Annotated in this window: 73 protein-coding genes, 1 other RNA gene and 2 pseudogenes; 55 read left to right on the forward strand and 21 right to left on the reverse strand. The window is 73.1% G+C overall.

The window, feature by feature from the left end:
* Nucleotides 1–151 precede the first annotated feature (151 nt).
* Genes AC07D6_RS29540 through AC07D6_RS29560 form a run of 5 tightly spaced genes read right to left on the reverse strand, consistent with a single transcriptional unit; the run spans nucleotide 152 to nucleotide 5,577 of the window.
* Nucleotides 152–1,462 carry a DUF58 domain-containing protein gene (locus tag AC07D6_RS29540; protein WP_479049485.1) on the reverse strand — a complete coding sequence of 437 codons (1,311 nt, stop codon included), beginning with the start codon at nucleotides 1,460–1,462 and terminating at the stop codon, nucleotides 152–154.
* A gap of 3 nt (nucleotides 1,463–1,465) precedes the next feature.
* Nucleotides 1,466–2,458, reverse strand: coding sequence for an AAA family ATPase (locus AC07D6_RS29545; RefSeq protein WP_315881622.1), 993 nt, complete (start codon nucleotides 2,456–2,458; stop codon nucleotides 1,466–1,468).
* A complete protein-coding gene (locus tag AC07D6_RS29550; protein WP_479049487.1) occupies nucleotides 2,455–3,663 on the reverse strand; it encodes a DUF4350 domain-containing protein in 1,209 nt (402 codons plus the stop codon). The genes AC07D6_RS29545 and AC07D6_RS29550 overlap by 4 nt, the downstream gene beginning before the upstream one ends.
* On the reverse strand, nucleotides 3,660–4,352 hold the full coding sequence (locus AC07D6_RS29555; protein WP_479049489.1) for a DUF4129 domain-containing protein: 693 nt from the start codon (nucleotides 4,350–4,352) through the stop codon (nucleotides 3,660–3,662). The genes AC07D6_RS29550 and AC07D6_RS29555 overlap by 4 nt, the downstream gene beginning before the upstream one ends.
* 4 nt (nucleotides 4,353–4,356) lie before the next feature.
* Nucleotides 4,357–5,577, reverse strand: a complete 1,221-nt coding sequence (locus tag AC07D6_RS29560) for a DUF7847 domain-containing protein (RefSeq protein ID WP_479049491.1) — start codon at nucleotides 5,575–5,577, stop codon at nucleotides 4,357–4,359.
* A 194-nt stretch (nucleotides 5,578–5,771) separates the two neighbouring features.
* Here AC07D6_RS29560 and mtnA point away from each other — a divergent pair, with 194 nt between their 5' ends.
* From mtnA to AC07D6_RS29595, 7 genes are all read left to right on the forward strand, one after another.
* On the forward strand, nucleotides 5,772–6,923 hold the full coding sequence (mtnA, locus tag AC07D6_RS29565) for an S-methyl-5-thioribose-1-phosphate isomerase (RefSeq protein WP_479049493.1): 1,152 nt from the start codon (nucleotides 5,772–5,774) through the stop codon (nucleotides 6,921–6,923).
* A gap of 4 nt (nucleotides 6,924–6,927) precedes the next feature.
* On the forward strand, nucleotides 6,928–7,617 hold the full coding sequence (mtrA, locus tag AC07D6_RS29570; RefSeq protein WP_187703247.1) for a two-component system response regulator MtrA: 690 nt from the start codon (nucleotides 6,928–6,930) through the stop codon (nucleotides 7,615–7,617).
* Between the two features lies 1 nt (nucleotide 7,618).
* Nucleotides 7,619–9,694, forward strand: coding sequence for an MtrAB system histidine kinase MtrB (mtrB, locus tag AC07D6_RS29575; protein ID WP_479049496.1), 2,076 nt, complete (start codon nucleotides 7,619–7,621; stop codon nucleotides 9,692–9,694).
* On the forward strand, nucleotides 9,684–11,549 hold the full coding sequence (locus AC07D6_RS29580) for an LpqB family beta-propeller domain-containing protein (RefSeq protein ID WP_479049498.1): 1,866 nt from the start codon (nucleotides 9,684–9,686) through the stop codon (nucleotides 11,547–11,549). Before mtrB ends, AC07D6_RS29580 begins: the two co-directional genes overlap by 11 nt.
* Before the next feature lie 571 nt (nucleotides 11,550–12,120).
* Nucleotides 12,121–12,624: a ComF family protein gene (locus AC07D6_RS29585; protein WP_479049500.1), complete on the forward strand. Its 504-nt coding sequence runs from the start codon at nucleotides 12,121–12,123 to the stop codon at nucleotides 12,622–12,624.
* A gap of 333 nt (nucleotides 12,625–12,957) precedes the next feature.
* Complete coding sequence (hpf, locus tag AC07D6_RS29590; RefSeq protein ID WP_315881630.1) at nucleotides 12,958–13,647, forward strand: ribosome hibernation-promoting factor, HPF/YfiA family; 690 nt, start codon at nucleotides 12,958–12,960, stop codon at nucleotides 13,645–13,647.
* Between the two features lie 197 nt (nucleotides 13,648–13,844).
* Nucleotides 13,845–14,615: a response regulator gene (locus AC07D6_RS29595; RefSeq protein WP_315881631.1), complete on the forward strand. Its 771-nt coding sequence runs from the start codon at nucleotides 13,845–13,847 to the stop codon at nucleotides 14,613–14,615.
* 293 nt (nucleotides 14,616–14,908) lie between these two features.
* Here AC07D6_RS29595 and AC07D6_RS29600 read toward each other — a convergent pair whose 3' ends face one another.
* Both AC07D6_RS29600 and AC07D6_RS29605 read right to left on the reverse strand, forming a co-directional pair.
* A complete protein-coding gene (locus tag AC07D6_RS29600) occupies nucleotides 14,909–16,075 on the reverse strand; it encodes a winged helix-turn-helix domain-containing protein (protein ID WP_479049503.1) in 1,167 nt (388 codons plus the stop codon).
* A gap of 118 nt (nucleotides 16,076–16,193) precedes the next feature.
* A complete protein-coding gene (locus AC07D6_RS29605; RefSeq protein WP_479049505.1) occupies nucleotides 16,194–16,775 on the reverse strand; it encodes a GNAT family N-acetyltransferase in 582 nt (193 codons plus the stop codon).
* 250 nt (nucleotides 16,776–17,025) lie between these two features.
* Between AC07D6_RS29605 and secA the strand changes: the two genes are divergently transcribed.
* Nucleotides 17,026–19,836, forward strand: coding sequence for a preprotein translocase subunit SecA (secA, locus tag AC07D6_RS29610; RefSeq protein ID WP_479049507.1), 2,811 nt, complete (start codon nucleotides 17,026–17,028; stop codon nucleotides 19,834–19,836).
* Nucleotides 19,837–20,436: 600 nt separating this feature from the next.
* On the opposite strand, the gene AC07D6_RS29615 is transcribed toward secA, so the two are convergent.
* Nucleotides 20,437–20,844, reverse strand: coding sequence for an Rv3235 family protein (locus AC07D6_RS29615; protein ID WP_479049509.1), 408 nt, complete (start codon nucleotides 20,842–20,844; stop codon nucleotides 20,437–20,439).
* A gap of 642 nt (nucleotides 20,845–21,486) precedes the next feature.
* Between AC07D6_RS29615 and AC07D6_RS29620 the strand changes: the two genes are divergently transcribed.
* The 3 genes from AC07D6_RS29620 (at nucleotide 21,487) to AC07D6_RS29630 (ending at nucleotide 28,128) form a co-directional block, all read left to right on the forward strand.
* Entirely contained in the window at nucleotides 21,487–21,993 is a 507-nt protein-coding gene (locus tag AC07D6_RS29620) for a DUF6912 family protein (RefSeq protein ID WP_315876326.1), read from the forward strand.
* A 45-nt stretch (nucleotides 21,994–22,038) separates the two neighbouring features.
* Nucleotides 22,039–22,701 (forward strand): HAD family hydrolase, encoded by a 663-nt coding sequence (locus tag AC07D6_RS29625; RefSeq protein ID WP_479049511.1) that lies wholly within the window; start codon nucleotides 22,039–22,041, stop codon nucleotides 22,699–22,701.
* Nucleotides 22,702–23,193: 492 nt separating this feature from the next.
* Nucleotides 23,194–28,128 carry an NAD-glutamate dehydrogenase gene (locus AC07D6_RS29630; protein WP_479049513.1) on the forward strand — a complete coding sequence of 1,645 codons (4,935 nt, stop codon included), beginning with the start codon at nucleotides 23,194–23,196 and terminating at the stop codon, nucleotides 28,126–28,128.
* A gap of 185 nt (nucleotides 28,129–28,313) precedes the next feature.
* Here AC07D6_RS29630 and AC07D6_RS29635 read toward each other — a convergent pair whose 3' ends face one another.
* Nucleotides 28,314–29,579 carry a glycosyltransferase 87 family protein gene (locus AC07D6_RS29635; RefSeq protein WP_315876323.1) on the reverse strand — a complete coding sequence of 422 codons (1,266 nt, stop codon included), beginning with the start codon at nucleotides 29,577–29,579 and terminating at the stop codon, nucleotides 28,314–28,316.
* 476 nt (nucleotides 29,580–30,055) lie between these two features.
* On the opposite strand from AC07D6_RS29635, the pseudogene AC07D6_RS29640 reads away from it, so the two are divergent.
* A pseudogene (locus tag AC07D6_RS29640) lies at nucleotides 30,056–30,683 on the forward strand (TetR-like C-terminal domain-containing protein).
* Nucleotides 30,684–30,961: 278 nt separating this feature from the next.
* Here AC07D6_RS29640 and AC07D6_RS29645 read toward each other — a convergent pair.
* From AC07D6_RS29645 to AC07D6_RS29660, 4 genes are all read right to left on the reverse strand, one after another.
* Nucleotides 30,962–31,885, reverse strand: a complete 924-nt coding sequence (locus AC07D6_RS29645) for a carbohydrate ABC transporter permease (protein WP_479049515.1) — start codon at nucleotides 31,883–31,885, stop codon at nucleotides 30,962–30,964.
* On the reverse strand, nucleotides 31,885–33,225 hold the full coding sequence (locus AC07D6_RS29650; protein ID WP_479049517.1) for a carbohydrate ABC transporter permease: 1,341 nt from the start codon (nucleotides 33,223–33,225) through the stop codon (nucleotides 31,885–31,887). Before AC07D6_RS29650 ends, AC07D6_RS29645 begins: the two co-directional genes overlap by 1 nt.
* A 4-nt stretch (nucleotides 33,226–33,229) precedes the next feature.
* Nucleotides 33,230–34,606 carry an ABC transporter substrate-binding protein gene (locus tag AC07D6_RS29655; protein WP_479049519.1) on the reverse strand — a complete coding sequence of 459 codons (1,377 nt, stop codon included), beginning with the start codon at nucleotides 34,604–34,606 and terminating at the stop codon, nucleotides 33,230–33,232.
* 129 nt (nucleotides 34,607–34,735) lie between these two features.
* The gene (locus AC07D6_RS29660; protein ID WP_479049521.1) at nucleotides 34,736–38,203 is read right to left on the reverse strand and encodes an FtsK/SpoIIIE domain-containing protein; all 3,468 of its coding nucleotides are present in this window, start codon (nucleotides 38,201–38,203) and stop codon (nucleotides 34,736–34,738) included.
* A 420-nt stretch (nucleotides 38,204–38,623) separates the two neighbouring features.
* Here AC07D6_RS29660 and AC07D6_RS29665 point away from each other — a divergent pair, with 420 nt between their 5' ends.
* From AC07D6_RS29665 to AC07D6_RS29685, 5 genes are all read left to right on the forward strand, one after another.
* Entirely contained in the window at nucleotides 38,624–40,351 is a 1,728-nt protein-coding gene (locus AC07D6_RS29665; RefSeq protein ID WP_479049578.1) for a serine/threonine-protein kinase, read from the forward strand.
* 174 nt (nucleotides 40,352–40,525) lie between these two features.
* On the forward strand, nucleotides 40,526–41,785 hold the full coding sequence (locus AC07D6_RS29670; protein ID WP_479049523.1) for a serine/threonine-protein kinase: 1,260 nt from the start codon (nucleotides 40,526–40,528) through the stop codon (nucleotides 41,783–41,785).
* An 80-nt stretch (nucleotides 41,786–41,865) separates the two neighbouring features.
* On the forward strand, nucleotides 41,866–42,978 hold the full coding sequence (prfB, locus tag AC07D6_RS29675; RefSeq protein WP_315876317.1) for a peptide chain release factor 2: 1,113 nt from the start codon (nucleotides 41,866–41,868) through the stop codon (nucleotides 42,976–42,978).
* Between the two features lie 638 nt (nucleotides 42,979–43,616).
* Nucleotides 43,617–43,751, forward strand: a complete 135-nt coding sequence (locus AC07D6_RS29680; RefSeq protein ID WP_479049526.1) for a hypothetical protein — start codon at nucleotides 43,617–43,619, stop codon at nucleotides 43,749–43,751.
* Nucleotides 43,752–44,111: 360 nt separating this feature from the next.
* On the forward strand, nucleotides 44,112–45,137 hold the full coding sequence (locus AC07D6_RS29685) for a hypothetical protein (protein ID WP_479049528.1): 1,026 nt from the start codon (nucleotides 44,112–44,114) through the stop codon (nucleotides 45,135–45,137).
* A 117-nt stretch (nucleotides 45,138–45,254) separates the two neighbouring features.
* Here AC07D6_RS29685 and AC07D6_RS29690 read toward each other — a convergent pair whose 3' ends face one another.
* Entirely contained in the window at nucleotides 45,255–45,449 is a 195-nt protein-coding gene (locus AC07D6_RS29690) for a hypothetical protein (RefSeq protein WP_315876314.1), read from the reverse strand.
* A gap of 277 nt (nucleotides 45,450–45,726) precedes the next feature.
* On the opposite strand from AC07D6_RS29690, the gene ftsE reads away from it, so the two are divergent.
* From ftsE to ssrA, 5 genes are all read left to right on the forward strand, one after another.
* A complete protein-coding gene (gene ftsE / locus AC07D6_RS29695) occupies nucleotides 45,727–46,416 on the forward strand; it encodes a cell division ATP-binding protein FtsE (RefSeq protein WP_028964199.1) in 690 nt (229 codons plus the stop codon).
* Between the two features lie 63 nt (nucleotides 46,417–46,479).
* Complete coding sequence (ftsX, locus tag AC07D6_RS29700) at nucleotides 46,480–47,397, forward strand: permease-like cell division protein FtsX (RefSeq protein ID WP_315876313.1); 918 nt, start codon at nucleotides 46,480–46,482, stop codon at nucleotides 47,395–47,397.
* A 73-nt stretch (nucleotides 47,398–47,470) separates the two neighbouring features.
* On the forward strand, nucleotides 47,471–48,685 hold the full coding sequence (locus AC07D6_RS29705; RefSeq protein WP_479049580.1) for a S41 family peptidase: 1,215 nt from the start codon (nucleotides 47,471–47,473) through the stop codon (nucleotides 48,683–48,685).
* Nucleotides 48,686–48,703: 18 nt separating this feature from the next.
* Nucleotides 48,704–49,183: an SsrA-binding protein SmpB gene (smpB, locus tag AC07D6_RS29710; protein ID WP_315876312.1), complete on the forward strand. Its 480-nt coding sequence runs from the start codon at nucleotides 48,704–48,706 to the stop codon at nucleotides 49,181–49,183.
* 123 nt (nucleotides 49,184–49,306) lie between these two features.
* Nucleotides 49,307–49,676: a transfer-messenger RNA gene (gene ssrA, locus AC07D6_RS29715) on the forward strand.
* A gap of 183 nt (nucleotides 49,677–49,859) precedes the next feature.
* Here the strand turns inward: ssrA and AC07D6_RS29720 are convergent.
* Nucleotides 49,860–51,245, reverse strand: a complete 1,386-nt coding sequence (locus AC07D6_RS29720) for an MFS transporter (protein WP_479049582.1) — start codon at nucleotides 51,243–51,245, stop codon at nucleotides 49,860–49,862.
* A gap of 185 nt (nucleotides 51,246–51,430) precedes the next feature.
* Here AC07D6_RS29720 and AC07D6_RS29725 point away from each other — a divergent pair, with 185 nt between their 5' ends.
* From AC07D6_RS29725 to AC07D6_RS29755, 7 genes are all read left to right on the forward strand, one after another.
* Nucleotides 51,431–52,396, forward strand: a complete 966-nt coding sequence (locus tag AC07D6_RS29725) for a LysR family transcriptional regulator (RefSeq protein ID WP_315876311.1) — start codon at nucleotides 51,431–51,433, stop codon at nucleotides 52,394–52,396.
* A 481-nt stretch (nucleotides 52,397–52,877) separates the two neighbouring features.
* Entirely contained in the window at nucleotides 52,878–54,221 is a 1,344-nt protein-coding gene (locus tag AC07D6_RS29730) for a nitrate/nitrite transporter (RefSeq protein ID WP_315876310.1), read from the forward strand.
* A 75-nt stretch (nucleotides 54,222–54,296) separates the two neighbouring features.
* The gene (locus AC07D6_RS29735; RefSeq protein ID WP_479049529.1) at nucleotides 54,297–55,448 is read left to right on the forward strand and encodes a uroporphyrinogen-III synthase; all 1,152 of its coding nucleotides are present in this window, start codon (nucleotides 54,297–54,299) and stop codon (nucleotides 55,446–55,448) included.
* A gap of 363 nt (nucleotides 55,449–55,811) precedes the next feature.
* Entirely contained in the window at nucleotides 55,812–56,399 is a 588-nt protein-coding gene (locus AC07D6_RS29740) for a CGNR zinc finger domain-containing protein (RefSeq protein WP_479049530.1), read from the forward strand.
* A gap of 225 nt (nucleotides 56,400–56,624) precedes the next feature.
* Nucleotides 56,625–58,910: a HelD family protein gene (locus AC07D6_RS29745; RefSeq protein WP_479049532.1), complete on the forward strand. Its 2,286-nt coding sequence runs from the start codon at nucleotides 56,625–56,627 to the stop codon at nucleotides 58,908–58,910.
* Between the two features lie 333 nt (nucleotides 58,911–59,243).
* Nucleotides 59,244–60,668: an NAD-dependent malic enzyme gene (locus AC07D6_RS29750; protein WP_315876306.1), complete on the forward strand. Its 1,425-nt coding sequence runs from the start codon at nucleotides 59,244–59,246 to the stop codon at nucleotides 60,666–60,668.
* A gap of 338 nt (nucleotides 60,669–61,006) precedes the next feature.
* Nucleotides 61,007–61,288, forward strand: a complete 282-nt coding sequence (locus tag AC07D6_RS29755) for an HU family DNA-binding protein (RefSeq protein WP_023588435.1) — start codon at nucleotides 61,007–61,009, stop codon at nucleotides 61,286–61,288.
* Nucleotides 61,289–61,486: 198 nt separating this feature from the next.
* Here the strand turns inward: AC07D6_RS29755 and murA are convergent, their stop codons facing one another.
* On the reverse strand, nucleotides 61,487–62,827 hold the full coding sequence (gene murA / locus AC07D6_RS29760; RefSeq protein ID WP_479049535.1) for a UDP-N-acetylglucosamine 1-carboxyvinyltransferase: 1,341 nt from the start codon (nucleotides 62,825–62,827) through the stop codon (nucleotides 61,487–61,489).
* 272 nt (nucleotides 62,828–63,099) lie between these two features.
* Here murA and AC07D6_RS29765 point away from each other — a divergent pair, with 272 nt between their 5' ends.
* From AC07D6_RS29765 to AC07D6_RS29845, 17 genes are all read left to right on the forward strand, one after another.
* Nucleotides 63,100–63,660 (forward strand): YqgE/AlgH family protein, encoded by a 561-nt coding sequence (locus AC07D6_RS29765; RefSeq protein WP_315876302.1) that lies wholly within the window; start codon nucleotides 63,100–63,102, stop codon nucleotides 63,658–63,660.
* 30 nt (nucleotides 63,661–63,690) lie between these two features.
* A complete protein-coding gene (locus AC07D6_RS29770) occupies nucleotides 63,691–63,978 on the forward strand; it encodes a DUF3039 domain-containing protein (RefSeq protein WP_010470163.1) in 288 nt (95 codons plus the stop codon).
* A gap of 521 nt (nucleotides 63,979–64,499) precedes the next feature.
* Nucleotides 64,500–66,149 carry a beta-N-acetylhexosaminidase gene (locus AC07D6_RS29775; RefSeq protein ID WP_479049538.1) on the forward strand — a complete coding sequence of 550 codons (1,650 nt, stop codon included), beginning with the start codon at nucleotides 64,500–64,502 and terminating at the stop codon, nucleotides 66,147–66,149.
* Between the two features lie 247 nt (nucleotides 66,150–66,396).
* Nucleotides 66,397–67,290 carry an FAD binding domain-containing protein gene (locus tag AC07D6_RS29780; protein WP_315876299.1) on the forward strand — a complete coding sequence of 298 codons (894 nt, stop codon included), beginning with the start codon at nucleotides 66,397–66,399 and terminating at the stop codon, nucleotides 67,288–67,290.
* On the forward strand, nucleotides 67,287–69,491 hold the full coding sequence (locus tag AC07D6_RS29785) for a 2Fe-2S iron-sulfur cluster-binding protein (protein WP_479049541.1): 2,205 nt from the start codon (nucleotides 67,287–67,289) through the stop codon (nucleotides 69,489–69,491). Before AC07D6_RS29780 ends, AC07D6_RS29785 begins: the two co-directional genes overlap by 4 nt.
* Complete coding sequence (locus AC07D6_RS29790) at nucleotides 69,488–71,809, forward strand: xanthine dehydrogenase family protein molybdopterin-binding subunit (protein WP_479049543.1); 2,322 nt, start codon at nucleotides 69,488–69,490, stop codon at nucleotides 71,807–71,809. The genes AC07D6_RS29785 and AC07D6_RS29790 overlap by 4 nt, the downstream gene beginning before the upstream one ends.
* Before the next feature lie 209 nt (nucleotides 71,810–72,018).
* Entirely contained in the window at nucleotides 72,019–72,438 is a 420-nt protein-coding gene (locus AC07D6_RS29795) for a hypothetical protein (RefSeq protein ID WP_479049544.1), read from the forward strand.
* Nucleotides 72,439–72,450: 12 nt separating this feature from the next.
* The gene (locus tag AC07D6_RS29800; RefSeq protein ID WP_479049546.1) at nucleotides 72,451–74,784 is read left to right on the forward strand and encodes a hypothetical protein; all 2,334 of its coding nucleotides are present in this window, start codon (nucleotides 72,451–72,453) and stop codon (nucleotides 74,782–74,784) included.
* A 52-nt stretch (nucleotides 74,785–74,836) separates the two neighbouring features.
* Complete coding sequence (locus AC07D6_RS29805) at nucleotides 74,837–75,463, forward strand: hypothetical protein (protein WP_479049548.1); 627 nt, start codon at nucleotides 74,837–74,839, stop codon at nucleotides 75,461–75,463.
* Between the two features lie 42 nt (nucleotides 75,464–75,505).
* Nucleotides 75,506–76,189 (forward strand): hypothetical protein, encoded by a 684-nt coding sequence (locus AC07D6_RS29810; RefSeq protein WP_479049550.1) that lies wholly within the window; start codon nucleotides 75,506–75,508, stop codon nucleotides 76,187–76,189.
* 235 nt (nucleotides 76,190–76,424) lie between these two features.
* Nucleotides 76,425–77,033: a hypothetical protein gene (locus AC07D6_RS29815; protein ID WP_479049552.1), complete on the forward strand. Its 609-nt coding sequence runs from the start codon at nucleotides 76,425–76,427 to the stop codon at nucleotides 77,031–77,033.
* A gap of 296 nt (nucleotides 77,034–77,329) precedes the next feature.
* Nucleotides 77,330–77,977, forward strand: coding sequence for a hypothetical protein (locus AC07D6_RS29820; protein ID WP_479049554.1), 648 nt, complete (start codon nucleotides 77,330–77,332; stop codon nucleotides 77,975–77,977).
* An 87-nt stretch (nucleotides 77,978–78,064) separates the two neighbouring features.
* Nucleotides 78,065–78,538 (forward strand): VOC family protein, encoded by a 474-nt coding sequence (locus AC07D6_RS29825; RefSeq protein ID WP_315876290.1) that lies wholly within the window; start codon nucleotides 78,065–78,067, stop codon nucleotides 78,536–78,538.
* Nucleotides 78,539–78,649: 111 nt separating this feature from the next.
* Complete coding sequence (locus AC07D6_RS29830; protein WP_479049557.1) at nucleotides 78,650–80,137, forward strand: MFS transporter; 1,488 nt, start codon at nucleotides 78,650–78,652, stop codon at nucleotides 80,135–80,137.
* Between the two features lie 382 nt (nucleotides 80,138–80,519).
* The gene (locus AC07D6_RS29835) at nucleotides 80,520–82,304 is read left to right on the forward strand and encodes a DEAD/DEAH box helicase (protein WP_479049559.1); all 1,785 of its coding nucleotides are present in this window, start codon (nucleotides 80,520–80,522) and stop codon (nucleotides 82,302–82,304) included.
* Between the two features lie 304 nt (nucleotides 82,305–82,608).
* Nucleotides 82,609–83,253 (forward strand): IclR family transcriptional regulator, encoded by a 645-nt coding sequence (locus tag AC07D6_RS29840; protein WP_315876287.1) that lies wholly within the window; start codon nucleotides 82,609–82,611, stop codon nucleotides 83,251–83,253.
* Nucleotides 83,254–83,564: 311 nt separating this feature from the next.
* The gene (locus AC07D6_RS29845) at nucleotides 83,565–84,353 is read left to right on the forward strand and encodes a S16 family serine protease (RefSeq protein WP_315876286.1); all 789 of its coding nucleotides are present in this window, start codon (nucleotides 83,565–83,567) and stop codon (nucleotides 84,351–84,353) included.
* A 393-nt stretch (nucleotides 84,354–84,746) separates the two neighbouring features.
* Here AC07D6_RS29845 and AC07D6_RS29850 read toward each other — a convergent pair whose 3' ends face one another.
* Nucleotides 84,747–85,241: an Lrp/AsnC family transcriptional regulator gene (locus tag AC07D6_RS29850; RefSeq protein ID WP_315876285.1), complete on the reverse strand. Its 495-nt coding sequence runs from the start codon at nucleotides 85,239–85,241 to the stop codon at nucleotides 84,747–84,749.
* 121 nt (nucleotides 85,242–85,362) lie between these two features.
* Between AC07D6_RS29850 and hppD the strand changes: the two genes are divergently transcribed.
* Nucleotides 85,363–86,508: a 4-hydroxyphenylpyruvate dioxygenase gene (gene hppD, locus AC07D6_RS29855; RefSeq protein WP_315876284.1), complete on the forward strand. Its 1,146-nt coding sequence runs from the start codon at nucleotides 85,363–85,365 to the stop codon at nucleotides 86,506–86,508.
* Between the two features lie 204 nt (nucleotides 86,509–86,712).
* Here the strand turns inward: hppD and AC07D6_RS29860 are convergent, their stop codons facing one another.
* The gene (locus tag AC07D6_RS29860; RefSeq protein WP_479049563.1) at nucleotides 86,713–88,119 is read right to left on the reverse strand and encodes a tetratricopeptide repeat protein; all 1,407 of its coding nucleotides are present in this window, start codon (nucleotides 88,117–88,119) and stop codon (nucleotides 86,713–86,715) included.
* Between the two features lie 98 nt (nucleotides 88,120–88,217).
* Between AC07D6_RS29860 and AC07D6_RS29865 the strand changes: the two genes are divergently transcribed.
* Complete coding sequence (locus AC07D6_RS29865; RefSeq protein ID WP_315876282.1) at nucleotides 88,218–89,585, forward strand: FAD-binding oxidoreductase; 1,368 nt, start codon at nucleotides 88,218–88,220, stop codon at nucleotides 89,583–89,585.
* Between the two features lie 87 nt (nucleotides 89,586–89,672).
* On the opposite strand, the gene AC07D6_RS29870 is transcribed toward AC07D6_RS29865, so the two are convergent.
* Nucleotides 89,673–90,092 (reverse strand): SsgA family sporulation/cell division regulator, encoded by a 420-nt coding sequence (locus tag AC07D6_RS29870; protein WP_315876281.1) that lies wholly within the window; start codon nucleotides 90,090–90,092, stop codon nucleotides 89,673–89,675.
* 236 nt (nucleotides 90,093–90,328) lie between these two features.
* Between AC07D6_RS29870 and AC07D6_RS29875 the strand changes: the two genes are divergently transcribed.
* From AC07D6_RS29875 to AC07D6_RS29890, 4 genes are all read left to right on the forward strand, one after another.
* Entirely contained in the window at nucleotides 90,329–91,942 is a 1,614-nt protein-coding gene (locus tag AC07D6_RS29875) for an RDD family protein (protein ID WP_479049566.1), read from the forward strand.
* Between the two features lie 63 nt (nucleotides 91,943–92,005).
* Nucleotides 92,006–92,773 (forward strand): RDD family protein, encoded by a 768-nt coding sequence (locus AC07D6_RS29880; RefSeq protein ID WP_479049568.1) that lies wholly within the window; start codon nucleotides 92,006–92,008, stop codon nucleotides 92,771–92,773.
* 611 nt (nucleotides 92,774–93,384) lie between these two features.
* Complete coding sequence (locus tag AC07D6_RS29885) at nucleotides 93,385–95,829, forward strand: immune inhibitor A domain-containing protein (RefSeq protein WP_315876278.1); 2,445 nt, start codon at nucleotides 93,385–93,387, stop codon at nucleotides 95,827–95,829.
* Nucleotides 95,830–95,951: 122 nt separating this feature from the next.
* Nucleotides 95,952–96,257: a hypothetical protein gene (locus AC07D6_RS29890; RefSeq protein ID WP_479049570.1), complete on the forward strand. Its 306-nt coding sequence runs from the start codon at nucleotides 95,952–95,954 to the stop codon at nucleotides 96,255–96,257.
* Between the two features lie 208 nt (nucleotides 96,258–96,465).
* Here the strand turns inward: AC07D6_RS29890 and AC07D6_RS29895 are convergent, their stop codons facing one another.
* Both AC07D6_RS29895 and AC07D6_RS29900 read right to left on the reverse strand, forming a co-directional pair.
* Nucleotides 96,466–97,053: an isochorismatase family protein gene (locus AC07D6_RS29895; protein ID WP_315876276.1), complete on the reverse strand. Its 588-nt coding sequence runs from the start codon at nucleotides 97,051–97,053 to the stop codon at nucleotides 96,466–96,468.
* A gap of 203 nt (nucleotides 97,054–97,256) precedes the next feature.
* Entirely contained in the window at nucleotides 97,257–98,591 is a 1,335-nt protein-coding gene (locus tag AC07D6_RS29900) for a nicotinate phosphoribosyltransferase (RefSeq protein WP_479049573.1), read from the reverse strand.
* Between the two features lie 149 nt (nucleotides 98,592–98,740).
* Here AC07D6_RS29900 and clpS point away from each other — a divergent pair, with 149 nt between their 5' ends.
* The 3 genes and pseudogenes from clpS to AC07D6_RS29915 form a co-directional block, all read left to right on the forward strand.
* Complete coding sequence (gene clpS, locus AC07D6_RS29905) at nucleotides 98,741–99,046, forward strand: ATP-dependent Clp protease adapter ClpS (RefSeq protein WP_315876274.1); 306 nt, start codon at nucleotides 98,741–98,743, stop codon at nucleotides 99,044–99,046.
* On the forward strand, nucleotides 99,046–99,630 hold the full coding sequence (locus AC07D6_RS29910; RefSeq protein ID WP_479049576.1) for a DUF2017 domain-containing protein: 585 nt from the start codon (nucleotides 99,046–99,048) through the stop codon (nucleotides 99,628–99,630). Before clpS ends, AC07D6_RS29910 begins: the two co-directional genes overlap by 1 nt.
* Before the next feature lie 443 nt (nucleotides 99,631–100,073).
* Nucleotides 100,074–100,357 (forward strand): annotated as a pseudogene (locus AC07D6_RS29915) (D-alanine glycine permease); the annotation flags it as partial.

The raw sequence follows: 100,357 nt of genomic DNA on the forward strand, positions 1-100,357 counted from the left end.
GCAGGGGGGACCCTGTGGGAGAGTAGGACACCGCCGAACAAATTGTGACGGGAAGCCCCGTGCCGGAAGGCACGGGGCTTTTCGCATTCCCGGGGATTTTCGGCTGGGAGTCCTTCTCCTCGAAGGACTCCCAGCCGTCTGTTCGCCTGCCTCAGAGGCGGCCCGCGGCCTTCAGAGCGAGGTATGCGTCGGCAAGCGCCGGGGCGAGGTCCTCGGGCCTGGCGTCCACGACGGTGACACCGTGACGCTGAAGCTGTTCCGCCGTATGACGCCGCTGGGCCTGGGCCTGTGCTCCGGCAGCAGCCTCGTACACCGCCTCGGCCGTTCCCCGCGACCCCGTCATCTCGGCCACGTGCGGGTCCGAGACGGAGGCCACCACGACCGTGTGTTGCTGCGTGAGCTGCGGAAGGACCGGGAGGAGGCCCTCCTCGATCGGAGCCGCGTCCAAGCCCGTCAGCAGCACCACCAGGGAACGACGCGGGGCACCTGCCAGCGCCGCCGCGCTCAGGCCGCGGGCGTCCGTCTCGACCAGCTCCGGTTCCAGCGTCGCCATGGCGTTCACCATCGCCGGCAGCACATCGCCTGCCGCCCGGCCCTGCACACGAGCCCGGATCCGGCGGTCGTACGCCAGCAGGTCCACCCGGTCGCCGGCGCGCGAAGCCAGCGCCGTCAGCAACAAGGCCGCGTCCATCGCCGCGTCCAGACGGGGAACGTCACCGACGCGGCCCGCCGACGTACGGCCCGTGTCCAGGACGAGGAGGATGTGCCGGTCCCGTTCAGGACGCCACGTACGGACCGCGACGCTCGTCTGGCGTGCAGTGGCCCGCCAGTCGATGGAACGGGTGTCGTCCCCCGGCACGTACTCGCGAAGACTGTCGAACTCCGTGCCCTCACCCCGTGTCAGCACACTCGTACGGCCGTCCAGCTCCCGCAGCCGCGCGAGCTTCGACGGCAGGTGCTTGCGGCTGGTGAACGGAGGCAGCACACGGACCGACCACGGCACACGGTGGCCGCCCTGGCGGGCCGCCAGACCGAGAGGGCCGTACGAGCGGACCGTGATCCGCTCCGCCTGCCGGTCGCCGCGGCGCGTGGGCCGCAGGAGCGTCATCAACCTGCGCCGCTCACCCGCGGGGACCGTCACCCTGTGCCGGGAAGCCTCCTGGGCGGTGCCGGCCGGCCAACTGCTGGGCGGCCACGCGTCCCGGACGTCCGCGCGCAGGCGGCGCCGAGAAGGGTTCTCCACGAGCAGGTGTACCTGCGCACTCTCACCGAGCCGAACAGATGTGTCACCACTTCGGGTGAACCGTAGCGTTCGCACTGGCGCAGCCAGGGCGTAGTCGCACAGAATTGCGAGGGACAGGGGGGCGTTGACCGCCAGCATCCCCGTCCAGCTGGGGGCCAGGATCCCGACCGGTAGCGAGCCGATCGCGGCCAAGAGCGCGGTACGTCCGGTGAGGGCCATGGGTCACTGCCTCAGCGAGGGTGCGGGGACGTGGGCGAGGATCGAGTTGATGACGGAGTCGGCCGTCACGCCCTCCATCTCCGCCTCGGGGCGCAGTTGGATGCGGTGGCGCAGGGTGGGCAGGGCGAGGGCCTTCACGTCGTCCGGGATGACGTAGTCCCGGCCGGTGAGCCAGGCCCAGGCTCGGGCGGTGGAGAGCAGGGCGGTGGCGCCTCGGGGAGAGACGCCGAGAGTGAGCGAGGGGGATTCACGCGTGGCACGGCAGATATCGACGACGTAGCCGGCGATCTCGGCGGACACCGAGGTCCGGTCGACCGCGCGGCGCGCGGCCTCCAGGTCCGCGGCGCCGGCGACCGGGCGTACGCCCGCGGCCTTGAGATCGCGCGGGTTGAAGCCTCCCGCATGACGGGTCAACACATTGATCTCGTCCTCGCGGGACGGCAGGGGGACCGTCAGCTTCAGGAGGAACCGGTCCAGTTGGGCCTCGGGGAGAGGGTAGGTCCCCTCGTACTCGACGGGGTTCTGCGTCGCCGCGACCAGGAACGGCTCGGGTAGCGGACGCGGTGTGCCGTCGACGGTGACCTGCCGCTCTTCCATCGCCTCCAGGAGCGACGACTGGGTCTTCGGCGGGGTCCGGTTGATCTCGTCGGCGAGCAGCAGGTTCGTGAACACCGGGCCCGGCTGGAAGGAGAACTCGGCGGTCCGCGTGTCGTAGACGAGTGAACCGGTCACATCGCTCGGCATCAGGTCGGGGGTGAACTGGACCCGCTTGGTGTCGAGTTCCAGCGACGCGGCGAGTGTGCGTACGAGCAGCGTCTTGGCGACACCGGGCACACCCTCCAGCAGGACGTGGCCCCGGCAGAGCAGGGCGACGACGAGCCCGGTGACAGCGGGGTCCTGCCCGACCACGGCCTTGGCGATCTCGGTGCGCAGGGCCTCCAAGGAGGCGCGGGCGCGGTCCGAGTTCTCAGCGGTCTCGGGGGTCGGGGCACTCATGAGGTGCGTACCTCTCTTTCGAGGGCGTCGAGGTGGTCTGCCAGGAGGACGAGCGCGGCGTCATCGGAGGGAGCCGGGCCGAACAGCAGGTCCCGCAAGCCGCCGGCATCGCCGGTGAGGCGGGCCGACAGGGCGGGGAGCAGGGTGTCGGGGGAGTGGGCTTCCCTCGACGGGACACCCACGAGAGGGGCGAGGCGGGTGCGGGTCGCCGAGCGGAGCACGGCGGCGGCACGGTCGCGGGCGTTGGCGCGGAAGTAGAGACGGGCGCGGCCCTCCGTGGTCTCCGACGCGCGGATCGCGACCGGGAGGCGTTCCGTGACGAGCGGGCCCAGGCGGCGGGCGCGCCAGATCGCGGCGAGAACCGCCGCCACGGTGAGCTGCAGGGTGCCCCACAGCCAGCCCGAGGGGATCAGGCTGAGGAAGTCCGCTTCCTCCTCGACCCGGTCCCCGCCGTCGGAACCGTCGCCATCGGCGGCGGAAGGATCGGTGAGCGAAGGAAGGTACCAGACGAGATGGCTACGGGAACCGAGGAGCTGCAGGGCGAGCGACGCGTTGCCCTCGTCGGCGAGACGCTCGTTGAACAGCGGATCCGCCGCGCCGAGAAGGACCGTGTCGCCGCCGGCGGAGTTCTCCAGGCGGACCAGCGTGGGCAGGCCGTCACGGAAGTAGCAGGTGTCGGCGGAGACGGAGCGGGCCGTCACGTACCGCTCGCCGCCCAGGCTCACCGCGCCCGCGCGGCGGGCCTCCGGCAGGTCGCAGTCGGGCTGCAGGGGCCGGATCGTGTCGGGGAGGTCCGCCGTCACACCGGGGGCCAGGGTGTCGAGGGACACCGTGTCGGCGGCGAGGAGAACGGTCCGGCCGCCGGACGTGTCGATCATGTCGCGCAACGCGGTCCGCTGGCCGCCGCTGAGCAGGTTGGGTGCCGTGACCAGCACGGTGGAGTCGGGGCCGGCCGCGTCGGTGATCTCGTCGAGGGTCGTGGCGACCCGGACCGACACCCCCCGTTCCTTCAGCAGCTCGGCGATGGCGCGGCTGCCGTTGGGATCCGCGGAGCGGGGATCGAGCCGGCCGTGCTGCTCCCCGGTGCGGGCCAGGGCGAGGGCGATACCCGCGATGATCAGCAGTGCCAGGGCGAACAGGACGCCCCGCGCCCGCGACCAGACGTGGGCGGGATTCCGGGACAGGGAAGTACCGGCGGAAGTCACTGGGCGGCTCCCCGGGAGGCGTCGTTCCACCGGGGCCTGGCCCGCTCCACCGCGGCGTCCAGGTCCTTCAGACGCTGGTACGCGCGCTGGTCGGCGGTGCGGCCGCCGTACGTGACGTCGTCGAACTCGCGGGCGGCGGCCCGCAACCCGTCGGCGTGGGCGGGCAGCGCCCGACCCGCCTCGGCCGCCGCCTCGTCCGCCGTACGGCCGGGACGCGGATCGAGGAGCGTGCGCTCCTCCAGGGAGCGGACCACGGCCCGCATCCGCTCCTGCACGGCCTGGTTCCAGCGGCCCGCCGCGGCGTGCCGGTCGGCGGCCGTCCGGTGGTCCGCCGCCGACCGTGGCCCCTCGTCGAACAGCGAGTCCGCCGACGTGGGGACCCGGCGCGGTGTGCCGAGCCGCCACCACAGGGCGCCGACCAGGGCCACCACGACGACGGTGATCACCACGATGCCCAGCCAGCCGCCGGGGGTGGCACCGGACGCCGCGTCGAACAGGTCACCGATCCACTCGAAGAAGGCGTCCATGGCGCGCAGCAGGACGTTCCGCTCGTCCTCGCCGTACATGGGCTTGGACAGCTCCCGCTCCGCCGCCTCCCGGGCGGGCACCCGCGGCACGTCCAGCGGCGGCCCGCCGCCGTCCGCGGCGACCGGCCTCGACGCAGCCACCGCTCCCCCCGTGACCGGCACCGCATCAGCTCCTAGGAGTCGTGTCGCCCGGCGAGGCGGAACCGTAGCCGGGCACGCCCGCCGCACGGGCGAGCTCAAGGTCGAGGGCCTCACGGCGGATGCGCTGGTCCACGTACAGGAGAACCGTCACCCCGGCCGAGATCGGGTACATGATCGCGTATGCGACGACGGCACCGATACCCGAGATGATCAGGAAGGTCCAGCTGTACTGGGTGGCGCCACCGGAGAACACGCTGCCCATCCCCTCGCCGTCCGCCGCCAGCGCGAGCATGGCGAACGGAACCGCCACGATCATCGCGATCAGGGCCGTCAGCAGAGCCGTCAGGGTCAGGATGCCGAAGATCCGCCACCACGAGCCCCGCACCAGCTTCGCGGAGCGCCGCAGCGACGCCATCACGCCCTGGCCCTCCAGCATCACCACCGAGTACGACAGGCTGAACCGCACCGTCAGCCAGACCACCACGAGCAGCGCGGCCAGGCCGCCGACGAACACCAGTACCGCACCCGGCACGGAGCCGATCAGCAGCCCCGGAACGACGCCCACCGCGGTGATGCCGGCGACGAGCAGCGGAAGGAGGAGCGTCAGACCGAGCAGCGGCACGAGTCGCGGCCGGGCGTCCCGCCACACGTCACCGAACGTCACCGGACGGCCCAGTACCGAGCGGCTCACCACGAAGGTCAGCAGCGCCGTCGTCACGAACGTGGCCATCAGGCCCAGGAGCGTCGACGGAGCCGCGGAGATCACGCTCACCCGCAGCGACTCGCCGGCTTGCTCCAGTACCTCCGAGGGGCTTCCGTTCGGGTCGATCACCGGCTGCTGTGGCAGCACGTACCGCTGCAGGAGGATCTGCGTCAACTCCACCACCGCCGACACGGTGAGCGTGATCCCCAGGACGGTTCGCCAGTGCGCGCGCAGCGTCGACACCGCGCCGTCCAGGATCTCGCCCACACCCAGCGGGCGCAGCGGGATCACACCCGGCTTCGGCGCCGGGGGCTGGGCCCAGCCCCCGTAAGGGCCACCGCCGCCCCAGGCAGGCGCGGGCGCGGGTGGCACCTGGCCGCCCGGCTGCGCCGCCGGCGGCGACCACTGGCCGGGGGGCGGCTGGTTCTCCGACCACTTCGGAGCAGGACCCCCCTGATCGCCGGCCGGGCGGGACGAATCGGCGCCCTGGTCGTCGGACGGGGAAGGAGATCCGGGCGAGGTCCAGCCCGGAGAGTCGTTCACGGTCGTCCACCTCGTGGCTTGGTCGCGGGGGCCCGCTCGTCGAGCCGGCTCGGTCACAGCACCCTGCCACCCGCAGAGCGGCAGGTCGGCAGCCATCGTGCCACGGGCCACCCGCCCCGGGGCCAGGGCCCTGACGACTCCACCGTCCGCCACGACACCTTCATTGTCACCGGCCCAGCGGGCAGACTGGGCGAATGGCTGATCAGTACGCAGGAACGGACCTCGGCGGACAGCCGCCCACACCCCTCGCCCTCCGCTGGGCGGAACCCCCCGAAGGGCCCGTCGTGGTGCTCCTCGACCAGACCCGGCTCCCCGCCGAGGAAGTCGAACTGGTCTGCACCGACGTGCCCGCCCTCGTCCGGGCCATCCAGACGCTCGCCGTGCGCGGCGCGCCCCTCCTCGGCATCACCGGCGCCTACGGCGTGGCGCTCGCCGCCGCCCGCCGCTACGACGTCGAAGAGGCCGCCGCCCAGCTCGCCGGGGCGCGCCCCACCGCCGTCAACCTCGGGTACGGCGTGCGGCGGGTCCTCGCCGCCCACCGGGCCGTCACCGAGAAGGGCGCCACCCCGGAAGAAGCCGCCCAGGCCGCCCTGGCCGAAGCGCGGCGGCTCCACCGGGAGGACGCCGAGGCCAGTACCGCCATGGCCGCCCGCGGCCTCGCCCTCCTCGACGAACTGCTGCCCGGCGGCAGTCACCGCGTCCTCACCCACTGCAACACCGGGGCCCTCGTGTCCGGCGGGGAAGGAACCGCGTTCGCCGTCGCCCTCGCCGCCCACCGGGCCGGGCGGCTGCGAAGGCTGTGGGTCGACGAGACACGGCCCCTCCTCCAGGGCGCCCGCCTCACCGCGTACGAGGCCGCCCGCAACGGCCTCGCCTACACCCTGCTCACCGACAACGCCGCCGGGTCCCTGTTCGCGGCCGGCGAGGTCGACGCCGTCCTCGTCGGCGCCGACCGGATCGCCGCCGACGGGTCCGTCGCCAACAAGGTCGGCACGTACCCCCTCGCCGTCCTCGCCAAGTACCACCACGTACCGTTCGTCGTCGTCGCGCCCACGACCACGATCGACACCGGCACGCCCGACGGGGCGTCCATCGAGATCGAACAGCGACCGGGAAACGAAGTGACGCAGCTCATAGCTCTGACCCCCGCCGGGGCGACCGCGACGGGCCCGGGTGGCGTAACCCTCGTCGCACCCCTCGGAACCCAGGCCTACAACCCGGCGTTTGACATCACGCCGCCCGAACTGGTGACCGCGATCGTCACCGAGACGGGAGTGGTGTCACCGGTGACCGCAGGAGGAATCGAAGCGCTGTGTGCCAGGTCACGCCAGGTAACGATTAGCTAATGGGATGATGTCGATTATGAAGGGACGCGTCCTTGTCGTCGACGACGACACCGCACTGGCCGAGATGCTCGGGATCGTGCTGCGTGGTGAAGGGTTCGAGCCGTCGTTCGTAGCGGACGGCGACAAGGCACTCGCCGCATTCCGGGAGACCAAGCCCGACCTGGTCCTCCTCGACCTCATGCTGCCCGGACGGGACGGCATCGAGGTGTGCAGGCTCATCCGCGCCGAGTCCGGCGTGCCGATCGTCATGCTCACCGCCAAGAGCGACACCGTGGACGTCGTCGTCGGCCTCGAATCCGGCGCCGACGACTACATCGTCAAACCGTTCAAACCGAAGGAGCTCGTCGCCCGCATCCGGGCACGCCTCCGCAGGTCCGAGGAGCCCGCGCCGGAGCAGCTCACCATCGGCGACCTCGTCATCGACGTCGCCGGGCACTCCGTCAAACGGGACGGGCAGTCCATCGCCCTCACCCCCCTCGAGTTCGACCTCCTCGTCGCGCTCGCCCGCAAGCCCTGGCAGGTCTTCACCCGAGAAGTCCTCCTCGAACAGGTCTGGGGCTACCGCCACGCCGCCGACACGCGCCTGGTGAACGTCCACGTCCAGCGACTCCGCTCCAAGGTCGAGAAGGACCCCGAGCGGCCCGAGATCGTCGTCACCGTCCGCGGCGTCGGCTACAAGGCGGGACCGAACTGACATGACCCGAGGCAGCACTGCTCCGAAGCCCGGGAAGCCGGGAGTCCGTACGGAGCGGGCTGCCGGACCCGGACGCGGCCCCACCCGTCTGGGCCGCTTCCTCCACGGCGGACGCATCCTCCAGGACGGAGCACCGGGAGGCCCGGTGCTCCGTCTCCTGGCACGCTGGATCCGCCGCCCCCTCCTGCCCGCCGTACGGCTGTGGCGACGCAACATCCAGCTCCGCGTCGTCGTCGCCACCCTCCTCATGTCACTCGGCGTGGTCCTGCTGCTCGGATTCGTCGTCATCGGCCAGGTCCGCAACGGTCTCCTCGACGCCAAGGAACGAGCCGCGCAGAGCCAGGCCGCCGGAGGATTCTCCGCAGCCCAGGACGAAGCCAGCGCCGCCACCGGCTCCGCCCCCGCCGACGGCGACACCCCCGGCACCACCTCGCGCTCCCTCCTCAACTGGCGCTCCGACCTCGTCGTCCAGCTCGCCTCCGGCGGCGCCGGGGCCTTCGACGTCGTCGCCCTCAGCTCCGACTCCGCCGGCACCGCACCCAGCCGCGGCGCCCGTGCCTCCGGCGGCGTCGAAGTCGAAAGCATCCCCCTCGCCCTCCGCGAAGCAGTCGCCCAGGGCACCGGCACCTTCCAGACGTACACCCGCATCCACTACGCCGACGGACAGCACTCCGAAGCCGGACTCGTCATCGGCAAGCGGCTCAACGACGTCGAAGGCAACACCTACGAGCTGTACTACCTCTTCCCCCTCACCCAGGAAGAGGCCTCCCTCACCCTCGTCAAGACGACCATCACCACCGCGGGACTCTTCGTCGTCGTCCTCCTCGGCGCCATCGCCTGGCTCGTCGTCCGCCAGGTCGTCACCCCCGTCCGCATGGCCGCCGGCGTCGCCGAACGCCTCTCCGCCGGACGCCTCCAAGAACGCATGAAGGTCACCGGCGAAGACGACATCGCCCGCCTCGGCGAAGCCTTCAACAAGATGGCCCAGAACCTCCAGCACAAGATCCAGCAGCTGGAGGACCTGTCCCGCATGCAGCGCCGCTTCGTCTCCGACGTCTCCCACGAACTGCGTACCCCCCTCACCACCGTCCGCATGGCCGCCGACGTCATCTACGAGGCACGCGGCGACTTCGACCCCGTCACCGCACGCTCCGCCGAACTCCTCGGTGACCAGCTCGACCGGTTCGAGTCCCTCCTCGCCGACCTCCTCGAGATCAGTCGCTTCGACGCCGGCGCCGCCGCCCTCGAAGCCGAACCCATAGACCTCCGCGACGTCGTCCGCCGCGTCATCGACGGCGCCCGGCCCCTCGCCGAACACAAGGGCGGCCACATCCGCGTCATCGGCGACGAACAGCCTGTCATCGCCGAAGCCGACGCCCGCCGCGTCGAACGCGTCCTGCGCAACCTCGTCGTCAACGCCGTCGAACACGGCGAGGGCCGCGACGTCGTCGTCCGCCTCGCCGCCGCGGGCGGCGCCGTCGCCGTCGCCGTACGCGACTACGGCGTCGGCCTCAAACCCGGCGAAGCCACCCGCGTCTTCAACCGCTTCTGGCGCGCCGATCCCGCACGCGCCCGCACCACCGGCGGCACCGGCCTCGGCCTCTCCATCGCCCTCGAAGACGCCCGCCTCCACGGCGGCTGGCTCCAGGCGTGGGGCGAACCCGGAGGCGGCTCACAGTTCCGCCTCACCCTGCCCCGCACCGCCGACGAACCCCTCCGAGGCTCCCCCATACCCCTCGAACCCGAAGACTCCCGCCGCAACCGGCAACACGCCGCCACCGAACACGCATCCGAGACCGGCGGGCGGACCGGCACCGGCGCACCCGGCCAGACCCCCACCGGCAGCGGCGGAGCCGCCGAGCACACCCTCCCCGTACCACCGCGCTCCGCCGTACCGCCCCGCCAGGCACCCACCGCCACCGCCGACCCCACCGCCCTCCCCGGCAACGGCACCCGCGTCGTCGCACGCGGACACACCGCCGAACCCGCCGGCAACGACACGCCACAGGACCCACACCGAGGCCAGGACCAGGACCAGGACCGGACGAAGCGGAAGGACACCACCCGTGGGAGCTGACCGCCGCCGCCACACCCGCCGGCGAACGGCACACGGCGCCGCCCTCCTCGGCTCCGCCGCCCTCCTCGCCGGCTGCGCCTCCATGCCCGACAGCGGAGACGTCAGCGGCGTCAAAGCGTCCAGGCAGGGCGACTCCCAGGTACGCGTCTACCCCGTACCGCCCCGCGAGAGCGCCGAGCCCGCCGAGATCGTCGAAGGCTTCCTCGAAGCGATGACCGGCGACGACCCCGACTTCGCCACCGCCCGCAAATACCTCACCAAGCAGGCCGCCCGCACCTGGAAGCCCGAGGAACGCACCACCGTCCTCAGCGCCGCCCCCGTCCCCCAACAGAGCGGCTCCACCCGCCGGGAACACGGCGTGCCCGACGCCCCCCAGACCCTCCTCTACCGCCTCTCCGGGCAGAAGGTCGCCACCGTCGACGACCGGCACGCCTACCAGCCGCTCGGCTCCCTCCCCTACCGCGAAACCATCCAGCTCGTACAGCAGCGCTCCGCGGACGGCAAGCAGAAGGAATGGCGGATCGACGACCTTCCGCAGGGCCTCCTCCTCAGCGAATCCGACTTCCAGCGGAACTACCGCTCCGTCAACAAGTACTACTTCGCGTCCGGCAGGAACTGGGTCGTCGCCGACCCGGTGTACATCCGGAAACGTCAGGACCCCGTGACCCGCATGGACTCCCTGACGCAGACGGTGAAAGCCCTCCTCGAAGGGCCCACGAACTGGCTCAAGCCCGCCGTCGACACCCGCTTCCCCAACGGGACGGAACTGAAGAAGGACACCACCGTCCTCGCCACCGACGACCAGAACACCCTCAAGGTCCCGCTCAACGACAGAGCGAACAACGTCGACCGCGAACAGTGCCGCAAAATGGCCGCCCAAGTCCTCTTCACCGCAGGCGACCTGGCGTCCACCCGGGTCGAACAAGTGGAACTCCAGCGCCCCGACGGCAGGCCCCTGTGCGTCCTCCGCGAAGACCAGAAGTCCGACTTCATGGCCGACCCCACCCCCGGACTCCGCGAAACCCCCTACTTCGTCGACGCCGACGGCAAACTCGCCCAGCTCCTCCCCGGAGCCAAGGAAACCGTCGAACCCCGGCACGTCTACGGCCCCTTCGGCGAAGGCGCCGCGAAAGTCGAGACCGTCGCGGTCGCCCGCGACGAGAAGCGCGCCGCCGCCGTATCCGAAAACGGCCGCTCCCTCCGCGTCGCCTCCATCCAGTCCGACACCGACCTCCCCGACCCCCTCGTCACCAGCCGAGGAGCCGAACCGGCCAACCGGCTCTCCGCACCCAGCTGGGACGGGCGCAACGACCTGTGGGTCGCCGACCGCGACCCCGCCGAGCCCAAACTGCTCCTCCTCCACGGCGGCACCGGCAAACCCCTCACCGTCACCACGCCCTGGCTCGACGAAGACGTACGCATCGAGGAACTGCGCCTTTCCGAAGACGGCGTGCGCATCGCCATGCGCCTCACCGAGGACGGCAAGACCACCCTCCAGATCGGCCGCGTCGAACGGCAGACCGCCGGCGACCGGCAGAAGGTCTCCGTCGTCGACCTCCAAGCCGTCGCGCCCCGCATGGAGTCCGTGGCGTCCGTCTCCTGGGCCGGACCCAGCCGCCTCGTCGTCCTCGGCAAGCAGGCGGGCGGCGTCCAGCAGGTCCGCTACATCCAGACCGACGGCTCCGAATCCGCCGCCGTCATCCCCGGCCTCAACCAGGTCAAGGCCGTCGCCGCCGCCAACGACGAACGCGCCCCCCTCGTCGCCGCCGCCGACGACGGCGTCGTCCGACTTCAGTCCGGCGTCAACTGGCAGCCCATGGTCGACAAGGGCACCTCACCCGTCTACCCGGGCTGACCTGCGCAAACGCCCTACTCTTCCCGGTTTTCCACAGGGGCGGCGGACCGCGCCGCCGCACGCCACAGTAGAAGACATGCGGGGATGGTGGCAGGAGATCACCGGGCTCGTACTACCGGTGGCCTGCGCCGGCTGCGGCCGTCCCCGTACGGTCCTGTGCGATGCCTGTACCCGGTCGCTCCACGGGCGGCCGGCGGTGCGCGTACGGCCCGAGCCGGAGCCCGAAGGGCTTCCCGGGGTATGGGCGGCCGCACCGTACGCCGACGCCGTGCGCGCGGCCCTGCTCGCCCACAAGGAGCGCGGCGCACTCGCTCTGGCCGCCCCCCTGGGCACGGCCCTGGCGGGCGCGGTACGAGCGGCCGCGGCGGGGTGCGGAGGGCGCGCGGGACACGGCGGGTGCACGGGGACCGGGAGGCCGCCGCGGAGGGTGGGTGGGGGAGGGGAGGGGGTGGGGGCCCTCCCCCTGGTGCTGGTTCCGGTCCCGTCCGCGCGCCGGGCCGTGCGCGCGCGTGGCCATGACGCGGTACGGCGTGTGGCGGTCGCCGCCGCGCGGGAGCTGAGGCGTACCGGGGTGGCGGTTCGTGTCGCGCCGGTGCTGCGGCAGTGCCGGGCCGTCGCCGACCAGGCCGGATTGGACGCGCGGCGGCGGCAGGAGAACCTGGCGGGTGCGTTGGCGGTGGCTCCCGGCGGGGCCCGGTTGCTGGAGGGCGCCCGGGTGGTGCTGGTGGACGACCTCATGACGACGGGGTCCTCCCTCGCCGAGGCGGCACGGGCCCTGGGCGACGCGGGCACGGGCGTTCTGCCCGGCGGTGCGGCGTGCGCCTTCGCCATGGAGGGCGGCGGCGCGGCGTGCCGCTTCGCCGCGGGGGACGGCGACGGCGCTTCGGCCGAACGGGTGGCGTCGGGCCGGTGGAATGGCGGGGATTCCGCCATGGAACCCGGGTCGTTCGGGACGCGGACGCCGGATTCCGGGCGCAGGCACGACGTATTACCGCGGGACGGCCTCGGATCACTGCTGGTCGGCGCCGCTGTTGTAGGCGCCTCTCCCAAAGCGTTCGGAATAAACCGGAACTGACAAAGAACCTCGAACGTTGCAGGTGGTGAGGGGATAAAAGCGCCTGATTGGAGGTTTGTGCTGGTAGCGGGTGCCGACACGCGTCCGAGCGAGCTATGTTCGGTTGTACAGGAATGGCGAGTGCCGCCCTTCACCGAATGAGCAGCCATGCGTCCGTACGGAATCCGGAGCCGGTCAGCGCATCGATGTTGTGGGGTGGGGACCTTGTCGACTGGGGAGGAGGAAGTTCAAGTCGCCAAGTCCGAGACTCCGGTACTCACCGGAGTCTGATGCAAAAGGGAGATGCTCGCCAGCGGTTGAGCTGGTTGGAGCGATCCGGGAACGGAGTTCTGCGTGGACATCGTCGTCAAGGGCCGCAAGACCGAGGTGCCCGAGCGGTTCCGCAAGCACGTGGCCGAGAAGCTGAAGCTGGAGAAGATCCAGAAGCTCGACGGCAAGGTGATCAGCCTCGACGTCGAGGTGTCCAAGGAGCACAACCCGCGGCAGGCCGACCGGTCCGACCGCGTGGAGATCACCCTTCACTCCCGGGGCCCGGTGATCCGGGCCGAAGCGGCCGCCGCCGACCCGTACGCAGCCCTCGACCTCGCGACCGCCAAGCTGGAGGCGCGGCTGCGCAAGCAGCACGACAAGCGGCACACCCGCCGCGGCAGCGGCCGCCTGTCGGCCGCCGAGGTGGCCGACGCGGTGCCGGGTGTCGCCCGGCTCAACGGGACCGGGGTCGCCGTACTCGAGGAGTCGGAGGAGGCCGTCCCGACCACGCGGATCGGTTCGCTCGAGGTGCAGGGGGAAGGCCCACTCGTCGTGCGCGAGAAGACGCACCGGGCCGCCCCCATGTCGCTCGACCAGGCGCTGTACGAGATGGAGCTGGTCGGGCACGACTTCTATCTGTTCGTCGACGCGGAGACCAAGCAGCCCAGCGTCGTGTACCGGCGCCACGCCTACGACTACGGCGTCATCCACCTGGAGAACGACCCGCTCGCGGGGAGCGAGGGCAGCGGCGCGGGTGGAGCGCTCGGCGGCTGACCGTTTCCCCGGCCGATCGATGTGGTGCCCCTGGAAGCGCCCCGTGCGCCCCCAGGGGCACCCCCGTGCCACCGAAGGATCACCGCGCGGACGCCGGGGCATGAAATCATGGCGCCGCGTACCAACCCGTCCGTACCGGACCGGTGTTGGTGCGGCGACCATGAACTTCAGGGCCCCGGCCTGCAGGGGGAGGAACGATGGCGGACAGCTTCGGCCCGGTGCACCATCCGGGCGGCTCCGACGCCCCGGACTGCGGGGCCGCCTCGCACGGCGATCCCGCAGGCGGGGGGAGCGACGCGTCCAGGAAGGAACCCATCCGGGTTCTCGTCGTGGACGATCACGCCCTCTTCCGCCGCGGACTCGAGATCGTCCTCGCGCAGGAGGAGGACATCCAGGTCGTGGGGGAGGCGGGGGACGGCGCGGAGGCCGTCGACAAGGCCGCCGACCTGCTCCCCGACATCGTGCTGATGGACGTCCGCATGCCCAAGCGGGGCGGTATCGAGGCGTGCACGTCCATCAAGGAGGTCGCCCCCAGCGCGAAGATCATCATGCTGACGATCAGCGACGAGGAGGCGGACCTCTACGACGCGATCAAGGCGGGTGCCACCGGGTACCTCCTCAAGGAGATCTCCACCGACGAGGTCGCCACGGCCATCCGGGCCGTCGCGGACGGGCAGTCGCAGATCAGCCCGTCCATGGCGTCCAAGCTGCTCACCGAGTTCAAGTCGATGATCCAGCGCACCGACGACCGCCGTCTCGTCCCGGCGCCCCGGCTCACCGACCGGGAGCTGGAGGTGCTGAAGCTGGTGGCGACGGGGATGAACAACCGGGACATCGCCAAGGAGCTGTTCATCTCCGAGAACACGGTGAAGAACCACGTCCGCAACATCCTGGAGAAGCTGCAGTTGCACTCCCGGATGGAGGCCGTCGTCTACGCGATGCGGGAGAAGATCCTGGAGATCCGGTAGGCGCCCGGTCTCCAGGCCCCAGACCTCAGCCTTCGGTCTTCAGATCCCAGGCTCCGGGTCCCGGTCCCCGGGGCCGGCGGGTCACCACAACACGGGCAGGGGCCCGGGCTCGGGTCACCGGCACGGGCAGGGGCCCGGGTACGGGTTCGGGTCGTCGGCTCGGACCCGGGGGGAGCACGGGCCCGGATTTGGGGCGGGACCGCGTGCCACCGGCCGGCCCCGTCGTCAGGCCCGCGCCGCCGTCAGGCCCGCGCCGTCGTGAGCCCGGCGCCGTCGTGAGGCCGGCCCCGTCGTCAGGCGAGCGCCGCCGTGAGGGCCGGGGCGAGGTCCGGGCGGTCCGTCCGCTCGACGCGTACGGAGTCGCAGCCCACCCACTCCGCCGCCTCCCGCAGCGCCTTGGCCATCGGGGCTATCGCCCCGGGTCCCGTCAGGGACAGCTGCCGGGCCACCAGGGTGGTGCCCTCGCGGGCCGGGTCGACGCGCCCCAGCAGCCTGCCGCCCGCCAGCAGCGGCATCGCGAAGTAGCCGTGGACCCGCTTCTGCTTCGGCACGTACGCCTCCAGCCGGTGGGTGAAGCCGAAGATCCGCTCCGTGCGGGCCCGCTCCCAGATCAGCGAGTCGAACGGGGACAGCAGCGTCGTGCGGTGCCGTCCGCGCGGTTCGCCCTCCAGCGCCGCCGGGTCCGCCCACGCGGGCTTGTCCCAGCCCTGCACCCGCACCGGTACGAGCCCCGAGTCCGCGACGACCGCGTCGAACTGCTCGCCCCTGATGCGGTGGTAGTCGGCGATGTCCGCGCGGGTGCCCACGCCCAGCGCCTGCCCGGCCAGCCGTACGAGACGGCGCAGGCACTCCGCGTCGTCCAGTTCGTCGTGCAGCAGGTCGGCGGGGACGGCGCGCTCCGCCAGGTCGTACACCCGCTTCCAGCCGCGCCGCTCGACGCAGACCACCTCGCCGTACATCAGCGCCCGCTCGACGGCGATCTTGGAGGCGGACCAGTCCCACCACTCGCCGCCGTTCTTCGCGCCGCCCAGTTCCGTCGCCGTCAGGGGGCCCTCCGCGCGCAGCTGCCCGATCACCGCGTCGTACGTGCCGTCCGGCAGGTCGTGGTGCCACTGCGGGTGCCGCCGGTAGGCGCGGCGGCGGAACGCGAAGTGCGGCCACTCCTCGATCGGCAGGACGCACGCCGCGTGCGACCAGTACTCGAACGCGTGGCGGCCCGTCCAGTACGCCGCGTCGACGGCCTGGCGGCCCACGGCGCCGAGCCGGGCGTACGGCACCAGCTCGTGCGAGCGCGCCAGGACGGAGATCGTGTCCAGCTGGACCGCACCGAGGTGCCGCAGGACGCCGCGCACGCCGGCGCGCCGGTCGGGCGCGCCCAGGAACCCCTGCGCGCGCAGGGCGATGCGGCGGGCCTCGTCGGCCGAGAGCTCTGTCGTGGGTCGCGGCGGCGTCGTGGTCATGCTCCGCACGATAGAACCCGCCACTGACACATCCGCCGCGGCCCTCCTCGGGCGCCGGGGGCGGGCGGGTCAAGGCGTACCGGGACGACAAGGGCCGGCCGTACCGGGACGGCCGGCGTCAGGCGTGCCGGGACGGCAGGTGGGGGAGGGCGGACGGCAGGCCCAGGTCGGAGGGGAGGAGGGAGGCGAGCCAGCAGTCGCGGCGGGTGTCGTGGTGGACGAAGGCGGCGCGGAGGGTGCCCTCCAGGGTGAAGCCGGCCTTCTCGGCGACGAGGCGGGAGGCGGTGTTGCCGACCTCGGCGCGCCACTCCAGGCGGGTGCAGCGGAGGGTGGTGAACGCCCAGTGGGCGAGGGCGCGGGTGGCCTCGGTGGCGTAGCCGTTGCCGCGGTGCTCGCGGACCGTGTAGAAGCCGACCTCCCAGGTGCCGGCGCGCGGGTGGTGGAGGCTGACGGAGGCCAGGAGGGGGCCGTGTTCGCGGTCGCGGGGGCGTACGGAGAACGTGTACTCGGTGTCGTCGCGCCAGGCGCCGGGGACGTACCGGCCGACGAAGTCCTCGGCGTCGGCGATCCCGTACGGGTTCGGCAGGGGTATCCAGCGGCTGATCTCCGGGTCCTGGACGGCGGCGCGGACCTCCTCGGCGTCGTCGGGGGCGAAGGGGCGCAGCAGGAGGCGTTCGGAGGTCAGGGTGACGGGTTCCATGCCGGGATTCTGGCGGCGGCGGGGGCGGGGGGCGAACAGTTTCGGTGACGGGCGGCACCTTCGGCGCGTCCCGCGCGTTCTCCTTGAGGGCGGCGGCGGCCCGGCGATCGTTCCCCGGAGGCGCGGACCTCCCGGCGTGGCGGGGTCCTCGCTTACGATGACCGTTGCGGTGGGGTCCACCTGCCGTGCCCGTGCCAGTGTCCATGACAAGACCCAGTGCCAGGCCCGACCGGCAAGGAGACCAGCCTCAGTGTCCGTCTTCAACAAGCTCATGCGTGCAGGCGAAGGCAAGATCCTGCGCAAACTGCACCGCATCGCGGACCAGGTCAACTCCATCGAAGAGGACTTCGTCAACCTCTCCGACGCCGAGTTGCGGGCCCTCACCGACGAGTACAAGCAGCGGTACCAGGACGGTGAGAGCCTCGACGACCTGCTCCCGGAGGCCTTCGCGACCGTGCGCGAGGCGGCCAAGCGCGTGCTCGGCCAGCGTCACTACGACGTGCAGTTGATGGGTGGTGCCGCGCTGCACCTCGGGTACGTGGCGGAGATGAAGACCGGTGAGGGCAAGACCCTCGTCGGTACGCTCCCCGCGTATCTGAACGCGCTGTCCGGCAAGGGCGTCCACCTGATCACGGTCAACGACTACCTCGCGGAGCGCGACTCCGAGCTGATGGGCCGGGTGCACCGGTTCCTGGGCCTGTCGGTGGGCTGCATCCTGGCGAACATGACGCCGGCGCAGCGCCGCGAGCAGTACGCCTGCGACATCACGTACGGCACGAACAACGAGTTCGGCTTCGACTACCTGCGCGACAACATGGCGTGGTCGAAGGACGAGCTCGTGCAGCGCGGGCACAACTTCGCGTGTGTCGACGAGGTCGACTCGATCCTCATCGACGAGGCCCGTACGCCGCTGATCATCTCCGGCCCGGCGGACCAGGCGACGAAGTGGTACGGCGACTTCGCGAAGCTGGTGCAGCGGCTGAAGCGCGGCGAGCCGGGCAATCCGCTGAAGGGCGTCGAGGAGACCGGCGACTACGAGGTCGACGAGAAGAAGCGGACCGTCGCCATCCACGAGGCCGGTGTCGCCAAGGTCGAGGACTGGCTGGGCATCGACAACCTCTACGAGTCGGTGAACACGCCGCTCGTCGGCTACCTGAACAACGCCATCAAGGCGAAGGAGCTGTTCAAGAAGGACAAGGACTACGTCGTCATCGACGGCGAGGTCATGATCGTCGACGAGCACACGGGCCGCATCCTCGCGGGCCGCCGCTACAACGAGGGCATGCACCAGGCGATCGAGGCGAAGGAAGGCGTCCCGATCAAGGACGAGAACCAGACGCTCGCCACGATCACCCTGCAGAACTTCTTCCGCCTCTACGACAAGCTGTCCGGCATGACCGGTACGGCGATGACCGAGGCCGCCGAGTTCCACCAGATCTACAAGCTGGGCGTCGTGCCGATCCCGACGAACCGGCCGATGGTCCGCAAGGACCAGTCCGACCTGATCTACCGCACCGAGGTCGCCAAGTTCGCGGCGGTCGTCGACGACATCGCGGAGAAGCACAAGAAGGGCCAGCCGATCCTCGTCGGCACGACGTCGGTCGAGAAGTCCGAGTACCTGTCGCAGCAGCTGTCGAAGCGGGGCATCCCGCACGAGGTGCTGAACGCGAAGAACCACGAGCGGGAGGCGTCGATCGTCGCCCAGGCCGGCCGCAAGGGCGCCGTCACGGTCGCGACGAACATGGCCGGCCGCGGTACGGACATCAAGCTCGGCGGCAACCCCGACGACCTCGCCGAGGCGGAGCTGCGCCAGCGCGGCCTCGACCCGGTCGAGCACCCGGAGGAGTGGGTCGCCGCCCTGCCGGACGCGCTGGAGAAGGCCGAGCTGGCCGTGAAGGCCGAGTCGGAGGAGGTCAAGCAGCTCGGCGGCCTGTACGTGCTGGGCACGGAGCGGCACGAGTCGCGGCGCATCGACAACCAGCTGCGCGGCCGTTCCGGCCGTCAGGGCGACCCGGGCGAGTCCCGCTTCTACCTGTCGCTGGGCGACGACCTGATGCGGCTGTTCAAGGCGCAGATGGTCGAGCGCGTCATGGCGATGGCGAACGTGCCGGACGACGTGCCGATCGAGAACAAGATGGTGACGCGCGCGATCGCGTCCGCCCAGTCGCAGGTCGAGCAGCAGAACTTCGAGACGCGCAAGAACGTCCTGAAGTACGACGAGGTCCTCAACCGGCAGCGCGAGGTCATCTACGGCGAGCGCCGCCGCGTCCTGGAGGGCGAGGACCTGCGCGAGCAGATCCTCCACTTCATGGACGACACGATCGACGCGTACATCCAGGCGGAGACCGTCGAGGGCTTCGCGGAGGAGTGGGACCTGGAGCGGCTGTGGGGCGCGTTCAAGCAGCTCTACCCGTGCAAGGTCACCATCGAGGAGCTGGAGGAGGCCGCCGGGGACCGGGCCGGCATCACGGCGGAGTTCATCGCGGAGTCCGTCAAGGACGACATCCACGAGCAGTACGAGGCGCGGGAGAAGCAGCTCGGCTCGGAGATCATGCGCGAGCTGGAGCGGCGGGTCGTGCTGTCCGTGCTGGACCGCAAGTGGCGCGAGCACCTCTACGAGATGGACTACCTCCAGGAGGGCATCGGCCTGCGCGCGATGGCGCAGAAGGACCCGCTGGTCGAGTACCAGCGGGAGGGCTTCGACATGTTCACCGCGATGATGGACGGCATCAAGGAGGAGTCCGTCGGCTACCTGTTCAACCTGGAGGTCCAGGTCGAGCAGCAGGTCGAGGAGGTCCCGGTGGAGGCGGCCCCGCAGCGGCCGTCGCTGGAGAAGGAGGAGGCCGTCCCCGCGGGTGCCGGCCGCCCCGAGATCCGAGCCAAGGGCCTGGACGCCCCGCAGCGGCCGAACCGGCTGCACTTCTCCGCGCCGACCGTCGACGGTGAGGGCGGCGTCGTCGAGGGCGACTTCGACAACGGCGACGCGCGGTCCGAGACGGAAGGCATGACGCGCGCGGAGCGCCGCAAGGCGCAGAAGGGCGGTCGCCGCCGCAAGAAGTGACCGCGGCGCCCCTGCCTGGAGGCGGGGCCGGGACACGCGCACCCGCGTGCTCCGGCCCCGCCTTCGCGCGTGCGGGGGGCGCCGTCACGCTCCTTCACCCCTGCCGCCCCGGCCGTGCCCGCCCCCGCGCGTGAGGGGGCGGGCACGGCCAGCTCTCCGGCGGCCTCGGCGAGCAGTCCGCCTCCGGGCGCGTAGGGGCCGCCCGCGCGCCCGTCCTTGTGCCCTCGTCCGGGCAGTCCGCCTTCGCGCGCGCAGGGGCCCCGCGCTCCGTAAGCCGGCTTACGGAGTTACAGCAGTCCGCCTCCGCGCGGCGCGCAGGGGCCGCCCGCGCGCCCGTCCCCATCCCGTGCCCTTGCCCGGCAGCCCGCCTCCGCGCGCGTAGGGGGCCCTGCCGGCCCCGACGTCCCCGACCGCGGTCCCTGGACGGGCACGGTGACTCCTCGCGGGCCTGTGTGCCCCGTGGAGGGCCGTTCGCGGGCGGCCCAGCCGCTTAGTGCGGGTGGTGGCGAGGGCGCGCTGCGGGGCCGCCCGGAAGGCCGCGCGGCGCCCCTCCGCTCCCTGCCCCGGCCGTCCGGCCGCCGAGGGCGTGGGCGGTCCCGGTCAGGGGCCGGCGGGGCCCAGGTCCACCGCCGCGCAGCGCCACCTGCGGTCCGGCCCCTGCTCCAGGCGGAACGCCATCGCCCGGACCCGCGCGTCCGTCACCACGCTGGCGTACGCCTCGACCACGCCCGGTCGGAGCGGGACGCCGCCGCAGTGGCGCAGGACCGGGCGGGCCCGGCGGGCCGCGGCGGGCCGCAGGGGGTTGTCCGGGGCCAGGCGGACCAGTTGCTCGTACGCGTCGCCGATCGTCCGGCCCAGCATCCAGTGCACGGGCCGCTCCCCGGTCAGCACGGCCAGCAGCCGCTCGGCGAACACCACGTGCGGGGGCAGGACGCGGGGACGCGCGCCGGCCGTCGGCCCGGCACCCGGGCGCGGGGTGCCCGGCCGGGAACCGCCCGGGCGCCGCACGTCCCGCCGCCCGCCGGGCCGCCCCGCCGCGCGCGCCGGCCGCCCGGCGGGGCGGGCTCCGCCCGGTGCCGCGGCTGGCCGCGGGGCGGCCGTGGGACGGTCCGGGGCCGTGGCCGGGTCCGGCTGCGGGGCGGTCCGGGGCACGTGGGGCCGCGGGGCCGTGCGGAACCGGTACGGGCTGCCGGCCGCGACCGCAGCCGGGGCGTTGCGGACGCGGGCCGCGCTCGCGCCGAGCCCCTCCGGGGCCTTCCACAGGCGGTGGGCGCCACCCCCGTCGGCCGGGCCCCGTGCCGCCGGGACGCGGGGAGCCCGTACTTCGGGAGCGAGGGCGGGAGCGGAAGCGGGGGCAGGGATCGGGGTGGGCGGCATCGGCGTGGTCCCTTCCGTCAGCCGGGATTACCCGGGAGTAACTTCGCGGTGGCCCACTTCTACGGGGGCGCCGCCCGCCCCGCAACGGCCCGTCAAGCCGGTGACGCGCCCCCCGGGAATCACCTATCCGGGTGACACGGCCCAAGGCGCGCCCGGGCCGGCGCGGGGTCGGGACATCACGCGGTGGACGCCGGACGGGTCCGATACCAGCCCCCGAAGGGGTAGCGCCGCACGTATCCTGGGCACGTCTTCCGACTACGAAAGCGGCCTGTCATGCGCGTGTACGTTCCCCTGACCCTCCCCGGTCTCGCACGGGCGCACAGGACCGGCACCCTCGGCACCGGCGCGCTCACGGCGTACGCCGTCACGCCCGGGCTGCGCGAGTGGTACGTCTCCGACGACATCGAGGAGCTGGAGTACGCCGCGCTCAGCCGCGCCGCCGCAGCCTCCCTGCGCCTCCTCGCCGCCGACCCGGACGCCCCGCGCCGCCGGGTGGTCGTCGCCGTGGACGTCCCCGACGGCGCCGCGACCGCCGACCCCGACCGCGGCCTCGACCCCGCGTCGATCGGCGAGGTGCGGGTCGCCGGGCCCGTGCCGCTGGCCAAGGCCGCCGCGGTGCACGCCGACTCCGCCGACGCCGAGGCCGACGTGACCGCCGCCGCCGACGCGCTCGGCGCGGCCGACATGGGCGACGACGACGCCCGGTTCACCGTCGACGGGGCCGAGGACCACGAACTGCTCTGGTACGGCGTGCAGGAGATCCCCCACCTCGTGGGCTGACGGGCGGGGACCCCGCTTGTCGGACCCTGCCGGTACGGTCTTCACATGGGGAAGCACCGCGCGCACCTGGTCTGGGACTGGAACGGGACTCTGCTCGACGACACCGGCGCCGTCATCGAGGCGTCCAACGCCGCCTTCGAGGAGATAGGTCTGGCGCCGATCACCCTGGAGCGGTACCGCGAGCTGTACTGCGTGCCCGTCCCCCTCTTCTACGAGCGGCTGCTCGGCCGGCTCCCCACCGAGGAGGAGTGGGCCCTCATGGACGGCGCGTTCCACCGGCACTACTGGGCGCGCGCCGACGCCTGCGGGCTCACCGACGGCGCCGCCGAGCTGCTGGAGGCCGCGCGCGCGTTCGGGCGGACGCAGTCGCTGCTGTCGCTGGCGCCGCACGAACGCCTGGTGCCGCTGGTGCGGCAGTACGGCATCGAGAAGTGGTTCGTCCGCGTCGACGGGCGCACCGGCCACTCCACGTCCGGCAAGGCCGAGCACATGGTGCGGCACCTGCGGGCCCTCGACGGGGTCCCGCCCGAGCGGGTCGTGGTCATCGGGGACGCCGCCGACGACGCGATCGCCGCCGCCCACGTCGGCGCGCGGGCCGTGCTGTACACGGGCGGGTCGCACAGTCGCACCAGCCTGGAGGCCGCCGGTGTCCCCGTGGTCGACACGCTGGCGGAGGCCGTCGCCGTCGCCGAGGACCTGGTCGGCTGACCCGGAAGGGCACCGCGCGGGGCGCCGCCCGAACATCTGGACGTCCCCCGTCCGGACGCTCCCCATCCGGACGTTCCCGACGGTCCGATGTGGCTTGATTCGTACCGACCTGGGCGGCTTGCCCGCCGGGCCGTACGCCTGCCGCTGTCCACACCGTCAAACTTCGGGGCCGTCTTTTGTACACATACAGCTCATGACGGCCCCGGGGCGAGGAGCGATAGCCTGGACCCGTGATCAGCGTTATACGCCCTGGGGGCAGCGGAGCCCCCGGCCGGTGCCCGGTGTGCCCTCGTGCCCGGGCGGCTGCTGATCCTTCCTGCCCGGTCTTCCCGCCGCCCAAGGCATCCCCGCCGAGAATGGCCGACAATCATCCGGGCTTTCCCCCTTCAGGCATAACGTCCCCGCCGAGCGGATACCCCGCGTTGGAGCGTGAACGTGATGCCGCACCCTTCCCCTACGTCACGCAACGGCGCGCGACAGGAGCCAGAGGACATGCAGACCAAGCTGGACGAAGCCAAGGCCGAGCTGCTCGAACGGGCCGCCCGGGTAGCTGAGAACGAGACCGGGGACAGGCCCGACCCGGGCACCGTGCTCGAGTACCTCCAGCGTTACTACCTGCACACCGCTCCCGAGGACCTCACCGACCGCGACCCGGTCGACGTGTTCGGCGCGGCGCTCTCCCACTACCGGCTGGCCGAGAACCGCCCCCAGGGCACGGCGAACGTCCGCGTCCACACGCCGACCGTCGAGGAGAACGGCTGGACGTGCAGCCACTCCGTCGTCGAGGTCGTCACCGACGACATGCCGTTCCTCGTCGACTCGGTCACCAACGAGCTGTCCCGGCAGAACCGCGGCATCCACCTCGTCGTGCACCCGCAGGTCGTCGTCCGCCGCGACGTGACCGGCAAGCTCATCGAGCTCGTCTCCGCCGGCCCCGGCTCCGAGGCCGGCGGCCGTGCCAGGCCGCACGACGCGCTCGTCGAGTCGTGGATCCACGTGGAGATCGACCGCGAGACCGACCGCGCCGACCTCAAGCAGATCACCGCCGACCTGCTGCGCGTCCTGTCCGACGTCCGCGAGGCCGTCGAGGACTGGGAGAAGATGCGCGACGCCGCGCTCCGCCTCGCCGACAGCCTCGCGGACGAGCCGACCGCCGGCGACCTGCGACCCAGCGAGGTCGAGGAGGCCCGCGAGCTGCTGCGCTGGCTCGCCGACGACCACTTCACGTTCCTCGGCTACCGCGAGTACAACCTCGTCGACGGCGACGCCCTCGCCGCCGTGCCCGGCACCGGCCTCGGCATCCTGCGCTCCGACCCGCACCACAGCGGCGACGACGCCCACGGCCACCCGGTGTCCCCGTCGTTCAACCGGCTGCCCGCCGACGCCCGCGCCAAGGCCCGAGAGCACAGACTGCTCATCCTCACCAAGGCCAACAGCCGCGCCACCGTCCACCGCCCGTCGTACCTGGACTACATCGGCGTCAAGAAGTTCGACGCGCAGGGCAACGTCGTCGGGGAGCGCCGCTTCCTCGGCCTGTTCTCGTCCGCCGCCTACACCGAGTCGGTGCGGCGCGTCCCCGTCATCCGCCGCAAGGTCTCCGAGGTCCTCGACGCGGCCGGCTTCTCGCCCGCCAGCCACGACGGCCGCGACCTGCTGCAGATCCTGGAGACGTACCCGCGCGACGAGCTGTTCCAGACGCCCGTCGACCAACTGCTGTCCATCGCCACCAGCGTCCTGTACCTCCAGGAGCGCCGCCGGCTGCGTCTCTACCTGCGCCAGGACGAGTACGGCCGCTACTACTCCGCCCTCGTCTACCTGCCGCGCGACCGCTTCAACACCACGGTCCGCGAGCGGCTCACCGACATCCTGAAGGAGGAGCTCGGCGGCACCAGTGTCGACTTCACCGCCTGGAACACCGAGTCGGTCCTCTCCCGCCTCCACTTCGTCGTCCGCGTCCCGCAGGGCACCACGCTCACCCCGCTCACCGACGCCGACGCCGACCGCATCGAGAACCGGCTCGCCGAGGCCGCCCGTTCCTGGGCCGACGGCTTCAGCGACGCGCTCAACGCCGAGACCGGCGAGGAGCGCGCCGCCGACCTCCTGCGCCGCTACGGCAGCGCCTTCCCGGAGGGCTACAAGGCCGACCACTCGCCGCGCTCCGCCGTCGCGGACGTGCTCCAGCTGGAGCAGCTCACCCGGGGCGGCGAGGACTTCGCGCTGTCCCTGTACGAGCCGGTCGGCGCCGCCCCCGGCGAACGCCGCTTCAAGATCTACAAGAAGGGCGAGCAGGTCTCCCTCTCCGCCGTGCTGCCGGTCCTCAACCGGCTCGGCGTCGAGGTCGTCGACGAGCGCCCGTACGAGCTGCGCTGCGCCGACCGCACCCACGCCTGGATCTACGACTTCGGGCTCCGCATGCCCGCTCCCGTCGGCACGGACTACCTGGGCGACGACGCCCGCGGGCGGTTCCAGGAGGCGTTCGCCGCGACCTGGACCGGGCAGGCCGAGAACGACGGCTTCAACGCCCTCGTCCTGAGCGCCGGGCTGACGTGGCGCCAGGCCATGGTGCTGCGCGCCTACGCCAAGTACCTGCGGCAGGCCGGGTCGACGTTCAGCCAGGACTACATGGAGGACACCCTCCGCAACAACGTCCACACGACACGGCTGCTCGTCTCGCTGTTCGAGGCGCGCATGGCACCGGAGCGGCAGCGGGCCGGCACGGAGCTGACGGACGGCATCCTGGAGGAGCTCGACGGCGCCCTCGACCAGGTCGCGTCGCTCGACGAGGACCGCATCCTGCGGTCGTTCCTCACCGTCATCAAGGCGACCCTGCGGACCAACTTCTTCCAGAAGGACGCCGAGGGCCGGCCGCACGCGTACGTGTCGATGAAGTTCGACCCGCAGGCCATCCCCGACCTGCCGGCGCCGCGCCCCGCGTTCGAGATCTGGGTGTACTCGCCGCGCGTCGAGGGCGTCCACCTGCGCTTCGGCAAGGTCGCGCGCGGCGGTCTGCGCTGGTCCGACCGGCGCGAGGACTTCCGCACGGAGATCCTCGGCCTGGTCAAGGCGCAGATGGTGAAGAACACCGTCATCGTGCCGGTCGGCGCGAAGGGCGGATTCGTCGCCAAGCAGCTCCCCGACCCGTCCGTCGACCGCGACGCGTGGCTGGCGGAGGGCATCGCCTCGTACCGGACGTTCATCTCGGCGCTGCTCGACATCACCGACAACCTGGTCGGCGGCGAGGTCGTGCCCCCCGCCGACGTGGTCCGCCACGACGAGGACGACACGTACCTGGTCGTCGCCGCCGACAAGGGCACCGCGACCTTCTCCGACATCGCCAACGAGGTCGCCGTCGCGTACGGCTTCTGGCTCGGTGACGCCTTCGCGTCCGGCGGCTCCGCCGGATACGACCACAAGGGCATGGGCATCACCGCGCGCGGCGCCTGGGAGTCCGTGAAGCGGCACTTCCGGGAGCTGGGCCACGACACGCAGACGCAGGACTTCACCGTCGTCGGCGTCGGCGACATGTCCGGCGACGTGTTCGGCAACGGCATGCTGCTGTCCGAGCACATCCGCCTCGTCGCGGCCTTCGACCACCGGCACATCTTCATCGACCCGAACCCGGACGCGGCCGTCTCGTACGCCGAGCGGCGCCGCCTGTTCGAGCTGCCCCGCAGCTCCTGGGCCGACTACGACCCCGAGCTGCTCTCCCCGGGCGGCGGCGTCCACTCGCGGCAGGCCAAGTCCATCCCGATCAACGCGCACGTGCGGGCGGCGCTCGGCATCGACGAGGGCGTCACCAAGCTGACCCCGGCCGAGTTGATGAAGGCCGTCCTCAAGGCGCCGGTGGACCTGCTGTGGAACGGCGGCATCGGCACGTACGTCAAGGCGTCCACCGAGACGCACGCCGACGTCGGCGACAAGGCCAACGACGCCATCCGCGTCAACGGCGAGGACCTGCGCGTCAAGGTCGTCGGCGAGGGCGGCAACCTGGGCCTCACCCAGCTCGGCCGCATCGAGTTCGCCCGCACCGGCGGTCCCGAGGGCACGGGCGGCAAGGTCAACACCGACGCCATCGACAACAGCGCCGGCGTCGACACCTCCGACCACGAGGTCAACATCAAGATCCTGCTGAACGGGCTCGTCGCGGACGGCGACATGACCGTCAAGCAGCGCAACAGGATCCTCGCGGAGATGACCGACGAGGTCGGCTCCCTGGTGCTGCGCAACAACTACGCGCAGAACGTGGCGCTCGCCCTCGCCGTCCACCAGTCCGGCTCCCTCCTCCACGCCCACCAGCGGTTCCTGCGCCGCCTGGAGAGCGACGGGCACCTCGACCGGGAGCTGGAGTTCCTCCCCAGCGACCGGCAGATCCGCGAGCTGCTCGGCGGCGGCAAGGGGCTCAGCCAGCCCGAGCTGGCCGTACTGCTCGCCTACACCAAGATCACGGTGGCGGAGGAGCTGATCGCCACCGACCTGCCGGACGACCCGTACCTGCGGACCCTGCTCCACACGTACTTCCCGACGACCCTGCGCGAGCAGTTCCCCGAGCAGATCGACGCGCACGCCCTGCGCCGCGAGATCATCACCACGATCCTGGTGAACGACACGGTCAACAGCGGCGGCTCGACGTTCCTGCACCGGCTCCGCGAGGAGACCGGGGCGTCGATCGCGGAGATCGTCCGCGCGCAGACCGCCGCCCGCGCCATCTTCGGCCTGGGCGCCGTCTGGGACGCCGTCGAGGCGCTCGACAACCAGGTCCCGGCCGAGACCCAGACCCGGATCCGGCTGCACTCGCGCCGCCTCGTCGAGCGCGGCACGCGCTGGCTGCTCAACAACCGGCCGCAGCCGCTCCAGCTCGCCGAGACGATCGAGTTCTTCGGCGCCCGCGTCGAGCAGGTGTGGACCGAGCTGCCGAAGATGCTGCGCGGCGCCGACCTCGAGTGGTACGAGGGGCTGGTCACCGAGCTGACCGGGGAGGGCGTCCCCGACGAGCTGGCCGCGCGGGTCGCCGGGTTCTCGTCGGCGTTCCCGACGCTCGACATCGTCGCCATCGCCGACCGCACGGGCAAGGAACCGCTGGCCGTCGCCGAGGTGTACTACGACCTCGCCGACCGGCTGCAGATCACCCAGTTGATGGACCGCATCATCGAGCTGCCGCGCGCCGACCGCTGGCAGTCGATGGCGCGCGCCGCGATCCGCGAGGACCTGTACGCGGCGCACGCCGCCCTCACCTCCGACGTGCTGTCCGCCGGGAACGGCTCGTCGACGCCGGAGGAGCGGTTCGCGGCCTGGGAGGAGAAGAACGCCTCCCTGCTGGCGCGGGCGCGGACGACGCTGGAGGAGATCCAGGGCTCCGACGCGTTCGACCTGGCGAACCTGTCGGTGGCGATGCGGACGATGCGGACGCTGCTGCGCACCCACAGCTGAACCGCCGGTACGGCCCGACGGGGCGCCCCGCCAACGACCGCGTGGTCGTGGCGGGGCGCCTTGCTGTGGTGTTCGTACCGTCCGTACTGGCCGTGTGACGGGGTGCCTTGCTGTGGTGCTCGTACGGTCCGTGTGGCGGGGTGCCTTCCTGCGGTGTCCGTCCCGTCCGCGTGCGGGGCACCTTCCTACGGCGTCCGTACCGCCCGCGCCGTGCTCCACGGCACGCGCAGCACGTCCGGGGCCGACTCCCCCCACAGCAGCCGGCACGACAGCAGCGCCGCCGCGACCAGCAGCCCGTTGCGGACCAGCATCAGCAGGCAGCCCAGCGGCGTTACCGCCAGCACCTCCCCGTACAGCAGTGGGTACGCGAACGCGGTCAGCGCGGCGGCCGGCAGCAGGAGCAGCGCGACCGGGCGCTGCGTGGTGTTCCGCGACGTCAGGCACACCGCCGCCAGTCCCAGCAGCCACACCAGGTACTGGGGGCTGATCACCCGACTGGTGACGGTGACCAGCAGGACGGCGGCCAGCGCCGCGTCCAGGGGCGTGGCGTCCGACCAGTGCAGCGACCGCACCCGCCACACGACCAGCCACAGCAGGGCCGCCCCGGTGCACAGCAGGGACACCACCGCGACCGCCCCCACGTACGGCCCGGCGAACTCGAACGCCCCGTACCGGTAGACGACCCGGCCCTGCCACCCCGCCAGGCGCGCCAGCGACAGCAGCGTCCCGCCGGCCGACTCGACCTGCACGCCCCGGCCGCCCTGGTGCCGCAGGAAGTCCAGGGTGTGCGGGAAGACCGCAGCCAGCACCGCCGCCCCGCCCAGCGCGGTGGCCAGCGCCGACCTCCAGGCCCGTCCCGTGGCGGGCCCCGGTGTCGTGCCGGTCAACACGAGCAGCGGCCAGCCCTTCGCCAGCGCGCCGAGCCCCGCCAGCGCGCCGCCCAGCCGGGCCCGGCCGGCCCGCACGGCGAGGAGGGCGGCCACGGCCAGCGCGGTGACCGGCAGGTCGTACCGGGCGAGCGGGGTGTGCAGCAGCAGGGGCAGGCCGCCGGTCCAGTACCAGGCGCCGTCCCCGCCGGCCCGGGCCAGGGCGAGGAGGACGGTGGCGTCGGCGAGCAGGGCCAGCGCGACGAACCCCTGGAAGTACGTCAGTCCGGGCACCGTCCCCGGGGCGAGGAGCACCAGGGCGGCGCCGGGCGGGTACTGCCAGGTGGCCTCGTCGGCGGGGAGGGCGCCGCTCGCGATCCGCTCGTACCAGTGCCGGTAGAGGACGTGGACCTCCTTGCCGACGTCGCCGATGCCGAGCGTGTCGTGCGCCAGCAGCCACAGCATCGCGGCGCGGCTGAGCGCCCAGACGGCGAGGAGGGGCGGGAGGTCGGGCCGGCGCCGCTCCCGGAAGCGGAGACGGTGCCGGCTGAACGTGGGCGGGGTGCTGAGCCGTTGCGTCGTCATCCCCGCGAACAATAGTGAGTTTTGTGGCCATCTGCCCCTTATCTAGCGCTTCGGGGTGACGGTGCGGGGAAGGGCGCCCGGCGTGGGCTCCATCCCGTACGCGGTGACGGCGCCGGCGCGGGCTCTTCCCCGTACGCGGTGACGGCCGCGTCGGACGGGCCGCCCCTCGGGACCCGGCCGGACTCCGGCCGCGCTCCGGCCGGGGCGCTCCGCCACCGATCACCGGTCGCCGGCCCTCCGACCGTCGGTCTCCCGGACCGCGGAGTCGTCGTGGTCGGCGGGGAGGGCCGTACGGGCCGCGGCGCGGCTCGGCGGCGCGCTCCCGGCCGCGCCGCCGGGCCCGCGGAACTCGCCGGGCGCGGCGCCCCTCGCCGGGACGCGTCCGTACCGTCGCCCCGCCGGGACGCGTCCGCACCGCCGCCCCGCCGGGACGGGGCGCGCCGACGACGGAACGCGAGCGTCCCGTCGTGACGTGGGTGCCGCGCCACGGTCCCCGGCATGACGCCGCCCGCGGCCCCCGTCGCGCCCCCGCGGGGGCGGCCGTGCTCCGGGAGGGCGTGACCGCGGCGATCCGCGCGGCCGTCGTCGAGGAGCCGGCCGCGGCCGGCTTCGCGCGCGTGTCCACCGAGGGCGTCGCCCGGCGGGCCGGTGCCGACAGGGCCGCCGTCCACCGGCGCTGGAAGTCCAGGCCGTCGCTGGTGCTCGACCTGCTGACCGCGTTCGCCGCCGAGCGGCTGCCCGTCCCCGCGACCGGCGCCCTCCCCGGGGACGTGCGCGCCCCGCTGGAGGCCGCCGCCTACGCGCTGCGCCACCCGGAGGCGTCCCGGGGCGCCCCGGACCCGCTGGTGGAGGCGGTACGGCACCCGGAGATCGCGGAGGCGGTACGGGCGACGCCGCTCGACAGCCGGCGCGGCGCCGGCGCGCGGGTGGTGCGCGAGGCGGTCGTGCGCGGGGAGCCGGGGGAGGGCGCCGGCGCCGACCGGGCGCTCGACCTGATCGTGGGACCGCTGTACCCGCGCCTGGTGGTCGTACGGGACGCGTGGCCGCCGGAAGGGGTCCCTCGACGGCCTCGCCGCGGCGGCGGTGGCGGCCCTGCGGCCCTGACGGGGCCGGATCCCCGGGCACGGACCCCCAGGCAGGGACTCCCCGGGCACGGCCCCCAGGCACGGACCCCCGGGCACGGGTCCCGGGCACGGACCCCCGAGCAGGGGCCCCCAGGCACGGCCCCCAGGCACGGCCCCCCAGGCAGGGACCCCCCGGGCACGGCCCCCCCGGGCACGGGTCCCGGGCACGGGTCCCGGGCGGGGCGCCGCGAGCCGCCCGCCCGGCGCCGCGGGCCCTCCCGGGCCGTACGCGAGGGCCCGCCGCCCGCGCGGGAGGCGCTACTTCACCGCCCCCGCCATCACCCCCGAGACGAACTGCCGCTGGAACGCGAAGAACACCGCCAGCGGCACCACCATCGACACGAACGCGCCCGGCGCCAACACGTCGATGTTGTTGCCGAACTGGCGGACCTGCTGCTGGAGCGCCACCGTGATCGGCGGGGCGTCCGAATCGGCGAAGATCAGCGCGACCAGCATGTCGTTCCACACCCACAGGAACTGGAAGATGCCGAGCGACGCGATCGCCGGACCGCCCAGCGGCAGCACCACGCGCGCGAAGAGCCGGATCTCGCCCGCCCCGTCGAGCCGGGCGGCCTCCAGCAGCTCCCGCGGGATCTCCGCGAAGAAGTTGCGCAACAGGAAGATCGCGAACGGCAGTCCGAAGGCCGTGTGGAACAGGACCACGCCCAGGGTCGTCTCGAAGAGGCCGACCTCCCCGAACAGCTTCGACACCGGTACGAGCGCCACCTGCACCGGCACCACCAGCAGGCCCACCACGGCCAGGAACCACCAGTCCCGGCCCGGGAACTCCATCCACGCGAACGCGTACCCGGCGAGCGAGCCGACCACGACGACGAGCACCGTCGCCGGGACGGTGATCATCACCGTGGAGAGCAGCGAGTCGGTGATCGTGTCGTTGCGCAGGATCGCCGCGTAGTTGTCGACCGTCAGCTGCGCCGGCGCGGTGAAGACCTTCCACCAGCCGCTCTCGCTGATGTCGGACGGCGACCGCAGGGAGGACAGCAGCAGCCCGGCGGCGGGCATCAGCCAGAACAGCGCGACGACCACGAGGAACACCTGCGTGGCGCCCCCGGCCAGGTGGGAGGCGATCCGCGACCCCCGGGACACCGGCGCCGTACGGGACCCCTTCGCGGTACGGGACCCCGGTGCCGTACCGGACGCCTTCACCGTACGAGACCCCATCACCGCCCCGCCTTCCTGATGCGCCGGACGTTGAAGAACATCACCGGGATCACCAGCAGCAACAGCAGCACCGAGATCGCGCTGCCGACCCCCAGGTGGGCGTCCGTGCCGAAGGACGAGCGGTACAACTGGAGCGCCAGCACGTTCGCGTCGTCCTGGACCGAACCCGGCGCGATGATGAACACCAGGTCGAAGATCTTCAACACGTTGATCACCAGCGTCACCAGCACCACCGCCAGCACCGGCGCGAGCAGCGGCACCGTCACCCGGCGGAACACCTGCCACTCGTTGGCGCCGTCCACGCGCGCCGCCTCCAGCAGTTCGCGCGGCAGACCGGCGAGCCCCGCCGCGATGAGGACCATCGCGAAGCCCGCCCACATCCAGACGTAGCTGCCGATCACGGCGGGCGTCACCAGCGCCGGGCCCAGCCAGTCCACGCCGTTGTACGGCTCCCGGAAGTTCGCCTCCGGCAGCCGCAGCAGGGCCCCGTCCGCCGCCGCGGGCAGGGTGAACGAGCCGTCCGCCGCCGCCGTCGCCGTCGCGACGACCCGCCCGTCCTTCACCGCCTCGATCCGCAGCCCCTTCAGGCCCAGTTCCCTCGCGTCGACGGTGTTGGGGGTGCCCCCGCCGCCCTTGGTGAAGTCCAGCCACGCCGTGCCCGTGACCGCGCCGGGTGCCGGCCGCGGCTCGTGCGCCGGCCGCGCGTCCTCGGGCATCCTGCCGGGTGCGACGCCGACGAGCGGCAACCGCGCGGGCGTTCCCGCCCGCACCGGTTCCTTCGTCACGTACGCGCCGCCGCCCGCCGGCTTGAGCGGGTGCACCGGCAGCGGGCGGGCCTTCGGGTACCCGGCCGACTCGGCGAACGTGTCGTGGACGCCGACCCACACCGCGTTCGCGACGCCCCGGTCGGGGTCCTGCTCGTACACGAGCCGGAAGATGATCCCGGCGGCCAGCATGGAGATCGCCATCGGCATGAAGACGACCAGCTTGAACGCCGTGCCCCAGCGGACCCGTTCCGTCAGGACGGCGAAGACCAGGCCGAGGGCGGTGGCCACCGTCGGGGCGACGACGACCCAGACCGCGTTGTTCCTCACCGCCGTCAGGATCGTGTCGTCGGTGAAGATCTCCACGTAGTTGTCCAGCCCGGCGAAGCCCGTGCCGGCCCGGTCGAAGAAGGACCGCTGGACGGAGTACCCGATCGGGTACACGACGAGCGCGCCCAGCAGCACCAGTGCGGGCAGCAGGAACACGGCGGCGACCAGCCCGCGGGTGCCCGTCACGCCCCTGCGGGCGGGCCGCCGGTGCCGCTGCTCTGCCGGGAGCGGGGGAGCGGCTGCCACGGCGTCAGCTCCCGTTCTCGTAGGCCTTGGCCGCGTCCGCCTCCAGGCGCGCCTGCGTCCCCGCGACGTCCTTCGGGTTCTTCAGGAAGTCCTGGAGCGCCTTCCACTCGCCCTTGCCGGGCGTGCCGCCGAACGACTGCGGCATCTGGTCCGACATGTCGAAGCGGAAGTCGTCGCCGGCGTCGATCAGCGCCTTCGCGATGCCGCGCTGCACGTCGTTCGGGTACGCGGCCGTGTCCAGCGACTTGTTGGGCGAGATGAACCCGCCCTCCGCGGCCCAGATCGCCGCCGCGTCCGGCGACGCGAGGAACGTCAGCAGCGCCTGCGACGCCGGCTTGTCCGTCAGCGCCACCGCCACGTCCCCGCCGGTCACCACGGGCGGCTCCCCGCCGTCCACGGCCGGGAACGGGAACACCTTCGCGTCCGTGCCGAGCTCCGCCTCGGTCTGGGCGATGTTGATCGACACGAAGTCGCCCTCGAAGACCATCGCCGCCTTCGGCTGGTCCCCACCGGTGAACGTCTGCGTCACCGACGTCGGGAACTCCGTCTGGAGTGCCCCGGCCGCACCGCCCGCGATCAGGTTCGGCTTCCCGAAGAGGTCGGCGAGGGTGGTGAGGGCCCGAGCCACCGACGGGTCGGTCCACTTGATCTGGTGCTTCGCCAACTGGTCGTACTTGTCCGGGCCGGCCTGCGACAGGTAGACGTTCTCGAACCAGTCCGTCAGCGTCCAGCCGTCCGCGCCGCCGACCGACACGGGCGTGACGCCGGACGCGGAGATCGTCTCGGCGGTGGTCAGCAGGTCCTTCCACGTCTTCGGCTCGGACGCGCCGGCGTTCTCGAAGACCGCCGTGTTGTACCAGATCAGCGACTTGTTGGCGGCCTTGAAGTACACGCCGTACTGCGTGCCGTCCACGGCGCCGAGGTCCCGCCAGCCCTGGGAGTAGTTCTTCGCGAGCTGCGCCTTCGTCTCGGCGCCCACCGGTTTCGCCCACTTCCGCTCGACGGCCTGCTGGAGCGCGCCGACCTGCTGGAGCATCGCCACGTCGGGCGGCGAGCCACCGGCGATCTTCGTGCCGATGTAGTTGAGCATCGCGTCCTGCGTCGGCACGTACGAGACGCGCGCGCCGGTGCGCTTCTCGAACTCCTTCAGGACCTTGGTGAACGCCTCCTGCTCCGGCCCCGTCCACACGGCCACGACCTGGAGCTGCTGCCCGTCCAGCTTCGGTAACCGGACGGTCGGCGCGGTGGCCTTGCCGCTCGCGTCCCCTCCGGAGCCGCCCTCGCCACCGCCGTCGCCGCCGCAGCCGGCGAGAGCGAGCGCCAGGGCCCCGATGGCCGCGAAGGCCCCGACGGTCCGGCGTTTGCGCGGAGTTGTGCGCATCACTGCCCCGTTTCTCCTGTGTGCGTCGTCCCTGTCGTCCCTTTCGCTCTGGTCTACGCCGGGTACCGGAGGGCCGCAATACCGCCTTCCGCCCCTCCTCCACGATCGTGATGCGCTCGTGACGTGCCGTCAGCGCACCGGCCCGGTGGCATCGGACACGGGTACGAGCGGCGGTACGGGCGCCGCGCCGACCGAGCGGGCCGCCCGGTCCAGGGCGCTGGCCAGCAGCGCCAGGTCCGTCGGCCCGTTGCCCAACTCCCGTACGGGACGGCGGGCCGGCGGGTCGCCCATGCGCTCCCACTCCAACGGGACGACGGTGGGGCGCAGCGTCGCCGTGCGCGGGATCCGCCCGGTCACACGGCCCGCCTGGAACGGCGTCACCCGCCCGTCGGCGTGGCGCACCCGGCCCCGGCCCGGCGCCGGGTCCTCCGGGCCCGGCGACACCGGCGGCGCGTCCAGCACGACCCGCGTCCGCGCCCGGCGGTCCGGCTCCGTGCCGGCCGTGCGGTCCGGGTGCGCCGTCGCCGCGACCAGGTGGACGCCCAGCCGCTCCCCGTCCCGCGCCACGGCCTCCAGCGCCCGTACGACCGACCCGGCCGCCGGGCGGCCCGGGCTGCCGAGCGCGGGCGCGACCAGCGCGTCCAGATCGTCGACCAGCACGACGAGCCGGGGCAACGGCGCCGCGGGCGCCTCACCCCCGCCCCGCCCGGCGCCCGCGGCGGGGCGCAGCCGCAGCGTACGGCCGGACGCGGGGTCCAGGTCGCCGCCGTGCTGCTCCCGGGCGCCGCGCTGCTCGGGGACGGTCCGGTCGGCGGGCGGGGCGTCCGGGCGGCCGTCGCCGCGCGCGGACCAGTCGGTGAACCCCTCGTGGCCCAGCAGCTCCGCGCGCCGCTTCAGCTCGGCGCCGAGCGCCTGCGCGAACGCCCGCATCCGCACCGGGTCGGACGCGACGAGGTGCTCCGTGACGTGCGGCAGGTCGGTGCACGGGCCGAGGCCGTCGCCCCGCTCGCCGCCCGCGCCGTCCACCAGCAACAGCCCGAGCCGATCGGGCCGCGACGCGGCGGCGAGCGACGCCGCGACGGAGCGCAGCAGCTCCGTACGGCCGCTTCCCGCCGGGCCCTCGATCAGCAGGTGCGGCCCGTCGGCGCCCGTCAGGTCCACGCCGACCGGGCCGCGCGGGCCCGCGCCCAGCACCGCCGTGCCGTCCGGGGCGGACGCCCAGCGGGCCATCAGCGACGCGGGCGTGGCCCTCGCCAGCTCCAACTCGTCGAGCAGGCGCGACGACCGGGGCAGCGCCACGGCCGCGCCCCGCCCGCGCCGCTCGGGTCCCTCCGCGCGCAGCGGCGCCAGCGCCCGGGCGAACCGCTCCGCCCACGCCGGCGACACCGCGTCGACCACCGCGACCGTGCCGTGGCCCGCCGGTTGGCCGCCCGCCGTCCGCAGCACCCGCAGCGCCGACGCCACGTCGCCTGTGAGCAGGCCGACCGCGCCGCACTCCCGGAACGCGGGCGCCGCCGCGCACGCCTCCTCGTACACCGCCGCGGCCGGGAACACCGCCGTCGCGGGCGCCGTCTCCACCAGGCACACCAGGTGGATGCCGGCCGCCGCGCCCACGCCCGCCAGCCGCGCGGCCGTCTCGCGCAGCGCGGCGGTGCCCGGGTCGCCGTCGACGACCACCACCGTGTACGGCCCCGGGGCCGTACCCGCCAGGTGCGCCCGGTGGAACCGCCCCGCCGCCCCGGCGACCGCCGGGGAGCCCTCCCCGGCCCGAGCGATGAGGCCGGCCTCCGCCCAGCCGGGGCCGAGCGGCCCGTCGTCCAGCCGCCGGGTCAGCTCCGCGGCCCGCGCGGCGGCCTGGTCCCGGTCGTACGCGAGGAGCAGCCGGCAGTCCTGGCCGTGCGCGGGGCGGACGTGCGGCAACCAGCCGAGCCACGCCCAGTCGCGGCGGCGCTCCTCCAGGGGGCGGGTCCGGTCGGCGCTGATCAGCACGATCTCCAGGTCCGCCGGGGCGTGCAGGGCGGCCAGTTGGGCCACGACCGAGCGGGCCAGGCCCAGGAGCCGGGCGCGCGGCCCGGCCAGGCCCAGCGCCCCGGCCTCGCGCAACCCGACCGTGACGGGCACGGCCGCGAGGTCGGCCCGGTCCGTCGTGCCGAGCCGCACCGCGAGCGCCTCGGGGTGTCCGGGCGTCCGCTCCCAGAGCCGCGGGCCGGGCCCGAGGGCGGTCAGCAGTACGGCGGCCGGGTCGGGCCACGCCTCGGCGCCGGGCCCGCGCGGCGAGTCCGGTACGCCGGTCCCGGTGCGCGCGCCGCCGGCGCCCGGGTCCGCCTGCTCGCCGCGCGCCCCGGCGAGCCGCCGGGCCCATGCGCCTATCCCGCGCCGCCGGGCGGGCGTCTCCGGCACGCGGGTGCCCCGGGCCGGGGTGCCGCCGGCGCCGCTCTGGTCGCGCGCCATCCCGGCGTAGGCCCCGGCGGTGCCGTGGCCGGAGCCGTCCGGGGCGCCCGCGCGGGCGGCGTCCGGGGCGTCCCCGCGCGCGTGGCCGTGGGCGGTCCCGCCCGGGAGGCCGTGACCCGTCCCCTTCGGAAGGCCGTGGCCCAGGCCGTGGACTGTCCTGCTCGGGAAGTCGTGGGTTGTGCCCGGGAGGCCGGGGCCCGTCCCGTCGGGGAGGCCGTCGCCGGCGCGTCCGTACGGCCCCGGTGAGCCGTCGTACGGCCCGGCCGCGCCGCGGGTGCTCACGGTCCCGCCGCCGGCGGGGCCGTATCCGCCGTCCCCGGGGCCGCCGCGGGCGTTTCGCGCGGGGCCCTCGCCCGCACCGGCCGGGAAGCCCGCGCGAGCCGGGTCCGCGGCGGGGGCGACGGGTGCGTCCGAGGCCGTGCGGGTGCCGTCCCGGCCCGCGCCGGGGGCGCCCGGACGCGCGTGGCCGTCGTCCGCCCCGTCCGCCGGGGCCGCCGCGCGCGCGACGCGTACGTGGCCCTCGCCGTCCGGGGCCGTGGGCAGCGGGGCGGTGTCCGCGCCCGCGGACAGGCGCAGGGCCGACTCGCCGACCCGGAGCAGCGCCCCGGCGGGCAGGCGGACGGGCCGGGCGCCGACCGGGCGGCCGTCCAGCGCCGTACCGTTCGTCGAGCCCAGGTCCGCGACCGTCACGCGGCCGTCCCCGCCGACCGTGACCTCGCAGTGGAGCCGCGACACGTCGGGGTCGTCCAGCGGGACGTCCGCGTCGGCGGAGCGGCCGACGCGGACGTGTCCGGGGTGCAGGAGGTGCACCCCGCCCGCGTCCGGGCCCGCCACGACGTGCAGCCGCGCGACCGCGCCGCCGGGGGCCACCGCGTCCTCCGCGGGGACCTGGAGCGCCAGCACCGCCCCGTCGACGAGGGGCGGCTCGCCCAGGGCGCAGCGCTGGAGGTCGAGCCGTTCGCGCCCGGCGTACAGCACGACGGGGCCCGTGCCCGCCGCGCCGTCCGGTCCCGCCACGGCGGCGGCGACGCCGGACGCCACGGCGGCCAGCGCGGTGCCGGCGGGGGCGGTGACGAGCACGTCGCAGGCGCGCCGTGCGGTCTGCCCGCCGGGCGGCGCCGCGAGGACGGTCAGCCGGATCTGCATCGCGGTCAGCGGTCCCTTCTGCGCGACGCGCCCGGCAGCGGGGGGACAGACCCTCGGCGTCCCCACCGCCCGCGCGCGGACACGTCGTCCGGTACAGGTCGGCACGGCCCGTCCCGGAGGCTCCCGGCCCCGCGGTGCGCCGCGCAGGTGCATCCTCCCACCTGCCACTGACACGGTGCCCGCCGACCGGCAAAAAATGATCTTGATATTCCCTGCCCGCCCGGGGAAACGCCGGTTTGCGCCCACCCTGGTCGCATCTGCGCCCCGGGCAACCGGACGCCCCGGCCGTACGTCTTTCCTTCCGTCCCGCCCGACGACAGGACGTTCGAACGGAAAACGAAGAAAAATCGAAGGAAGCGGAACGGCACTAGAGTGGGTCGGACGCAAGCTTCGGACCACGATCGCAGGGAGCGCATGACCGTGCGGCCAGTCGGCAGCAAGTACCTGCTCGAGCAGCCGCTCGGACGCGGCGCCACGGGCACCGTCTGGCGTGCCCGCCAGAGGGAGGCGGCGGGCGCCGAGGCGGCCGTGCCGGGCCAGCCCGGCGAGACCGTCGCGATCAAGGTCCTCAAGGAGGAGCTCGCGAACGACCCGGACGTCGTGATGCGCTTCCTGCGGGAGCGCTCCGTCCTCCTGCGCCTCACCCACCCCAACATCGTCCGCACCCGCGACCTGGTGGTCGAGGGCGACCTCCTCGCCCTCGTCATGGACCTCGTCGACGGCCCGGACCTGCACCGCTACATCCGCGAGAACGGCCCCCTCACCCCGGTCGCCGCCGCCCTGCTCATGGCCCAGGTCGCCGACGCGCTCGCCGCCAGCCACGCCGACGGCATCGTGCACCGCGACCTCAAGCCGGCGAACGTCCTGCTCGCCGAGCGGGACGGGCGGATGCACCCGATGCTCACCGACTTCGGCATCGCCCGCCTCGCCGACTCCCCGGGCCTGACCCGCACCCACGAGTTCGTCGGCACGCCCGCGTACGTCGCGCCGGAGTCCGCCGAGGGCCGCCCGCAGACCTCCGCCGTGGACGTCTACGGCGCCGGCATCATGCTGTACGAGCTGGTCACCGGCCGTCCCCCGTTCGGGGGCGGCACGGCGCTGGAGATCCTGCACCGGCACCTCAGCGAGGAGCCCCGCCGCCCCTCCACGGTGCCCGCCCCGCTGTGGACGGTCATCGAGCGCTGCCTCAGCAAGGACCCCGACCGCCGCCCCGGCGCGGAGAACCTGGCCCGCGCGCTGCGCACGGTCGCCGCCGGCATCGGCGTGCACGCGACCGTCGCGGAGATCGAGGCGGCCGAGGGCGTCGGCGCCCTGCTCGCCCCCGACCCGTCGCCCGCGCCCGTCCCCGGCACCCCGGCGCCGGACGCCCCCGGCGCCTCTGACGCCACCCAGGTCCTCCCGAACACCGGCCGGGGCGCCTCCCAGTACGACCCGGCGGCCGCGACCAGCGTCCTCCCGCAGACCGGCCCCGGTGCCGGCGCCGGGGGGCCGGGCGGCGCCGCCGACCCGACCGCGGTCATGCCGCCCGTACCGCAGCCGGAGGAGCCGCACCCGTGGCAGACGCAGTTGCGCGCCGCCCGGGACCGCAACGAGCAGACCCAGGTCCAGTACCTCGACCCCGCCGAGGACCCGCTGCGCCGCCGCCCCCCGCGCCGGCCCCAGCAGCCCCCCCAGCCCCAGCAGCCGCCCCGGAACCGTCCGCCGCAGCAGTACGGGCAGCAGCCCCCGCAGCAGCAGTACGCCCCGCAGCAGCCGCCGCCCCGGCCCCAGCCGCCACAGCCACAGCCCCGGCCGCAGTCGCGCCGCCAGTACGCCCCGGCGCCGCAGCCGCCCCGGCAGCAGTACGCCCCCCAGCCGCAGGCGCCCCAGCAGCCCCAGCCGCCGCAGCCCGCGCCCCGCGCGCCCCGGCAGCGCAGCGCCAACCCGATGCGCATCCCCGGCCTGGGCTGCCTCAAGGGCTGCCTGTTCACGATCGTGCTGTTCGTCGTGGCCGGCTGGCTCATCTGGGAGCTGACACCGCTCCAGGACTGGATCGCCCAGGGCAAGGGGTACTGGCAGGCCATCGGCGACGCCGTCTCCTCCATCAGCGACTGGATCTCCGAGCTGAGCGGCGGTACGGAGCCCCCGAGCACCCCGGTGCAGCAGTGAGCCCCCGCGCCGGGACGGCCCCCGGCCGCTCCGGCGCGGGTCGCTCCACCGCCCCGGCGCACGCCGACCCTGTCGCTTTGTCGACTTCGGAGGGGTGATTTCCGCGCCTGTGCGAGTGCCGGTGCCCCGGCCCGCGTAACTTGGTCGGGAACGCCAGCCGCTGAGGGAGCAGTCTTGGCACGGAAAATCGGCAGCCGGTACACGGCTCACCAGATCCTGGGCCGGGGCAGCGCCGGCACGGTGTGGCTCGGAGAGGGCCCGGAGGGCCCCGTCGCCATCAAGCTGCTGCGCGAGGATCTCGCCTCGGACCAGGAACTCGTCGGTCGCTTCGTCCAGGAGCGCACCGCCCTGCTCGGGCTCGAACACCCGAGGGTGGTGGCCGTGCGCGACCTGGTCGTCGACGGCAACGACCTGGCCCTGGTCATGGACCTCGTCCGCGGCACCGACCTGCGCAGCCGCCTCGACCGCGAGCGCCGCCTCGCGCCCGCCGCGGCCGTCGCCGTCGTCGCGGACGTCGCCGAGGGCCTCGCCGCCGCGCACGCCGCCGGAGTCGTCCACCGGGACGTCAAGCCGGAGAACATCCTGCTCGACATGGAGGGCCCGCTCGGCCCGGGCGGCGCCCACCCCGCCCTCCTCACCGACTTCGGCGTCGCCAAGCTGATCGACACTCCGGGCCGCACCCGCGCCAACCGCATCATCGGCACCCCCGACTACCTGGCCCCCGAGATCGTCGAGGGCCTGCCGCCGCGCGCCGCCGTCGACATCTACGCGCTCGCCACCGTCCTGTACGAGCTGCTGGCGGGGTTCACCCCGTTCGGCGGCGGGCACCCGGGCGCCGTCCTGCGCCGCCACGTCACCGAGACGGTCGTCCCGCTGCCCGGCATCCCGGACGAGCTGTGGCAGTTGATCGTCCAGTGCCTGGCCAAGGCGCCCGCCTCCCGGCTGCGCGCCTCCGAGCTCGCCGCCCGCCTCCACGACCTGGCGCCGCTCGTCGCGCACATGCCGCCCCTGGAGGTGGACGAACCGGGCGCCGAGCCGCCCTCGGAGCCGTACGAGGACGACCCGTACCCGACCCTGCCGAGCGGTCCGCGCCGCGCCGCCGTCCCGCTGGTCCCCGGCTCCTTCGCGGACTCCAGCCGCGACACCCACACGTCGATGCGCGTCCCCGGCCCCGACGAGCTGTCCGGCGGCCCCCTCGGCACCGCCCGCGCCCCGCGCGCCCCCGGCCAGCGCCGCCCCGGCTCGGCCCGCAACAAGCCGTCCGCCGTCCGCAGGCGCCGCCTGGCGCTCTCCGTCGCGGGCGCCGCCCTGGTCGCCGCGGCGGGTGTCGGCGGCTGGTTCGCGGCGGGTGGTGACGACACGGAGGCGCCGCCCCAGGACTCCCGGCGGTCCGCCCCCGAGACCGTCCCGGACACCGTCCCCGCCCGGCCCTGACCCCCGGGCGCGGGCCCCCGGGGAGCGGTCCGCCGCCCTCGGGGGAGGGGACTGTCGCGGCCAGCCGTTACGCTGGACCCGTGGCAGTCGTCGACGTATCCGAAGAGCTGAAGTCCCTCACCTCGACCATGGGGTCCATCGAGGCGGTCCTCGACCTCGACAAGATGAGGGCAGACATCGCCGTGCTCGAGGAGCAGGCGGCCGCGCCGTCCCTGTGGGACGACCCCGAGGCGGCACAGAAGATCACCAGCAGGCTCTCGCACCTCCAGGCCGAGGTGCGCAAGGCGGAGTCCCTGCGCGGCCGGATCGACGACCTCGCGGTGCTGTTCGAGCTCGCCGAGGCCGAGGACGACCCGGACACCCTCGCCGAGGCCGAGGCGGAGCTCACCGCGGTCCGCAAGGCCCTCGACGAGATGGAGGTCCGCACGCTCCTGTCCGGCGAGTACGACGAGCGCGAGGCCCTCGTCACCATCCGCGCCGAGGCCGGCGGCGTCGACGCCTCGGACTTCGCGGAGCGCCTGCAGCGCATGTACCTCCGCTGGGCCGAGCGGCACGACTACAAGACCGAGATCTACGAGACGTCGTACGCGGAGGAGGCCGGCATCAAGTCGACCACGTTCGTCGTGCACGCCCCGTACGCGTACGGCACGCTCTCCGTCGAGCAGGGCACGCACCGCCTGGTCCGCATCTCCCCGTTCGACAACCAGGGCCGCCGCCAGACGTCCTTCGCGGGCGTCGAGGTGCTGCCGGTCGTCGAGCAGACCGACCACATCGAGATCCCGGAGAACGAGCTCCGCATCGACGTGTACCGGTCCTCCGGCCCCGGAGGCCAGTCCGTCAACACGACGGACTCCGCCGTCCGCATCACGCACCTCCCGACCGGCGTGGTCGTGTCCTGCCAGAACGAGAAGTCGCAGATCCAGAACAAGGCGTCCGCGATGCGCGTCCTCCAGGCCCGCCTCCTGGAGCGCCAGCGCCAGGAGGAGCGCGCCAAGATGGACGCCCTCAAGGGCGACGGCGGCAGCTCCTGGGGCAACCAGATGCGCTCGTACGTCCTGCACCCGTACCAGATGGTCAAGGACCTGCGCACGGAACACGAGGTCGGCAACCCGCAGGCCGTCCTCGACGGCGAGATCGACGCCTTCCTGGAGGCGGGCATCCGCTGGCGCAAGCAGCAGGAGCAGGAGAAGTAACCCTCCCTCCCCCGCACGACCGGCGCCGCACCCCCACCGGGGCGCGGCGCCGCGCCACACGCGTACCCGCGCGACGCCGGGGCCCGCGCGTCCCCGAACGCGGGTCCCCCTCCCGAGCACACCGATCCCACCCGTCGATCCCGCACCGAGCGGCGGAGGCGGCAACCGGTACGAGTGGATCCCCGCGCCCATGGCTACGAGATCGAGGCCGACCTGGAGGGTGGTGGCTACTGGTGTCCATGGGCAGGGCGTTCCGTCCGGGTGTGGTGTGCGGCTCTCCGGCGGCGCCGGCACTCACCGGACGTGTGCTCGCACAGGAACCCCGCTCGCCGGATTTCGGCTTCCGTTCGGACTGGGCCGGGAACGTGGTGGTCGCCCACCCCTCTGCCCGTCCCGCGAGGTGTACGGCGCGGACATCTACGTGAACGCGCCGGGTGAGAGCGGCGACGGCTTCGAGACCTTGTGACGCGCGACTCGCCCGGCATCAAAGGGTGCAGGGACCGGCGTCTTCGTGGTGGGTGCCAAGGTCGACTTCCTGAAGGAGGACGAGCCCCTCAAGGAGAAGCTTCCGGACGGCTTCCACGTCGGGGTCACGGAAGCTCGTCAACGGGAAACCGGACCCGGGCCGAGCCGATTGGGTGGCTCCGTCGCGCCTCGAAGGAGCCGAGTTGGAGGCGGGCGAGCACCTCACTCCGGACGGCGACGTGGTGACCAGGGCGCAGGTCGACGCCCAGGCGCTCTGCAACGACCCGAGCACCGCGTCGGGGCACTGAGGTTGAGGTGTTTCGTTCGACGGTCTGTCCGGACGACCGCGGACGGATGACCATCGCCCCATGCGGGTCGCACGGAGATTCCCGCCATGGCTTTATCGATAAGGCAATCGCCCACTTCAGTACGGCGTTTCGCGTTTACGTCACAGATGCATGCCCGCATAGCAGGCAAATGGTGTTGTCTCAACCCTTAGGCGACGCAACGTCCTTGACGCCCCCTTGAAAAGCCGAAAGTCTGGGGCGCGGCATGCGCGGATCTGGGGCGCGTGTGAACGGGGGCTGGTCCAGTAACGTCGCGGCCCTCCTGTCCTGGCCCCGGTGCGCTGCTCCACTGACAGAACAGCTACTGGGGGTAGCAGCTTTATGACCAAGAAGATGCGGATCAGGGTCGCGCGGATAGCCGCTGGCGCGGTGATCGCCGCGGGCGCGTCCCTGACCGCGGCTGGAGCCGCCCAGGCGGCGGGCATCGATCTCGGCTTCACGACCGATGCGTGCTCTCCGGTCGACTCCACCTGTGACGACAACACCGTCCCGGACCCGGTCACGAGCGGCGGTACGACCACGAGTGGCGGTGCGACGACCACGAGCGGTGGCACGACGGTCGACGGTGGCGTGACCACGACTGGTGGTGCGACGACCACGAGTGGTGGCACGTCGTCCGACGGTGGCGCGACCACGAGCGGCGGTGCTGCCACCACCAGTGGTGGTACGTCGTCCGACGGTGGCGCGACCACGAGCGGTGGCACCTCGTCCGACGGTGGCGCGACCACGAGCGGCGGTACGTCGTCCGACGGTGGTGCGACCACGAGCGGCGGCAACGGCGGCAACGGCGGGTCGAACGGCACCACGGGCACCACCGGCACCACGGGTTCGACCGGCACCACTGGCACCACGGGCTCGACGGGCACCACCGGTACGACGGGCACCACGGGTACGACCGGCACCACGGGTACGACCGGCACCACGGGTACGACCGGCACCACCGGCACCACGGGTTCCACCGGTACGACGGGCACCACGGGTTCGACCGGCACCACGGGTTCCACTGGTTCCACGGGTACGACCGGCTCCACCGGTTCCACGAGCACCACCGGTGGTGACGACGCCGCGTCCACCGGCGGTGCCGCGGCCACCGGTGGCTCCGGCTCGACCGGTGGCGACGTCGGCACCTGCACCGTGACCGCCGACGGTGCCGAGTGCTCCGACAACGACCCGGGCACCAACAACGTCGGCTCGCAGCCGGTCCAGCAGGGCGAGGTCAAGGAGGAGCTGGCGGAGACCGGCGCCGCCGAGACCTCGTTCCTCCTCATCGGCGCCGCGACGATGATCGCCGGCGGCATCGGCTTCCGCATGCTGCCGCGCCTGGTCGGCGGCCGCACCGCCGCCTAAGCGCGCGGACCGAGCGCGCGGAGCCCGGGCGACCGGGCGCGCGAAAAGGGGCCCGGACACCGTTCCCACGGTGTCCGGGCCCCTTCCACAACCGGGAGCTGCGTACGCGACCGGCCGCTACGCGGGCTGGTGCGCCACGACCAGCGCCGCCGCCGTCGCCACCAGGAGCAGGAAGAGCGTCAGCAGCGCCGACGGGCTCAGGGCGCCCCAGGGGCTCTGCTGCATGCGCTCGCGGTTCGCCCGGCAGACGGGGCAGCGGCCCTCGCTCACGGGCGCGGCGCAGCTGGCGCACACCAATCGGTCATAGGTCATGCGCTCTCCTCCTCCCGCGCGGCGGAGCCGCTGGACTGCGAACCGTCCACCCGGTTCTCTCCGCACAACGCTCAGGGAAACGCGTCCGTTCCCCTCCCCACTGTGCCAGGTCCCACGAGTTTAGGCGCGCCCCGTCGTGTTCCCGCCGGTCAGGACTGCCTACCACAGTCCCCCAGTCCGGACAAATCGGGCAAGCCCGTCCGGCGCCTGCACGGGACATCCCGGTTCGCGTATGGTCACGCTCACCTACTCCTCCCGGCCGACCGTGGGTGCACCCGTGATCCGATTCGACAACGTCTCCAAGTCCTACCCGAAGCAGAACCAGCCCGCACTCAGGGACGTCTCCCTGGAGATCGAGAAGGGTGAATTCGTCTTCCTGGTGGGGTCCTCCGGCTCCGGAAAGTCCACCTTCCTGCGGCTGCTCCTGCGCGAGGAGCGCGCCAGTACGGGAACGGTGCACGTCCTCGGCAAGGACCTCGCCCGGCTGTCCAACTGGAAGGTGCCGCACATGCGCCGCCAGCTGGGCACCGTGTTCCAGGACTTCCGGTTGCTGCCGAACAAGACCGTCGCGCAGAACGTGGCCTTCGCGCAGGAGGTCATCGGCAAGTCCCGCGGCGAGATCCGCAAGTCCGTCCCCCAGGTCCTGGGGCTGGTCGGCCTCGCGGGCAAGGAGGACCGGATGCCGGGCGAGCTGTCCGGCGGCGAGCAGCAGCGCGTGGCCATCGCGCGCGCGTTCGTCAACCGGCCGATGCTGCTGATCGCCGACGAGCCGACCGGCAACCTCGACCCGCAGACGTCGGTGGGCATCATGAAGCTGCTCGACAAGATCAACCGCACGGGCACCACCGTCGTCATGGCGACGCACGACCAGAACATCGTCGACCAGATGCGCAAGCGCGTCATCGAGCTGGAGAAGGGCCGTCTCGTCCGCGACCAGGCCCGCGGCGTCTACGGCTACCAGCACTGACCGACCAGCGGGCAGTAGCAGCAGCAGGCTTCACGCACGGCAAGGAAAGGCTCTACGCACGCGATGCGCGCCCAGTTCGTACTCTCGGAGATCGGTGTCGGCCTCCGTCGCAATCTCACGATGACCTTCGCCGTCATCGTCTCCGTGGCCCTGTCACTGGCCCTGTTCGGCGGCGCGGTGTTGATGGGCCAGCAGGTCAACGCGATGAAGGACTTCTGGTACGACAAGGTCAACGTCACCATCTACCTCTGCAACAAGAACGACGCGGAGACGGCCGAGACCTGCTCCAAGGGCGCCGTGACCGCCCAGCAGAAGGAGCAGATCGAGACGGACCTCAAGAAGCTCGACATCGTGGAGACCGTCCACCACGAGACGGCGGAGGAGGCGTACAAGCACTACCGGGAGCAGTACGGCGACACCGCCATCGCCAGCGTCATCACGCCGGACCAGATGCAGGAGTCGTTCCGGGTGAAGCTGAAGGACCCGGAGAAGTACGAGGTCGTCGCCACCGCCTTCTCGGGCCGGTCCGGCGTCCACTCGGTGCAGGACCAGCGCGGCATCCTGGAGAACCTGTTCAACATGATGCGCGGCATGAACGTCGCCGCCCTCGTCGTCATGGGCCTGATGCTGCTGATCGCGCTGATGCTGATCGTCAACACGGTGCGCGTGTCGGCGTTCAGCCGCCGCCGCGAGACCGGCATCATGCGGCTCGTCGGCGCGTCCAGCTTCTACATCCAGATGCCGTTCATCATGGAGGCCGCGTTCGCCGGACTGCTGGGCGGCCTGGTCGCCTGCGGACTGCTGCTGGTGGGGCGGTACTTCCTGATCGACGCGGGTCTGTCGCTGGCGGAGCAGATGCCGCTGGTCCAGTTCATCGGTTGGGACGCGGTGTTCTCGGTCCTGCCGCTGGTCCTCGTGATCGGCCTGCTGATGCCGTCGTTGGCGGCGGCCGTCGCGCTGCGCAAGTATCTGAAGGTGTGACAAGCGCCCCTGGTGCCGTGCGGGCAACGCCCGTACGGCGCCTTCCGCTTGTCCTAGAGTGAGCGGCATGTCGATGCCGGGTCCCGAGTCCTCGCTCCGGCCCCGCCACATCGGGCGCGGGGCCGTCCTGACCGTGATCTTCGCGACCGTCCTGGCGACGGCCGCCGCCACCGGCTCCCTGCCGCACGGCGACGACGACCCGTCGACGGCGGCCCGCAACGGCCCCTCCGCCGGCCCCGCCCGCCCCGCCCCCCGGACGGACGAGGACGCGGTGCGGGACGAGGTGGTCCGCGCCGCCGCCGAGGCCGCCGAGGACGGCAAGTCCGTCGCGCAGGCCGCCGAGGAGGTCGTCAGCCGCAGCGGCGACCGGTGGGGCGCCGTCTATGACAGGAGCGAGTACGAGGACTTCCAGCGCGCCCTCGACGGGTCGTACACGGGGGTCGGCCTGTGGGCGCGCCGTACCGCCGACGGGCACGTCGAGGTGGCCCGCGTGCAGCGCGGCGGCCCCGCGCAGCGGGCGGGGCTGCGGCCCGGCGACCGGCTCCGCGCGGTCGACGGCCGCTCCGTGCGCGGGCGCACCGCCGCCGAGGTGGTCGCCCTGCTGCGCGGCGATCGCGCGGACGGGGGCGGTACGCGCGCGAAGGCCGGTTCCGCGGTCGCCCTCCGAGTCCAGCGGGGCACGCGCGCGTGGACGCTGACGCTGCGCCGCGCCCGGCTCGCCGTCGAGGCGGTCACCGTGCGGCGGGTCGGCGACGTGGTGCTGATCCGGGTCAGCGCGTTCACGCGGGGCAGCGGCGCCCTGGTGCGCAGGGCCGTGGACCGGGCCCCCGCGGGTGCCGGGGTGCTGCTGGACCTGCGGGGCAACGGCGGCGGCCTGGTCGCCGAGGCGGTCACCGCCGCGTCCGCGTTCCTCGACGGCGGGCTCGTCGCCACGTACGACGTGCACGGGGAGGAGAAGGCCCTGTACGCCGAGCCGGGCGGCGACACGGGTAGGCCCGTCGTCGCGCTGATCGACGGCGGCACCATGAGCGCCGCCGAGCTGCTGACCGGGGCGCTCAAGGACCGCGGGCGGGCCGTGACGGTGGGGGAGCGCACCTTCGGCAAGGGCTCCGTCCAGATGCCCAGCAGCCTTCCCGACGGCTCGGTCGCCGAGCTGACCGTCGGCCACTACCGCACCCCGGCGGGCTCGCGGGTCGACGGGCGCGGCATCCCCCCGGACGTACCGGCGCCCACCCGCGCCGAGGAGCGGGCCCGCACGGTATTGAGTGGCCTCGGGGCGGGCACGTAGTGCGAAAATGGCCGCACTATGGCTAAGGAAACAGGGCGCAAGCTGATCGCGCAGAACAAGAAGGCGCGGCACGACTACCACATCCTGGACACCTACGAGTGCGGTCTGGTCCTGACCGGCACCGAGGTGAAGTCGCTGCGCCAGGGGCGGGCCTCGCTGGTGGACGGCTTCGTGCAGATCGACGGGCACGAGGCGTGGCTGCACAACGTCCACGTACCGGAGTACAGCCAGGGCACCTGGACCAACCACAGCGCGCGGCGCAAGCGGAAGCTCCTCCTGCACCGTGCCGAGATCGACAAGCTGGAGTCGAAGTCGCAGGAGACGGGGCACACGATCGTGCCGCTCTCGCTGTACTTCAAGGACGGCCGGGCCAAGGTCGAGGTCGCGCTCGCCCGGGGCAAGAAGGAGTACGACAAGCGGCAGACCCTGCGCGAGAAGCAGGACCGCCGCGAGGCCGAGCGCGCCATGTCGGCGGTCCGCCGCCGCCAGCGCGCGTAGGCGGGGTGACGCGGGTCACGCGTACGGGGAAATACGCTGGCATCGTCCCGCGTTGATCCCGTACGATGGCATCTGCCCCCCATGGCGGGGGCGCGCCCCCCAGGGGGCTTGAAAAATCAACATGGGGATGATCGGTTTCGACAGCGGCTGTCGAAGCAGGGGAAGCGTGTCGAGGAAGCGGCCATGATCTCGTAAACCACAGGCCGAAACCAATAATCGCCAACACCAAGCGCGATTCCTTCGCCCTCGCTGCCTAAGTAGCGACTCGCGAAGTGTCAGCCCGGGGCTGTTCCCGACCCGGATCCTGGCATCAGCTAGGGAACTAAACCTCTAGGCCCGGTCACGGGGCGTAGAGGGAAACCACACAGTGACTGAGCCCGTCGGAGACTTGTCCGCGTGATCTCCGGGGCCGAGAAAAGCGAAGCGGACTGCACACGGAGAAGCCCTGGTTCCGCACCGTTGGACGCGGGTTCGATTCCCGCCATCTCCACTTTCCCATGTAGGCGAAGGCCCGGCAGCCCCCAAGGCGGCCGGGCCTTCGCCGTGCCCCGGCGATCGCGCCCCGGTGCGCCCCTCGGAGCGGCGGTGCGGTCTTCGGGGTGACAGTGCGGCTCTCGCAGCGGCGGTGCGTCCCTCGGAGCAACGATGCGGTCTTCGGGGCCGCGCGGGCGCGCGGTCAGTCCGGGGCCGTCCCGCCGTCGGCGTGCCGCGGGGCATGCGGCAGGCCCCGCGGCCGGACGCCCACCGCGGCCAGGCCCAGCGCCAGCGCCCCCGCCGCGACCGGCAGGGCGTACGCGATGCCCGCGCCCGCCCGCTCCACGAGCCAGCCGCCCGTCGCCGCGCCCGCCGAGATCCCGCCCAGCAGGGCCGTCACCGCCAGCGTCATGCCCTCGTTCAACTGCCCCGGCGGGGTCAGCCGCTGCACCAGCGACATGCCGGTCACCATCGTGGGCGCCGTCGCCATCCCCGCCAGCAGCAGCGCTCCCGCCAGGACGAGCAGCGAGCCCGTGCCGGACGCCAGCAGCGGCAGCGACATCAGGGCCGTCATCGCCGCCAGGCACACCAGCAGCCGCCGCCGCACGTCCGGGGCGGGACGCGCCGAGCCGTACGCGAGGCCCGCCAGGAACGAGCCGAACGCCTGCAGCGCCATGACCGGACCGGCCTCCGGGCCGTCCACGAACGCCAGCGTCACGATCTCCATCGACCCGAAGATCACGCCCGTCGCCAGGAACACCGCCAGCAGCGCGGGCATCCCCGGCGTGCGGAGCGGGGAGCGCGCCCGCCGCCCCGCCTCGCGCGGCGCGACCGGCGGCTCCGTCGCGCGCTGCGCGGTGAACAGCAGCATCCCGGCGAGCAGCAGGACCGCGCCGATCAGGGTGCCCGCCTCCGGGAACAGCGCCGCGCACAGGAACGCGGCGAGCACCGGGCCGGTCATGAAGCACAGCTCGTCCACGGCCTGCTCGAAGGCGTTCGCGGTGTGCGCCGCGCGCGGGTCGTCGCGGTACAGGTGCGCCCAGCGGGCGCGGGACATGCCGCCGATGTTCGGGGTCGTCGCGGTCGCGGCGTACGCGGCGAACAGGGTCCAGTCCGGCGCGCCGTAGCGGACGCACAGCAGCAGGGCCAGCGACCCGAGCACGGCGAGCACCGTGGCCGGGACGGCGACCCGCGCCTGCCCGTACCGGTCGATCAGCCGCGCGGTGAACGGCGCCACGACCGCCGTCGCGGCGAGACCGGTCGCGGTGACGGCGCCGGCGAGGGCGTACGAGCCGCGCGAGCCGGCGATCATGATGACCGCGCTGACGGTGAACATCCCCATCGGCACGCGCGCGATGAGGTTGCCGGCGGTGAACGCGCGCGCACCGGGCACGGCGAAGAGGCGGACGTACGGGTTGCGGGGGCGGCGGGGCGGCCCGCCGGGGGTGCCGGAGCGGGGCGGCTCGGGCGGGGAGGCGGACGCGGGAGCGGAGGCCGGGGCGGAGGAGGACGAAGACGGGGACGGGGACGGGGCGGAGGAGGACGAAGACGGGGACGGGGTGGAGGCCGGAGTGGAGGGGGTCGGAATCGGGGACGGAGTCGGGGGCGAGGCGGAGGAAGACGGGGTCGGGGACAGGGGGCCGGGGGTAGCGGCCGGCTCGGTCGCCGGCTTCGTCGGATGCGGGGGCATGGCCCCACCCTCACTGCCCCGCCCACCGCCGGTCCAACACCTGTTCGGCACGCATTGACGCACTTGTGTTGTAAGTTCCGGTCGTGGTCCCCGACATCGAACCCCGGCTCCTGCGCGCCTTCGCCGCCGTCGCCGACGAACTGCACTTCACCCGCGCCGCCGCCCGCCTGTACGTCGCCCAGCAGGCCCTCAGCCGCGACATCCGGCGCCTGGAGCGGCGGCTCGGCACCGAGCTGTTCGTCCGCACGACCCGGCAGGTCGCCCTCACCGCGGACGGCGAGCGGCTCCGCCCGTACGCGCAGACGGTCCTCGCCGCGTACGACGACCTGGCCACCGCCTTCTCCGGCGCCGGGCCCCGCCCCCTCCTCGTCGACCTCAACTCGCCCGACATGAGCAGCGGACGCGTCCTCGACCGGGCCCGCGCGCTGGCGCCCGACTGCGAGCTGATGGCCCGCTTCGAGAGCGGCCTGACCGGCGCCGCCGCAGAGATCCTCGCCGGCCGCCTCGACGTGTCCTTCGGCCGGGTCGCCGGCCTCGACCCGGCGGTCCGCGCCCGGCTTGCCTGGCAGCCCGTGCGGTACGAGCCGATGGCCGTGATCCTGCCCGAAGACCACCCGCTCGCCGACCGCGACGAGGTCGAGCTGTCCGCGCTCGCCGGGCAGGCCCTGTACGCCGGGGCGGGCAACCCCCGCACCCGCGAGTGGACCGACCTCGCCGCGCTCCTCTTCGCCGAGCACGGCATCCGCGTCGCCCCGCCCGCGCCGCTGGCGGTCGGCGTCGAGGAGTTCCGCCGCGTCATGGCCAAGGGCCGCACCCCGGTCCTCGCCGTCGTCGACTTCCCGCCCATGCCCGAGACGGTGCTGCGCCCGCTCACCGGCCCCGTACCCCTGTCGCCCGTGGCGCTGGTGTGGCGCAAGGGATTGAAGCACCCGGGGCTCGACGCGCTGCGCACCGCCGCCGCCCGGCTCGCCGCGGAGGAGGGCTGGCTGGCCGTACCGGACGGGGCGTGGCTGCCGGAGCTCGACGCCGCCCTGATGCGCGGTGCCTGACCGCACCTGACCGGTGCCCGGCTGACCCCTGGCCGTGCCCTGCCGTACCCGACGGGTTCCTGGCCGCGCCCGGCCGGTCCCTGACCGCACCTGACCGGCGCCCGGCCCACGTATGACCGCGTCCGGTCGGCGTCCGGCTGCGCCCGGCCGGCGTCTGGCCGCGCCCGGCCGGTCCCTGGTCGCGCCTGACCGGCGTCCGACCCACGTATGACCGCGTCCGACCGGTATCCGGCCGCACCTGACTGGTGTCCGGCCGGCGTCCGGCCGGCCTCCGACCGTGCCTGACCGGCGTCCGGCCGGTGGGGGCGTCCCCGCCCGCTGCGCCTGCGCGACCCGCTCCCGCGCCGGGGCGCTCACACCGCGTCCGGCCGCCGGGTGAGAGCAAGGTTTCAGACCGGTCACCTCAGATGACCGGACTGAAACGCGACCTTCCTAGCGTCGGTACCGACGGGTTCAGGGAGCGACACGGCGGAGGTGCGCGATGGGCGGACGTTGGATCCAGGAATGGGATCCCGAGGACGAGACCTTCTGGAAGGAGAAGGGCGAGCGCGTGGCCAACCGCAACCTCCTCTTCTCCGTGATCTCCGAGCACATCGGTTTCTCCATCTGGACGCTGTGGTCCGTGATGGTGCTGTTCATGGGCCCCGAGTACGGCATCGACCCGGCCGGGAAGTTCTTCCTGATCGCGGTCGCCACGCTCGTCGGCGCCATCATCCGCGTGCCGTACACCTTCGCCGTGGCCCGCTTCGGCGGCCGCAACTGGACCGTCTTCAGCGCCCTGATGCTCCTGCTGCCGACCGGCGCCGCCTTCGCGGTGATGGAGCCCGGCACGTCGTACACGACGTTCGTGCTCGTCGCCGCGCTCACCGGCGTCGGCGGCGGCAACTTCGCCTCGTCGATGACGAACATCAACGCCTTCTTCCCCCTCCACCGCAAGGGCTGGGCGCTCGGCCTCAACGCGGGCGGCGGCAACATCGGCGTGCCCGTCGTCCAACTGGTGGGCCTCGCCGTCATCGGCACGGCCGGCGCCGCCCACCCCCGGATCGTCCTCGGCGTCTACATCCCGCTGATCGTCGTCGCCGCCGTGTGCTCCGCCCTGTTCATGGACAACCTCGCGCCCGTGAAGAACGACACCGGCGCCGTCAAGGAGGCCGTGCGCGACACCCACACGTGGATCATGGCGTTCCTGTACATCGGCACCTTCGGGTCGTTCATCGGGTACAGCTTCGCCTTCGGGCTCGTCCTGCAGACCCAGTTCGGGCGGACCCCGCTCCAGGCCGCGTCGCTCACCTTCCTCGGCCCGCTCCTCGGCTCGCTGATCCGCCCGGTCGGCGGCTCCCTCGCCGACCGGTACGGCGGCGCCCGCATCACGCTCGGCGCCTTCGCCGCGATGGCCGTCGCGACCGGCGTCGTCATCTACGCCGCGCTCGTCGAGTCGCTGGCGGTCTTCCTCGTCGGGTTCACCGCCCTGTTCGTCCTCAGCGGCCTGGGCAACGGCTCCACGTTCAAGATGATCCCGGCGATCTTCAAGGCGAAGGCGTACGCCTCCGGCCTCGGCGGCGAGGAGGCCGACGCGTACGGCCGCCGCCTCTCCGGCGCCGCCATGGGCCTGATCGGCGCGGTCGGCGCGGTCGGCGGCCTCGGCATCAACCTCGCCTTCCGCCAGTCCTTCCAGACCGCGGGATCCGGTACGTCCGCCTTCGTCGCCTTCCTCGTCTTCTACGCGGCGTGCATCACCGTGACGTGGGCGGTATACCTTCGCAAGTCGGCCGCGACCACCGCGGAAGCACCGGCACAGCGGCAGCTCAGCTACTCCGAGGTGTGATCACGCATGGTCCGTAACGGCGGGGAAACGTGGGCGAACCGATCCTGTCACGCACCCTTGCCAGGCTCGGACGTCATGCAGGAGCACCAGGAGCAGGAGAACGGCCCCCTCGCGGGCTTCACGGTCGGCGTCACCGCGGCCCGCCGCGCGGACGAGTTGAGCGCGCTGCTTCAGCGCCGGGGCGCGGCGGTCCTGCACGCCCCGGCGCTGCGGATCGTGCAGCTCGCCGACGACGCGGAACTCCTCGAAGCCACCAAGCGACTCGTGGGCGACGCCCCGGACGTCGTCGTCGCCACGACGGCGATCGGCTTCCGCGGCTGGCTGGAGGCCGCCGACGGCTGGGGGTACGGGGAGGAGCTGCTCGCCTGCCTGCGGCGGGCGCAGGTCCTCGCCCGGGGCCCCAAGGTGAAGGGCGCCGTGCGGGCGGCCGGGCTGACCGAGGAGTGGTCGCCCGCCATGGACTCGATGGCCGAGGTCCTCGACCGCCTCCTCGAACAGGGCGTCTCCGGCCGCCGCGTCGCCCTCCAGCTCCACGGCGAGCCGTTGCCCGGATTCGTGGAGGCGCTGCGGGACGCGGGCGCGGAGGTCGTCGTCGTCCCCGTCTACCGGTGGATGCCGCCGGAGGACCTGGGCCCGCTGGACCGGCTCCTCGACGCGGCCGTCGCCCGCACCCTCGACGCGGTGACGTTCACCAGCGCCCCCGCCGCCGCGTCCCTCCTGGCCCGCGCCGAACGCCGCGGGCTCCTCGCCGAACTGCTGGACGCCCTGCGCCACGACGTCCTTCCCGCCTGCGTCGGCCCGGTCACCGCCGTACCGCTGCAGAGCCACGCCGTGGACACCGTCCAGCCGGCCCGCTTCCGGCTCGGCCCGCTGGTCCAGCTCCTCTGCCAGGAGCTGCCGGCCAGGGCCCGGACCCTGCCGGTCGCGGGCCGCCGCATCGAGATCCGCGGGCACGCGGTCCTGGTCGACGGGGAGCTGCGGCCCGTACCGCCGGCCGGCATGTCCCTGCTCCAGGCCCTGGCGCACCGCCCCGGCTGGGTCGTCTCCCGCGCCGAGCTCCTGCGGGCCCTGCCCGGCGCGGGCCGCGACGAGCACGCCGTGGAGACCGCCATGGCACGCCTCCGCGCGGCCCTGGGCGCCCCGAAGTTGATCCAGACGGTCGTCAAGCGCGGCTACCGCCTGGCCCTGGACCCCACCGCCGACTCGGGCCTGGAGGGCGACGCGTAGGACGCGCCGCGCCCACCGGGGCGTACCGCGCCCACCGGGGCGTACCGCGTCCACTGGGATGCGTCGCGACCACTGGGACGTACCGCGCCCACCGCGGGGCGTACCGCGCCCCACCGGGGTGCGCCGCGTCCACCGGCGTCCGCCGGGTGAGGGCGGCGCTCCGCCGCGTACGCCGCCCGCCCCCGCGGCGCACGCGGCGCGTACCACCGATGAGTCCCGCGACGCCGCCAGCCGCACCCGCCCCCGCGGCGCACGCGGCGCGTACCGTCCGGCATCTCCTGCCGCCGGGGTTCCGGGGAGGGGGGCCTCGGGGCACGCTGGGGGGCGGAGGGGCGAAGGGCGGCCCCAGGGGGGTGACCGGGCGTGGCGGGCGGGCGGAGGTTCGACGCCGGGCGGCGGTGCCTGGAGCTGCTGGACGAGCCGGCCCCCGGTCCCGAGGGGCTCGCGCGGTGGCTCGCCGGATGCGGGCTCGTGCCGGAGGGGACGCCGCTGCCCGCCGTGGACGACACATGGGTGGAACGTTTCGCCGAGCTGCGCGGCCACCTCGACGTCCTCGTCCGCGCCGAGCTCGCCGGCCGCGTCCCCGCCGCGCCCGCCGCCCTGGAGCGGCTCAACGCCCTCGCGGCCGCCGCCGCGCCCCCCGCCCCGCGGGCGGTGCCCGGTGCCGACGGGCGGCTCGTACGGGCCCTCGACGCCCCGCCCGGCTGCGGCGCCCTGCTGGCCGCCCTCGCCCGCGACGCCGTCGACCTGCTCACCGATCCCGGCGCGCGGGAGCGGCTGCGCGAGTGCGAGGGCGACCACTGCCGCCGCGTCTACCTCGACGCCTCCCGCGGCGCGCGCCGCCGCTGGTGCTCCAGCGAGGCGTGCGGCAACCGCGAACGCGTCGCCCGCCACCGCGCCCGTACGGGACGTGCCCGGGAGGTCCCCGGAAAGGGCCCCGCGCCGCGCTGAGGGTCCCCCTCACGAGTGGGTCACCGGGGCCGGCCCTCCGGTCCCGCCCAGGACGGCGGAAGCCGCCGCGCGACCGCGACCCCGGGGCCTCCCGGCGGCGCCCCGGCCGCCGCCACGGGGCGCGCGGGGCGCCGCGCACGGGGCCGTCGGACGGCCCGACTGACAGGGAGCGGGAACGTGGCGTACCCTCGACGGCTGCCCAGTGCACGTCAGAAGGAGGCCACGGTGGCCGCGCAGGAAGCCGATCGTGTGATCGACACGATCCGGGACCGTGAGGTCGCGGTGGAGCAGGACCACCTGGACCAGGTGTACCGCCGCTTGGAGGAGAAGATCCACGAGGCGGAGTTCCTCATGCACGATGCCGCCCAGCGCGGCCAGGTCGGGACGCCCGGCGCGCTCGCCGAGCGGGACGCGCAGGTGTTCCGCGCCGGTGTGCACCTCAACCGCCTGAACAGCGAGTTCGAGGACTTCCTCTTCGGCCGCGTCGACCTCCTGCGGGGCAAGGACGGCAAGAAGGGCCCCGACGGCGCGTACACCTCCGTCGAGCCCGCCGACGACGCCGTGCGGCCCGACAACACCGCCGAGATCGCCGAGACCCTCCACATCGGCCGCCTCGGCGTCCTCGACGCCGACTACAGCCCGCTCGTCATCGACTGGCGCGCTCCCGCCGCCGCGCCGTTCTACCGGGCCACGCCCGTCGACCCGGGCCGCGTCGTCCGCCGCCGCGTCATCCGCTCCAAGGGCCGCCGCGTCCTCGGCGTCGAGGACGACCTGATGCGCCCCGAGCTGACCGCGACGCTCGACGGCGCCGAGCTGCCCGTCATCGGCGACGGCGCCCTGATGGCCGCGCTGGGCCGGGCCCGCAGCCACACGATGCGCGACATCGTGTCGTCCATCCAGGCCGAGCAGGACCTCGTCATCCGCGCGCCCGCCGCGTCCGTCACGTACGTCGAGGGCGGACCCGGCACCGGCAAGACCGCCGTCGCCCTGCACCGCGCCGCGTACCTGCTGTACCAGGACCGCCGCCGGTACGCCGGGGGCATCCTCATCGTCTCGCCGACGCCGCTGCTCGTCGCCTACACCGAGGGCGTCCTGCCGTCGCTCGGCGAGGAGGGCCAGGTCGCCATCCGCGCCGTCGGCAGCCTCGTCGACGGCGTCGAGGCCACCGCGTACGACGAGCCCGCCGTCGCCCGCGTCAAGGGCTCCTCCCGGATGTTGAAGGTGCTGCGCAAGGCCGCCCGCGGCGCCCTGGAGCTGGGCGAGGCCCCCGACCGGCTGCGCGTCGTCGCCTTCGGCCGGCGCGTCGAGCTGGAGGCCGAGGAGCTGCGGCGCATCCGCCACGCGGCCCTCGGCGGGACCGCGCCCGTCAACCTGCTCCGCCCGCGCGCCCGCCGCCTGGTCCTCGACGCCCTGTACGCGAAGACGGGCGCCGCCGCCCGCCAGACCGACCCGGAGCTCGCCGCCGAGCTGCGCTCCTCCTTCGACGAGGACGTCACCTCGGAGGACTCCTTCACCGCGTTCCTGGACGCCTGGTGGCCCGAGCTGACCCCGCGCGGGGTGCTGGCCGCGATGGCCGACGAGAGACGCCTGGGCCGCTGGTCGCGCCGCGTCCTCAACCCCGGCGAGGTGCGCCGCCTGGCCCGCTCGCTGCGCCGCGACACGTACTCCGTGCACGACGTGGCCCTCCTGGACGAGCTCCAGACCCTGCTCGGCGCCCCCGCCCGGCCGCGCCGCAAGCGCGAGCTGGACCCGCTGGACCAGCTCACCGGCCTGGAGGAGCTGATGCCCGTACGGGAGGAGTCGCAGCGCGAGCGGGCCGAGCGGCTGGCGCAGGAGCGCACCGAGTACGCGCACGTCATCGTCGACGAGGCGCAGGACCTCACGCCCATGCAGTGGCGCATGGTCGGCCGCCGCGGCCGGCACGCCACGTGGACGGTGGTCGGGGACCCGGCGCAGTCGTCCTGGTCGGCCCCGGACGAGGCCGCGGAGGCGCGCGACGAGGCGCTGGGCACCCGCCCGCGCCGCCGCTTCACCCTCACGGTGAACTACCGCAACCCCGCCGAGATCGCCGAGCTCGCCGCGAAGGTCCTGGCCCTGGCCATGCCCGGCGCCCAGTCGCCGCGCGCGGTGCGCTCCACGGGCCTGGAGCCCCGTTTCACGGCCGTGGGGGACCGGGACCCGGCGGAGGTCGTACGGGACGAGGCGCGCCGCCTCCTGGACCGCGTGGACGGCACCGTGGGCGTCGTGGTCGCCATGAACCGGCGGGAGCAGGCGGCGGGGTGGCTGGCGGACCTGGGCGACCGGGTCGTGGCGCTGGGCAGCCTGGAGGCGAAGGGCCTGGAGTACGACGCGACCGTGGTCGTCTCGCCGGCCGAGATCGCCGACGAGTCCCCGGCGGGCCTGCGGGTGCTGTACGTGGCGCTGACCCGTGCCACGCAGCAGCTGACGGTCGTCGCCGGGCGGCGCGACGAACCGGACGCGGCGGGGGTCCCGGATCTGCTGCGCGACTGAACCCCGGAGGGTTTGTTAGCCTGGTGGTGGCACCGGCTCGATCCAAGCCCCCGGGCCCAACCTTAGTCGCCGCGAGCGACCACTTGCCGCGAGGCGAGCATGGCGGGCCGGTGTCCTGAACGTGGGAAGCGGGTCCGCGTCATCCGAGGTGATGACGCGGACCCGCTTCCTTTTTGGCGCCCATCTCTCGTATGGTGGAAAACAGTTTCCGAAAACAAAACGACCGTATTACCTGCTACCCGCAGGTAGGTGCGACCATCGGAAGGCCCCGCACGGCCGTGCCGCGCGGGGACGGCAACGAAGCTGAAGCTAGGGAAAGCAGAGGAACTCGCCATGGCAACGGCGCCCAGCGTCTCGTACTCGATGACGGTCCGGCTGGAGGTGCCCGCGAGCGGAACGGCGGTCTCCCAGCTCACCACGGCCGTGGAGTCCTCCGGCGGCTCCGTCACCGGCCTCGACGTGACCGCGTCCGGCCACGAGAAGCTGCGGATCGACGTGACCATCGCGGCCACCTCGACCGCGCACGCCGACGAGATCGTCGGCAAGCTGCGCGGGATCGAGGGCGTCGTCCTCGGCAAGGTCTCGGACCGTACGTTCCTGATGCACCTCGGCGGCAAGATCGAGATGGCGTCGAAGCACCCCATCCGCAACCGCGACGACCTGTCCATGATCTACACGCCGGGTGTCGCCCGCGTGTGCATGGCCATCGCCGAGAACCCCGAGGACGCCCGCCGCCTCACCATCAAGCGCAACTCCGTCGCCGTCGTCACGGACGGCTCCGCCGTGCTCGGCCTCGGCAACATCGGCCCGAAGGCCGCGCTGCCGGTCATGGAGGGCAAGGCGGCGCTGTTCAAGCGGTTCGCCGGGATCGACGCCTGGCCGATCTGCCTCGACACGCAGGACTCCGACGCCATCGTCGAGATCGTCAAGGCCATCGCGCCCGGCTTCGCCGGCATCAACCTGGAGGACATCTCCGCGCCCCGCTGCTTCGAGATCGAGGCGCGGCTGCGGGAGGCCCTCGACATCCCGGTCTTCCACGACGACCAGCACGGCACCGCGATCGTCGTCCTCGCCGCCCTCACCAACGCCCTGCGCGTCGTCGGCAAGGCCGTCGGGGACGTCCGCGTCGTCATGTCCGGCGCCGGCGCCGCCGGTACGGCCATCCTGAAGCTGCTCATCGCGGCCGGGGTCAAGCACGCGGTCGTCGCCGACATCCACGGCGTCGTCCACGCCGGCCGCGAGGACCTGGTGGACGCCGCGCCGGAGTCCCCGCTGCGCTGGATCGCCGACAACACCAACCCCGAGGGCGTCACCGGCACGCTGAAGGAGGCCGTGCGCGGCGCCGACGTCTTCATCGGCGTCTCCGCCCCGAACGTGCTGGACGGCGACGACGTGGCGGCCATGGCCGACGACGCCATCGTGTTCGCGCTCGCGAACCCCGACCCCGAGGTCGACCCGGCCGTCGCCCGCCAGACCGCCGCCGTCGTGGCCACCGGCCGGTCGGACTTCCCGAACCAGATCAACAACGTCCTGGTGTTCCCCGGCGTGTTCCGCGGTCTGCTGGACGCCCAGTCGCGTACGGTCAACACCGACATGATGCTCGCGGCGGCGACCGCCCTGGCGGACGTCGTCACCGACGAGGAACTGAACCCGAACTACATCATCCCGTCGGTCTTCAACGACAAGGTCGCAGGCGCCGTGGCCGGTGCCGTACGCAACGCAGCGAAGGCCGCCTCGACGGACGCGAAGCCGCTCTGACGCCCCCCGCGGGGTGTGACACCACGCACGGTCACGCGGCGCCCGGCGCGTCGCGGACCGTGCGCCTCCGCGTCCGCCCGTAGGGTTGCGGTCCGACTCCGGGACGTCTCCGCGCGGCCGGTGCGCAGTCGACCGGACGTCACCAGGACGGGGCTGTGGCGCTTTTCGTGTGACTCCGGAGGGTGCCGGATTGGCTTTCCCGCCGCTGGTGGGGGCAGGATGCGTATTCGGGCGCGAGGGTCTGACAGCAGACCCGGGTCCGAGCACTGTCCTAGGGCCCTGGCAGCATCGGCTTCGATCTCACGCCTCACAGGCAAGAAGAACACGGGAGTAACAACATGAACCGCAGTGAGCTGGTGGCCGCCCTGGCCGACCGCGCCGAGGTGACCCGCAAGGACGCCGACGCCGTGCTGGCCGCGCTCGCCGAGACCATCGGTGAGGTCGTCGCCAAGGGCGACGAGAAGGTCACCATCCCCGGCTTCCTGACCTTCGAGCGCACCCACCGTGCCGCTCGCACCGCTCGTAACCCGCAGACCGGCGAGCCGATCAACATCCCGGCCGGTTACAGCGTGAAGGTCTCCGCGGGCTCGAAGCTCAAGGAAGCCGCCAAGGGCAAGTAAGCCCCCACAGACGCGTGAGGAGGGCGGTCACCCCGTTCGCGGGTGACCGCCCTCCTCTCCGCCCGCGTACGGCCCGCTCCAGGGCCTCCGCGCGGTCCGCGTACGGCGACGGCCCCCCGTTCACCACGGGGGGCCGTCGTCGTTACGAACGCAAGGTGACGGGCCGTCAGGAACCCGTCACGCCCGGAGGCGTGGCGGTCAGATGGTCCTGGCGTTCGGCAGTTCCACCTTCGCGCCCAGCTCCACCAGCTTCTGCATGAAGTTCTCGTAGCCGCGGTTGATCAGGTCGATGCCGTGGACGCGCGAGGTGCCCTGCGCGGCCAGGGCGGCGATCAGGTACGAGAAGCCGCCGCGCAGGTCCGGGATGACCAGGTCGGCGCCCTGGAGCCGCGTCGGGCCCGACACGACCGCGGAGTGCAGGAAGTTCCGCTGGCCGAAGCGGCAGTCGGAGCCGCCCAGGCACTCGCGGTACAGCTGGATGTGCGCGCCCATCTGGTTCAGCGCCGACGTGAAGCCGAGCCGCGACTCGTACACCGTCTCGTGGACGATCGACAGGCCCGAGGCCTGCGTCAGGGCGACCACCAGCGGCTGCTGCCAGTCCGTCTGGAAGCCCGGGTGCACATCCGTCTCCAGGGCTATCGCGTTCAGCGAACCGCCCGGGTGCCAGAAGCGGATGCCCTCGTCGTCGATCTCGAAGGCGCCACCCACCTTCCGGTACGTGTTGAGGAAGGTCATCATCGAGCGCTGCTGCGCGCCGCGCACGTAGATGTTGCCCTCGGTCGCCAGCGCCGCCGACGCCCAGGACGCCGCCTCCAGGCGGTCCGGGAGCGCGCGGTGGGCGTAGCCGCCCAGCTTGTCGACACCGGTGATCCGGATCGTCCGGTCGGTGTCCATCGCGATGATGGCGCCCATCTTCTGCAGGACGCAGATGAGGTCCTCGATCTCGGGCTCGACGGCCGCGTTGGAGAGTTCCGTCACACCCTCCGCCAGCACGGCCGTCAGCAGCACCTGCTCGGTCGCGCCCACCGACGGGTACGGCAGCCGGATCTTCGTGCCGCGCAGCCGCCGCGGCGCCTCCAGGTACTGGCCGTCGGCGCGCTTCTCGATCTTCGCGCCGAACTGCCGCAGCACCTCGAAGTGGAAGTCGATCGGCCGTCCGCCGATGTCGCAGCCGCCCAGGCCGGGGATGAACGCGTGCCCGAGCCGGTGCAGCAGCGGGCCGCAGAACAGGATCGGGATGCGCGAGGAACCCGCGTGGGCGTCGATGTCGGCGACGTTCGCGGACTCGACGTGCGTCGGGTCCATGACCAGCTCGCCCGGCTCGTCGCCGGGACGGACGGTCACGCCGTGCAGCTGGAGCAGTCCGCGGACCACCCGCACGTCACGGATGTCCGGCACGTTGCGCAGCCGGCTGGGCTCACTGCCGAGCAGTGCGGCGACCATCGCCTTGGGCACGAGGTTCTTCGCGCCGCGGACGCGGATCTCGCCCTCCAGCGGGGTGCCGCCGTGGACAAGCAGTACATCGTCTGTGCCGGTCATGTATCTCGCGTTCCGGATGTGGTCGGGCAGGGGCCAGGGGAAAGCGTAAAGGGCGTCCGCCCCTGCCCCGTAAGGCGGCCGAGCGGCGGGACTGTCATGAATTCGGTACAACACCCTCCGTACCGCCCTCCTTGCGGAGGGTCACCGTCCGTTTCCGCCCCGGGGCGCGCACGGGTGTACTCGGAGCGTACGGGACGCGCCGCGCGCCGGGGGATCGGCCGGACCGGTCCGCACATCCTCCGCGCGGACCGAAGATGCGGGATCATGTGTCCATGACGGAGGTGCCCTCGCTCGCAGGCCGGCTGCTCGTCGCCACCCCCGCGCTGGCCGACCCGAACTTCGACCGCGCGGTGGTGCTGCTGCTCGACCACGACGACGAGGGGTCCCTCGGCGTGGTCCTCAACCGGCCCACCCCGGTCGACGTGGGCGACATCCTGGAGCCCTGGGCACCGCTCGCCGGCGAGCCCGGCGTGGTCTTCCAGGGCGGACCCGTCTCCCTCGACGCCGCGCTCGGCCTCGCCGTGATCCCCGGCGACGAGGGCCCCCTCGGCTGGCGCCGGGTGCACGGCGCGATCGGCCTCGTCGACCTGGAGGCCCCGCCCGAGCTGCTCGGCCCCGCCCTCGGCTCACTGCGGATCTTCGCCGGGTACGCGGGCTGGGGCCCCGGCCAACTGGAGGACGAGCTGGGCGAGGGCGCCTGGTTCGTCGTCGAGTCCGAGCCCGGCGACGTGTCGTCCCCGCGCCCCGAGAAGCTGTGGCGGGCCGTCCTGAGGCGGCAGCGCAGCGAACTCGCCATGATCGCGACGTACCCGGACGACCCGAGCCTGAACTGAAGCCGCGCCGGGTGAGTACCCTTGGCAGTTATGAGCACTCTCGAGCCCGAGCGCGGGGCAGGTACGGGGACCCTCGTAGAGCCGACGCCGCAGGTGTCGCACGGCGACGGCGACCACGAGCGCTACGCCCACTACGTCCAGAAGGACAAGATCATGGCGAGTGCCCTCGACGGCACTCCCGTCGTCGCCCTGTGCGGCAAGGTCTGGGTCCCTGGCCGCGACCCCAAGAAGTACCCGGTCTGCCCGATGTGCAAGGAGATCTACGACTCCATGGGTGCGGGCGGCGACAAGGACAAGGGCGGCAAGGACAAGAAGTAGGGCCCCGGGGCTCGGGGACCCACCGCCGGAAGGCCCCCGGCGCGGCTGCCGAGCGCGCCGCGCGCCCGTCGTGCCGTGCGCACGCGGGCCGCGCGGACGCGCCCGCCGCGCCGGGGGCCTTCGCCGTGCCCCCGCCCCACACCCGTGGCCGCGCCTCGTTCCCGTGGCCCGCTTCCGTACCGGCGCGCTTCGCTTCCGTTGCCGGGGGTGGTCCGTGGTCGGGACCCGCTTCCGCACCCGCATGCCCCGCTTCCACGGCCGGGACGCGCTTCCGTACCCGCGCGCGCTCTGCTGCCGAGGCCGGGGGGTGGTTCGTGGCCGGGACGCGCTTCCGTGCCCGCATGCCCCGCTTCCACGGCCGGGACGCGCTTCCGTACCCGCGCGCTCTGCTCCCGTTGCCGGGAGGTGGCCCGTGGCCGAGGCGCGGCCCTTGTCCGGGGTGCCGGAGAGCCCCTAGTCTCCTATCGGTTGCCATATGCGAAACGCCCGTTGCACAGGGCGCAACGACCGGGGGTGCTGACGTGAGGGACCTCGTTCCGGCGCCCGCGTCCCACGCCCCGGTCCCCGGCCGCTCCGGTGCCGTCCTCGACACCCGTACGGTCCTCTCCGCCGCGCCCGGCACGGAGACCACCGAGCGTTGGCTGCGCACCGCGCTCGGGTCCGCCTTCGCCCTGCCCCTCCGCCCGGCGCCGCCCGCCGACGCGCCGCCCGCGCGCGGTACCGCCGTACGCCTCCGTCTCGACGGCGCGCTCGGCCCGGAGGCGTACCGGCTCACCGTCGCCGACGGGACCGTCGACATCGCGGGCGGCGACCCGGCCGGGGTCTTCTGGGGCGCCCAGACCCTCCGTCAGCTCCTCGGCCCCGACGCGTACCGCCGCGCCCCCGTCCGCCCCGGCGCCCCCCTCGCCCTCGCCGCCCAGCGGATCGAGGACCGCCCCCGGTTCGCCTGGCGCGGGCTGCTCCTGGACGTGGCGCGGCACTTCCTGCCCAAGGACGACGTGCTGCGCCAGCTCGACCTGCTCGCCGCGCACAAGCTGAACGTCCTCCACCTGCACCTCACCGACGACCAGGGCTGGCGCCTGGAGATCCGCCGCTACCCGCGCCTCACCGAGGTCGGCGCCTGGCGGCCCCGCACCAAACGCGGCCACCGCGCCTCCCCGCTGTGGGACGACACCCCGCACGGCGGCCACTACACGCGGGACGACGTCCGCGAGATCGTCGCGTACGCCGCCGAGCGGCACATCCGGATCGTCCCCGAGATCGACATCCCCGGTCACTCGCAGGCCGCCATCGCCGCGTACCCGGAGCTCGGCAACACCGACGTCGTCGACACGGCGGCCCTCGGCGTCTGGGACACCTGGGGCGTCAACCCGAACGTCCTCGCCCCCACCGAGGCCGTCCTCCGCTTCTACGAAGGCGTCCTCGACGAGGTCCTCGACCTGTTCCCGGCCGCCACCTCGCCGTTCGTCCACATCGGCGGCGACGAGTGCCCCAAGGGCCAGTGGCGCGCGTCCGCCACCGCCCAGGCCCGCATCCGGGAGCTGGGAGTCGGCGACGAGGACGGCCTCCAGGCGTGGTTCGTACGGCACTTCGACCGCTGGCTCGCCGACCGCGGCCGCCGCCTCATCGGCTGGGACGAGATCCTGGAGGGCGGCCTCGCCCCCGGCGCGGCCGTCTCCTCCTGGCGCGGGTACGCCGGCGGGGTCACCGCCGCGGAGGCCGGCCACGACGTCGTCATGTGCCCCGAGCAGCACGTGTACCTGGACCACCGCCAGGACGCCGGCCCCGACGAGCCCGTGCCCCTCGGGTACGTCCGCACCCTGGAGGACGTGTACCGCTTCGAGCCCGTGCCGCCCGGCCTCTCCGCGGAGGCGGCCGCGCACGTCATCGGCGCCCAGGCCAACGTCTGGACCGAGACCCTCGACAGCCGCTCCCGCGTCGACTACCAGACCTTCCCGCGCCTCGCAGCCTTCGCCGAAGTCGCCTGGTCCACCACCCTCCCCGCGCCCGCGGCGCGCGACTTCGACGACTTCACGCGGCGAATGGGCGCGCACTACCGGCGCCTTGACGCACTCGGGGTCGACTACCGGCCGCCCACGGGCCCCTTGCCGTGGCAGCGGCGCCCCGGGATCGTCGGACGCCCGCTGGAGGGCCCGCCCCCGAACGTGTGACGCCACCGCGCCGGGCGGCCCGGCGCGCGTCGACGCGTCCGTACCGGCAAAGGTTCGCAAAGCGGACCATCCGCCCACTCCTGGGAGGTCACGGGAGGTCGCGGGCGGATCCGTCCTTCGCGGACCCTCGCGCCGGCCGTCCCCGAAGATGTGCCACAGTTTCCACGTCCGGGCTGTGAGCACGTACGGTACGGCAACACAGGCGGGACAGCCGGGACAGCCGGGACACCGGGAAGGGGCAGCTGGGTTGACCACGCACGCACCGAGGACGGCGCACTCCGTCACGTTGCCGGCCTCGCTCGACGAGGCCGTGGCGGCACTCACCGCCATGCCCGCCGCCGTGCCCGTCGCCGGCGGTACGGACCTGATGGCCGCCGTCAACAAGGGCCAGTTGCGCCCCGCCGGCCTCGTCAGCCTCGGCCGCATCAACGAACTGCGCGGCTGGCAGTACCAGGACGGCCACGCCCTCCTCGGCGCCGGGCTCACCCACGCCCGCATGGGCCGCCCCGACTTCGCCGCCCTCATCCCCGCCCTGGCCGCGGCCGCCCGCGCCGCGGGACCGCCGCAGATCCGCAACGCGGGCACCCTCGGCGGCAACATCGTCACCGCCGCGCCGACCGGCGACTCCCTGCCCGTCCTGGCCGCCCTGGAGGCCGACCTCGTCGTCGCCGGTCCGGCCGGCAGCCGCGAGGTCCCCGTCTCGCACCTGCTCGCCGGCCGCGCGATGCTCGAACCGGGCGAGTTGGTCGCCTTCGTCCGGGTGCCGCTGCTGCACGCCCCGCAGGTGTTCCTCAAGGCCACCGGCCGGACCGGACCGGGCCGCGCCCTCGTCTCCGTCGCCGTCGTACTGGACCCGGCGCGGCGCGCGGTGCGGTGCGCGGTCGGGGCGATCGCGCCGATGCCGCTGCGCCCGCTGGAGGCCGAGCACTGGATCGCCTCGCTCGTCGACTGGGACGGCGAGCGGGGGCTGGCGCCGGAGGCCCTCGCGGCGTTCGGCGAGTACGTCGCGGCGGCCTGCGTCCCGGACCAGCCGCCGGCCGCCGAGGGCGAGGCGCCGCCCCCGCTGCCGCCCGCCGTACTGCAACTGCGCCGCACGGTGTCCGTGCTGGCCCGACGAGCACTGGGGAGGGCGCTGTCGTGACCACCGACGAGAACGGCAACGAGGAGCGGGCGCGCAGCGGCGGTTGGCAGCCGACGCCGCAGGGGGAGTACGACGGCGACGCCACGGCGTTCGTCCACCTCCCGCCCGACATGGGTCTGGACGGCATCCCGCTGGAGGCGCCGGGCCACGGCTACGTGCCGCCGCACATCGCGGACCCGCACGCCACCGCCCAGTGGAACTTCCCGCCCGCGCCGGACGCCGAACACCCGCCCGCCCCGGGCCCCACCGACCTGACGGGCCAGTGGACGATTCCGGTCGCGCAGGGGGACCTGCCCGAGGAGTCGGGTGAATACCGGGTGGACGCCCGGCAGTTCGGCACCGCGCCGGGGTACGCGCCGGAGTACGGCGGCGGACCGGAGCAGGGGTACGCACCGGAGCGGACGCCCACGCACGGGTCGCCGGTCCACGGGTCGCCGGTTCACGAGATGCCCGTGCATGGGACGCCTGCGCATGGGACGCCTGCGCATGGGACGCCTGTGCACGGGTCGCCGGTTCACGAGATGCCCGCGCACGGCACTCCGGTTCACGAATCACCGGTCCAGGGGACGCCTGCACACGGCACCCCGGTTCACGGCACGCCGGTCCACGAGGTACCCGCGCACGGGACGCCTGCACACGGGACCCCCGTCCACGAGACGCCCGCGCACGGTACCCCGGTTCACGGCACGCCGGTCCACGAGACGCCCGCGCCCGGCGTGCCCGCCCACGGGCCGGGCCACGCGCCCGCGTCAGGCCACGCGCCCGCGCCCGTACACGAGGCGGCCGTGTCGGCACCGGCCCACGCACCGGCCCCCGGGACCACCGCACCCGCGCCGGGGCACACCGCCGGCGTGCCCGCCTGGGCGGACGGCAGCGCCCCCGCGACGCTGCCGGGCGGCGCCCCGGCGCCCTGGGCGGTCGCCCCGCAGCCGCAGCCGCAGCCGCAGGCCGGCCCCGAGGCCCAGGCGCCGTACGAGCCCTCCGCCGTGCCGGAAGCCCGGAACGACGGCCGGCGGGCCGACGTCCCCGCCGAGGCGGCCCCCGCCCCGGCCGGTGAAGCCGGCGACGACACCGAGGACGGCCTCGCGAACGGCACCGCGGCGGACGACGTACCCGCCGGCACCCCCGCCACCTCCGCCACCGGCACCTCCGTCACCGGCACCTCCGCCACCGGCACCTCCGCCACCGCGTCGGCCTCCGCGCCGGACGCCCCCCCGGCCCCGGACGGTCACACCCCGCCCGCCGTCGCGGTGGTGCCCGCCGACACCGCCGGAACGGAACCCGGCCGGACGGCGGCGGACCAGGCGGTCCCCGGCCAGACAGCGGCCGAGCAGGCAGCCGACCACCAGGCCACCGCCCCCACGGCTGCCGGCCAGGCCACTCACCAGGCCGCCGACCACCCGACCCCCCACCAAGCAGTCGGCCACACGGCCGCCCACCAGGCCGCCCACGACACGGCCCCCCACCGGGCAGCCGCCGACCAGGCCGCTGACCACACGGCCACCCACCAGGCCACCGACCACCAAGCAGCCGACCAAGCAGCCGACCACGCAGCCACCCACCAGGCCGCCGACGACACGGCCGCGGCGGCCCCGCCCGCCGCCGAGGGGACGGGGAGCGACGAGCACCCGCACATCTCGTACGTCCTGCGCGTCAACGGCGCCGACCGCCCCGTCACCGACGCGTGGATCGGCGAGTCCCTGCTGTACGTGCTGCGCGAGCGCCTCGGCCTGGCCGGCGCGAAGGACGGCTGCTCGCAGGGCGAGTGCGGCGCGTGCAACGTCCAGGTCGACGGGCGCCTCGTCGCCTCCTGCCTGGTGCCCGCCGCGACCGCCGCGGGCAGCGAGGTCCGCACCGTCGAGGGCCTGGCCGTCAACGGCGAGCCGTCCGACGTACAGCGCGCCCTCACCCGCTGCGGAGCCGTCCAGTGCGGCTTCTGCATCCCCGGCATGGCGATGACCGTGCACGACCTGCTGGAGGGCAACCACGCGCCCAGCGACGTGGAGGCCCGCCAGGCCCTGTCCGGCAACTTGTGCCGCTGCACCGGCTACCAAGGCGCCCTCAGAGCCGTACGGGAGGTCGTCGCGGAACGCACCGCAGGAAAGCGGGGAGCGGCCGGCGGCGGCGCGGCCGACGGGCAGAACTCCGAGGTCCGCATCCCGCACCAGGTCCCCCACCCGCACGACGGAGGCACGGCGTGAGCAACGACGCGGCCACCGCCATCCCGGCGGTCGACGCCCCCCCGCAGGAGCAGGAGCAGGAGCAGCCCGTCCGCGGGCTCGGCGCGTCGCTGCCGTCGGCCGACGCCCGCGCCAAGGCGGAGGGGACGTTCCCGTACGCCGCCGACCTGTGGGCCGAGGGCCTCCTGTGGGCGGCGATCCTCCGCTCCCCGCACGCGCACGCCCGCATCCGTTCCGTCGACACGTCCGCGGCGGCCGCGATGCCGGGCGTACGGGCCGTGGTGACCCACGCGGACGTGCCGGGGGACACCTCGTACGGCCGGACCGTCGCCGACCGTCCCGTCTTCGCCGCCGATGTGGTCCGCCACCACGGCGAGGCCATCGCGGCCGTGGCCGCGGACCACCCCGACACGGCCCGGCTCGCGGCGGCGGCCATCATCGTCGACTACGAGCTGCTGGAGCCGGTCACCGACCCGGAGCAGGCGTTCTCCGCCCCGCCGCTGCACCCGGACGGCAACCTGATCCGCCACATCCCGCTCCGCTTCGGCGATCCGGGCGTCACCGGCGAGGTGATCGTCGAGGGCCTGTACCGCATCGGCCGCCAGGACCCGGCGCCCATCGGCGCGGAGGCCGGCCTCGCGGTGCCCCGCCCGGACGGCGGCGTCGAGATCTACACGGCGTCCACCGACCCGCACACCGACCGCGACCTGGCCGCCGCCTGCTTCGGCCTGCCGCCGGAACAGGTGAAGATCGTCGTGACGGGCGTGCCCGGCGCGACGGGCGACCGGGAGGACCCCGGCTTCCAGATCCCGCTCGGCCTGCTGGCCCTGCGCACGGGCGCGCCGGTGAAGCTCGCCGCGACCCGCGAGGAGTCGTTCCTCGGGCACGCCCACCGCCATCCGACGCTCCTGCGCTACCGCCACCACGCGGACGCGGAGGGCCGCCTGGTGAAGGTGGAGGCGCAGATCCTCCTCGACGGCGGCGCGTACGCGGACGCCTCCTCCGACTCCCTCGCGGCGGCCGTCTCCTTCGCCTGCGGCCCGTACGTCGTCCCGCACGCCTTCGTCGAGGGCTGGGTCGTCCGTACGAACAATCCGCCCTCCGGGCACGTGCGCGGCGAGGGCGCGATGCAGGTGTGCGCGGCGTACGAGGGCCAGATGGACAAGCTGGCGGCGAAGCTGGGCCTGGACCCGGCCGAGCTGCGCATGCGCAACGTCCTCGCCACCGGCGACCTGCTGCCGACGGGCCAGACAGTGACGTGCCCGGCGCCGGTCGCCGAACTGCTGGAGGCCGTACGGGAGTACCCGCTGCCGCCGCTGCCGGTGGACGCCGCGGAGGAGGACTGGCTGCTGCCGGGCGGACCGGAGGGCGCGGGGGAGCCGAGCGCGGTGCGGCGGGGCGTCGGCTACGCGCTGGGCATGGTGCACATGCTGGGTGCCGAGGGCACGGACGAGGTGTCGACGGCGACGGTGAGGGTCCAAGGCGGCGTGGCGACGGTGCTGTGCGCCGCCGTGGAGACCGGCCAGGGCTTCTCGACGCTGGCCCGCCAGATCGTCCAGGAGGTCCTGGGCGTGGAGGACGTGCAGGTGGCGCCCGTGGACACGGACCAGCCGTCGGCGGGCCCGGCGGCGCACGGCCGCCACACCTGGGTGTCGGGCGGGGCGGTGGAACGCGCGGCGAAGATGGTGCGCACGCAACTGCTCCAGCCGCTGGCGCACAAGTTCGGCATGTCGACGGAACTGCTCCAGATCACGGACGGCAAGATCACGTCGTACGACGGGGTCCTGTCCACCACGGTGGCGGAGGCGCTGGACGGCAAGGAGCTGTGGGCGACGGCGCAGTGCCGCCCCCACCCGACGGAGCCGCTGGACGAGGCGGGGCAGGGCGACGCGTTCGTGGGCCTGGCGTTCTGCGCGATCCGCGCGGTCGTGGACGTGGACGTGGAACTGGGCTCCGTGCGGGTCGTCGAACTGGCCGTCGCGCAGGACGTGGGCCGCGTCCTGAACCCGGCCCAGTTGGCCACCCGCATCGAGGCCGGCGTCACCCAGGGCCTGGGCGCGGCGCTCACGGAGAACCTCCGCACCCCGCGCGGCCTGGTCCGCCACCCGGACCTGACGGGCTACGCCCTGCCGACGGCGCTGGACACGCCGGACATCCGCATCGTCAAACTGGTCGAGGAGCGGGACGTGGTGGCCCCGTTCGGCGCGAAGGCGGCGAGCGCGGTCCCGGTGGTCACGTCCCCGGCGGCGATCGCCTCGGCGGTCCGCGCCGCGACGGGCCGCCCGGTCAACCGCCTCCCCATCCGCCCCCAGTCCGCGGTCGCCCCCACCACGGCGTGACCGCCCGGTGTGCGCCCGGCCCCGCCCGGGCGACCACGCGCCGGCCCCGGTCCGCGCACGGACGCAGTGGGTAGCCACACGGATCCGGCCGGTGACCGAGCGGTTCCGGTCATCCCCGCCGCGACACCACGCCGACGGGCGGGAAACCCCGAGGGCCGCGCCTCCGGGGCCACCTAGGGTGGAGGACTCCGGCTGATCAAGGGGGGCGGATGTCGTTCGAGGAAGAGTGGGCCGCTGCACACGCGGATGCGCGGGCGCGGATCGGTATGCGTGTGAACGGGGCTCCGGCGGGTCCCGGGGGAAGCGGCGCCGACCTGAGGGTCAGGCAGGACAAGCTGGGTGAGATCGGCGGCGCCGCGTACGACCTGCACCGCCGCCTCCAGACGGACGGCAACCGCGCGAAGGCCAGTACGTCCGAAGCGGCGACCATGATGACTACCAACAACTTCCAAACCGGAGCCGCCCTGCGGACGGTGCACGACACGTGGGACTCCCAACTGCGAACACTGATCGACGCCTGCGCCCACATCTCGAACCACCTCGACTACAGCGCCGCGACTCACGCCAAGGACGACGAAGAGGTCAAGGCATCACTTTCCGTGTCCAAGATCAGCGAGTACTTCCAGTAGCGGGAGTCTGTTTTGCTCACGTTCAACGACGTGTACCACGCCCCGCTGGGCACACTGAAAGCGTCCGTCGACGACTGGACGGAGATGGCGAAACGGTTGGAAAGGCTCGCCGATTCGGCCCACTCCACCATGGTCGTCAAGGCGAAGGACGAGTACTGGCGCGGGATCAATGCCCAGGTCACCAAGGCGTTCATCACCAAGACCGGCAAGGAGTTCGACGACGCCGCCCAAGCCGCGAAGGGCATCGAGATGGTCCTTCGTGACGGCTACAACGCGTTCAAAAACGCGCAGGCGGAACTCCGGAGGATCGTCGAAGTGGACGCTCCGGCTCAGGGGCTGGTGGTGACCTCGCACGGCAAGGTCGTCGCCTCGCATCCGCTGGAGGAGGACCAGGGCGCACGACACGACCCTGACTACGAACTGCTGCTCGGCGAGCAGCGAGCCAAGGTCGCGGCGCTGCAGAAGCGCCTCGACAGAGTGGTGGAGACCTGCGACGACGCCGACACTGCGACATCGAACGCGCTGAAGGCCAACGTCACGGCGGACAAGCACAACTTCAGCACCCTCAAGTACCGGAGTCTCGACGCCGAGGAAGCGCACCGTGCGCTCACTCTCGCGGCGAAGGGACGTGAACTGAGCCACGAGCAACTGGTACAGCTGAACGAACTGCTCAGGGACAACCATGCGTCCAAGGAGTTCGCCCGTGCCTTCTACGGAGAGCTCGGCCCCAAGCGGGCCCTGGAGTTCTTCGGACAGCTCTCCACCGACACGTACGACTACGCGAAGCAGGACCCGCAGCGCCTCAAGGACGTGCAGCAGCTCCAGCAGAACCTCGGCCTGAACCTGGCGACCGCGACGAGACCGGCCACCGCCGACGACCCCTGGACGCAGAAGTGGTCCGAGGAGATGCGCAGGCTCGGAACGGAGCGCATCCCCCTGAGCAAGTACGACTACAACGGCCCGTACGGCTACCAACTGCTCGGCGGCATCATGCGGTACGGCAACTACGACCCGAAGTTCCTCAATCCGATCGCACAGCACGTGGTCCAGTTGCACGCCAAGGACCCGTACATGTTCTCGGACAGCAAGGGAATCACGGGACCCGACAAGCATCCGTTCAATCCATCGGGCCGGAACGGCGCCGGCTACGACCCGGTCATCAGCATGCTGGAGGCGCTCGGCCACAGCCCGGAGGCGGCGAAGGAGTTCTTCACCGAGCCCCCCGAGGCGTATGCCAAGGACGGCACACTCGTCGGTGGCACGCCCTTGGACGGGAAGGGCAACCAGATCACCAGCTATCTCGACTACTTCGCCACGAAGGACTACACGTCGTTCCCGGACATCGTCGGCCACCATCCGGATGAGGCGAAGGCCTCTCGTCCGTACGTGGCCGACGCATTCGGGCACGCTCTGGAGTCCGCGACCCTGGGACACGCGTATGACGACGCCACACCCGAACTGGTCAGGGACGCGAGAGCGGCTCAGATCATGGAGGAGGTCGTCATGCGTTACGGCACGGACCCAGGCCTCCTCAAGCACCAGGAAGGCCTGGCGGACAGCCTGGGGCGCATGGGCGCGGGCTACGTGGACGACATCAACTGGGCGTTGAACGACAACAGGCCGTCCAGCGTCTTCTCGCCTGACCAGGTCGGTAGTTCCGTCCCTGCGGAGGGGCGCGCCGAGTTCGGTGCTCAAGGAGTGACCGACTTCCTCAGCGCGGTGGGGAAGTATCCGGACGCCTACGCGGACATCTCCAACGCGGAGAAGGTTTACACCGTCAGCATGCTCGAAGCTCAGGTCGGTTCGGGCGGCAGGCTCAACCAGGCCTATGCGGAGGACATCGTACGGACGGGGAGCGAGGTTCACGGCCGCATCGACAATGCCCGCGCCAGTCAAGTGGAGGCTGAGGGGCGCCACGCCGACGCGGAGTACAACAAGGCGCTGCAGAAACGAGCGGCATGGGTCCAGTTCGGTACTGGCGTCGTCGTGGCGGCAGGTGCGGCCTTCCTGCCGCCTGTGGCCGCTGTAGGAATGGCCGCGACGCTCATCCCCGTTTCTCAGGAAGCCGGTACGGGCCTTGTGGGGCAGATGATCAACCAGGCGATCGGTGAGCACTATGAGACCAAGCAGAAAGATAGCAGCGAAGACATACAGACACAGAAAGCTTCTATCTACGCTGCGGGAAAGGATAATGCAAAAGTCGCTTACGAGGTGTTTTTGGAGCGACATGGTATGGAGTTTGAAGGCGCCTTTGGGTCCGGCCTTGAGGGAGCCATGAAGACTGGTTATCTCTGGGGCATCAACGGTGAGGCGAGTCAAGGTAGTACACCGCAGGTCAGTGAATAGCGAGGTGAAGAGGGTGGCGAATCTGCGGAAGTGCTCCAGGTGGGGGGGTGCAGTGGTTTCTCTCGGTTTGGTGCTGGGCGCCTGTGTCGATTCTGGCTCCGATGAGTCGGAGAAGCGACTGGTCACCTCCAGTGAGATCTGTGAGGGAATTTTTTCGGGAGATGCGGCGCGGGTGTTGGAAAAGACCACTGCGACGCACGAGTTCTTTCCCTTCGAGTGGCGTTCCGGCATTGCGGAGACCGCTGAATCTATCAAGCTGGCGTACGCGCCGGGGGGTGCGCCCGGTAGATCTGAAAAAGTGAACTTGTGCCTCGTGTATCGCCCGAATAGTACGACTCCCGACATTGAGATCGGTTTTTCTCTGAGTGAAGAGAAGGAATTTTCGAGTGATGGATTGGATCTCGTCAGGTACGAGTTGGGGCGCCATGCGCTAGCCGGAACTGAGAAGGCTCTCCTCTACAGCGAGTGTGTAAGCCCGAAACTCGGAGGAAGCAGCGAACACCCGGTTCTGCTGCGCGGTCAACTGTCCCGTGATTTCAGGTCACCGACACCTGCAGAAGAGACCCGTGAAGCCAATTTGCGACTGCTGGCCGCCGCGACGCGAGCGCTTGCGAGGTTCCTGCAGTGTGAGAACGATGCCGATATGCCGGAGGCGCCCGTTCTCAGGCGCATTTCTTGAATCGCGCCAAGTTCTTCGGCGCAGCCTGGTTTCGGCTGGCGCATGAGCAAGTACGTGATGCGACTGGTGTCGCCTCCGTCAGGAACCATGGTGCGGATTGTGGTGCTTGACGCACTCGTGATGCTCACGGCGTCTTGTGAGACCGAGCCCGCGTCGGCTCCCTCCGCAGCCCACCCCTGTCTCATTGCGAAGGGGGCCAGTGAAGAGAAGCTGTTGCAGCGAACGCTCCGGTCGGAGCAGTTCCAGGAGCAATGGTTCTCGACGACAGAGAAGCTCGTCCAGCGGCTTGAGAAGGATATCCGGCAGATGAAACCGGGAACCTCCACGGTCGGGAGGCACCTGCGTCACTACATTCCCGAGCCCCCTCCCGGGCCGGACCGCTTGACGATCGAGCTCTCCTGGACGTCACCTGACGCATCGGGTCGTGGCATCCCATCGGAGCACTACGCGCATTACAACATCAACGGTGTTCCGGTCGAGGCGACGGACATCATTGTCAAGTCCCGCGTGGCATGTAGGCTGCCCGGCGATCTCGAAGGCCCCACGGAGTATGCCCTGCTACGGGCCGTGCTGGCGAGCACCCTGAACATTGGCCGCAGGGGGGCCGAAGCTCAGAAGCAGCAGGGCGCCTTCCTCTACGTCATGGTCCGCCGGGCTACTGGTGCCCCTGGGTGCCAGAACAAACCCCTCCAAGGCGTACCCGAGGTGAAGCCTGGCAAGGGGTGAGCAGGGCAGTGACGCCTGGGGGAACGATGAGATCTACGGTTTGGGGGTGTACCGGTGTCCGCGGAGCGGGACAGTGCGATCGGGCAGGCGCTTGAGCAATCCATGAAGCTAGGGCATCTGTGGGGACGTGGCGGCGAGTCGACGACGGGCAGCACGCCGCAGCTCGGGAATTAGCGGGGTGAGTGTGGTGCGGGACAGAAGTTCATCGTGGGGCGCGGTTGTCGTACTCGCGCTCATGCTGGGGCTGGTGGCGTGCGGCGACACTGACCCCGATGAGGAGGAGACGGTGGTGAGTGCCGACGAGGTGTGTGAGGGGATTTTCTCCGGCTCGGTGGCACGCGTGTTGGAACGATCAACAGGCGGCAAGGAGTTCCGGCAGCACCGCGCGGCGGAGGGGGTGCGGGGGACAGCCGAGGCGATCGCGTCCTTGCATGACGCCCACCTCTTCGACGAGTGGCTGAAGGCGGACCTGTGTCGCGTCTACAGGCCGCGGAGTGACACGTCGGCCATCGAGATCAACTTCGACCTGGTCCAGGAGAAGGCTCTCAAGACGTCGAATCCGTCTCTCGTCCCGTACGGGTTGGGACGCAAGGCACATGCCGACTCCAAGGTCGCGTTCCTTTATGTCCAGTGCACGAGTCCCCGGCTTGTCGACAGTGCCAGCCGGCCCGCTGTGATCCGCGGCGAGCTGAGCCGGTACCTCGCTCCCCCGCTCCCCGGGCAGGAAGCACGTCAGGCCAACCTGAGACTTTTGGCCGCCGCGACGCGGGCGTTGGCGAAGTCCCTGCAGTGTGAGAACGATGCCGGTCTGCCGGCTGACCCCCTTCCCGAGCCGCTCTCATGACAAGCAGGATGCATGTGCCTTCGAAGGGGACGGAGAACAGTGCGAACAACGGATGCATGCCGGGACGCGATGGTTCTTCGGACCATCTGTGAACGTCTGTGCCCCTTCCGGACGGGGCCTTCCTCGTGTGGCGGGTGAGGGAAGCCCTGCCCGTGTCGCCGGCGTGGCAGGCGAACGTGAGCACGTCGAGGCGTCGGCAGCCTTTCGAGCAGCGCAGAACGATGCCAAAAGCGGTTTCACCGCTGGCCGCGACGCGGCTGCGGCTCACCTCCGCCCGCCGAGGGGCTGATCGCCGTATGCGTCGCACGCGTCTCGTAGGGCTCCTCGCGTTTGCCGTGCTGGCGGTCTCATGTGAAGCCGACTCCGTGCCAGCTCCCGTCGCGGGGCATCTCTGCACCATCGAGGAGGGCTCCGGCGACCAGAAGCTGCTGCAGAGGACGCTCCGGTCGGAGCGGTTCGAGGAGCAATGGTTTTCGACGACGGAGAAGTTCGTCCAGCGGCTCGAGAAGGACCTTCGGCAGATGAAGCAGGGGGCATCCACGGTCGGGAAAGAGCTGTGTCACTACATTCCCGAGCCCCCGCACGGATCGGACCGCGTGGCGATCGAGATCTCCTGGACTTCACCTGGCGCGTCGGACCACGGTGGCGTTCCGCCGGAGGACTACAGGCACTACACGGTCAGTGGTGTTCCGGCCGAAGCGACGGACATCATTGCCAGGTTCCGTGTGGCGTGCAGGCTGCCCGGCGATCTCGGAGCCGTTTCGAAGAACGCCCTGCTGCGGGCCACGCTGGCGAACACTCTGAACATCGGTCGCAAGGACGCCGAAGCGCAGAAGCAGCAGATCGCCCTGCTCTACGTCATGGCCCGCCGGGTCACCGACGCCCTCGGATGTGAGAACAAGCCCCTCCGGGGCGAGCCCGTGGTGCGGTCCGTCGAGGGCTGATCCGGGAGGCGGGACGCGTTCTCCCGGGTGAACGATGAGTTGCGGGGCCCTTCCCGGTCTACCCATGGACAGGGAAGGGAGCCCACCATGCAGCAGAAGATCACGCCGTTCCTCTGGTTCGACACCGAGGCGGAGGAGGCGGCCAACCACTACACCGCGATCTTCGATGACTCGCGGATCGTGAAGGTCGACCGCTATCCCGAGGGGACGCCGATGCCGGCGGGCACGGTCATGACCGTCGAGTTCGAGCTCGCGGGGCAGCGCTACGTGGCGATGAACGGCGGGCCCGAGTTCAAGTTCAACGAGGCCGTCTCGCTCTCCGTGGCGTGTGAGGACCAGGAGGAGGTCGACTACTTCTGGTCCCGGCTCGGCGCGGGCGGCGAGGAGGGGCCCTGCGGGTGGCTCAAGGACAAGTACGGGCTGTCGTGGCAGGTCACCCCGCGCGTCCTGGACGAGATGATCACCGATCCGGACCCCGAGAAGGCCAAGCGCGTCACCAAGGCCATGATGGGCATGAAGAAGATCGACATTCAGGGTCTGCGGGACGCCTACCAGGGGTGAGGGCCGGGGTGAGGTCGTCGCGGCGGGCCGGAGGTCGTAGGGCCCGAGCCCGAGCGGTTCCCCGACTCGCGACAGGTGTCACCTGCATCGAAGCCCCTTACTCTTGGGGGCATGAGTGCCCCTGACCCGACCGTCGCCGACACCGTCACCGACAAAACCACCACCGACATCGCCGCCCCCTCCCCGCCGGAGCGGGGCGGCGGCAGTGTGCTCGACCGGGAGCACCGGGCGCTCAGCGTGGGCATCGTCTCCGTCGTCCTGCTGATCGCCTTCGAGGCGACCGCCGTCGGGACGGCGATGCCCGTCGCGGCGCGGGAGCTGGACGGCGTGCCGCTGTACGCGTTCGCGTTCTCGGCGTACTTCACGACCAGCCTCTTCGGCATGGTGCTGGCCGGCCAGTGGGCCGACCGGAGCGGGCCGCTGGGCGCGCTCGCGACCGGGATCGGCGCCTTCGGGGCGGGCCTGGTCGTGTCCGGGACGGCCGGGGCGATGTGGCTGTTCATCCTCGGACGGGCCGTGCAGGGCCTCGGCGGCGGACTGGTGATCGTCGCGTTGTACGTGGTGGTCGGCAGGGCGTACGAGGAGAGGTTGCGGCCCGCGATCATGGCGGCGTTCGCGGCGAGCTGGGTGATCCCGTCGGTCGTGGGCCCCCTGGCGGCCGGCACCCTGACGGAGCGGCTCGGGTGGCGGTGGGTCTTCCTCGGGATCCCGGCGCTCGTGGTGCTCCCGCTGGTGCTCGCCCTGCCGGCGATACGGCACCGGGCCGCCGGGCCCGCCGACCCGGAGGCGCCGGTCCCGGCGTTCGACGCGCGGCGGCTGCGGCTGGCGCTGGCGATCTCCGTGGGTGCCGGCCTCCTCCAGTACGCGGGGCAGGAGCTGCGCTGGCTGTCCGTGGTGCCCGCCGCGGTCGGTGCCGCGCTGCTCGTACCGGCCGTACTCGGGCTGCTGCCGCGCGGCACGTACCGGGCGGCGCGCGGGCTGCCGTCCGTGGTGCTGCTGCGCGGGATCTCGGCGGGCGCGTTCATCTCCGCGGAGTCGTTCGTCCCCTTGATGCTGGTCACCGAGCGGGGGCTGAGCCCGACGCTCGCGGGGCTGTCGCTGGCCGTGGGCGGGGCGACGTGGGCGCTGGGGTCGTTCGTCCAGTCGCGGCCGCGGATGGAGCCGTACCGGGAGCGGCTGATGGTGCTGGGGATGCTGCTCGTCACGGCGGCGATCGCGGCCGTGCCGTCGGTGCTGGTCCCCGCCGTGCCGGTGTGGATCGTCGGGGTCGCCTGGGGCTTCGGCTGCTTCGGCATGGGCATGGTCATCGCCTCGACGAGCGTGATGCTGCTGAAGCTGTCCGCGCCGGAGGAGGCCGGGGCGAACTCGGCGGCGCTCCAGATCTCGGACGGCCTGGCGAACGTCCTGCTGCTCGCGGCGGGCGGCGCGGCGTTCGCCGCGCTCGGCGGCGGGTCGACGGCCGGCCACGCCGTCGCCGGTGCCGGGGCGGTCGGGTCGCACCCGGCGGCCTTCGCGGCGGTGTTCCTGCCGATGGCGGCGGTGGCGCTGGTGGGCGCGTGGGTGGCGACCCGGTTGCGGGACGGCGAGCGGACGCGGTGACGCGAGCGGATGCGGTGACGCGGGCGGGCCCGGAGCGCGGGCGGGCGCGGGGCGCGGAGGTGTGGTGACGCGGACGGGTTCGAAGTACGGGGGCGGAGCGGAGTGCGCGTGGGCGCGGTGACGCGGGCGGGCCCGGAGTGCGGGCGGGCGCGGGGCGCGCGGGTGCGGTGACGTGGGCGGGTCGCCCGGGTGGGGTGCCCGCCCGGGTGGTGCCGGGGCCGTCGGGCGGTCCGGCGCGCCCGGCGTGTGACGCCGCTCGCACTCCCCGAGGTCACGGCCCCGTCCCGGCCGGGGGCGGGGCGGGGCACCGGTAGGGTGGCCCGGTTGTCGTACGTAAGCCGTGCGCACCCCCCATGCGTCCGAGAGCACCGAATCGGAGACCGTGACTACTACCGCCTCCCATCACCTCTCTCCCGCCTTCCCCGGCCGCGCCCCCTGGGGCACGGCCAACAAGCTGCGTGCCTGGCAGCAGGCCGCGATGGACAAGTACATCCAGGAGCAGCCCCGGGACTTCCTCGCCGTCGCCACGCCCGGCGCCGGCAAGACGACCTTCGCGCTGACCCTCGCGTCCTGGCTGCTGCACCACCACGTCGTGCAGCAGGTGACCGTGGTCGCCCCGACCGAGCACCTGAAGAAGCAGTGGGCGGCCGCCGCGGCGCGGATAGGGATCAGGCTGGACCCGGAGTACAGCGCGGGCCCGCTCAGCAAGGAGTACCACGGCGTCGCCGTCACGTACGCCGGTGTCGGCGTGCGGCCGATGCTGCACCGCAACCGCTCCGAGCAGCGCAAGACCCTCGTGATCCTCGACGAGATCCACCACGCCGGCGACTCCAAGTCCTGGGGCGAGGCGTGCCTGGAGGCGTTCGAGCCGGCGACGCGGCGACTGGCGCTGACCGGTACGCCGTTCCGGTCCGACACGAACCCCATCCCCTTCGTCACGTACGAGGAGGGGAACGACGGGATCAGGCGGTCCTCCGCCGACTACACGTACGGCTACGGCAACGCCCTCGCCGACGGCGTCGTCCGCCCCGTGATCTTCCTCAGCTACAGCGGCAACATGCGCTGGCGCACCAAGGCCGGTGACGAGGTCGCCGCCCGGCTGGGCGAGCCGATGACCAAGGACGCGGTCTCGCAGGCGTGGCGCACCGCCCTCGACCCGCGCGGCGACTGGATGCCGAACGTGCTGCGCGCCGCCGACCAGCGGCTCACCGAGGTCCGCAAGGCCGTCCCCGACGCCGGTGCCCTCGTCATCGCCTCCGACCAGGAGTCGGCGCGCGCGTACGCCAAGCTCATCCGGGAGATCACGGGGCACGGGGCGACCCTCGTCCTCTCCGACGACGCGGGCGCCTCGAAGCGGATCGACGAGTTCAGCGAGAGCGACGACCGGTGGATGGTCGCCGTCCGGATGGTGTCCGAAGGCGTCGACGTGCCGCGCCTCGCGGTCGGCGTGTACGCCACGACGATCTCCACGCCGCTGTTCTTCGCGCAGGCCGTGGGGCGTTTCGTCCGGTCCCGGCGGCGCGGCGAGACCGCGTCCGTGTTCCTGCCGACCGTCCCGATGCTCCTCGGCTTCGCCAACGAGATGGAGGTCGAGCGCGACCACGTCCTCGACCGGCCGAAGAAGGCGGGCGAGGAGGACCCGTACGCCGAGTCCGAGAAGGAGCTGGACGAGGCGAACAAGCAGCAGGACGAGGACACCGGCGAACAGGACATGCTGCCCTTCGAGGCGCTGGAGTCCGACGCCGTCTTCGACCGGGTGATGTACAACGGCGCCGAGTTCGGCATGCAGGCCCACCCCGGCAGCCAGGAGGAGCAGGACTACCTCGGCATCCCCGGCCTGCTGGAGCCCGACCAGGTGCGGCTGCTGCTGCAGAAGCGGCAGGCCCGGCAGATCGCGCACAGCCGGCAGAAGCCCGCCGAGGAGGCCGACCTCCTCGAACTGCCCGCCGAGCGGCGGCCCGTGGTCTCCCACAAGGAGCTGATGGAGCTGCGCAAGCAGCTGAACACGCTGGTCGGCGCGTACGTCCACCAGAGCGGCAAGCCGCACGGCGTCATCCACACCGAGCTGCGCCGGGTGTGCGGCGGCCCGCCGAGCGCCGAGGCGACGGCCGGGCAGATCCGGGAGCGGATCAAGAAGGTCCAGGAGTGGGCCACGCGGATGCGCTGACCCCGCCCTCCGACGCGCGCCCCGGGCGGCCCGGTTTCGGGTACGGCTTCGGGGCGCCGTCGCGAGGAAAGGAGCATCCCGGGATCAAATCCCCATCGGCGCCCGGATTCTGGACGAGGTCTTCCGCTCAGCGGATCCGCTCGTTACTGTCCGGACACATGCAAACGCCCCGTGGCAGCGCCGCCGCGGAGCGCAGCCGGTGTGCCATGGCCTGCCGGCGGCCTCTCGGTGCGATGCTCAAGGGACGGGTATCGCTTCCGCGTTGAGAGTGTCCGCCGTCACTCACTCCGAAGGAGGGGGCGTCGTGACCGCGGAAACCTCCCAGACGCTCGACCGGGGACTGCGTGTCCTCAAGCTGCTCGCCGACACCGACCACGGGTTGACCGTCACCGAGCTGTCCCACCGGCTCGGTGTCAACCGGACCGTCGTCTACCGTCTGCTCGCCACGCTCGAACAGCACGCGCTCGTACGCCGCGACCTCGGTGGCCGGGCCCGTGTCGGGCTCGGCGTGCTGCGGCTGAGCCGCCAGGTCCACCCGCTCGTACGCGAGGCCGCGCTGCCCGCGCTGCGCTCGCTCGCCGAGGACATCGGGGCGACCGCGCACCTCACCCTCGTCGACGGTGCCGAGGCACTGGCCGTCGCCGTCGTCGAGCCGACCTGGACGGACTACCACGTGGCGTACCGGGCCGGGTTCCGCCACCCGCTCGACCGGGGCGCCGCCGGGCGCGCGATCCTCCACGCCCGCCAGGCCGGCGGCCCGTCCGAGCCCGGCTACACCCTCACGCACGGCGAGTTGGAGGCGGGCGCGAGCGGCGCGGCGGCCCCGCTGCTGGGCGTGACGGGCATCGAGGGCAGCGTGGGAGTGGTCATGTTGACGGACGCCGTGCCGGAGCGGGTCGGGCCCCGCGTGGTCGACGCGGCCCGCGAGGTGGCGGACGCCCTGCGCTGACGGGCCTGCGGGGTGGGGGACGCCCTGCGTCGGCGGGTCGGTGAGAGGCGGCCGCCCTGCGCTGGCGGGCCTGCGGGGTGGTGGCCGCTCTACGTTGGCGGGCCTGCGCCGGCGGTTCCCCGAGCCGGTGGTCGCCCGGCGCTGACGGATCCCCGAGCCGGCGGACGCTCTGTGCTGACGTCCCCGCCCCGCGGGGTGACCGGCCGGGCCGGGGCCCGTCGTGCCGTCCCGCGGGCCCGTCGTGCCGTCCGGGTGGGCTCCGTCGTGCCGCCCGGAAGGGGTGGGCGGGGGCGGGCCGATAGATTGGGTCCGTGCTCTCCCGTCTCTCGCGCCCCCGTGCCCTGCTCCTGTGCGCCCTGCCCGTGCTCGCACTGCTCGCGGTGGCCGCGTTCGCGCCGCTGCCGTTCACGATCGCCCTGCCCGGGTCGACGGCGGACGTGCTCGGGGCGGACAAGGGGCGGCCCGTGATCACCGTCTCCGGGGCGCCCGTGCGGAAGACCAGCGGGCAACTGCGGATGACCACGATCGTGGCCACCGCGCCGCGTTCCGACATCGGCCTCGGGGACGTCGTCAGCGCCTGGTTCCGCCGCGACCGGGCGGTCCTGCCGCACGACTCGGTCTACCCGGCGGGCAAGACGGACCGGGAGATCGAGAAGCGCAACCTCGGCCAGATGCGGTCGTCCCAGGACAGCGCGGTCGCCGCCGCGCTGAACCACCTCGGCAGGAGCGAGAAGGACGTCGAGGTGAAGCTGCACCTCGCCGACGTCGGCGGGCCCAGCGCCGGGCTGCTGTTCTCCCTCGGCATCGTCGACAAACTGGCCGGCGACGGCGAGGGCGGCGACCTCACCGGCGGTCGGGTCGTCGCGGGTACGGGGACGATCGCCCCCGACGGGACGGTCGGCGCGGTCGGCGGCGTGTCGCTCAAGACGCAGGCCGCCGCGCGGGACGGGGCGACGGTGTTCCTCGTACCGAAGGCCGAGTGCGACGACGCCCTGGCGACCCGGCCGGGCGGGCTGCGGCTGATCCCGGTGGGGACGCTGAAGGACGCCGTCGCGTCCCTGAAGGCCCTCGGCGACGGCGCCCGCGTCCCCTCCTGCTGACCCGGGGCCCCGGGAGCCTCCCCCCCCCCGCCAGGGCGCGGCGCGCGCCGGTCCCGGCCCGCCCGCCACGCCCTGCTCCGTCGCGGCCCGTCGCGCCCCACTCCGTCCGACCCGGCCTGCCCCACTCCGGCCTGCCCGACTCCGGCCTGCCCCACTCCGGCCTGCCCGACTCCGGCCTGTCGCGCCCGCCCCACTCGGCCCCGCCCCACTCCGCCCCACTCGGCCCCGGTCCGTCGCGCCCGACCGTCACCCCCCGTCCCGCCGTCCCCTTTGCCCTGCCGTCCCCCCTGTCCTGCCGTCCCCCCATCCCGCCGCGCCCCGACCGTCACCCCACCCCCAACCCCCTACGCCCCGACCGTCACGCCGTCTCCCGTCCCCCCCGCCCCCGCCCGGTCAGGCGCGCCGGGCCGGTGGCAGGTCCGTGTCCGTTGCCGCCTGCTCGACCAGCGGGATGATCCGCAGCGGTACCGGGTTCTCCATCACGATCGCCGTCGACGCGCGGACGATCCCGTCGAAGCCCACCACCCGGTCGATCACCCGCTGGAGGTCCGCGTTCGAGCGGGCCACCAGGCGGCACAGCATGTCGCCGTGGCCCGTCGTCGTGTGCAGCTCCAGCACTTCCGGCACGCCCGCCAGGTGCTCCCGGACGTCCGTGCCCTGCCCCTGCTTGATCTCCAGCGTCGCGAACGCCGTCACCGGGTACCCCAGCGCCGCCGGGTCCACTTCCGGTCCGAAGCCCCGGATCACGCCGTGCGCCTGCAGCCGGTCCAGGCGCGCCTGGACCGTGCCGCGCGCCACCCCCAGCCGCCGCGACGCCTCCAGCACCCCGATCCTCGGCTCCCGCGCGAGCAGGGCGATGAGCCTGCCGTCCAGATGATCGATCGCCACGGCTGCCTCCCGGTGGTCATCCTGTACAGAACGCCCCCTCATCCTGGAGCCCCGCTGTACACATTGACCAGGGGAAACGCAAAGTATTGCGCAGCTTGTGGAACGGAGGGAACCTGCCGCCATGACTGAGACCCTGCATGACACCCCCGACACCGCCCGGCAGGCCGACCCCTTCCCGGTGAAGGGCATGGACGCGGTCGTCTTCGCCGTCGGCAACGCCAAGCAGGCCGCGCACTACTACTCCACGGCCTTCGGCATGAAGCTCGTCGCGTACTCCGGACCGGAGAACGGCAGCCGCGAGACCGCCAGTTACGTGCTGACGAACGGCGCCGCCCGCTTCGTGCTGACCTCCGTCATCAAGCCGTCCACCGACCGGGGCCGCTTCCTCGCCGACCACGTCGCGGAGCACGGCGACGGCGTCATCGACCTCGCCATCGAGGTCCCCGACGCCCGCAAGGCGTACGCGTACGCGGTCGAGCACGGCGCCACCGGCGTCGAGGAGCCGTACGAGGTCAAGGACGAGCACGGCACCGTCGTCCTCGCCGCCATCGCCACGTACGGCAAGACCCGCCACACCCTGGTCGACCGCTCCGGCTACACCGGCCCGTACCTGCCCGGCTTCGTCGCCGCCTCCCCGATCGTCGAGCCGCCGGCCAAGCGCACCTTCCAGGCCATCGACCACTGCGTCGGCAACGTCGAACTCGGCAAGATGAACGAGTGGGTGGCCTTCTACAACAAAGTCATGGGCTTCACCAACATGAAGGAGTTCGTCGGCGACGACATCGCCACCGAGTACTCCGCCCTCATGTCGAAGGTCGTCGCGGACGGCACCCTCAAGGTGAAGTTCCCGATCAACGAGCCGGCGATCGCGAAGAAGAAGTCGCAGATCGACGAGTACCTGGAGTTCTACGGCGGCGCCGGCGTCCAGCACATCGCGCTCGCCACGAACGACATCGTCAGCACCGTGCGCACCATGCGCGCGGCCGGTGTGCAGTTCCTCGACACCCCCGACTCGTACTACGACACGCTCGGCGAGTGGGTCGGCGACACGCGCGTCCCGATCGAGACGCTGCGCGAGCTGAAGATCCTCGCCGACCGCGACGAGGACGGCTACCTGCTCCAGATCTTCACCAAGCCCGTCCAGGACCGCCCGACGGTCTTCTTCGAACTCATCGAGCGGCACGGCTCGATGGGCTTCGGCAAGGGCAACTTCAAGGCCCTGTTCGAGGCCATCGAGCGCGAACAGGCCAAGCGCGGCAACCTGTAACGCCGCCCCGGTACGCGGTCCCGCGGACCCTGACCCGCGGGGCCGCCCGGCCGCGCCCCGGCCGCCCGCCGCCCCGTCATGTCCGGCGTCCCGGCCGTCCGCCACCTCGGCCGCGCCCCGGCCGTCCACCGCCCCGGCCGCCCGCCGCCCCGGCCGCCCGCCACCCCGGCCGCCCGCCACCCCGGCCGCGCCCCGGCCGCCCGCCTACCGCTCCGGCGGGGGACCCGACGGCTCGCCCAGCTTCGCCAGCGCCCGCCGTGCCTCGGGCGCGTACAGCGGCGAGAAGCCCGGGTGGATCCGCAGCGCCTCCTCCAGGTGCCGCCGCGCCGCCCCGGTCCTGCCCAGCGCCCGCTCCACCTCGCCCCGGTGGTACGCGAACAGCGCGCTGCGCACCCCCCTTTCGGTCGCCGCCCGCGCGTACGGCAGCGCCTCCCCGGCCCTGTCCGCCTTCAGCAGCGCCCAGCCCAGGGCGTCCGCCACGTCGGCGGACCGGTGCCCGAGCCGCCACTTCGCGCGCAGCCGCGCCACCGCCCGTTCCGGATCGCCGTGGTCCGCCTCGTACCGGGCGCGGACGAGGGCCTGGTCCACGCCGTGCCCGGCCGCCTCCGCCGCCCGCGCCAGCGCCTCCCCGTACCGCTCGTGCGCCTCCGCGTCCCGGCCCAGCGCGGCGTACAGGTCGCCGGCCTCCAGTGCGTACTCCGGCAGCGGGCGCGCCGCCAGCACCGCCCCGTACGCCCGTACCGCCTCGTCCGTGCGCCCCAGCGCCGCCAGCGCCCGCGCCCGGCCCGCCAGCGACGGCGCGTCGCCGGGCGCCAGGCGCAGCGCGGCCCCGTACGGGGCGAGCGCCTCGCGCGGACGGCCCCGCTCCCACGCCAGGTCGCCCAGCAGCCGCAGGCACGCCGCCCGCTCGGCGGGCGTCCCGGCCCGCGCCACCGCGTCGTGCGCCAGGGCCGCCGCGTCCTCCCGCCAGCCCCGGTCCCGGTACAGCTCCGCAGCCCGGGTCAGTGCCGCCGGGCCCGCCGGGCGCAGCTTCCGCAGCCGCTCCAGTGCCTTCCCGGCCGCCGCGTCGTCGCCGAGGCCCCGGTACGCGTCGACCAGCAGGGCCTCCGCCCGCCACGTCCGCGGCTGCCGCCGGAGGGCCTCCTCCGCCCAGCGCCGCGCCGCCGCGAAGTCGCCCCGCGCCCGCGCCAGGGCGCCCATGCCGATCGCCGCGGCCGTGTTGCCCCGCGCGGCCGGGCGGACGTCCAGGGAGCGCCGCAGCGCCCGCTCCGCCTTCCGGTACGCCGCCGGGTCACCGGTCCGCGCACCGCGCTCCGCGTACGCCGCGCCCAGCACCGCCCACGACGCGTCGTCACCCGGGTGCCGGCGCAGCCACGCCTCCCGGTCGCCGATCAGCGCCGTCAGCTCCGGCACCGTCGCCGAGGCCCCCGCCTCCACCGCCGCCGCGGCCCGCGCCACCGGACCCGGCACGGGCCGCGCCCCGCCGCCCCGCGCGCCGCCGGGGCCGCCGGGACCCGTCAGACCCTCGGCCGCGAACAGCGCGAGCGCCCCCGCCGCCACCACACCCGCCCAGGCGAGCAGCACCACCCGGGGGACCCGTTCCGTCCTCATGCCGCTCACTGTGCGCGCGGCCACCGGGCCGTCCCGGGTCGTCCACGGTCGGCACACGCCCGGTTCACACCGATGGCCCCGGGTGCCACGCTGGGATCATGGACGATCTGCTGCGCCGGCTGCGCGCCGGCCTCCCCGCCGAGGCCCTGATCACCGACCCGGACGTGACCCCCTCCTACGCCCGCGACATGGCGGGCTTCTGCCCCGCCGGCACCCCGGCCGTCGTCGTGCTGCCCCGGACCGTGGAGCAGGTCCAGCACGTGATGCGCACGGCCACCGAGCTGCGCGTGCCCGTCGTCCCGCAGGGCGCCCGCACCGGCCTGTCGGGGGCGGCCAACGCCACCGACGGCTGCATCGTGCTCTCCCTGGTCAAGATGGACCGGATCCTGGACATCAGCCCGGTCGACCGGACCGCCGTCGTCGAGCCGGGCGTCGTCAACGCCGTGCTGTCCCGGGCCGTCGCCGAGTACGGCCTGTACTACCCGCCCGACCCGTCCAGCTGGGAGACGTGCACCATCGGCGGCAACATCGGGACCGCGTCCGGCGGCCTGTGCTGCGTCAAGTACGGCGTCACGGCCGAGTACGTCCTCGGCCTGGACGTCGTCCTCGCCGACGGACGGCTGCTGTCCACCGGCCGCCGCACCGCCAAGGGCGTCGCCGGGTACGACCTGACCCGGCTGTTCGTCGGCTCCGAGGGGAGCCTCGGCGTCGTCGTGCGCGCCGTGCTCGCCCTCAGGCCGAAGCCGCCCGTCCAGCTCGCCCTGGCCGCCGAGTTCGCGTCCACCGCGGACGCGTGCGCCGCCGTCTGCTCGATCATGGAACGCGGCCACACGCCCTCGCTGCTCGAACTGATGGACCGCACCACCGTCCAGGCGGTCAACCGCCTCGGCCACATGGGGCTGCCCGACACGACCGCCGCGCTGCTGCTGGCCGCGTTCGACACCCCGGACCCCACGGCCGACCTGGCCGCCGTGGGGGAGCTGTGCACCGCCGCCGGGGCCACCCAGGTCGTCCCCGCCGACGACCCCGCCGAGTCCGAGCTGCTCCTCCAGGCGCGCAGGATGTCCCTGCCCGCCCTGGAGACCGTCTCCACCGCCACGATGATCGACGACGTGTGCGTGCCCCGCTCCCGGCTCGCCGAGATGCTCGACGGCACGGCCGCCATCGCCGACGCGTACGGCCTGACCATCGGCGTCTGCGCCCACGCGGGCGACGGCAACACCCACCCCGTCGTGTGCTTCGACCACACCGACCCGGACGAGTCGCGGCGCGCCCGCGCGTCGTTCGACGCCATCATGGCCCTCGGCCTGGAGTTGGGCGGCACCATCACCGGCGAGCACGGCGTCGGCGTGCTCAAGAAGGAGTGGCTCGCCCGTGAACTCGGCCCCGTGGGGCTCGAACTCCAGCGCGGCATCAAACGGACCTTCGACCCCCTGAACATCCTCAACCCCGGCAAGCTCTTCTGACCGCCCACCGGGTCGGACCGCCCCGCCGGTACGCCCCGTCCCTCACGCCCCCGTCCCTCACGCCCCCGTCCCTCACGCCCGCGTCCCTCACGCCTCCGCCGAGAGCAGCGCGGCCAGCCCGTCGTCGATGCCGAGCCGCTCCGGCTCCGTCCCCGGCGCCACGGCCCGCAGCGTCCGCTCCAGCCACGCCGACACCTGCGGCGACGGTGCCTCCAGCAGCGCGTCGCCGTCCGGGGACGACAGCGCCATCAGCACGACCTCGCGCCCGTCCGCCTGCGACGGCCAGATCCGCACGTCCCCGCGGCCGCACGGCCGGAACACGCCCTCCACCAGCAGCTCGCGGGCGAACGTCCAGTACACCGGGTTCTCGGAGCCGATGTGGAAGACGACGTGGACGGCGTACGGGTCGTCCGTCCGGTACGTCAGCCGGGCCGGTACGGGCACGCTGTGGTCCGCGGACAGCACCAGTCTCATCTCCAGCTCCCGCTCCACCGTGGTCCGCTCCATGGTTCCTTCCTCCCTCTCGCCGGTTCGCGCGGGTCCGCCGCGGACCCGCCCGGAAGGAGGGAGCGGGTTCCCGCGTCGTCATTACGCGACTTCCACCAACGAATTTCTGTTACTTTGCGTGACGCATTAGTGACCGTATGGGGGTCCTCTGTCGCGGAGCGGCCCGGGGGCGTCCGGCGGTCTGATAGATGTGGTGCCCTGAATTGAGGCCCTCGAGGAGATACGGGACCACGGTGATGAGCGCCCCAACCCCGGCAACCGGCGACGGCAGCCCCGAAGCCGGGTACTACCCAGACCCCTCCATTCCTGGCTACATCCGGTACTGGAACGGTGCCGCCTGGGTGCCCGGTACGAGCCGCCCCGCGCCCGGGGAGGGCGAGGCCGCGCCGGTGCCGCCGGCCTCCGCCGCGCCCTCCCGGGTCCCGGCCCAGGCCCCCGCGCCGGTCCCGGCCGTCGAGGAGACCGGACCCGTCTTCCTGGACGAGGACCCCGGCATGGCGTCCGAGTCCGGCCCCGGCGCCGAACCGGAACGGGAAGCGGAAGGCGGCGCGGGGCCCGAGCCGGCGTCCGCGTGGCAGGCCGACATCTCCCGCCAGCGCGGTCTCGACGGCGGGCGGGACGTCGCGTGGGGCACGGTCGGCCGGTCGGACCCCCGGGTGCCGGCCGCCGCCGACCCGCCGGACGGCGCGCTGCCCGGCGTACGGCGGGGGGAGCCCGAGCCGCAGGCGCGGACCGGTCCCGAGGGCACGATGACCATGCGGGCACCCCGACCGGCGGCGCCCCGCACGCCGGACGTCCCGGCCCCGCACGGCCCGCAGGCCCAGCCCCAGGGGCCACAGGTCCAGTCCCGGGGCCCGCAGGCCCACAGCCCTCAGTCCCAGCACCAGGGCCCACAGTCCCAGCCTCACGGTCCGCAGTCCCAGCCCCAAGGTCCGCAGTCCCAGCCTCACGGTCCGCAGTCCCAGTCCCAGGGCCCGCAGGCCCAGCCCCAAGGTCCGCAGGTCCAGTCCCAGGGCCCGCAGGCCCAGCACCAGGCGCACGTCCCGGCTCCGGCCGCCCGGCCGCAGCCCCACGAGCCCGGCCGGCCGCAGCCGTCCCCCGCACACCAGGTCCCGCCACAGGCGCACGTCCCCGCCCCGGCGCCCGCGGCCCCCGCCCCGCCCGCCGCCCCGGTCACCGCCGGTCCCGGCGCCGCCGCCTCCTGGGCGCAGCAGGTCCACCAACTGGCCCAGCCGCAGCCCGGCCCCGTACCGCCGCAGGCGCAGCCCGGCCCCACCCTTCTGGGCGCGGACGCCGACCAGCCCGTGGTCCCGTGGAAGCCGCCGGTCAGCGACCCGTTCCTGCGCGCCGCCCAGGAGCGGGCCGCCGCGCGCCCGGCCGGGCTCGGCAGGAGGTTCGCCGCCCGGCTCGTCGACACGATCGTGCTCGGCGCGCTCGCCGGGGCGGCGGGCGCGCCGTTCGTGCTGAACGCCGTCGACCACATCCTCGGCAAGATCGAGCAGGCGGAACGGTCCGGCGAGACGGTCACGGTGTGGCTGGTGGACGGCACCACCTCCGTCCAGTTCGGGATCGCGCTCGGCATCCTGCTGGTGCTCGGCGTGGTGTACGAGGCGCTGCCGACCGCCAAGTGGGGGCGGACGCTCGGCAAGAAGCTGTGCGGGACCGAGGTGCGGGGCATCGAGTCGCACGAACCGCCGTCGTTCGGGGCGGCGCTGCGCCGCTGGCTGGTGTACGGGGTGCTCGGACTGGTCGGGATCGGCGTGCTCAACGTGGTGTGGTGCCTGTTCGACCGGCCGTGGCGGCAGTGCTGGCACGACAAGGCGGCCGGCACGTTCGTGGCGGGGCGCTGACCCCGTCCCCCGAACGGCACATGACCGGATGCGGGCGTCGGCGGCGCGGGATGCACTGCCCCCATGAGCAACGAACCGCCGGCGCCCGGCCCGCCCCCCGAGGACGATCCGTTCCGCAAACGCCCGCAGGAGCCCCCGGGGGCGCCGGGGTCCCCGGGTTCCCCGGAGGGCGGCGGCGCCCCACCGCCTCCGCCGCCCGGTGGCGCGGGCCCGTACCCGGGCGGCCCGTACGGCGGTGAACCCCCCGGCGGGGGCGGCCCCTACGGCGGAGGCCCGTACGGCGGAGACCCTTACGGGGGCGGCCCCTACGGCGGGGGCCCCTACGGCTACGGCGGCACCGACCCGCTCGGCGGGATGCCGCCGCTCGCCGACACCGCCAAGCGGGTCCTCGCGCGCATCGTCGACTGGCTCGTCATCGCCGTGCCGCTGGCGCTCATCGGCATCCCCTTCGGCGTCTACTCCCGGGTGAGCGACGAGTCCGCGAACCTCGGCGACGTGTGGGCGTCGGGCAGCGGCGGCGGTCAGTGGACGTTCCAGCTCCTGTCGATGCTGGCGTACGTCGCCTACGACACCCTCATGACGGCGAAGTGGAACGGTCAGACCCTCGGCAAGCGGATGACCGGAATCCGGGTCGCGATGCTCAACGACGGCAGCGTCCCGCCGACGAGCGCCGCGCTGATGCGGGCGCTCGTGCTGTGGCTGCCCGCGCTGATCTGCTGCGCCTGCCTGTGGCCGCTGCTGCTGCTCGTGTTGATCCTGGTGGACAAGCCGTACAAGCAAGGTCTCCACGACAAGGCGGCGAGAACCGTCGTGGTGTCAGCGGCGCGGTGACGGCCGCCGGTCCGGGGCGGCGGCGGGCGCCGGGGCCCCCGCGGCCCGGACGCCCCCGGGCCGGTGGACGCGCGGCGGCGCGGCGGGTGCCGCACCCGTGCCCGGCGCCGGGAGGACCGGACGGGCCGGGGCGGCTTTGGCGTCGGCGCCCGTGCCCGGCGGTGGGGGCGGGGTGACAACCGGGCGGACGGCGGCCGGGCGGACGGTGACCGGGCGGGCGGCGGCCGGGCCGGGGGCGGGCTGTGCGGCGGTCGGACGCGGCATGACGGGTTCCGTCCTCGTGGTGGGGTGGGGGTCTCTCGCGGCGCGGTCGCACTGACCGACGACCCTACGACGCCGAACACTTGCTGAGAACCGGGCGTGAGCGATCCCTCACGCACCGTACCGGTGCGTCAAGGGCGCACGGGATCACGCGCGCCGCGAGGGGATCGTTTCCCCTGTCCGGTATACGGATCGGAGTGTCCACATAGGGCACTTGGCCTGTGCAAGTCAAGACTGTCTTTTCTCGCGTAAGTCCGGTCGAATGTCGTCACTTGTGGCGCGACACCGCACGCGGATAATCACGTGACCTCCCATCCGCGTTGGCGGTTCGCAGGGGAGGAAACAAACAAGTGACCAGCAGACGACGGGCGTTCCGCACGTCCGCGGTGTTCGTGGCCCTGGCCGCGACCGCCGCCACCGCCGGAGCCCTCACCACGGCCCACGCCGACAACCGCCCGGAGACGGGCATCGAGCGCCACGACCCGGCGCCGGGCGGAGACCACGGCCACGCCCACGCCCACGACAAGGCCGCAGGGGTCGACCACGACCTCGAAGGCCCCTTCACCGAGCAGCAGCAGAAGCAGCGCGAGGCGGCGCTGGAGCAGGTCCTCGCCGGCGAGTCCAAGGTGGAGCGCCGCGGCGCCTCCCAGGTCGTCAAGCTCGACGACAAGAAGTACGTCGAGCTCGGCCGGGAGAAGACCGACAAGATCTTCACCATCCTCGTCGAGTTCGGCGACAAGGTCGACAACGAGACGCTCGTCGACCGCAAGGACGACGACACCGACGAGCTGAAGCCCAAGTACGGCGGCACGCCCGGCCCGCTGCACAACCAGATAGCGAAGCCGGACCGGTCGAAGGACAACTCCACCGCCTGGCAGGCCGACTACGACCGCGAGCACTTCCAGGACCTGTACTTCGGCACCGGCAAGGACGAGCGGGGCAACCAGAAGCACTCGCTGAAGACCTACTACGAGCGCACCTCGTCCGGCCGCTACTCGGTCGACGGCACCGTCTCGGACTGGGTCAAGGTCGAGTACAACGAGGCCCGTTACGGCTCCAACTACTGCGGCCAGACCAACTGCTCCAACGTCTGGGACGCCGTCCGCGACGGCGTGACCGCGTGGTCCGCCGACCAGAAGGCCAAGGGCAAGTCCGACGCCGAGATCAAGGCGATGCTGGCCGAGTACGACCAGTGGGACCGCTACGACTTCGACGGCGACGGCAACTTCAACGAGGCCGACGGCTACATCGACCACTTCCAGATCGTCCACGCGGGCGAGGACGAGTCGGCCGGCGGCGGCGCGGAGGGCACCAACGCCCTGTGGGCGCACCGCTGGTACGCGTACGGCACCGACGCCGGCAAGACCGGCCCGGCGAACAACAAGGCCGGCGGCGCGCAGATCGGCAACACCGGCATCTGGGTCGGCGACTACACGATGCAGCCGGAGAACGGCGGCCTCGGCGTCTTCGCCCACGAGTACGGCCACGACCTCGGCCTGCCGGACCTGTACGACACCTCCGGCCGCGCGGGCGCCGAGAACTCCACGGGCTTCTGGTCGCTGATGTCCTCCGGCTCCTGGCTGGGCACCGGCAAGGACTCGATCGGCGACATGCCGGGCGACATGACCGCCTGGGACAAGCTGCAGTTGGGCTGGCTGAACTACGAGAAGGCCAAGGCCGCCACCAAGTCCAGGCACACGCTGGGCGTCGCGGAGTACAACACGAAGAACCCGCAGGCGCTCATCGTCGAACTGCCGAAGAAGAAGGTCACCACCCCGGTCGTCAAGCCGGTCCAGGGCGCCACCCAGTGGTGGAGCAACATGGGTGACGACCTCAAGAACACCCTCACCCGCTCCGTCGACCTGACGGGCAAGGCCAAGGCCCAGCTGTCGCTCGACGGCTGGTGGGACATCGAGGCCGAGTACGACTACCTGTACGCCGAGGTCTCCACGGACGGCGGCGCGCAGTGGACCGCCCTCGACGGCACCGCGGACGGCGCCCCGATCACCAAGGACGCCAGCGGCGCCACCGCCCTGACCGGTGTCTCCGAGTCGTTCAAGAAGCTCGTGTACCCGCTCGACGCGTACGCCGGCAAGAAGATCGACATCCGCTTCCGCTACCAGACGGACGGCGGCGTGGCCCAGAAGGGCTTCGCGGCGGACAACATCGTCGTGACGGCCGACGGCGCCCCGCTCTTCGCGGACGACGCCGAGACCGCGGTCGCCGGCTGGACGTCGAAGGGCTTCTCCCGCATCGGCGAGGCGATCACCGACGAGTACCCGCAGTACTACATCGCGGAGAACCGCCAGTACGTCTCCTACGACGCGACCCTGGAGGTCGGCCCGTACAACTTCGGTTTCGGGGGCGACAAGGCGAGCTGGGTGGAGCACTACCCGTACCAGACCGGCCTGCTGATCTGGAAGTGGGACACCTCCCAGGCGGACAACAACACGGCCGTCCACCCCGGTGAGGGCCTCGTCCTCCCCATCGACGCCCACGCCAAGCCGCTGACCTGGGCCGACGGCACGCTGATGCGCAACCGCATCCAGTCCCACGACGCGCCGTTCAGCCGCTTCCGCACCGACCGCGTCACGCTGCACAACGCGGACGTCCCGCAGCGGATCGGCGGCCTGCCCGGCAACCCGGTCTTCGACGACCGCAAGGGCGTCTACTGGTTCGAGAGCAACCCGCGGGCCGGCGTCAAGGTAACTGACACCAACACCCGGATCGCGATCACCCAGCAGCCGCGCAACGGCCGGACGATCACCGTCCAGGTGGGTCCGTCGACCAGGTGATCTAGGAACCCGCAGGTCACAGCATGATCGGCCGTCGCCCTCTAGCGGGTGGCGGCCGATCGTGTTTAGGTGCAGCTGACCGCGTTCCTATTGACATACCTTTCGACGGGGGAACTTTCGACATGCCCGGTGGTGGTTTCTGCAAGTTGCCAGGCGGCAGCATGGTCGTCGCACTGAGCCTGCCCAACCCGGGCGGCGAGGGCGAGGTCCGCATCCTGGTCCACGCGGTGAACCGGCCCCGCGCGCTGACCCGGCTGCGTAACCTCGGCCTGCGCGTCTACCTGCGGGGCAACACCCACCCGCCGTCGCCCGACGAGATCACGGCCGTGCTGCACCACCCGGACGGGCTGCTGTGGCGGACGACGCCGAGCCGCGAGCAGGAGCTGTGGCGCCCGATACGGGCACTGCTGAGCCCCGCGGGCCTCTGAGGCCCCACGAGCCCCTACGGAAGCCCCACGGGCCCCTGTGGCCCCACGCGATCCCCGCCGGAAGCCCCTACGGCCCCTGTAGGCCACGGCGCCCGCCAGAAGTCCCACAGGCCCCGGAAGCCCACGGCTCCCGCCGGAAGTCCCCACGGGCCCCTGTGGTCCCACGGCCCGCGCGGGCCGGTCAGGCGACCGGCTCACCGCTCAGGGCTCAGACGACCGGCTTGCCGGTCAGCTCCACCCCGGCCGCGCGGAGCTCCTCCAGGGCCTTGTCGGTGGTCTCCTCGGAGACGCCCGCCGTGAGGTCGAGCAGCACGTGCGTGCGAAAGCCCTCCGCGACCGCGTCGAGGGCGGTGGCCCGCACGCAGTGGTCGGTCGCGATGCCCACGACGTCGACCTCCGTCACGTCGCGGGCCCGCAGCCAGTCCGCGAGGAGGACGCCGTTCTCGTCGGACCCCTCGAAGCCGCTGTACGCGGCCGTGTAGGCGCCCTTGTCGAACACGGCCTCGACGGCGCCGGAGGCGACGGCGGGCGCGAAGTTCGGGTGGAACCCGACGCCCTCGGTGCCCGCCACGCAGTGCGGCGGCCAGGAGCGGACGAAGTCGGGGCGCTCGGCGAAGTGGTCACCCGGGTCGACGTGGTGGTCGCGCGTCGCGACGACGTGCCGGTAGCCGACCCCCGCGGTCTCGCCGACCAGGTCCGTGATGGCGGCGGCGACGTCCGCGCCTCCCGCCACCGCGAGGCTGCCGCCCTCGCAGAAGTCGTTCTGAACGTCGACGACGATCAATGCGCGGTGCATGGCGGTTGTCCTCACGGTGGGGGGTGGTCGGTGGTCGGTGGTGGTGGGAGGGGATGTTTTCGAGCGTAGAGACTTCCTCCTCCCGGCGGGAGGGGGCGGGGCCGCTCACCGCCGGGCACGGAACACGCCCGCGCCCGGCGGAGCGGACCCCGGCGGCGCGGACCCCGGCGCCCCGGAGCCGGACCGCGCCCCCGGAGGAGGGGCTACGGCGTCACGTACTCGGTGGGGAGCACGGGCTCGCCGCGCGAGAGCTGGACGGCCGACAGGGGCAGCCCCGCACGGGCGGCGATGTGCCGTTCCCGCGCCGCCTCCAGCGGCTCCCGGGCGACGACCTCCCCGGCCTTGACCAACTGCCGCTGCAGCAGCCGCCCGGCCAGCTCCTCCGGTACGGCGCCGGTGCCGACCACCTCCGCCTCGGCGACGCCCTCGGCGTCCAGCCGCCGGGCCGCCCACTTGCGGCCGCCCACCGACATCTTGCCGCCCAGGGACCGCTTCGCGACGGGCCGCAGCGGGGCGGCCGGGTCCGCCGAGTCGGCGCGGGCGACCAGCTTGTAGACCATCGAGCCCGTGGGGTGCCCGCTGCCCGTCACGAGCTGCGTGCCGACGCCGTACGCGTCCACGGGCGCGGCGGCCAGCGAGGCGATGGCGTACTCGTCGAGGTCCGACGTGACGACGATCCGCGTGTCGCGGGCGCCCAGCTCGTCCAACTGCTGCCGCACCCGGTGCGCCACCAGCAGCAGGTCCCCGGAGTCGATGCGCACGGCGCCGAGCCCCGGCCCGGCCACCTCCACGGCGGTCCGCACGGCCTCGCCGACGTCGTACGTGTCGACCAGCAGCGTCGTGCCCCGCCCCAGCGCCTCCACCTGCACCCGGAACGCGTCGCGCTCGGTGTCGTGCAGCAGCGTGAAGGCGTGCGCGGACGTGCCGACGGTCGGGATGCCGTACCGGAACCCGGCGGCCAGGTCGGAGGTGGAGTCGAAGCCGCCCACGTACGCGGCGCGCGACGCGGCGACCGCGGCCAGCTCGTGGGTGCGCCGGGCGCCCATCTCGATCAGTCCGCGCCCGCCGGCCGCCGCCGACATCCGGGACGCGGCGGCGGCGATGGCGGAGTCGTGGTTGAGGATGGAGAGGATCACGGTCTCCAGCAGCACGCACTCGGCGAAGGAGCCCTCGACGCGGAGGATCGGCGAGCCGGGGAAGTACACCTCGCCCTCGGGGTAGCCCCAGATGTCCCCGCCGAAGCGGTACGCCGCCAGCCAGGCGAGCGTCGGCTCGTCGACGATGCCCCGCTCGCGCAGGAAGGCCAGCACGGCGTCGTCGAAGCGGAAGTTCTCCACGGCGTCCAGGACGCGGCCGGTGCCGGCCACGACGCCGTACCGGCGGCCCTCGGGGAGGCGCCGGGTGAAGACCTCGAAGACCGAGCGCCGGTCGGCGGTGCCGCCCCGCAGGGCTGCCTGGAGCATGGTCAGCTCGTACTGGTCGGTGAAGAGCGCGGTGGACGGCACAGCCACCGGAAGTCCTAGGTCCGCAGCGTTCATGCCAGGATCGTACCCCGAATACTCGTCAGAGTGACGATTTCTCGTTCGGGGCATTTCGGGGCCCTCGCGGGGGCGGTCGGACGGGCGTCGACGCGGAGTCCGCGGGTCCGTTTGTGCGGTGGCACACGGGCAGTGGCAGCATTGGGTGAGTGAGTGTTGCTCCCGTAGAGATCGAACGCACGGCCCCGGCGGAAGAGGGGCAGGCCGTCGTCGAACCCGACGTGCCGTGGGTGACGATCGTCCACAACGACCCGGTCAACCTCATGAGCTACGTGACGTACGTCTTCCAGACGTACTTCGGCTACTCCAAGGACAAGGCGCACAAGCTGATGCTCGACGTGCACCACAAGGGCCGGGCCGTGGTCTCCAGCGGCACCCGCGAGGAGATGGAGCGCGACGTGCAGGCGATGCACGGGTACGGGCTGTGGGCGACCCTCTCCCAGGACCGCGGCTGATGAGCGGTCACTTCGAGGCACTGCCCGGCGGCGGCGCGACCGTGCCGCTGGACGCGGTCGAGGTCTCCATCCTGCGCTCGCTCGCCGTCCAGATGCTGGAGCTGATCGGCCCCGGCGACGAGCCCGCCCAGGGCGAGGACCCGCTCGCCGCGCTCTTCCAGGAGGGCCCCAGCGAGAAGCCGTCCGACCCGGCCCTGGCCCGCCTCTTCCCCGACGCGTACGGGGACGGCGACGAGCAGCTGCGCGCCGCGTCCGCCGAGTTCCGCCGGTTCACCGAGAACGACCTGCGCACCCGCAAGCGCGAGGACGCCCTCGCCGTCGTCCGCAGCCTCGACGCGCTGGTCTCCGCCGGCGACGGGTCCGGCGGCGGCCGTCTGGAGCTCTCGCCCGAGGAGTGCCGCCGCTGGCTCGGCGCGCTCAATGACCTCCGCCTCACCATCGGGACGCGGCTGGAGGTCGCCGACGAGGACGAGAACGAGGACCTGTACCGGCTCCCGGACTCCGACCCGCGCAAGCCGATGGTGATGGCCTACCTGTGGCTGGGCGCCCTCCAGGAGACGCTCGTCGAGACGCTGATGCCGTAGGCCCCGGCACGGTGGCGATCCGGCCCCGGGCCGCGCTGACGCGCGGTGACGACCGCAGGCCGGAGCCGTCCCCCGTCGATGTTTCCGGCCGCGGCCGCCGTCCGGTGTTCGAACATCGGATTCCACGTAACGATCGCGTCAACGGTCCTGCGCTTCTCTTCCCCTGGCCGGTTCGGACCGCCAGTGTGTGAGCCAGCTCACGCAACAGACGGTTAAGCACGTGGTAGAACTTCGCCACCCCTGTGGTGATCCACACCGTCGCCCGCGGGGGTTGTGGACCGATCCAGCCACTCACGTACGACATGTGTGACCCACGTCGTCCGAGTCCGCGGCCGACGGGGTGCACGCCGCCGGACCGGTACAACGGCGTTCGCTCGAACCCGTGCACCTCTGCTGCTGTGCCATGCCGCCCAGCAGACCCTCCTGCGCCTTGAGGTAGTCAGATGTCCCTGGACTCCATCACCACATCGATCGACGAAGCCGTCAGCGGCTTCTTCGAGCCCATAGCCACCCGGCTGGGCGAAATCGTCTTCTACACCCTTCCCGTCGCGGGGACGGAGCTTCCGCTCATCGTCGCCTGGCTCGTCGTCGCCGGCCTGGTCTTCACGGCCTGGTTCGGGCTCGTGCAGTTACGCAAGTTCAAGCTGGCCATCGACGTGGTGCGCGGCAAGTACGACGAGGAGGGGTCGGCCGGTGAGGTCAACCACTTCCAGGCGCTGACCGCCGC

This window comes from Streptomyces sp. NPDC045287 (assembly GCF_056432325.1).

Coding starts and splice junctions, on each gene's coding strand:
- AC07D6_RS29540 (WP_479049485.1), bottom strand. CDS start 1,462: ATGGCCCTCACCGGACGTACCGCGCTCTTGGCCGCGATCGGCTCGCTA.
- AC07D6_RS29545 (WP_315881622.1), bottom strand. CDS start 2,458: ATGAGTGCCCCGACCCCCGAGACCGCTGAGAACTCGGACCGCGCCCGC.
- mtnA (WP_479049493.1), top strand. CDS start 5,772: ATGGCTGATCAGTACGCAGGAACGGACCTCGGCGGACAGCCGCCCACA.
- mtrA (WP_187703247.1), top strand. CDS start 6,928: ATGATGTCGATTATGAAGGGACGCGTCCTTGTCGTCGACGACGACACC.
- mtrB (WP_479049496.1), top strand. CDS start 7,619: ATGACCCGAGGCAGCACTGCTCCGAAGCCCGGGAAGCCGGGAGTCCGT.
- AC07D6_RS29595 (WP_315881631.1), top strand. CDS start 13,845: ATGGCGGACAGCTTCGGCCCGGTGCACCATCCGGGCGGCTCCGACGCC.
- AC07D6_RS29600 (WP_479049503.1), bottom strand. CDS start 16,075: ATGACCACGACGCCGCCGCGACCCACGACAGAGCTCTCGGCCGACGAG.
- AC07D6_RS29605 (WP_479049505.1), bottom strand. CDS start 16,775: ATGGAACCCGTCACCCTGACCTCCGAACGCCTCCTGCTGCGCCCCTTC.
- AC07D6_RS29620 (WP_315876326.1), top strand. CDS start 21,487: ATGCGCGTGTACGTTCCCCTGACCCTCCCCGGTCTCGCACGGGCGCAC.
- AC07D6_RS29625 (WP_479049511.1), top strand. CDS start 22,039: ATGGGGAAGCACCGCGCGCACCTGGTCTGGGACTGGAACGGGACTCTG.
- AC07D6_RS29630 (WP_479049513.1), top strand. CDS start 23,194: ATGCAGACCAAGCTGGACGAAGCCAAGGCCGAGCTGCTCGAACGGGCC.
- AC07D6_RS29635 (WP_315876323.1), bottom strand. CDS start 29,579: ATGACGACGCAACGGCTCAGCACCCCGCCCACGTTCAGCCGGCACCGT.
- AC07D6_RS29645 (WP_479049515.1), bottom strand. CDS start 31,885: ATGGGGTCTCGTACGGTGAAGGCGTCCGGTACGGCACCGGGGTCCCGT.
- AC07D6_RS29655 (WP_479049519.1), bottom strand. CDS start 34,606: ATGCGCACAACTCCGCGCAAACGCCGGACCGTCGGGGCCTTCGCGGCC.
- AC07D6_RS29660 (WP_479049521.1), bottom strand. CDS start 38,203: ATGCAGATCCGGCTGACCGTCCTCGCGGCGCCGCCCGGCGGGCAGACC.
- AC07D6_RS29685 (WP_479049528.1), top strand. CDS start 44,112: ATGACCAAGAAGATGCGGATCAGGGTCGCGCGGATAGCCGCTGGCGCG.
- AC07D6_RS29690 (WP_315876314.1), bottom strand. CDS start 45,449: ATGACCTATGACCGATTGGTGTGCGCCAGCTGCGCCGCGCCCGTGAGC.
- ftsX (WP_315876313.1), top strand. CDS start 46,480: ATGCGCGCCCAGTTCGTACTCTCGGAGATCGGTGTCGGCCTCCGTCGC.
- AC07D6_RS29705 (WP_479049580.1), top strand. CDS start 47,471: ATGCCGGGTCCCGAGTCCTCGCTCCGGCCCCGCCACATCGGGCGCGGG.
- smpB (WP_315876312.1), top strand. CDS start 48,704: ATGGCTAAGGAAACAGGGCGCAAGCTGATCGCGCAGAACAAGAAGGCG.
- AC07D6_RS29730 (WP_315876310.1), top strand. CDS start 52,878: ATGGGCGGACGTTGGATCCAGGAATGGGATCCCGAGGACGAGACCTTC.
- AC07D6_RS29735 (WP_479049529.1), top strand. CDS start 54,297: ATGCAGGAGCACCAGGAGCAGGAGAACGGCCCCCTCGCGGGCTTCACG.
- AC07D6_RS29750 (WP_315876306.1), top strand. CDS start 59,244: ATGGCAACGGCGCCCAGCGTCTCGTACTCGATGACGGTCCGGCTGGAG.
- AC07D6_RS29755 (WP_023588435.1), top strand. CDS start 61,007: ATGAACCGCAGTGAGCTGGTGGCCGCCCTGGCCGACCGCGCCGAGGTG.
- murA (WP_479049535.1), bottom strand. CDS start 62,827: ATGACCGGCACAGACGATGTACTGCTTGTCCACGGCGGCACCCCGCTG.
- AC07D6_RS29765 (WP_315876302.1), top strand. CDS start 63,100: ATGACGGAGGTGCCCTCGCTCGCAGGCCGGCTGCTCGTCGCCACCCCC.
- AC07D6_RS29770 (WP_010470163.1), top strand. CDS start 63,691: ATGAGCACTCTCGAGCCCGAGCGCGGGGCAGGTACGGGGACCCTCGTA.
- AC07D6_RS29795 (WP_479049544.1), top strand. CDS start 72,019: ATGTCGTTCGAGGAAGAGTGGGCCGCTGCACACGCGGATGCGCGGGCG.
- AC07D6_RS29810 (WP_479049550.1), top strand. CDS start 75,506: ATGAGCAAGTACGTGATGCGACTGGTGTCGCCTCCGTCAGGAACCATG.
- AC07D6_RS29815 (WP_479049552.1), top strand. CDS start 76,425: ATGCTGGGGCTGGTGGCGTGCGGCGACACTGACCCCGATGAGGAGGAG.
- AC07D6_RS29820 (WP_479049554.1), top strand. CDS start 77,330: ATGCGTCGCACGCGTCTCGTAGGGCTCCTCGCGTTTGCCGTGCTGGCG.
- AC07D6_RS29825 (WP_315876290.1), top strand. CDS start 78,065: ATGCAGCAGAAGATCACGCCGTTCCTCTGGTTCGACACCGAGGCGGAG.
- AC07D6_RS29830 (WP_479049557.1), top strand. CDS start 78,650: ATGAGTGCCCCTGACCCGACCGTCGCCGACACCGTCACCGACAAAACC.
- hppD (WP_315876284.1), top strand. CDS start 85,363: ATGACTGAGACCCTGCATGACACCCCCGACACCGCCCGGCAGGCCGAC.
- AC07D6_RS29860 (WP_479049563.1), bottom strand. CDS start 88,119: ATGAGGACGGAACGGGTCCCCCGGGTGGTGCTGCTCGCCTGGGCGGGT.
- AC07D6_RS29865 (WP_315876282.1), top strand. CDS start 88,218: ATGGACGATCTGCTGCGCCGGCTGCGCGCCGGCCTCCCCGCCGAGGCC.
- AC07D6_RS29870 (WP_315876281.1), bottom strand. CDS start 90,092: ATGGAGCGGACCACGGTGGAGCGGGAGCTGGAGATGAGACTGGTGCTG.
- AC07D6_RS29875 (WP_479049566.1), top strand. CDS start 90,329: ATGAGCGCCCCAACCCCGGCAACCGGCGACGGCAGCCCCGAAGCCGGG.
- AC07D6_RS29880 (WP_479049568.1), top strand. CDS start 92,006: ATGAGCAACGAACCGCCGGCGCCCGGCCCGCCCCCCGAGGACGATCCG.
- AC07D6_RS29890 (WP_479049570.1), top strand. CDS start 95,952: ATGCCCGGTGGTGGTTTCTGCAAGTTGCCAGGCGGCAGCATGGTCGTC.
- AC07D6_RS29895 (WP_315876276.1), bottom strand. CDS start 97,053: ATGCACCGCGCATTGATCGTCGTCGACGTTCAGAACGACTTCTGCGAG.
- AC07D6_RS29900 (WP_479049573.1), bottom strand. CDS start 98,591: ATGAACGCTGCGGACCTAGGACTTCCGGTGGCTGTGCCGTCCACCGCG.
- AC07D6_RS29910 (WP_479049576.1), top strand. CDS start 99,046: ATGAGCGGTCACTTCGAGGCACTGCCCGGCGGCGGCGCGACCGTGCCG.